General features: G+C 41.8%; 83 protein-coding genes, 1 tRNA gene, 2 pseudogenes and 1 riboswitch. Of the genes and pseudogenes, 60 read left to right on the forward strand and 26 right to left on the reverse strand.

Annotation, left to right across the window (positions count from 1 at the left end):
• The 4 genes and pseudogenes from tuf to AOG26_RS16050 form a co-directional block, all read left to right on the forward strand.
• Positions 1-178, forward strand: a pseudogene (gene tuf / locus AOG26_RS20590) (elongation factor Tu); the annotation flags it as partial.
• A 135-nt stretch (positions 179-313) separates the two neighbouring features.
• Positions 314-394 (forward strand): annotated as a pseudogene (locus AOG26_RS20595) (elongation factor Tu); the annotation flags it as partial.
• Between the two features lie 380 nt (positions 395-774).
• On the forward strand, positions 775-1,497 hold the full coding sequence (locus tag AOG26_RS16045) for a hypothetical protein (protein ID WP_054563432.1): 723 nt from the start codon (positions 775-777) through the stop codon (positions 1,495-1,497).
• Positions 1,498-1,564: 67 nt separating this feature from the next.
• The gene (locus AOG26_RS16050; RefSeq protein WP_054563433.1) at positions 1,565-1,879 is read left to right on the forward strand and encodes a hypothetical protein; all 315 of its coding nucleotides are present in this window, start codon (positions 1,565-1,567) and stop codon (positions 1,877-1,879) included.
• Positions 1,880-1,939: 60 nt separating this feature from the next.
• On the opposite strand, the gene AOG26_RS16055 is transcribed toward AOG26_RS16050, so the two are convergent.
• A complete protein-coding gene (locus AOG26_RS16055; protein WP_054563434.1) occupies positions 1,940-3,580 on the reverse strand; it encodes an endonuclease in 1,641 nt (546 codons plus the stop codon).
• A gap of 347 nt (positions 3,581-3,927) precedes the next feature.
• On the opposite strand from AOG26_RS16055, the gene AOG26_RS16060 reads away from it, so the two are divergent.
• From AOG26_RS16060 to AOG26_RS16080, 5 genes are all read left to right on the forward strand, one after another.
• Entirely contained in the window at positions 3,928-5,742 is a 1,815-nt protein-coding gene (locus AOG26_RS16060; protein ID WP_054563435.1) for an assimilatory sulfite reductase (NADPH) flavoprotein subunit, read from the forward strand.
• A 48-nt stretch (positions 5,743-5,790) separates the two neighbouring features.
• Positions 5,791-7,488 carry an assimilatory sulfite reductase (NADPH) hemoprotein subunit gene (cysI, locus tag AOG26_RS16065; RefSeq protein WP_054563436.1) on the forward strand — a complete coding sequence of 566 codons (1,698 nt, stop codon included), beginning with the start codon at positions 5,791-5,793 and terminating at the stop codon, positions 7,486-7,488.
• A 38-nt stretch (positions 7,489-7,526) separates the two neighbouring features.
• Positions 7,527-8,267 carry a phosphoadenylyl-sulfate reductase gene (locus tag AOG26_RS16070; protein ID WP_054563437.1) on the forward strand — a complete coding sequence of 247 codons (741 nt, stop codon included), beginning with the start codon at positions 7,527-7,529 and terminating at the stop codon, positions 8,265-8,267.
• Between the two features lie 100 nt (positions 8,268-8,367).
• Positions 8,368-9,096 carry a substrate-binding periplasmic protein gene (locus AOG26_RS16075; protein WP_054563438.1) on the forward strand — a complete coding sequence of 243 codons (729 nt, stop codon included), beginning with the start codon at positions 8,368-8,370 and terminating at the stop codon, positions 9,094-9,096.
• 12 nt (positions 9,097-9,108) lie between these two features.
• Positions 9,109-9,651, forward strand: a complete 543-nt coding sequence (locus tag AOG26_RS16080) for a DUF4124 domain-containing protein (protein ID WP_054563439.1) — start codon at positions 9,109-9,111, stop codon at positions 9,649-9,651.
• Here AOG26_RS16080 and AOG26_RS16085 read toward each other — a convergent pair.
• From AOG26_RS16085 to AOG26_RS16105, 5 genes are all read right to left on the reverse strand, one after another.
• The gene (locus AOG26_RS16085; protein WP_054563440.1) at positions 9,648-9,893 is read right to left on the reverse strand and encodes a hypothetical protein; all 246 of its coding nucleotides are present in this window, start codon (positions 9,891-9,893) and stop codon (positions 9,648-9,650) included. The two genes, AOG26_RS16080 and AOG26_RS16085, sit on opposite strands and share 4 nt — an antisense overlap.
• 81 nt (positions 9,894-9,974) lie before the next feature.
• Complete coding sequence (locus AOG26_RS16090; RefSeq protein ID WP_054563441.1) at positions 9,975-10,862, reverse strand: DUF4097 family beta strand repeat-containing protein; 888 nt, start codon at positions 10,860-10,862, stop codon at positions 9,975-9,977.
• A 188-nt stretch (positions 10,863-11,050) separates the two neighbouring features.
• Entirely contained in the window at positions 11,051-13,801 is a 2,751-nt protein-coding gene (gene acnA, locus AOG26_RS16095) for an aconitate hydratase AcnA (protein ID WP_054563442.1), read from the reverse strand.
• A gap of 220 nt (positions 13,802-14,021) precedes the next feature.
• Entirely contained in the window at positions 14,022-14,441 is a 420-nt protein-coding gene (locus tag AOG26_RS16100) for a hypothetical protein (RefSeq protein ID WP_054563443.1), read from the reverse strand.
• Positions 14,442-14,511: 70 nt separating this feature from the next.
• Positions 14,512-14,886, reverse strand: coding sequence for an RNA-binding S4 domain-containing protein (locus AOG26_RS16105; RefSeq protein ID WP_054563502.1), 375 nt, complete (start codon positions 14,884-14,886; stop codon positions 14,512-14,514).
• A gap of 235 nt (positions 14,887-15,121) precedes the next feature.
• Here AOG26_RS16105 and AOG26_RS16110 point away from each other — a divergent pair, with 235 nt between their 5' ends.
• On the forward strand, positions 15,122-15,409 hold the full coding sequence (locus tag AOG26_RS16110; protein WP_054563444.1) for a hypothetical protein: 288 nt from the start codon (positions 15,122-15,124) through the stop codon (positions 15,407-15,409).
• Between the two features lie 57 nt (positions 15,410-15,466).
• Positions 15,467-16,129, forward strand: a complete 663-nt coding sequence (locus tag AOG26_RS16115; RefSeq protein ID WP_054563445.1) for a hypothetical protein — start codon at positions 15,467-15,469, stop codon at positions 16,127-16,129.
• Here the strand turns inward: AOG26_RS16115 and AOG26_RS16120 are convergent.
• The 5 genes from AOG26_RS16120 to glnA form a co-directional block, all read right to left on the reverse strand.
• On the reverse strand, positions 16,126-16,584 hold the full coding sequence (locus AOG26_RS16120) for a cyclic nucleotide-binding domain-containing protein (protein WP_054563446.1): 459 nt from the start codon (positions 16,582-16,584) through the stop codon (positions 16,126-16,128). The genes AOG26_RS16115 and AOG26_RS16120 overlap by 4 nt on opposite strands.
• A gap of 25 nt (positions 16,585-16,609) precedes the next feature.
• Positions 16,610-17,995 carry a nitrogen regulation protein NR(I) gene (gene ntrC / locus AOG26_RS16125; RefSeq protein ID WP_054563447.1) on the reverse strand — a complete coding sequence of 462 codons (1,386 nt, stop codon included), beginning with the start codon at positions 17,993-17,995 and terminating at the stop codon, positions 16,610-16,612.
• Between the two features lie 18 nt (positions 17,996-18,013).
• A complete protein-coding gene (glnL, locus tag AOG26_RS16130) occupies positions 18,014-19,084 on the reverse strand; it encodes a nitrogen regulation protein NR(II) (RefSeq protein WP_054563448.1) in 1,071 nt (356 codons plus the stop codon).
• 80 nt (positions 19,085-19,164) lie between these two features.
• Complete coding sequence (locus AOG26_RS16135) at positions 19,165-19,686, reverse strand: DUF4124 domain-containing protein (RefSeq protein ID WP_235575511.1); 522 nt, start codon at positions 19,684-19,686, stop codon at positions 19,165-19,167.
• A 133-nt stretch (positions 19,687-19,819) separates the two neighbouring features.
• Entirely contained in the window at positions 19,820-21,226 is a 1,407-nt protein-coding gene (glnA, locus tag AOG26_RS16140; protein WP_054563450.1) for a glutamate--ammonia ligase, read from the reverse strand.
• A gap of 508 nt (positions 21,227-21,734) precedes the next feature.
• On the opposite strand from glnA, the gene typA reads away from it, so the two are divergent.
• The 3 genes from typA (at position 21,735) to AOG26_RS16160 (ending at position 24,706) form a co-directional block, all read left to right on the forward strand.
• Complete coding sequence (gene typA / locus AOG26_RS16150) at positions 21,735-23,558, forward strand: translational GTPase TypA (RefSeq protein ID WP_054563452.1); 1,824 nt, start codon at positions 21,735-21,737, stop codon at positions 23,556-23,558.
• 159 nt (positions 23,559-23,717) lie between these two features.
• Positions 23,718-24,023 (forward strand): hypothetical protein, encoded by a 306-nt coding sequence (locus AOG26_RS20800; RefSeq protein ID WP_054563453.1) that lies wholly within the window; start codon positions 23,718-23,720, stop codon positions 24,021-24,023.
• Between the two features lie 257 nt (positions 24,024-24,280).
• Positions 24,281-24,706 (forward strand): BLUF domain-containing protein, encoded by a 426-nt coding sequence (locus tag AOG26_RS16160; protein WP_054563454.1) that lies wholly within the window; start codon positions 24,281-24,283, stop codon positions 24,704-24,706.
• Between the two features lie 15 nt (positions 24,707-24,721).
• Here the strand turns inward: AOG26_RS16160 and AOG26_RS16165 are convergent, their stop codons facing one another.
• Positions 24,722-25,813: an MBL fold metallo-hydrolase gene (locus AOG26_RS16165; RefSeq protein ID WP_054563455.1), complete on the reverse strand. Its 1,092-nt coding sequence runs from the start codon at positions 25,811-25,813 to the stop codon at positions 24,722-24,724.
• A gap of 133 nt (positions 25,814-25,946) precedes the next feature.
• The gene (locus tag AOG26_RS16170; RefSeq protein WP_054563456.1) at positions 25,947-26,603 is read right to left on the reverse strand and encodes a DUF2959 domain-containing protein; all 657 of its coding nucleotides are present in this window, start codon (positions 26,601-26,603) and stop codon (positions 25,947-25,949) included.
• Between the two features lie 86 nt (positions 26,604-26,689).
• Between AOG26_RS16170 and AOG26_RS16175 the strand changes: the two genes are divergently transcribed.
• Genes AOG26_RS16175 through dtd form a run of 3 tightly spaced genes read left to right on the forward strand, consistent with a single transcriptional unit; the run spans position 26,690 to position 28,966 of the window.
• Positions 26,690-27,562: a virulence factor BrkB family protein gene (locus AOG26_RS16175; RefSeq protein ID WP_054563457.1), complete on the forward strand. Its 873-nt coding sequence runs from the start codon at positions 26,690-26,692 to the stop codon at positions 27,560-27,562.
• 25 nt (positions 27,563-27,587) lie between these two features.
• Entirely contained in the window at positions 27,588-28,541 is a 954-nt protein-coding gene (locus AOG26_RS16180; protein WP_054563458.1) for an alpha/beta fold hydrolase, read from the forward strand.
• Entirely contained in the window at positions 28,529-28,966 is a 438-nt protein-coding gene (gene dtd / locus AOG26_RS16185) for a D-aminoacyl-tRNA deacylase (protein WP_054563459.1), read from the forward strand. Before AOG26_RS16180 ends, dtd begins: the two co-directional genes overlap by 13 nt.
• Before the next feature lie 216 nt (positions 28,967-29,182).
• On the opposite strand, the gene AOG26_RS16190 is transcribed toward dtd, so the two are convergent.
• A complete protein-coding gene (locus AOG26_RS16190) occupies positions 29,183-29,872 on the reverse strand; it encodes a spermidine synthase (RefSeq protein WP_054563460.1) in 690 nt (229 codons plus the stop codon).
• 228 nt (positions 29,873-30,100) lie between these two features.
• Between AOG26_RS16190 and AOG26_RS16195 the strand changes: the two genes are divergently transcribed.
• Positions 30,101-30,994, forward strand: coding sequence for a bifunctional GNAT family N-acetyltransferase/hotdog fold thioesterase (locus tag AOG26_RS16195; RefSeq protein WP_054563461.1), 894 nt, complete (start codon positions 30,101-30,103; stop codon positions 30,992-30,994).
• 48 nt (positions 30,995-31,042) lie between these two features.
• On the opposite strand, the gene AOG26_RS16200 is transcribed toward AOG26_RS16195, so the two are convergent.
• The 5 genes from AOG26_RS16200 to dapA form a co-directional block, all read right to left on the reverse strand.
• The gene (locus tag AOG26_RS16200) at positions 31,043-32,080 is read right to left on the reverse strand and encodes a phospholipase A (protein ID WP_054563462.1); all 1,038 of its coding nucleotides are present in this window, start codon (positions 32,078-32,080) and stop codon (positions 31,043-31,045) included.
• A gap of 186 nt (positions 32,081-32,266) precedes the next feature.
• Entirely contained in the window at positions 32,267-33,385 is a 1,119-nt protein-coding gene (locus AOG26_RS16205) for a succinylglutamate desuccinylase/aspartoacylase family protein (protein ID WP_054563463.1), read from the reverse strand.
• Positions 33,386-33,390: 5 nt separating this feature from the next.
• Entirely contained in the window at positions 33,391-34,596 is a 1,206-nt protein-coding gene (locus AOG26_RS16210) for a PLP-dependent decarboxylase (protein WP_054563464.1), read from the reverse strand.
• A complete protein-coding gene (locus tag AOG26_RS16215; protein WP_054552405.1) occupies positions 34,596-35,336 on the reverse strand; it encodes a 2,3,4,5-tetrahydropyridine-2,6-dicarboxylate N-succinyltransferase in 741 nt (246 codons plus the stop codon). Before AOG26_RS16215 ends, AOG26_RS16210 begins: the two co-directional genes overlap by 1 nt.
• A gap of 14 nt (positions 35,337-35,350) precedes the next feature.
• On the reverse strand, positions 35,351-36,235 hold the full coding sequence (gene dapA, locus AOG26_RS16220) for a 4-hydroxy-tetrahydrodipicolinate synthase (protein WP_054563465.1): 885 nt from the start codon (positions 36,233-36,235) through the stop codon (positions 35,351-35,353).
• A 137-nt stretch (positions 36,236-36,372) separates the two neighbouring features.
• Positions 36,373-36,569: riboswitch (Lysine riboswitch) on the reverse strand.
• A gap of 183 nt (positions 36,570-36,752) precedes the next feature.
• On the opposite strand from dapA, the gene AOG26_RS16225 reads away from it, so the two are divergent.
• The 9 genes from AOG26_RS16225 to AOG26_RS16265 all read left to right on the forward strand — a co-directional run bounded on the left by AOG26_RS16225 (position 36,753) and on the right by AOG26_RS16265 (position 51,629).
• Entirely contained in the window at positions 36,753-37,448 is a 696-nt protein-coding gene (locus tag AOG26_RS16225) for a DNA-3-methyladenine glycosylase I (RefSeq protein WP_054563466.1), read from the forward strand.
• A gap of 8 nt (positions 37,449-37,456) precedes the next feature.
• Positions 37,457-38,869, forward strand: coding sequence for a protein adenylyltransferase SelO (locus AOG26_RS16230; protein ID WP_054563467.1), 1,413 nt, complete (start codon positions 37,457-37,459; stop codon positions 38,867-38,869).
• Between the two features lie 466 nt (positions 38,870-39,335).
• The gene (locus AOG26_RS16235) at positions 39,336-40,406 is read left to right on the forward strand and encodes an OmpA family protein (protein WP_054563468.1); all 1,071 of its coding nucleotides are present in this window, start codon (positions 39,336-39,338) and stop codon (positions 40,404-40,406) included.
• A gap of 282 nt (positions 40,407-40,688) precedes the next feature.
• Entirely contained in the window at positions 40,689-43,286 is a 2,598-nt protein-coding gene (acnB, locus tag AOG26_RS16240) for a bifunctional aconitate hydratase 2/2-methylisocitrate dehydratase (RefSeq protein WP_054563469.1), read from the forward strand.
• Positions 43,287-43,498: 212 nt separating this feature from the next.
• Entirely contained in the window at positions 43,499-44,440 is a 942-nt protein-coding gene (locus tag AOG26_RS16245) for a hypothetical protein (protein WP_054563470.1), read from the forward strand.
• Positions 44,440-45,444, forward strand: a complete 1,005-nt coding sequence (locus AOG26_RS16250) for a hypothetical protein (protein ID WP_054563471.1) — start codon at positions 44,440-44,442, stop codon at positions 45,442-45,444. Before AOG26_RS16245 ends, AOG26_RS16250 begins: the two co-directional genes overlap by 1 nt.
• A gap of 106 nt (positions 45,445-45,550) precedes the next feature.
• Complete coding sequence (locus AOG26_RS16255) at positions 45,551-49,549, forward strand: PKD domain-containing protein (RefSeq protein ID WP_054563472.1); 3,999 nt, start codon at positions 45,551-45,553, stop codon at positions 49,547-49,549.
• A 199-nt stretch (positions 49,550-49,748) separates the two neighbouring features.
• Complete coding sequence (locus tag AOG26_RS16260) at positions 49,749-50,381, forward strand: 2OG-Fe dioxygenase family protein (protein WP_054563473.1); 633 nt, start codon at positions 49,749-49,751, stop codon at positions 50,379-50,381.
• Positions 50,382-50,390: 9 nt separating this feature from the next.
• Positions 50,391-51,629: a cysteine desulfurase-like protein gene (locus AOG26_RS16265; protein WP_054563474.1), complete on the forward strand. Its 1,239-nt coding sequence runs from the start codon at positions 50,391-50,393 to the stop codon at positions 51,627-51,629.
• Positions 51,630-51,680: 51 nt separating this feature from the next.
• Here the strand turns inward: AOG26_RS16265 and AOG26_RS16270 are convergent, their stop codons facing one another.
• The gene (locus AOG26_RS16270; RefSeq protein WP_054563475.1) at positions 51,681-52,385 is read right to left on the reverse strand and encodes a 2OG-Fe(II) oxygenase; all 705 of its coding nucleotides are present in this window, start codon (positions 52,383-52,385) and stop codon (positions 51,681-51,683) included.
• 36 nt (positions 52,386-52,421) lie between these two features.
• Between AOG26_RS16270 and AOG26_RS16275 the strand changes: the two genes are divergently transcribed.
• The 10 genes from AOG26_RS16275 to AOG26_RS16320 all read left to right on the forward strand — a co-directional run bounded on the left by AOG26_RS16275 (position 52,422) and on the right by AOG26_RS16320 (position 62,382).
• Positions 52,422-52,817, forward strand: a complete 396-nt coding sequence (locus AOG26_RS16275) for an acyl-CoA thioesterase (RefSeq protein WP_054563476.1) — start codon at positions 52,422-52,424, stop codon at positions 52,815-52,817.
• A gap of 85 nt (positions 52,818-52,902) precedes the next feature.
• Positions 52,903-53,481 (forward strand): anthranilate synthase component II, encoded by a 579-nt coding sequence (locus AOG26_RS16280; protein ID WP_054552416.1) that lies wholly within the window; start codon positions 52,903-52,905, stop codon positions 53,479-53,481.
• A gap of 48 nt (positions 53,482-53,529) precedes the next feature.
• A complete protein-coding gene (locus AOG26_RS16285) occupies positions 53,530-54,690 on the forward strand; it encodes an HDOD domain-containing protein (RefSeq protein ID WP_054563503.1) in 1,161 nt (386 codons plus the stop codon).
• Between the two features lie 369 nt (positions 54,691-55,059).
• Positions 55,060-56,265: an aspartate aminotransferase family protein gene (locus AOG26_RS16290; RefSeq protein ID WP_054563477.1), complete on the forward strand. Its 1,206-nt coding sequence runs from the start codon at positions 55,060-55,062 to the stop codon at positions 56,263-56,265.
• 80 nt (positions 56,266-56,345) lie between these two features.
• Positions 56,346-57,362, forward strand: coding sequence for an arginine N-succinyltransferase (gene astA, locus AOG26_RS16295; protein WP_054563478.1), 1,017 nt, complete (start codon positions 56,346-56,348; stop codon positions 57,360-57,362).
• 18 nt (positions 57,363-57,380) lie between these two features.
• Positions 57,381-58,850: a succinylglutamate-semialdehyde dehydrogenase gene (astD, locus tag AOG26_RS16300; RefSeq protein WP_054563479.1), complete on the forward strand. Its 1,470-nt coding sequence runs from the start codon at positions 57,381-57,383 to the stop codon at positions 58,848-58,850.
• 128 nt (positions 58,851-58,978) lie between these two features.
• Positions 58,979-59,326 (forward strand): DUF3802 family protein, encoded by a 348-nt coding sequence (locus tag AOG26_RS16305; RefSeq protein ID WP_054563480.1) that lies wholly within the window; start codon positions 58,979-58,981, stop codon positions 59,324-59,326.
• A gap of 145 nt (positions 59,327-59,471) precedes the next feature.
• Positions 59,472-59,885, forward strand: a complete 414-nt coding sequence (locus AOG26_RS16310) for an OsmC family protein (RefSeq protein ID WP_054563481.1) — start codon at positions 59,472-59,474, stop codon at positions 59,883-59,885.
• An 88-nt stretch (positions 59,886-59,973) separates the two neighbouring features.
• Positions 59,974-60,786: an adenosylmethionine decarboxylase gene (gene speD / locus AOG26_RS16315; protein ID WP_054563482.1), complete on the forward strand. Its 813-nt coding sequence runs from the start codon at positions 59,974-59,976 to the stop codon at positions 60,784-60,786.
• A gap of 117 nt (positions 60,787-60,903) precedes the next feature.
• Positions 60,904-62,382 (forward strand): bifunctional ADP-dependent NAD(P)H-hydrate dehydratase/NAD(P)H-hydrate epimerase, encoded by a 1,479-nt coding sequence (locus AOG26_RS16320; protein ID WP_054563483.1) that lies wholly within the window; start codon positions 60,904-60,906, stop codon positions 62,380-62,382.
• Between the two features lie 117 nt (positions 62,383-62,499).
• On the opposite strand, the gene groL is transcribed toward AOG26_RS16320, so the two are convergent.
• From groL to AOG26_RS16335, 3 genes are all read right to left on the reverse strand, one after another.
• The gene (gene groL, locus AOG26_RS16325; RefSeq protein WP_054563484.1) at positions 62,500-64,149 is read right to left on the reverse strand and encodes a chaperonin GroEL; all 1,650 of its coding nucleotides are present in this window, start codon (positions 64,147-64,149) and stop codon (positions 62,500-62,502) included.
• A gap of 51 nt (positions 64,150-64,200) precedes the next feature.
• The gene (locus AOG26_RS16330) at positions 64,201-64,488 is read right to left on the reverse strand and encodes a co-chaperone GroES (RefSeq protein ID WP_036973362.1); all 288 of its coding nucleotides are present in this window, start codon (positions 64,486-64,488) and stop codon (positions 64,201-64,203) included.
• 143 nt (positions 64,489-64,631) lie between these two features.
• The gene (locus AOG26_RS16335; protein WP_054552425.1) at positions 64,632-65,108 is read right to left on the reverse strand and encodes an FxsA family protein; all 477 of its coding nucleotides are present in this window, start codon (positions 65,106-65,108) and stop codon (positions 64,632-64,634) included.
• 162 nt (positions 65,109-65,270) lie between these two features.
• Here AOG26_RS16335 and cutA point away from each other — a divergent pair, with 162 nt between their 5' ends.
• The 15 genes from cutA (at position 65,271) to AOG26_RS16410 (ending at position 80,925) form a co-directional block, all read left to right on the forward strand.
• Complete coding sequence (cutA, locus tag AOG26_RS16340) at positions 65,271-65,591, forward strand: divalent-cation tolerance protein CutA (protein WP_054552426.1); 321 nt, start codon at positions 65,271-65,273, stop codon at positions 65,589-65,591.
• Positions 65,591-67,417 carry a protein-disulfide reductase DsbD gene (locus tag AOG26_RS16345; protein WP_054563485.1) on the forward strand — a complete coding sequence of 609 codons (1,827 nt, stop codon included), beginning with the start codon at positions 65,591-65,593 and terminating at the stop codon, positions 67,415-67,417. Before cutA ends, AOG26_RS16345 begins: the two co-directional genes overlap by 1 nt.
• A 348-nt stretch (positions 67,418-67,765) precedes the next feature.
• Positions 67,766-68,218, forward strand: coding sequence for a type II 3-dehydroquinate dehydratase (aroQ, locus tag AOG26_RS16350; protein WP_054563486.1), 453 nt, complete (start codon positions 67,766-67,768; stop codon positions 68,216-68,218).
• Positions 68,219-68,248: 30 nt separating this feature from the next.
• Complete coding sequence (gene accB, locus AOG26_RS16355) at positions 68,249-68,713, forward strand: acetyl-CoA carboxylase biotin carboxyl carrier protein (RefSeq protein ID WP_054552429.1); 465 nt, start codon at positions 68,249-68,251, stop codon at positions 68,711-68,713.
• A gap of 23 nt (positions 68,714-68,736) precedes the next feature.
• Positions 68,737-70,077, forward strand: a complete 1,341-nt coding sequence (gene accC / locus AOG26_RS16360) for an acetyl-CoA carboxylase biotin carboxylase subunit (RefSeq protein ID WP_054552430.1) — start codon at positions 68,737-68,739, stop codon at positions 70,075-70,077.
• 142 nt (positions 70,078-70,219) lie between these two features.
• Positions 70,220-70,693 carry a tRNA (adenosine(37)-N6)-threonylcarbamoyltransferase complex ATPase subunit type 1 TsaE gene (gene tsaE / locus AOG26_RS16365; RefSeq protein WP_054563487.1) on the forward strand — a complete coding sequence of 158 codons (474 nt, stop codon included), beginning with the start codon at positions 70,220-70,222 and terminating at the stop codon, positions 70,691-70,693.
• Positions 70,694-70,759: 66 nt separating this feature from the next.
• Positions 70,760-72,067, forward strand: coding sequence for an N-acetylmuramoyl-L-alanine amidase (locus AOG26_RS16370; protein ID WP_235575512.1), 1,308 nt, complete (start codon positions 70,760-70,762; stop codon positions 72,065-72,067).
• 23 nt (positions 72,068-72,090) lie between these two features.
• Positions 72,091-73,935 (forward strand): DNA mismatch repair endonuclease MutL, encoded by a 1,845-nt coding sequence (mutL, locus tag AOG26_RS16375; protein WP_054563489.1) that lies wholly within the window; start codon positions 72,091-72,093, stop codon positions 73,933-73,935.
• 15 nt (positions 73,936-73,950) lie between these two features.
• Positions 73,951-74,868, forward strand: coding sequence for a tRNA (adenosine(37)-N6)-dimethylallyltransferase MiaA (miaA, locus tag AOG26_RS16380; protein ID WP_082401722.1), 918 nt, complete (start codon positions 73,951-73,953; stop codon positions 74,866-74,868).
• A gap of 80 nt (positions 74,869-74,948) precedes the next feature.
• Positions 74,949-75,212: an RNA chaperone Hfq gene (gene hfq / locus AOG26_RS16385; protein WP_054552435.1), complete on the forward strand. Its 264-nt coding sequence runs from the start codon at positions 74,949-74,951 to the stop codon at positions 75,210-75,212.
• A gap of 17 nt (positions 75,213-75,229) precedes the next feature.
• On the forward strand, positions 75,230-76,519 hold the full coding sequence (hflX, locus tag AOG26_RS16390; RefSeq protein ID WP_054563491.1) for a ribosome rescue GTPase HflX: 1,290 nt from the start codon (positions 75,230-75,232) through the stop codon (positions 76,517-76,519).
• Positions 76,520-76,610: 91 nt separating this feature from the next.
• Positions 76,611-77,777 (forward strand): FtsH protease activity modulator HflK, encoded by a 1,167-nt coding sequence (hflK, locus tag AOG26_RS16395; RefSeq protein ID WP_054563492.1) that lies wholly within the window; start codon positions 76,611-76,613, stop codon positions 77,775-77,777.
• 5 nt (positions 77,778-77,782) lie between these two features.
• Positions 77,783-78,661: a protease modulator HflC gene (gene hflC, locus AOG26_RS16400; protein ID WP_054563493.1), complete on the forward strand. Its 879-nt coding sequence runs from the start codon at positions 77,783-77,785 to the stop codon at positions 78,659-78,661.
• Positions 78,662-78,886: 225 nt separating this feature from the next.
• Positions 78,887-80,200 (forward strand): adenylosuccinate synthase, encoded by a 1,314-nt coding sequence (locus AOG26_RS16405; RefSeq protein ID WP_054552439.1) that lies wholly within the window; start codon positions 78,887-78,889, stop codon positions 80,198-80,200.
• Positions 80,201-80,316: 116 nt separating this feature from the next.
• The gene (locus AOG26_RS16410; protein ID WP_054563494.1) at positions 80,317-80,925 is read left to right on the forward strand and encodes a tetratricopeptide repeat protein; all 609 of its coding nucleotides are present in this window, start codon (positions 80,317-80,319) and stop codon (positions 80,923-80,925) included.
• Between the two features lie 47 nt (positions 80,926-80,972).
• Here the strand turns inward: AOG26_RS16410 and AOG26_RS16415 are convergent, their stop codons facing one another.
• Positions 80,973-82,832 (reverse strand): cation:proton antiporter, encoded by a 1,860-nt coding sequence (locus AOG26_RS16415; protein ID WP_054563495.1) that lies wholly within the window; start codon positions 82,830-82,832, stop codon positions 80,973-80,975.
• Positions 82,833-83,741: 909 nt separating this feature from the next.
• On the opposite strand from AOG26_RS16415, the gene proB reads away from it, so the two are divergent.
• Both proB and AOG26_RS16425 read left to right on the forward strand, forming a co-directional pair.
• Positions 83,742-84,848 (forward strand): glutamate 5-kinase, encoded by a 1,107-nt coding sequence (proB, locus tag AOG26_RS16420; RefSeq protein ID WP_054563496.1) that lies wholly within the window; start codon positions 83,742-83,744, stop codon positions 84,846-84,848.
• Positions 84,845-86,092 carry a glutamate-5-semialdehyde dehydrogenase gene (locus AOG26_RS16425; RefSeq protein WP_054563497.1) on the forward strand — a complete coding sequence of 416 codons (1,248 nt, stop codon included), beginning with the start codon at positions 84,845-84,847 and terminating at the stop codon, positions 86,090-86,092. Before proB ends, AOG26_RS16425 begins: the two co-directional genes overlap by 4 nt.
• Positions 86,093-86,250: 158 nt before the next feature.
• Here the strand turns inward: AOG26_RS16425 and AOG26_RS16430 are convergent.
• Positions 86,251-86,326 (reverse strand) — tRNA-Ala (locus AOG26_RS16430).
• Positions 86,327-86,491: 165 nt separating this feature from the next.
• Here AOG26_RS16430 and AOG26_RS16435 point away from each other — a divergent pair.
• Positions 86,492-86,878 (forward strand): hypothetical protein, encoded by a 387-nt coding sequence (locus AOG26_RS16435; protein WP_054563498.1) that lies wholly within the window; start codon positions 86,492-86,494, stop codon positions 86,876-86,878.
• Positions 86,879-87,379: a prolyl-tRNA synthetase associated domain-containing protein gene (locus tag AOG26_RS16440; RefSeq protein ID WP_054563499.1), complete on the forward strand. Its 501-nt coding sequence runs from the start codon at positions 86,879-86,881 to the stop codon at positions 87,377-87,379.
• On the opposite strand, the gene AOG26_RS16445 is transcribed toward AOG26_RS16440, so the two are convergent.
• Positions 87,346-88,482, reverse strand: coding sequence for an MFS transporter (locus tag AOG26_RS16445; RefSeq protein ID WP_054563500.1), 1,137 nt, complete (start codon positions 88,480-88,482; stop codon positions 87,346-87,348). The two genes, AOG26_RS16440 and AOG26_RS16445, sit on opposite strands and share 34 nt — an antisense overlap.
• Before the next feature lie 232 nt (positions 88,483-88,714).
• Between AOG26_RS16445 and AOG26_RS16450 the strand changes: the two genes are divergently transcribed.
• The 4 genes from AOG26_RS16450 (at position 88,715) to AOG26_RS16465 (ending at position 91,763) form a co-directional block, all read left to right on the forward strand.
• Positions 88,715-89,254: a DUF2058 domain-containing protein gene (locus AOG26_RS16450; protein ID WP_054563501.1), complete on the forward strand. Its 540-nt coding sequence runs from the start codon at positions 88,715-88,717 to the stop codon at positions 89,252-89,254.
• 103 nt (positions 89,255-89,357) lie between these two features.
• Positions 89,358-89,681, forward strand: a complete 324-nt coding sequence (locus AOG26_RS16455; protein WP_054552448.1) for a c-type cytochrome — start codon at positions 89,358-89,360, stop codon at positions 89,679-89,681.
• A gap of 129 nt (positions 89,682-89,810) precedes the next feature.
• Complete coding sequence (locus tag AOG26_RS16460; protein ID WP_054552449.1) at positions 89,811-90,578, forward strand: class II aldolase/adducin family protein; 768 nt, start codon at positions 89,811-89,813, stop codon at positions 90,576-90,578.
• A gap of 9 nt (positions 90,579-90,587) precedes the next feature.
• Positions 90,588-91,763, forward strand: coding sequence for a mandelate racemase/muconate lactonizing enzyme family protein (locus tag AOG26_RS16465; protein ID WP_054552450.1), 1,176 nt, complete (start codon positions 90,588-90,590; stop codon positions 91,761-91,763).
• Positions 91,764-92,137 lie beyond the last annotated feature (374 nt).

Here is a 92,137-nt window from a genome sequence, read left to right on the forward strand (position 1 = left end):
TGACGTAACAGGTGACGTACAGTTACCAGACGGCGTTGAAATGGTAATGCCTGGTGATAACATCAAGATGACTGTAGAACTAATCTGCCCAATCGCGATGGACGAAGGTTTACGCTTCGCTATCCGTGAAGGTGGCCGTACAGTTGGTGCTGGTGTTGTTGCAACTATCGTTGAGTAATCAACTATAGTGATGCATTAAGCATTAAGAAAAACCCGAGCTTAGTCTCGGGTTTTTTTATGGGTGAAAAAGCTATCAGCTTTAAGTTTTAAGCAGTTTAGAGTGAAAGGCTAATCTGCCGCCTTCAAATTCCCAATGGACGAAGGTTTACGCTTCGCTATCCGTGAAGGTGGCCGTACAGTTGGTGCTGGTGTTGTTGCAACTATCGTTGAGTAATATCAACAGATAGAGCTTCACAGCTTATAAAAAGGTCGCCTAGGCGGCCTTTTTTAATGCTTGTAGAAAAGCTATCAGCTATCAGCTATCAGCTTTCAGGCGTCAGATTCGATCGGTGGGGTTGTTTAGTGTGGTGTCTCACTCAGTATTTGCCCTGTTCACTCTTCGGGTAGGTTGGTTTGAGCGCAGCGAAACCCAACATAATCTAGGTAAACCTGTACTTTGATAAAACCAAACCATCATAAAGCACTCCCCAAGGTTATGCTTGAACTAGAACCTAGAACCTTTACCCTCGCTAACTCGCTAACTCGCTAACTCGCAACTTTCCTATGAGCTAATTCACTCTTTTAGCACTCTTAAAAATAAAACGAGGCGCTAGGGTGTTAAAAGGGAATTACAAAGCATGGATCATCTCAATTTCGTTACATGCTGTTTTGTTGCTGTTATTTACTCGATATGGAAAGTCTTTGAAACTCCCCGCAGTCGCTGAACCGCCAAAAGTAATCAACGCGTATGTGAGTGTTGATTTAACTTCGTTACCTAGTTTGCAGAAACCTCAAGACAAACCTTTACCAGAACACTCGCAAGTAGTTCCAAGTGAGGCTAAGCCTTTGCCAAAAAACGAAGATGTTTCGCAGGGGAGCTCTCAACAGATGACTGACGCTAAGGCAATTAATCCCATTATAAATGAACCAAAAGAAGCTACCTCTGAGGTTGTAAAGCCTAATCAGACACTTGAGAATTCAAAAATACCCGAAGAGCCATTTAAAAAGCTCAACCCTTATGCACCAATCCCACAGCTTAATTTTGAAAATGGTTCTGCTAATGCGTCTTTGTTTGGGCAGGGTGAAGCGACGATTAGTAATAGCCCCGCAGGCAGGGTTACGGTGCCCGCACAATTAACCGTCTCTGATAAAGCAACTGTCGTTTGGCAAAATGGCGATGGCAGCAAGCGTATCGAGGTGCTAAATGGCATGTGTTACGGCATAGATTTTAATTCGGTGTTTGGTAAATCTGGAGTGCCAAGCGGATCCCCAAGACCCTGTGAAGATAAAGAAGCAAAACTATTTAAAGATATAATGAATAAGTGGAGTAAAAAGTAATAACAAAACACTTTACCTCAACTTAACTTGAGCTTTTAAAGTAGCGTTTTTTGTAATGGATATCGCTATGAACTCACTAGAAAACTATTTATTAAGCTTACAAATCAATTGTTATCAAACATCAGTGATACAGATTTCTCAAGTACAAACACGTATTTGGCAGTCATTACAAAATAGTTCTAGTTATGCTCATAATGTAATCGAAGAGTTTGAATTAAATGGGCAGTCTACGCATTACCAACATGCCGCCCTATTTACACTGGTTTTACAGCAGCTTGGATATAAAATACAACCAACAGCAGAAAATACTTTGTCGGTAAGGCATAACCATTTGTTACATGACATTCGTCTTGTTGAGCAGTTAAACCCTAATGAGGCTTAAGTCATGTTTTATCGTATAAAAAGGCACTTAGCCGAAACTAAGTGCCTTGGCTTAACGAAGTTACCAAATCATTTCTACAAATTCTGGGTGATCCACAAATGGGTTGCGGTTACCTTGATGTTCATAAGCTGCTTGGTTACGGTCAAGCTCTAATTGGCTAACAGGATCCTCGTTATGCCACTTTAATAACATAGCAACAACCCAGCTCTCAAAAACCTGATTAGATGAACCATTCAGTACAGCATTACTATAGGTTGTGTTGTTTTGCCATGAGCCAATCACGTTTTCATAGCGTGTTGCCATATAGAAATACGCTCTTGCAAAGTCACCTTTAAATTCATCAATAGGTTCAAAAACCGTTCCTGAGTAATTTAATGAGCTAGCAGCGCTGCCTAATTTGCTGCCGTTACTAGAGGTATAGCTTGCACTAGCTACTTCACCAAACGGGTAGTTACTGCGTTTTGAATTCACATAACCATCAGTGGCAAAAATGTGATGTACGTCTGAATTCATGGGCTCAACCTTACCGCCAAACCAACTTTTCGGGAAAGAATGCTCACGGTTGTAGCAATCTGCTTCGCTGTTGTATGTACCACATTGGTCGCTTACAGCAACATAGTTGTAGCTGTCTTGGCCTGCGGGGTTTTCTGAATAACGATCTAAAATAGAGTTGTCGTTTTCAAAATACTTATCGCGTGAAGCAACATCATAAAAACTCCAAATCGCAGAATAGCCCTGCGAGTTATGACCTTTGATGATGTTGTATAACTCTGTTTTCAGTGCATAACCACTAAGGCCTTGCGTTGTAACATAGTATCCCGTTGGCTCTGTTGGGGTTGTACCACCCCCGTCACCGCCGCCTGAGCTATCACCTAAACTAAACGGCGTAGCTTCTGAGCTTTGGAAGCTTGCCCCACTGGCAAGTACTGTTTGACCGAATGAAAGGTTATAGCTACCGTTACCGTAAGAGCAACATATGCCATCACCATAGCTATCAAAAATAGTAAAGGTATAGTCACCATCAGTTAAACATGCTTGCTCACTGTACTGAGTATTTGCTGCGTAGCTGCCGCCCGATGCCACTGCACTACCTTGGCTATTGGTTATTTGCCAGCTGGTTTCTTCCCCATAGTTATCGGTAGTGAGGGTAAAAGATACTTGGTTATCGGCGCAGCTGCCCGTAGGTGGTGGGGTTGAGCCTGTGTTTGGTGCAAAGTTATCGACATAAACGACTTCGCTGCCATCAAAACCAGTTACGTCGTAAAAGCGCAGGCCAACATTAATTGATGTAGTAGCAGGGGCTGTGTACTGATAACTGATTTGTTGCCATTGATTAGTTAATGCTGAGTTAGAATAGCCTTGATAGCCATCAACTACTAAGCGAGCTTTTACGCCACCTTCTGTATGGTAAACCCAAGCAGAAAACTCATAACTTTCACCCGCCACTACCTCTACTAATTGTTGTAAATCGGTATTACTTTGGGTGCCAGTATTAACCACGACTTGTGCTGAGTAATTACCTGAGTAAACCACATTAGTATTAGCGCTAAGACTAATACCGCTATCAATAGTGCCCCAGCTTGCAGGGGTATTTGCTGACCAGCTTTCGAAGTCGGCGTTACTAACATTTGCCAATGCTGAACTTGCTAAACAAAGTAAGCTACTGGCTAGCATATATTTTTTACATGTCCCGTGTGACATTGTATTTTCCTTTTTATATTTTAATAGTTTTTGCTGTTCTCAAAATGAACACAGCGAGTATAGGCTAATTGGCTTATGTTGCAATAATGTTAATTAATAAAAGTTTCTTATTTGGGAATTTTTGCTTTTAACATGTTTTTTTTGGATAAATACTAAATTAATAACTAAATGGAATATCAAAGCAGATTCTATTCTTTTTTAATCGCCTCAGACCTCGTTATTCTTCACGCTCAGATAAACCTTTAAAGCATTTCTATTGAGTCTTTAAAGTCGAAAAAATTGTTCGCGAAATGACAGTAGCAAGTTCGTTTCGCAGTTAACTTTTCAGGGTTACGAGGAATAAATTCATGTTGTTAAGTCAACTAAATGCAGCGGCGAGCCCGCTATCGCAAGAGCAAGTACAGAAGCTGCAAGGCTTAGTGGCTGAACTTAATCCAATTCAGCAAGCGTGGGTAAGTGGTTACTTAGCTGCGAATGCCAACGCAGGTGCATTAACCGGTGGTGTTGCTGCCACTCCAGCTGCAGGTGATGCACCGCCGCTAACTATTTTATACGGCTCGCAAACGGGTAACGCAAAAGGCGTGGCGAGCAAGTTAAAAGAGCAGGCAGAGTCGCGCGGTCTAACTGTTAAGCTAGTAAACATGGCTGACTACAAACCAACAGCCCTGAAAAAAGAAAAGTTTATCACGGTTGTTGTTTCAACCTACGGTGAGGGTGAGCCACCAGAAGACGCTGAAAGCCTTCATGAATTCTTAACAACTAAAAAAGCACCTAAACTAGATGGTGTTAAAGTGGCTGTGATTGGCTTAGGTGATTCAAGTTATGAGTTCTTCTGCCAAACAGCAAAAGATTTTGAAGAGCGTTTTAACAAGCTTGGCGCAGAAACTATTTTCCAGCGTGCTGACCTAGATGTAGATTACGATGATGAAGCAGCTAAGTGGATTGATGGTGCACTTGATGCGTTTGAGCCTGATCTTAAAGCGCAGCAACAAGCAAGTGGTGGTCAAGTTGTGGCTATGCCATTTGCTGCAGCGGCACCAGCAGCAAGTCAATACACCAAGCAAAACCCTTTTGCTGCAGAGCTAAGTGTTGTGCAAAAAATTACCGGTCGTGATTCAACCAAAGACGTGCGTCATGTTGAAATTTCATTAGAAGGTTCAGACATTACCTATACACCGGGTGATTCGCTAGGCGTTTACTTCTTAAATGACGAAGCGCTTGTTGATGAAGTACTTACGCTTACACAAATCGATGCATCTAGCACGGTTAAACTTGGCGACGAAGAACTAAGTGTTCGTGATGCATTAATCGAAAAATTAGAATTAACTCAGTCATACCCAGGTTTTGTTGAAAAATACGCAACAGCAACTGGCAGCCCTGATTTATTAAAGTTGGTTGAAGATAAAGCGGCAATGCGTGAGTACATCGAACCTCGCCAAATCTTCGATATTATTCGTCAAAACCCAGCTCAGCTTGAAGCACAAACCTTAGTAGACTGCTTACGTAAACTACAAGCACGTTTATATTCGATCGCATCTAGCCAAGCAGAAGTTGAAGAAGAAGTTCACTTAACTGTGGGTCTGGTTGAGTTTGATGCATTTGGTAGCGAGCACTTAGGTGGTTGTTCTGGCTATTTAGCACTTCGTGCTGAAGAAGGTTGCAAAGTAAAAGTATTCAGCGAGCATAACGATAACTTCCGTTTACCGGCTAATGATGAAACGCCAATTATCATGGTAGGTCCGGGTACAGGTATTGCACCTTTCCGTGCGTTTTTACAAGAGCGTGATGCCCGTGAAGCAAGCGGTAAAAACTGGTTATTCTTTGGTAACCCACACTTTACCCAAGACTTTTTATATCAAGTAGAAATTCAAGGTTACTTGAAGTCAGGTTTACTGACAAAAGTGGATGTGGCGTTTAGCCGTGACCAAGCCGAAAAAGTATATGTTCAAGACAAACTTCGCAAAAACAGCCAAGAAGTATTTGCTTGGTTAGAAGCGGGTGCTCATTTCTATATCTGTGGTGATGCAAACCGTATGGCGAAAGATGTTCATCAGGCGCTTGTCGACATTATCAAAGAAAATAGCGGCAAAGATGATGAACAAGCTGAGCAATATTTAAAAGATTTACGTAGCGCAAACCGCTATCAGAAAGACGTGTACTAATCACGTTTAAAGCTAACAGCCGTCACTGTAACAAATTTAGGAAATACCATGAGCGAACAAGACAAAAACGTAAAGCTTTCTGATAACGAGCGTTTGAAAAGAGAAAGTAACTTTTTACGTGGCACCATTGAGCAAGATTTAAAAGACGAGATCACCGGTGGTTTCACTGCTGATAACTTCCAACTGATCCGTTTCCACGGCATGTACCAGCAAGATGACCGTGATATTCGCCCTGAGCGCGCTAAACAAAAATTAGAGCCATTACATAACGTAATGTTACGTGCTCGTATGCCTGGCGGTATCATCAAGCCAGAGCAATGGTTAGCAATTGATAAGTTTGCTGAAGAAAAAACCAGCTATGGCAGTATTCGTTTAACCACGCGTCAAACTTTCCAGTTCCATGGTGTGCTTAAGCCAAATATTAAAGGCATGCACCAAATGCTTAATAGCGTGGGCATTGATTCAATTGCAACGGCGGGCGATGTAAACCGAAACGTATTATGTACAACTAACCCAGTTGAGTCTGAGCTTCACCAAGAAGCTTACGAGTGGGCTGCGAAGATCTCTGAGCACCTATTACCAAAAACTAAAGCATACGCTGAAATTTGGTTAAATGGCGAAAAGAGTGAAACCACTGAAGAGCCAATTTTAGGTTCAACTTACTTACCGCGTAAGTTTAAAACCACAGTAACAATTCCACCGAACAATGAAGTGGATGTGCATGCGAACGACTTAAACTTCGTGGCAATTGCAGAAAACGGCAAGTTAGTTGGCTTTAACGTGTTAGTGGGTGGTGGTCTTGCGATGACTCACGGTGATACAGCAACGTATCCGCGTAAAGCAGATGACTTTGGTTTTATTCCACTTGAGCATACGTTAAAAATTGCTGAGCACGTGGTGTCTGTACAGCGTGATTGGGGTAACCGCTCTAATCGTAAAAATGCGAAAACTAAGTACACATTAGATCGTGTAGGTTCTGATGTATTTAAAGCTGAAGTTGAAAAACGTGCCGGTGTTCAATTTGAGCAAAGCCGCCCGTATGAGTTCACTCACCGTGGTGACCGTATCGGTTGGGTTGAAGGTATTGATGGTAAGCACCACTTAACGCTGTTTATTCAAAGTGGCCGTATTTTAGATTACCCAAATCAACCTCTTAAAACAGGCTGCCGTAAAATTGCTGAAATTCACCAAGGTGATTTCCGCATGACTGCAAACCAAAACTTGATCATCGCAGGTGTTCCGGCTGATCAAAAAGCGGTAATCGAAGAAATTGCTCGCAACCATGGCTTAATTGATGACAGTCATACAGAGCAGCGTAAAAACTCAATGGCGTGTGTGGCATTGCCAACGTGTCCGTTAGCGATGGCTGAAGCAGAGCGCTATTTACCAAGCTTAATTGAGAAAACTGAAGCGTTATTAGCTAAGCACGGTATCAGCGATGACAACATCATTATGCGTGTTGTGGGTTGTCCGAATGGCTGTGGCCGAGCCATGTTGGCAGAAGCGGGTCTGGTTGGTAAAGGTCCGGGTAAATACAACGTGTACTTAGGCGGTAACCGCGAAGGCACGCGTATTCCAAAATTGTATTTAGAAAATGTCGGCGAAGACGTATACCTAGAAGCATTCGATAAGCTAATTGGCCAATGGGCAAATGAGCGAAATGAAGGCGAGTGTTTTGGTGATTTTGTAATTCGCAAAGGCATTGTTGCTGAAGTAAAAGTTTCAGTAACCGATTTTCACGCATAATTTTATAAGCGATACCGCTTTAAGGTTTGGAATTAACCATGAGTGAATTTAAAGACATCTTAACGATGAGCAAAGAAGACCAAACAGCCATGCTGGCTGATATTAATGGTCTTTTGGCTGATAAAAGCGCAGAAGAGCGTGTTGCGTGGGCACTTGAAAACTTACCAAGCACACACTTTTTGTCGTCGAGCTTTGGTATTCAAGCGGCGGTGATGTTGCACTTAGTGACATCGCAGCAGCCAGATATTCCTGTGGTACTGACTGACACTGGTTATTTGTTCCCTGAAACCTATCAGTTCATCGAGCAAATGACGGAGCGACTTTCGCTTAATCTTAAAGTTTATAAAGCTAAGCTTAGCCCCGCGTGGCAAGAAGCGAAGTTTGGTAAACTTTGGGAGCAAGGTGAAGCCGGTATTAAGCAGTATAATCAACTTAATAAAGTTGAGCCTATGAGCCGCGCTTTAAACGAGCTGCAAGCAGGCACTTGGTTTAGTGGTTTGCGCCGTGATCAATCATCAAGCCGTGCTGACAAGCAAATTGTTGAAATCAGCCGTGGTACTGTGAAAGTCTACCCACTTATTGAGTGGAACAACCGAGATATTTATCAGTATCTAACTAAGCATGATTTACCGTATCACCCACTTTGGGAACAAGGTTATGTGTCTATGGGTGATGTACACACCACGCGTAAACTTGAACCAGGTATGACAGAAGAAGAGACGCGTTTCTTTGGTTTAAACCGTGAATGTGGCTTACATATTGACGGTGATGGTATCTAATCCTAAATTCCTATCAGAATTTTCGTAAAGCGCAACCTAGGTTGCGCTTTTTTTGTGCTATTTATATACAATCCCTGGCTCAATTTTATGAGAGAAAATTATGAGTCGTGCTGTTGTTTTTTTATTGTTGTTTTTAATTGTGCCTTTAGTGCGAGCAGAAACTTTGAGGGTTGCGCTTTATGACACAGATTACCCTCCATACCATTTAGTTAGTGGCAAACAAAAGGGGTTAGTTGATGAGCTACTTGAGCGATTTGCTGAACAGTACAAGCTGAAAACTGACTATATTTTAGTTCCTGAGGTACGTTCACAGCATTTACTTGATGAAGGCAAGGTTGATGTGCGCTTAGAGTCTGAGCAGTGGTATCGCGGAGGTAATCAATACTATTGGAGTGATAGCATCGCAGTTGTTGAAGATATTTTAGTTATGCCGAGAGGTTGTCATATTCCAGCTATTGATGAGCTAGGTGGTTATGTGTTGATGGCCCGCTTTGGCTACACCTATCCGCAATTTGAAGCGTTGTTTGCATCTGGAAAATTGCACCGTGAGGACTTTTACTCTGAACTAGATATGCTGAAGGCTTTAGTCGACATACAGCAAAATCAACGTGTTGCTGTGATCGCAAAAAACACACTGCAGTGGTATGCCTCAAAAAATAATGCCTTTAAAAAATTCACGGTAAGTGATTACAGTGTGGGCAAAGCGCCAATGCAATTACAGTTTGCTTATAATGAAAAAGGGAAGCGTATCAGCGAGCAATTTAATGAATTTATGAAAAATCTTAAATCATCCGGTGAATTTGCTAAGATTGAGAGTAACTACCAATAATCGGTAAATGGAATGATTAAGCGTTTTTGTTACCTTGCGGTTATGCTGCTACTAACCAGTGTTGCGCTGCTGTTTTACATTAAAAAGCCAGACGGTAAACCTTACTTAGAACTGAGCATGTTCGAGCGTTACTCAGAAAAAGTTAGTGGTGATGTGAGTGATTTTGCTTCGCAAAGTGCCGATACACTTACCAGCCAAGCAAAAAAGCTCACTGAGAAATTGAGTTTTAGCAAAGACGTTAATACACCTGTTGTTGTTTATAAATGGCAAGATGAACATGGTCAGTGGCACTATGCTGATACACCTCACCCTAATTACGTTAGTACCCCGGTAAGTTTAGATCCGAACGACATAACAGTGTTACCTGCAGAGACTTTTCAGGCAGATGAGAAGCAACCAGCAACCGTTAAAGCTAACGAAGCACCTTCAGCGCTTGGCGTATACGACCCTAAAAATGTACAAAAGATGATGCAAGACGCTGAGCAAGTAAAACAGCTTATGGAGCAACGTAACAAGCAACTTGAACAGCAGCTCAAAGAGCAAGGTGGAAATTAGCTCTGTTTGTTATGTGCTTTTAGATCGCTTTCCATTTTCATCAGTAAAATAGTGAGATAAATTTTGGTAGGCAAAGAGAATAGCACACCAACGGCAATACACGCTGCGCTTAACATAATGCCATGTATACCCATACTATCACTTAAGTAATTACCAGCTAATAAAGAATGCCCCAATATAATTAGGCAAATACCTAAAATAATAAAGGTTTTTAAGATTCGAATGATAGTTTGTTCGGTCATACAAGCACCTCACTTTAGCCTTAATTAAAGTGTAGGTGCTGCTGTCATTAATAGGATTGTTCTAAATCAAGCAATTGTCGGTTATTTGTCCAATTTTACTGGGCCGTTGATGTTATCGATGCTTAAATCACCTGAACCCGCTTCGATAATTGTCAGGCCGAGTGTGTCATCCACATAAATGCTGCCAGAGCCATCGGTAATGGTAACCAGCCCTTTGATTTGTCTTACATCTATATCACCAGAGCCATCTTCAATGGTAAGCGCACCAGCCAATGTTTTAATGCTGATACTACCTGATTCATCAATAATACGTGCAGGGCCTTGGCTGTTTTCGATGCGGATATCACCAGAGTCATCTTCAATATCAATACGCCCTTGCCCTTGATCTATCATAATTGAGCCAGAATCGTCTTCAATGCTGATATTGCCGCTGACATTGCTAATGCGAATATCCCCCGAGTCATCATCAATATTAATATTACGACCACCTTCGATCACAAGTGCTCCTGAATCATCATCAATGCTGATATCGTTTTGCATTGCACGTATCACGATATCACCTGAGTCATCATCGATCTCTAGTTTGAGGTTGCTAGGCACAGAGACAATTAAATCAATATGAGGTGATGAACCACTGTAAAACGATAAGCTACCATTATTGAGCTTACTGATAAGCTCTGCGGTGTCGCCGTGCTTTTCGAGGGTTAATGTATAGGTCTCATCGCCTTTAGCCGCATAGATATTAGCATTTACTGTGATAGCCGTGGCGTTGCTGTCGCCTTTGATGATCAGTGAACCTGCTTCGGCATCAATTTTTAGCTCGTTTAAATTTACAGCCGACACGCTTAAGTCTTGTTGTTTTTGTTCTGCGATTTGACCCGGAGAGACATGAATAACACAGCCCGTTAATAATAAACTTGATGAGATGGCCGTTGCGCAAATTGCGCGTTTGAATGATGCAATAGTCATAAGGATTCCAAAATTATTGTGATTTTTATCTGGTTAGCATTTGCAAACTATGGTCCAATTTTAACATGCTGATTTTTATGTGCTTTTCATTTTTTGTAAGTAAGTGTGTTGGTCTAAACTGCAATTAATTGGTGATTTAAACAAAAAAAGGGGCTGAAAAATCAGCCCCTTAGTTAACTTAAAAGCAATTACTGCTCAGCCAGCATATTACGCAGTACATACTGTAAAATACCGCCGTGTTTGTAGTAATCCCACTCTTTCGGGGTATCTATACGCACATCAACACTAAAGCTAATTTGTTTGCCTTCACTGTTAGTGGCAATCACACTGACTTCATTGGTTTTGTCATATAAGCCTTCAAAGTCGAATGATTCTTGGCCGGTTAGACCCAGTGACTCATAGCTTTCACCTTCTTTAAATTGTAGGGGTAAAACACCCATACCAATCAAGTTTGAACGGTGAATACGCTCATAGCTTTGTGCAATAACGGCTTTAACACCAAGTAAAAGTGAACCTTTAGCAGCCCAGTCGCGTGATGAGCCTGTGCCATATTCCGCGCCCGCTAAAATGATCAGTGGCGTGCCATCTTGCTGATATTGCATCGCTGCATCATAAATGCTGGCGAGCTCATCGCTTGGTTGCATACGAGTCACACCGCCTTCGGTACCCGGTGCTAATAGATTACGTAAACGCACATTAGCAAAGGTACCGCGCATCATTACTTCGTGGTTACCACGACGCGAACCGTACGAGTTAAATTGTGCTTTTTGTACACCGTGCTCTTGCAAGTAAAGACCTGCTGGTGCATCCGCTTTAATCGCACCTGCTGGCGAGATGTGGTCAGTGGTAACTGAGTCACCTAATTTTGCTAAACAGCGCGCACCACTAATGCTAGGAATGCCAGGAGGCTCAATCTCCATACCATCAAAGAATGGTGCTTTTTTGATGTAGGTTGACGCATCATCCCAATCATAAAGTTTGCCATCAGGAATTTGAATTTTCTGCCAACGATCATCACCTTGATACACATTGCCATAGCTTGATGCGAACATTTCTTTGGTTACAGTTTCGCGGACGAGCTCGTTCACTTCACTAACACTTGGCCAAATATTTTTTAGATAAATGTCATTACCATTAGGGTCTTGCGCAAGCGGCTCGTTATACACGTCTATATCTGTACGACCCGCAATTGCGTATGCAACCACAAGGGGTGGTGAGGCTAAGAAGTTCATTTTCACATCTTGGTGAATACGCCCTTCAAAGTTACGGTTACCCGATAAAATAGAGCTTACAACCAGTTTATGCTTTTGAATTGCATCGGTGATTTCATCAGCTAGTGGGCCTGAGTTACCGATACAGGTTGTACAACCATAACCGACAAGGTTAAAGCCTAAGGCATCTAAGTCATCCATTAAGTCGGCTTTTTTCAAGTAATCAGTCACCACTTGTGAGCCTGGAGCAAGTGAGGTTTTAACCCATGGCTTAACCTTTAATCCTAATTGTTTGGCTTTTTTAGCCACTAGGCCAGCAGCTAAAATAACACTTGGGTTTGACGTGTTTGTACAACTTGTAATTGCAGCAATGACACAAGCACCATCATTAAGCTCAAACTCTTCGCCTTTAAAGTTAACCTTAGCTGCGCCCATAAACTGTGCTTCGTTTACTGTCTCATCAGGGTTGGTGGTTGGGCCTTCATCTTCAATGCGCGCCTCTTGAACATCGCTTTTATCGCGATGTTGCATACGTTCTTCTTGAAAGCCTTTTAAGTGCTCACCAATAATGCTACCTGCTTTATCAAGGGCAATTCTATCTTGCGGACGCTTAGGTCCAGCAAGGCTTGGCACAACATCATCAAGTGATAACTCTAGTGTGTCGGTATAATGAGCTTCATCGCCAGGGTTACGCCATAAGCCTTGGTGCTTTGCATAGTCCTCGATGAGTTTAAGTTGTTTGTCATCGCGGTTAGTTAAACGTAGGTAGTTAATGGTTTCATCATCAATTGGGAAAATACCGCAGGTTGCACCATACTCAGGCGCCATGTTTGCGATAGTTGCACGGTCTGCAAGCGGTAAATCAGCAAGACCATCACCATAAAACTCAACAAATTTACCCACTACGCCATGGTTACGCAGCATTTCTGTTACGGTTAGCACAAGGTCTGTTGCGGTCGTACCTTCTGGCAGGCGACCATTGAGCTTAAAGCCAACGACCTGTGGAATAAGTAAGCTGATTGGTTGACCAAGCATTGCGGCTTCGGCTTCAATACCACCGACACCCCAGCCTAATACCCCAAGACCATTGATCATGGTGGTGTGCGAATCGGTTCCGACTAGGGTATCTGGGTAGGCGAGTGATTTACCATTTTTACTATCGTTAAATACCACGCGGGCTAAATATTCTAAATTAACTTGGTGTACGATGCCGGTTGCTGGTGGCACGACTTTCAAGTTATCGAAGGCAGTTTGCCCCCAGCGTAAAAATTCGTAACGCTCTTTGTTACGCTCATATTCAAGTTTCGCATTTAAGTCGAATGAGCCATCTTCACCGTAGCCGTCAACTTGCACTGAGTGGTCAATAACAAGTTCAGCAGGTGACAGCGGATTAATCTTCGCAGGGTCGCCGCCAAGTTTTTCCATGGCATCACGCATCGCGGCTAAATCGACAATGGCGGGTACGCCAGTAAAATCTTGCATTACAACGCGAGCAGGTGTAAACGCTACTTCTGCTGATGGTTTCGCTTGAGGGTCCCAGTTTAGTAAAGCATCGATATCTTGCTTTTTAATATTAACGCCATCTTCATTGCGCAACAGGTTTTCAAGTAAGATTTTTAGAGAGAATGGCAGACGTTTTGCTTTGTCGCCTAAACCTTGTAAAGAGTGAATATGGTATTGCTCACCATTAATCGTAAGCTGCTTTTGGGTATCAAAACTGTTATTCATTATTTGCCCCTGTGGTTTGAGCAAGCAATTTGGCTTGCTTTGTTGTTTCCTTTTCGAAATAGACACAGTGTTATTGCAAACTTAATACCAGCTGAGAAATTCATCTAGCTGATGAAAAAATATGCTACCTAATATAGTTGCTGCTGATGTGATTTATTTCAAGGGAAGGAGGCAGATAAAAAGGGTAGTCACTTTAAACTACCCTCAGAAATAAGTGTTTTTAGTTAAGCCAGTTTTGTTGTTTACCTTTATGGCTAATAAACAGTAATAGTAAACCAATAACGATAACACACAATGGCATTGCTAATGCGCTAGTACCAAACATAGCAAGGCTATCTATCACCACAAAATTATAATATTGCTGGACTAATACGGCGATAAACGAGATTAAAAATAACTCGCGCGCAAGGGCTTTTTTTGCCAGTAATAAGATGCTCGCGAAGCTTGCTGCAAACACGGCTATCGCAAAGGCAGCCGTTGACCAGAGCGGTATGTCGCGGTATGCGGCTTGTTGTGCTTCGGGGAGTTGGTTAATCATTTCGGGTGTGATCAACAGTTGCATTACGAACGCAATGACACCTAAAAGATTCCATACAAGGGCTGCCCAAGCAAGTGGCTTGAGCCAAGCTGGAGGATTCATAAATCACCTTTTATTGTTGTTATAATCGCATTCAATTAAAGGTGATTTATGCTAACTAAGCAAGCTCTAGTTAACCAAACGAGATAGGGCGGCGACCGGTTTTTTCGTCTACTTTTGGTTTTTTAGTACGTTTACGCTTCGATTTTTTTGGCGCTTCTTCAGCGCTTTGTGGTTGTGCTTTTTGTACCGGTTCCGGTGGGCGAGGATTTGGTGTTGCATCTTCGCTTAGTGTCAGTTGGAACAACTCACCGTCGAAAGCCAACACGTCACCACTGTATAATTTTTTCCGTTTTATTGTACAAATTTCATAGTTAACCCCAACATAACCTTCACCAATTAAGGCTTTTGCTTGGCCGCCTGTTTCGACTAGGTCGAGCACTTTTAGCAAGTTGCATAACTCTATTGGCTCTTCTTCTAGTTCAATTTCGATGAAATCTTCGTTCATGTTGGTCTCTCTTAATTCAATCGCAGCCATTATAAAGCCTAGCACTCAATTGAACCAAGATTAAATTTTTAAGCTCTTCAAGCGGTTAAAATTTGCAGCAATAAATAATCCGACATTTTTACAAACAGTAAAAAAACTGCAGTATTTGCTGGGTACACTGCGCGCGTTTGGAATTGGTGTACAAATTGCTAAATGCATGTCCGTTTCATTTTTTATTCGTTCAGGAGAAGTTGTAATGGGCGTAAGATCAGCGCTAAGAAAAGAGTTAATGGGTTTGCAAGATTCGTCATTGATTGCTGCAGATGATGTGCGAGCTTTGTTGACGCAAACAATTAAATCTCAGCCTGAAAAATCAGAACAAGGTTTTGCGTTAATTTCGCGCTTTAATGATAACCATAGCCAGTTAAGTTCAGGTGAAACAAACAAAGAAAAGCTGCTTCAGCATCAAACTCACCGTTTATTTAAAGATATTCTATATACCCGTCAAAGTGTTAATAGTTGGCTAAAAAAACATCTTAATTAATTGATTTATTGTTTTTCTCACTTTAGACTACGCTTGTAATCTAAAGTGAGAATGAACATGAAAAGGATAATTTCAGCAGCCATATTTTTAATTTTGGCAGGTTGTCAGCAACCAACAGTTTACGTATACACAGAAAACCTTGAACAGTCGCAGTTGCAATCATTAGAGCAAGCATTAAATAAACAAAGCTTACCCTATGAATATACCCAGCTTCCTGTGCCAAGAGAGTTTACTGATGCAACCTTAATGCTATCGAGCGATAAGATTCTTACTCATGAAGCCGAGCAACTAGCTGAAATTATGCAGGGACTGGGTTATCAAGCCGAAATTAAGTACACCACAGATGCCAATCACTTTTACAATCATGGCAATATTGGCTTTTACTTAAAAGCTAAAAATACCACCACCAGTTTTACTATGCCGGCTCGTGTACTCACCACTGGATGCGTTGAAGACAAGTATAATGATCTTGCAGTTACATTTAATGATAAGCAGGCGCACTTTACCCTTACAAGTGGTAGAAAAGTCTCCCTAGATTGGGATTATTTATATGGCTACCTAGTCATTTATTATAAAAATTATTCGCAAACATACAGTCATTTAACGCCAGAAGTGAGCACTCCTTTTGGTATGAAACCATCAGATACTTACCGTTACACGGCACGTGTTAATAGCCCAAGTTGGTTAAATTGCTCATTACAAATTGTGTATATGGACTAGCTTCGCGACTCAAGGTAATTACTAAGCTTGGTAATACGTTCACTCATGCCCTCGATTATGCGATCTTTAATTTTTTCGCGGATCACATTGGGTAAGCGGGTGAGTGCTTCAGGGGAAATAGCTAATAAAATGGTATCGACTCTAGCGCGTGCACTGGTACTGTGCTCTCGGTTATTGATAAATGCGCCTTCACCGATAAACTCACCGGGCTCAATGGTGCCAAGTTCGAGTAAATGACTTTGTTTGAACACCATCAGTGAGCCGCTTAGCACGATATAAAGCCGTTTATCAGCATCGTATTGTTTAAAAACAGCGCGGCCTTGTTTGACCAAATACAAATGACTGAATGACTCTAATAACACTTGTCGTTCACTGAGAGTAAACTCTCTAAAGAACGACAATCTGTTAATAATTTCCATTTGTTTAATTAGTGGAATGTGCTCGATTAACTTCATTGACTCACATAGGTATAGCGCGAAATTAGCTAATATTGCGCTCTTTTAGCTTGCGGGTCAATGTATTGCGGCCCCAACCAATCTTCACTGCGGCTTCTTGCTTGTGGCCAGCACAGTTGGCAAGGGCGGTTTTAATCAAACGAGTTTCGAGTTGTGCTTGAATGGCTGGCCAAATATTTTCTTTGCCTTGTTTAAGTTCAAGGTTAAGCCATTGTTGAAATGCATCCAGCCAATCACCTTCTTGCTCAGTCGGTGTAACAGCAACAATCTCTGGTGGTAAATCTTGCTCGCTGATCAGCTCACCCGGTGCCATAACCGTTAACCAGCGGCAGGTATTCTCTAATTGGCGCACGTTACCTGGCCAATTGAATAAGCGCAGTTGCTCAGTAGCTTTAGGGCTTAAAATTTTGCTTTCAACCTGCAACTCTTTGGCACTTTTATGTAAAAAGTGTTGTGCTAGTCGTTCAATATCTTCAGTACGCTCACGTAACGCGGGTAAGCGTAAACGCACCACGTTTAAGCGATGGAATAAGTCGTCACGAAACTTACCTTGTTTTACCAAGTCTTCGAGGTTTTGGTGCGTTGCAGCGATAATACGTACATCAACTTTAATACTTTGATGACCACCAACACGGTAAAACTCACCATCGGCTAACACGCGTAATAAACGTGTTTGTACATCGAGAGGCATATCACCTATTTCATCTAAAAATAAGGTGCCGCCATTCGCTTGTTCAAAACGGCCTTTACGAATACTGTCGGCTCCAGTGAACGCGCCTTTTTCGTGACCGAATAACTCTGACTCGACCAATTCTTTTGGAATGGCAGCCATATTCAAAGCTATAAATTGGTTTTCTTTACGAGGGCTGTGGTTATGCAGGGCACTTGCAACTAGCTCTTTACCTGTCCCTGACTCACCATTAATCAGAACGCTCATACTTGATGCTGATAATTTACCAATTGCCCTAAACACCTCTTGCATAGCAGGCGCTTCGCCTATGATATGCGCATTGGTTTGTGGGGCTTGCTTACGTTTAGTTTTTTTCGTTGAATTAGCACGGCATGCGCTTTCGACCAGCGCGACAGCTTCATCTAAATCGAACGGTTTAGCGAGATACTCAAATGCCCCTTTTTGGAAGGCATTAACCGCTGAGTCTAAGTCTGAGTGAGCGGTCATGATGATCACTGGCAGGCCAGGGTTTTGATCGGCGATAGTCTCAAGTAACGCCATGCCGTCCATACCCGGCATTCGTACATCAGATACTAATACCGTTGGCTGGCTAAACTTTAATGCATTAAGCACATCTTGTGCGTTCGCATAGCTTTCAGTTTCAAATCCTGCACGTGCCAACGCTTTCTCTAGTACAAAGCGAATTGAGGCATCATCATCAACTAACCAGACTGTTTTCATGACTACTCCAAAAAACCATTAATCCGTAAAAGGCAAATAGATATTAAATTCTGTATGGCCTGGCCAACTGTCACAATCAATGTGGCCGTCATGTTGGTCAACCAAGGTTTGCGCTATCGATAAACCAAGCCCTGATCCATTTTCTTTGTTGGTGATCATTGGGTAGAACAAGGTTTCACGTAAGCTCTTGTCTATACCTGGGCCGTTATCCGAAATTTGGATCAGCAAGGTTTTTTTCGGCGCCTTACCTGGGCGCCTGTGTTGATGATTGATGCGGGTTTTTATTCTTATCTCGCCACCATCAACCAGTGCCTGTTGTGCATTACGAATAATGTTCAGTACCACTTGTTGAATTTTACTTTGGTCAATGTATACACTCGGTATACTTGGATCATAGTCTTTCACTAAAGTGATATTGGCATTGTTATCTAACATGCTCAGTTTAATCACTGACTCTAACGCTTGGTGAATGTTGCCATAGGATTTATGTGGCAATTGATTCGGACCAAGTAAGCGGTCCACAAGCTCGCGTAAACGGTCTGCTTGTTCAATGATTAATTCGGCACATTGATCACGTTCTTGCTGATCAACCTCATATTGCAATAATTGCGCCGCTCCGCGAATTCCACCTAAAGGATTTTTAATTTCGTGTGCCAAACCGCGAATTAGATTTCGTGCTGCTTGATACTGATGCATTTGGTTCGAAGCTTGATCGTGGCGAATTTCATCATCCATTTGGCGGCATTCAAACAAAATATAATTTTCATCATTGCTGCTTATTCGTCGCGTGCTAATGGTCAGCTTGGCATGGCGAGAATCGACGAACACCACGTCAGCTCTATGCTGGTGGCAATCAACACCATCGAACAACGAATACTGAGCAATGCGTTTTAAGTCTATTGAGTGGTAATTGAATAGGTTATCGAACGGTTGGTTGATAATGCGCTTGGGTCCTAAACCTAAAAGCTCACTGGCGCTATCGTTTGCATAAACCAGTTTAAAATCTCGGTCGAGTAAAATGACAGCAGTACTTAAATTTTTCCAAATACTGTCGAGCAGTTCAGAGTTAAAATGTGTTTCACTGAGCATGGTTGCACCATTTTAGTGCGTTTCAATTTAGTGCAGCTTAGCATACTCTTTTTACTTTGCGAGAAGTCATGCCAAAAACCTTAGTTTCCGCCATAAATTGAGGTTCTGTGCATGAAAAAGGTGCTGACTGGGCTAACCGAAACGAGTTTATTATTAGCATCATAAAGTTTAGCTTGTAATGTGTGTTCTCCACGCTCGACCTCTCTTAGTGCAAAGGTCGTGCTATTACTTGGTGCACCATGAGGATTGCCATCAAATAAAAGTTGTACTTTAAATCCGTTTTCAAAGCGTGGGTTAATTCGGGCGGTGACATACACTGAACCGGTATTTTCTCGCACGGTCGCTTCATTAGCAGGAGAAGCAATACTGACTTTAAATTTGACTGGTGTCGCACTTGGTGCGCTATCAAGTATGCTGGTGTCGGTAGCTGGCATGGTCAGGTTTTGGGTATTCATCTTTACTTCGGTAGCGCCAGGGCGCGGTGTATCAGAAAATACTAAAACGCCGTTTTTATCTTTCCAAGAATACACTTTCTGCGCTGCGCTATAGCCAAAAAAGCTTATAAAAATCAGCGGTAGTACCAATAAAGTTGTGCTTTTCACCCTGCAACCCTGCATTTTTTAATCTAAATAAAACTGTAGAGTAGAACCCGCTCAATTACCATTAAAAAAGCCCGCAGAGCGGGCTTGAGAACACACATTTATTATCTTTTAGATAATTCTGCTACAGCGTGTGTTACACGCTGTAGTACATTTCGAACTCAACTGGGTGAGTTGTCATGTTAAGTTTTTCAACTTCTTGACCTTTAAGCGCGATATATGCATCGATTAGGTCATCAGTGAATACGCCACCTTGAGTTAAGAACTCACGGTCAGCGTCTAATGATGCTAGTGCTTCAGATAAAGAAGATGCAACTTGTGGGATCTCAGCTGCTTCTTCAGCAGGTAGATCGTATAAGTCTTTGTCCATTGCATCGCCAGGGTGGATCTTGTTTTTGATACCGTCTAGGCCAGCCATAAGCATTGCAGAGAATGCTAAGTATGGGTTAGCTGTTGGATCAGGGAAACGAATTTCGATACGACGTGCTTTTGCAGACGGTACCACTGGGATACGGATTGAAGCAGAACGGTTACGTGCAGAATATGCAAGCATTACTGGTGCTTCGAAGCCTGGTACTAGGCGCTTGTATGAGTTAGTTGATGCGTTAGCAAATGCGTTGATTGCTTTAGCGTGCTTGATGATACCACCGATGTAGTAAAGAGCTTCTTCAGATAGACCAGCGTATTTGTCACCAGCGAAGATGTTTACGCCATCTTTACCTAGAGATTGGTGGCAGTGCATACCAGAACCGTTATCACCTACGATTGGTTTAGGCATGAATGTCGCTGTTTTTCCGTAAAGGTGAGCCATGTTATGGATAACATATTTCATCTCTTGAATTTCGTCAGCTTTTAATACCATTGTATTGAAGCGCGTTGCGATCTCATTTTGACCTGCAGTTGCTACTTCGTGGTGGTGAGCTTCAACTACTTGACCTAGTTCTTCAAGAACTAAACAAGTTGCTGAACGCCAGTCTTGTGATGAATCAACAGGAGAACACGGGAAGTAACCGCCTTTAACACCTGGACGGTGACCCATGTTGCCACCTTCGTAATCTTTATCTGAGTTCCAAGCAGCTTCTACAGAATCGATTTTGTACATAGAACCAGACATGTCTGATTTGTATTTAACGTCATCAAAAAGGAAGAACTCTGGCTCTGGACCGAATAAAACAGTGTCAGCAATACCAGTAGAACGCATGTACTCTTCAGCGCGTTTTGCAACAGAACGTGGATCACGCTCATAACCTTGAAGTGTTGAAGGCTCAACTACGTCACAACGTACGATTAGTGTAGCTTCTTCAGAAAACGGGTCCATTTTCGCAGACTCAGGAACAGGCATAAGTACCATGTCTGATTCGTTGATACCTTTCCAGCCAGCAATTGAAGAACCGTCAAACATTTTGCCGTCTTCGAAGAAATCTTCATCAATTTGATGATGAGGAATAGAAACATGCTGTTCTTTACCTTTGGTATCAGTAAAGCGTAAATCAATGAACTTAACGTCATTTTCTTTGATAAAATCTAAAACCGATTGTGACATGTGTCCTCCAATTGTTGGGTTTTATTTTTTGCTGCATTATTGCTTTTCGCTTATATAAGCTGGTTTCGTGCCATGTTTTTAACACCTTGTTTAGACTTACAAAAAACAAACAAGGCTTTGTTTTGTTAACTTTTGTTGCACTAAATTGGTGCGTAAAAAGATCATTCTGGTGCGTAAAAAGTGCGACCTTGTTTTGCACAATTATTGAGCGTGCCAATTTTTCTGTTATGAACACGATTTAGTGCCAAAATATGGTTCAAAAACGAAAATTTCGCCAGTTTTGAGCTCAGATTCACTTTAATTTTCATAAATTTGTCATTTATAAAACAGATACTTATAAAAAGCTTGAAGAAAGTTTATAAATTTATATTGGATAAACTTTCATCCATGCCATTATTAAGGGATAATATGCGCCCTTTTAAATCCTATGCTGGGACATCTGGTGAAAACGCAGGTGAGTGCGTAGATCTTGCAGGATCAATGAGATTCAATTTCTCTGAGAAAAAATATGAGCATCGAAAAGTTAAGAAATATAGCGATTATCGCCCACGTTGACCACGGTAAAACAACTTTGGTTGATAAACTGCTTGAGCAATCAGGCACATTAGAAACGCGCGGCGGTAACGAAGAGCGCGTAATGGACTCAAACGACATTGAGAAAGAGCGTGGTATTACCATTTTAGCTAAAAACACAGCTATCTCTTGGAACGACTACCATATCAATATCGTAGACACCCCAGGACACGCCGACTTCGGTGGTGAAGTAGAACGCGTACTTTCGATGGCTGACTCAGTATTACTACTTGTTGATGCTCAAGAAGGTCCAATGCCGCAAACGCGTTTCGTAACGCAAAAAGCATTCGCACAAGGTTTAACACCGATTGTTGTTATCAACAAAATCGACAAACCAGGCGCACGTCCTGACTGGGTTATGGACCAAGTTTTCGACTTATTCGATAACTTAGGTGCAACTGATGAACAGTTAGACTTTAAAGTAATCTATGCATCAGCTATCAACGGCTGGGCAACAATGGATTTAGACGAGCCATCAGAAAACATGGAACCAATGTTCCAGATGATCGTTGACGAAGTATCTCCACCGGATGCAGATCCTGAAGGTGCTTTCCAAATGCAAATTTCTCAGCTTGACTACAACTCGTACATCGGTGTTATCGGTGTAGGTCGTATCAAGCGTGGTACTGTTCGCCCTAACCAACAAGTAACAATTGTTAGTGCAGATGGTACTAAGCGTAATGGTAAAGTTGGCCAAGTAATGAGCTACTTAGGTCTTGAGCGTCATGAAGCAGAGTCTGCAGGCGCGGGTGACATCATTGCTATCACAGGTCTTGGTGAGCTGAAAATCTCAGACACTATCTGTGATGTAAATACCGTTGAAGCATTACCACCGCTAAGTGTTGATGAGCCTACAGTAACAATGACGTTCTCTGTAAATACATCACCATTTGCTGGTAAAGAAGGTAAATTCGTAACTTCACGTAACATCCTTGAGCGTTTACAAGCTGAGCTTGTTCACAACGTTGCATTACGTGTTGAAGAAACTGACAACCCAGATAGCTTCCGTGTTTCTGGTCGTGGTGAGTTACACTTAGGTATCTTAATCGAGAACATGCGTCGTGAAGGTTACGAGCTTGCTGTATCTCGTCCACAAGTAATCCTTCGTGAAGTTGATGGTCAAAAAGAAGAGCCATACGAAACACTTACAATCGACTGTCAAGAAGAGCACCAAGGTTCTATCATGGAACAAATTGGTCTTCGTAAGGGTGAACTAACAGACATGTCTCCAGATGGTAAAGGCCGTGTACGTATGGACTTTATGATCCCAAGCCGTGGCTTAATTGGTTTCCAAACTGAGTTCATGACATTAACGTCTGGTTCTGGTCTTCTTTACCACACATTCGATCACTATGGTCCACACAAAGGCGGTACTATCGGTGCTCGTAAGAATGGTGTAATGATTGCAAACGCAACAGGTAAAGCACTTACTAACGCATTATTCAACTTACAAGACCGTGGTAAGTTATTCATCGGTCACGGTGTTGAAGTTTACGAAGGTATGGTTATCGGTATCCACAGCCGTGACAACGACCTAACAGTAAACGCGCTTAAAGGTAAGCAACTTACAAACGTTCGTGCATCTGGTACAGATGAAGCACAAACACTTGTTCCACCACTAAACTACACGCTTGAACAAGCGATTGAGTTCATCGATGATGACGAGTTAGTGGAAGTGACACCTGAAAACATCCGTATCCGTAAGCGTCACTTAACTGAAAGTGAGCGTAAGCGTGCGAGCCGTCAAGCTAAAGACTAATAAGGTCTTTTAGTTTTACAAAATTAAAACCGCCGTATTGAAAAATACGGCGGTTTTTTGTTGTATGATTAGCTCTCAGCTCTCAGCTCTCAGCTCTCAGCTCTCAGCTCTCAGCTCTCAGCTCTCAGCTCTCAGCTGTCAGATCGAATGGAAGATTAAATGTTTTTTGGGTATGAGTTTTATTACTGGCTCGGATGGTTAGCGATAACAGTTCTTGCTGCAAAGAAATATGGCTATCTAGGCTTGTTCATTGCGCATTGCATCATTTTTGTGAGTGTATTTGCTAGTGACTTACGCTATGTGTCGCAACTAATATCCCAACCTGAGTGGGATGGTAATCCTGACCTTGATATTATTTTTCTTGTTGGCGTAATATTTCGTACTATAGTGATTAATGTTTTATTGCTACCGACAGGAATTTTAGGAAAATATTTCCATAACAAAGTTAATACCACTGGAATTTAGCCTAAGCTAATTTTCTAGGAGTAAATTGTTCCAACATTGCTATCAGAATTGTAGCTTTACTTATTTTGTTTGTATTTCTAACCTAGTTAATTAGTTTATTGAGCAACTCGCAACTCGCAACTCGCAACTCGCAACTCGCAACTCGCAACTCGCAACTCGCAACTCGCAACTCGCAACTCGCAACTCGCAACTCGCAACTTTTTACTAACTCCCCCATCTGTACTATCTTTTCTAAATCCAACTTACAGGAGAGTAAGATGTATTTAGTTAGACTGATTTACACAAGTGAAATTAGCGATGGGTTTGGGCCCAATGACATCGAAGATATTCTCGAGAAAGCTAAGCAGAATAATGCAGAAAGTAATGTAACTGGGCTACTTTGTTTTAATAGCACCCACTTTATGCAATGCCTTGAGGGGTCACGAAAAGCGGTGAATGAAACTTATCATCGTATTCTTAATGACAAACGTCATTGCAATATAATTATGCTGAACTATTGTGAAATTTATGAAAGAGAGTTTGAAAATTGGTCTATGGGTTACATTCCTTACACTAAACAAGTGACCCCTATTAACCTTAAATACTCAGGTACCAGCGAATTTAATCCATTAGCCATGTCGGCAGGAAGCGCCCATAAACTTATGCTGGCTTTACGGGACTCATTGCTCAAACATACTATGTAGTGCTTGTAAGTGTCACTACAGTGACACTTGCTCACCTTCATTCAATATGTAAAGAGGGACTTGGCTGTTCATCTGTTTTTGCATATGCAGTAATCTTAATAATGCAGAGTGGCTTGAATGGTCACCCATTTGCCAGCTTGAGTTGCCATAACCCCATGGGATCATCACTTTACAGTTTAGCTCCTCTGCGGCGTTTAAGCTGTCTTCTGGCGTTGTATGAACATAGCGATACCACTTACCGTTTTCTTCATGGTAATAAGAAGCGATAGGCATTAAACATACATCAATCTCGCCGTATTTTTGATTAATATCTTGGAAGTGTTTTGAGTAACCGGTATCACCAGCAAAAAACAAGGTTCTACCATTTTGCTCAAGTAACCAACCATTCCATAAATCTTTATTGTGGTCGTCGTAAATGAAAGGCACCATTATACGACTGCTAAAGTGATGAGCTGGCAGCGCATGAATCGTTAAATCATTAATTTGTGTACTTGCGTACCACGCCATTTCTGAAATATTAAAGCCACCCGTCGGGAAGTTATCTGCAAAGCCTAATGGCACTAAGTAGCGGGGGGTATTGCCAATCTCTTCTATATCCGCCTTGTTAAAATGGTCATAGTGAATGTGTGAGTACATTACTGCATCTAAGTCATTAAGTTCAGCATGTGATGGCCAAAAACCAGGTTTGCGATAAATGCCGCCAGCAAGCTTAAAGGCAAAGTCTACGGGCGAATCAAACTGATCTTTAACTGGGTCAAACAACAGCTGCTCACCATTTGGTGATTGAATATAAAACCCAGCATGACCTAACCAGCGCACCGTAAAACCTGAATTGATTGCAGGCACATGTTGTTCTGCGTGAAACTCGCATTGTGAGTTACTGTCGTCGCACACAAGGAGTTCTGATGCTTCATAGCAATTGTCAGTGCAGGTTGTTGGGTATTCTTTATCACCCGGATAAAGGTTGTGGTAGCGACCTTCGTACTCACCCTCTGTTTTTAACGGAGTGATAGTGCCTTCACCGGCAATAACATTAACAGTGTTTGAATTACTGCATGCACCTAAAAGTGCTGCTGCAATAAGTGTTGAGAGTGTTTTTAAATGCATACCATGCTTACTTTTTATTCTTTGCAGTGAGTTTAGCAAAATAAAATTTAAGATAAATCATTAAAAAGTAACAAGAGGTTACATAAAAAAGCCTACGTTTAAGTAGGCTTTTGTTATTAATAGCTTGAGCTGATTAGCCCGCTTTGTTCATTTGCTCAATGAACTTATTAGAGTCTTCAATTGATTTGTTCATGTCGTCCATTAACACTTTTATATCGCGTTTTAGGCTTGTGAACTCACCTTTGATTGCAGTTACAGCTTGTGCGTTTAGATTATGTTTTAAGTACAAAACATTATCATGAAGTGATGATAATACCGGCTCCATTTTGCTTTCTGCGCTGCGCATTGAGCGAAGTAGTTGATCAAATTGGCGCTTAGTTGCATTGAGCTTTTTGCTGCTTTCACGTTTAAGAGAGGCGCTTTTGTATTGCTCTAGCTCATCGGCCCATTCATCAAATAGCGCTTCAGCTACATCTTCTACTTTATTGATATTGCTTGTTACGTCGTTTGCTGCCGCGAGGCTCGACTCGTAATCATCATTCAGTTGATTGTAGGCATCTTGTAGCTCACCACCATCAAAGTTGATCAGCGTGGTTAATCTGTCTAATGCTGATTGAAACTCTTCTTGTGACTCTTGCTGTGCTTCTTTTGTTTCTTCTACGCGGTCTACTAAAATGTCGCGCTTATGCACACCTACAGATTCCATGGCTGAGTAGTAAGCAGACTGACAGCCTGATAATGCCATTGTTACTGCAAATAGTGGTGCACTTAAAAGTGTCAGTTTTTTCATTGAGAATCCTTTTTAGGTACCTGTCATTTCAAATTATGTGGTGGATTGCTATGATTATCAAAACATTTTAGCAGAAATTAGATTCTATGGATGAGAAGCTCAGTCGATATAAGTTGCAATTAAGCACTTTTTTAAAGCAACAACCTACTTGGTGGATGCAGTATCTTAATCGTTGTATTGACGATCAAATCACTGTTAATGCTGGGTACTTGGCTTATGTGACCTTATTATCAATCGTGCCTTTAGTAGCGGTTGGTGTGGCTATTTTTTCTGCTTTTCCAGGATTCGAAAGCACGTTAGTGACCATAGAAAACTTCTTGTTTACTAACCTTGTGCCGACCTCTACAGATGTAATTAAAGAGCATATCAGCGCTTTTGCCGGTAATGCGAATAAAATGACTGCCGTTGGTGTGGGTTTTTTAGCGGCGGTATCTTTGTTACTTATTCGCAATGTCGATGCTACATTAAATCGAATTTGGCGTATTAAGAAAAAGCGTCCAATGATGATTTCGTTTGCCGTTTATTGGATGGTGCTTAGTCTGGGCCCTGTGTTATTAGGGGCTAGTATTGGTGTTACTTCATACATCGTGTCGTTAGTGTCGTTTGCCGATCAAGGTATCCCCGGCTTTAGCGGCTTTTTATTGAAATTATTACCTTACATAATTTCAATGATTGGCTTCATTATGCTCTATACTTTAGTTCCTAACACACGAGTTCCATTTAGAGCGGCAATTCCGGGCGCTTTGTTTGCAGCTATGTTGTTTGAGCTGACAAAAAAAGGCTTTGCTTTGTACATCAGCCACTTCCCATCATACGAAGTTATTTATGGGGCGTTGGCGACAATCCCTATTTTATTTGTATGGGTGTATTTGTCGTGGATTGTCGTATTACTCGGTGCAGAATTTACTGTATGTATCAGCCCTGAGAATATCGAGGACACGCCTGATATAGAGGTTTAAATTCACTGCACCTAAGGAGAGCGAGGTGCAGTTACATCCACAATATGTTGCCAACCGTGATTATCACTTAAGTGTTGGCGATGGTCATCAAATCCATGTGCAAGAATATGGTGCGTCTACAGGGATTGCTGTGGTGTTATGCCATGGCGGGCCTGGTGCGGGTCTATGCCCTGAAAATTGCCGCTTTTTCGACTTAGAACGTTTTCGAGTGATCATGTTCAGTCAGCGCGGTTGCGGTCACTCAACACCCCATGATAGTTCAACCAATACCACCTCAGAATTAGTTGCCGATCTCGAGTATTTACGCCAGCAACTGGGTATTGAAAAGTGGCTGGTGTGTGGTGAGTCATGGGGTGCCACTTTGGCACTTGTCTATGCTATTCATCACCAAGAGCATGTTGCAGGGCTTATTTTACGGGCTAGCTTTTTAGCTTGTAACAGTGACTTCGAGTGGCTTTACACAACAAAAGGAGCCGGCGCGCATTTTTACCCTGAGTGCTTTAATGAATTTGCACATGATTACACTGATTGGCGTGCCTTACTCGATTTTTATCAGCAACAGCTAAACAATGATGATCAAATTAAAGCCAGTAAATTTGCCAAGTTATGGTGTCATTGGGAGCAGGTGCTATGTCATGGTGAGCCTTTGACAAACTGGAGTTTACAGGAGCCCCATGTCGGGTTAAATCAAGCAAGGTTAATGGTGCATTATTTTCGTCATCATTGTTTCATTGAAGAAGGCTTTATCGCAGAAAATGCGCATCTACTGACTCATTTACCTATTTGGTTTATTCATGGCCGCGCCGATTTGATCTGTCGATATAGTGCCGTACAACAGCTTGCTGAACAGTTAAATGCACAATTGTTGATTTTAGATGGCATTGGGCACAGCAGCGATAATCAGGTATATTTGTCGGCAATGCGACGTGCCGCAGATTTAATGTATATCAAGTTATCGAGGGATCAATGCAAGGCTTAATTCAAAGAGTAAAACAGGCAAAAGTAGAAGTGGCAGGCGAAGTTGTTGGTGAAATTTCACAAGGTATTTTGCTGCTATTAGGTGTTGAAAAACAGGACACCGAGCAAAGCGCCCAGAAGCTTTTACACAAAGTCAGCAATTACCGCATTTTTACCGATGAACAAGGAAAGATGAATTTAAGTTTGAATGACATCAAAGGTGAGCTTTTAGTGGTTTCGCAGTTTACGTTAGCAGCTGACACCAAAAAGGGCATGCGCCCGAGCTTTTCAAGTGCTGGCACGCCAGAGCAAGCCAATACGCTCTATGAGTATTTTATTGCTGAAGCTAAAAAAACGGGCTTAACAGTGGCTACAGGGCAGTTTGGTGCTGATATGCAAGTAAGCCTATGTAACGATGGTCCCGTTACTTTTAATTTATCTGTGTAATACCAACCCGCAATAATACTTAATCATTTTGAGGGATTAAACCTGTCGCTAACTGCGTTAAAAATCTCTCATTTACGACTGCATGGATGCAGGAGGTAGAGCAATGCAGGAGCAATTGCCGAGAACAACTAAATAACGAAATTCTTGCCTTGTTATCAACGAGGTTTTATTGCCTCAAAATAGACTACTTAAGTAAGCGGATTGGTATAAGCATTTTTATTTTTTGATCATCACGATATGATTCACGTAGTCGGGGATTTTTACAATGCTTGGGCGCTTGCCAAACTCGGTGATTAGCAGGTGCTCAAGTTGTTTTAGTTGCGATGGGTGATTAGATAAAAAATTAATGAACAACAAGCCATCTTTTGCCATCGCTGCTCTTAGTTTGGTGTAAAACTGGTGCTTGTATAAAAATAATGGCGCATCTACCTCACTGAATAAATCTAGGATAATCCAATTATATTCGTTGTTTTGCTCTAATACTTGCTGCGCATCAAAACAGTGCAAGTTATTGGCATGGTCGCCACCAAAGTAGCGTTTATAGCAGTGAATTATGTCGGGGTTTTTATCAACCGATGTTAGTTGGCTGTCAGGGTAGGTGTGCTGTAAGTAATTACGAATAGCACCACCGCCTAGTCCTAGTTCTAAAATCTTTTTAGGTTCCTCTAAGTCTTGCCAAAGCTTTGCAAGGTATTGTAAATGCGGGAAAAGTAATCTGGCAGGTCGGCGTTTTTCAATGACCGATTGCAGAGTTTCGTTGATCAATAACCAGCGTAATTGGTTAAGTTGCCTAACTTGAATACTGTAATTGCCTTGTTTATGCCAATAGATGAGTTGCCCTAATCGGTGGCAGTCCTCAATAAAACTATGTTTTACTGCGCCACTGGGTTCAAGAAAATGTTCCATATTTCGGGCCTTTAGCAATTTGTTTATTAAAATAAGACAATTATTTCAGCATAGACCAGCAGGCTTAAAGTGCAATTGTGCATTAGTTTTTACAGCCAAGAATAATAATTTAGGCTGGGTCACCAAAGTATTATTCCAACTTGTTTGAAGATCGCGTATCGTAATTCGCATTCCAAAGGCCACGACAGAAAAACAACAGACAGTGGCTGAATTATCACAGGAGTTTTTATGTTTAAAGTGACCACCCCACAAAGCAGCGAAGATTGGCAAGCGTACTATTCATTACGTTGGCAGGTTTTAAGAGCACCCTGGGGCGAGCCGCGTGGTTCTGAGCAAGATGACTTAGAGCAAGACGCTGAGCACCGCTTTATCAAAAATAATGACGGCGAAGTATTAGGTGTAGCTCGCCTGCATTTTAATAATCATCAGCAAGCGCAAGTTCGTTATATGGCGGTCGCTGAAGGTAATCGTAACCAGCATATTGGTAGCCGTTTATTACATGAATTAGAAAAAATCGCATGGACTCAAGATGCTGACGAGCTGGTATTGTTTGCTCGTGAGCGAGCCCTTGATTTCTATAAGCGTCATGGCTACGAATTAAAAGAAAAAGCGCACCTTGCCTATGACGATGTACAGCATTGGAAAATGGTAAAACAAAAACCATCTGAGCCGGGTTGGTTCCGTCATCCAAACTGGACACAAGTACTGCAAAACACGTGGCGTGAGTCGATCCCAATCAGTGATGCGATGGGCATTAAAGTTGAAAGCTATACCGATTGGCAGTTTACTACCCGCGCTGATTTAGATGCGAACTTAAACCTTCATAACACTATGTTTGCGGGTTCAATTTATAGTTTAGCAACCTTAACAGGGTGGGGCGCAACTTACCTAGCGCTGAAAGAAGCAGGCCTCGAAGGAAATATCGTGTTAGCTGATGCCAACATTAAATACCTTAAACCACTCAATAACGACCCTCGTGGTAGTGTTGAGTTGGCTGGCTGTAAAGGCAAGTTAGCGGATTTAGAAGACAGTGGCAAAGCAAGCTACCATGTGCCAGTAAATGTATACGATGGTGATGTGTTAGTAGCAGAATTCGAAGGTCACTTCATCGTTAAAAAATAACGACTATTCAGAGCGAGCTAACTAAAGCTCGCTCTTCATTAATTGAAGTTAAAGCAAGTCAGTTAACAGAATACCCACACCAAAACGTTCAATATCGGCGTTGTAATCAATCAAGCTCTCGCCATAACCATTAAAGTATTGTGCGTAGCCACGTAATCGGCCCCAAAGAGGGAAAGACCAATCTAATTGGATTGCACCACGATTATCTGAATTTAAGTTATTACGGGTCATAAAGCTAAATTCATGCTCGTTGTAACGGTATGCACCTGAAAACTCAAAGTAACCCATGTATTTGTAGATATCAGGATTATCATCGCCACGGGCTTCTAGCTCATCGTCCTTTTTATCTTCAGGAATGCGATACCAAGGCTTAAAGCTAAAAACAAAGCCATCTTTTTCCCATAGGAAATCGGCATAGATACGGTTCCATGAACGTGAGTTAGGCTGGCTGCGGCCATTCGATTGGTGTGAGGCACCAATTGCAATTGCCATTTCATCGCCCCAAAGCACATGCTCAGGATCAAGGTAGTTCACCCAGAAGATCTCTGGTTCGTAGTTTGTTTCACGAAACGGTGATGAAATATCTTTGTTATAAAACTGCCAAAACGATTGCATGGTAAACGCAAAGAATACGCCCTGATCTTTATCTGAAAAGCCTTCGAAAATAGGCACTTTAATTGAAAGTTGATATTTCACTTCAAGATTATCAAGTGGCTCGCCATCAGTTTGCTCAGCAAGATCTTTTAAACCATCAAAAGGACGTTCATTCGGGTTAGATACATATGAAAGCGGTAATATGTAGTTACGCTTATGTGGGGTGATCACATTACGGTTTTTCTTGCTCACTTCTTCACGGGCTTTACGCTTGTCTAAAGCGGTGAGCTTTTTACTCTCGTCTAAGTCTGAGCATTTTTTACGAAGTTCTTCGAGTGTTTGTTTACCGTCACCGCCAATCGCTTCGTTCAAAATACACTGCTTTACGAGTTCTAGCGCGTCATCTTGTTCGTTAGTTTGTGGTTGTTCAGTTTGAGCAAATACAGGTACAGAAAATAAGCCAGCTGCTGCCAGCCAAATGCGCCATCCCATTGCAGTTCCCTTTCAGTAGACTTGTAAGTAGGTATAATTATAACGATTTTTACATAAGTAACCGTGAACTTGTACTGAATTGTTGAAATTTTAGGTAAATAGAGAGCCCCAAGCTAAGCTTGGAGCCCTGCTGTAACGGCCTAAGGGCATAAGCCGTTGACTCTCACGCAATGAGAAGGGATGAGCTTATAGCTCAAATACGTTGGTAAAAAACTTATAAAGTTCGGTACCTTGATTCACGCTTGCTGAAGCAAAATGCAAAATAGCAATGGCGTCTTTATCAAAACTTAATGTTTGTAGCGGCTGCTCAGAAAGGTAGCGCTCCATTCTTAAAATGCGGGCGATAGGCTCACCAGCTTTAATATGGCCACCCAGTGGGGCAAGATACTCGACCATGCCACCCATAGGTGCGTAGTAAGCTACATAATCTTCAAGCATGCAGGCATAACGTGTCATCGCTTTTGGATGATACGCAGCATCAACTAATACCTCTTTTTGATTGAGGTAACTTAAAATGCTATTTGCATCTTCAAAAGCCGCACTTAAATCGATTTTTTCTTGGCTACCAAGTTCAACAGTGAATGCTTCGACTTGAACAGCAAATTCACGGCCTTGTTTGGCAAGCTCTTCAGATAGTGACCACCATGGGCAGAAACTCGCTTCATCCATCGCGCCATCAAAATCACTTGGGATCAGTAACACATGCTCGATGTTGAAGTAGCTTGCGCTGTCTTTGGCGTATTCAGGGCAATATAAGTGCTTACTCGAGATAGGCCCCGTGTGAAGGTCTAAAACGATATCAGCCTGGTGGGCAAGCTTTTGCAAGTTAAGAGCAATGCGCTTACCCGTTGTTAGGCTGTAATCAGGACCCGTTAATTGACTGTCGATGTCAGCAACGAGTGCCTGTTTAAATGCAGCTTTAAGGGTCGCATCATCACTGTCTTTATGCTGTTCAGCAATCTGTGACGGTAACGCTTTATTAAAGCGGTACATGCGGTTCCAGTTGGTGCCCGTGATTGGGTCGAAGCGACCTAAAGTAAACTCACCTGATTTTTGGTTGCAACCAATAGGGTTAGCATAAGGAACTAGAGTAATATCTCCACGCAGCTTGAGTGATTTTAGCTGCTCAAGCAATTGATAAATTACTGCATTACCTTGTACTTCAGCGCCGTGCATATTTGCTTGTATATACACGTTTGGTCCCGTGCCATCGCCTTTTAAGCGATACACAGGAATTGTTAGAGGTAGGCCGTTGGCAATCTCGCCAACCACAATATTCTCTTGGCTGATTAACTCTTTACTCATGGAGATTACCTTAAATAATAGCTGGCATCTTCAGCGCTACGAATGCACTCAATATTGCCTTGTTCAAGGATGTATTCAGCCGCTAATTCGTGACATAAAAAGTACGGCATACTTTCGGTAAAGCCGTAAGCGCCACATTGGCTGAATACCAACCAGTCTTGCTCATTTAAATCGCTCGCTAATTGGTGCTCACCTAAGCAATCAAGGGCGGTGCAAAGAGGGCCGTATAAAGTCATTGCCGCAGGCTCAGCCGTTGACTCGCGTAGTAATGCCGCAGGAAAATCTTGGCTTGTTACAGCAGGGCGAAGTAAATGGTTAATACCGCCTGATAAAATCACTTGTTGTTGATTGTAATTCTCTTTGCGCTCAACAACCGGCGTTGCGTAATGGCCGCATTCGCCCACCGCATAGCGGCCTAGTTCCATCCAAAGCTCTTTGACACCGGCATCTGCTTTAATAGCCGCCAGAGTCTCGATAAGTGCAGACCAATCGAGTCGGTTAGCATCTTGAGTATAAGGTATGCCTAAGCCACCCCCTAAATCGAGAATATTAAGGTTAATATTTAATGAGCTTGCTAGCTGTTGTAATGGCGCAATCATTGCGCGCCATAGCTCGGCGAGCTTGTCAGTACTTAGCATATTGCCCCATTGGAAAATATGTAGGCCATCAAAGTTAAGAGCTGGGTAATCACTTACAGTCAGTGCTTGCCACTCATCACAGCCCAAACCAAAAGGAGTAAGGCTATCGCCGCCAAGTGGATTCTTTTCGCTGTCTGGCCAACGAAGTTGTACGCGCAATAGAACTTGCAGCTGACAATTTGCTTTTGTTGCTTGTTCGTTTAACCAGCGAACTTGGTTAATGCTCTCGGCCACGAAGGTACGTACGCCGCGAGCAATAAAATGTGAAATTTGTTTAGGGCTCTTTGCAGGCCCAGTGTTGAGCACGCGCTCGCTATCGATGCCTTGAGCAAGTACTTGCTCAAGTTCACCTTTACTTGCAACATCAAAGTTAAACCCTGCGCTGTCTAAACATTGAATAATGCGAGACAGTGGGTTGGCCTTTACGGCATACCAAAGTTTCACATCGGTTTGCGCAGTCAGTTGATTTAAATGTGCAGTTAATTTATCTAAATCATAGATAAAAAATGGCGTATCAAGATGTGTTGAAACTTGTTCAACCGCTTGCTTGATGGGCGTGCTCAAAAAGCTCATTAACGTAAAACCTCTTCTAACAGTAATGATGCATCACTTTGTTCATCACGGTATTTCACGATCAATGCACAAGACATGCTTAGACCTTGCTCGCGAGCCCATGCATTTGAAGCAGGGCGAGAGCCTGGGATCACAATCGCGTTTTCTGGGATGGCTTCACCTTTGTCTAGCTGGCGTTCGTTAACGCAATCGTAGACAGGAATAGTTGCCGATAAGCGAACACCTGGCGCAAGTACAGCACCTTTTTTCACAACCACACCTTCAACAATAACGCAGCCTGCGCCGATGAATGCGTCGTCTTCAATAACCACAGGGCTAGCACCAATTGGCTCTAGTACACCACCTAATTGTACTGCAGCACTTAGGTGAACATTTTTACCCACTTGTGCGCATGAACCCACTAATGCGTGGCTATCGACCATCGTGCCTTCGTCGATGAACGCGCCAATATTCACATATGCTGGTGGCATGATAATCGTGCCTTTGGCAACGTGTGCGCCACGGCGAACACTGCTACCACCTGGTACCATACGCACGCCAGCATCTGCTGCAAACCCTTGTGGTGCTAAGTTGTGCTTATCAACAAAACCACCTGGGAACTCAGTATTAGTGCCGTTTTTAAAGGCTTCTAAAATGCCTTGTTTAACTTCAACATTGGCGTGCCAGTTGCCGTTCTCGTCTTGTGTTGCTGCGCGAACTGCGCCTGATTCTAAGTTGTTTAATAATTCTAACCAGCTCATGATAAAACCTGTTTTTAGTTCCAAGATAAAATTGTGTTGTTTGCGTGGGTGATGCTGTCTGTTTGCTCAAGCTCTAAATGCGTAAGCGGCGGACGTAAATGCGGGGTATTTATTTTACCTTGCAGGTGCATCAGTACTTTTACGGGAATTGGATTTGCCACAGCGAATAAACTTTGGATTGCTTGCGACCAATCGGTGAATAGATTTGGGTATTGACCACTTAAACTACGTTTAACAAACTCATGGGTTTGACTCGGCCAAGCATTCGCGGCAACCGAAACTAAGCCTTTTGCACCAGCTTGAGCAAAATATGGCATAAGTGCATCGTCACCACTAAATATGGCCAGTGTTGGTGATGCCGTTCTAAAGCCTTCAAATTTGCTAATGTCGCCACTGGCTTCTTTTAAGGCCCAAAGATTTTTGTGCTCAGCAAGGTTTTTGATCACCTGTGGTGAAATCTCAACTGCACTGCGTCCTGGTACGTTATACAACATACAAGGGTGGTTACTTGCTTCTAGTAGGCTTTCAAACCAATGTGTTTGGCCAACAACCCCAGGTTTTGCATACAGAGGTGAACCTAACAGGTAGCCATGAATAGGTAGTTGGTTGCAGTATTCAACCCAAGCAATTTGTTGCTTAAGGTTCATGCCACCCACAGCAACCATGAGTGGGACACTTGGTGCTAATTGGCAAACATGCTCAACAATGGCTTGTTGCTCTTTGAGTGAAAGCGCCAGTCCTTCACCAGTACTGCCAAGCAATAAAATGCCGTTATTTGCATCTTGCTGCTCAGTAACCAGTTGTTCAAGGGCCGTGTAATCGACCTCGCCAGATTCAGAAAATGGCGTGACAAGCGCTGTCCATAGTGGATAGTCGTTTAAATCAAAATTGTTGATCATCTCTCACGAACTTATAAGGTATTCGAAGAGTTTATGCGGGAACATTTGAATGGAGCCGCATGTCGTCGTTCGAACAAGGTATAATTCGAAGAGCGAATGGGCTTAAAATAATAAAGACGCGACGGCCTTATTATACTAAGACCAGAAGCTCTCCACCAAACTAATCAATAGCGCTTTGCTATTGTTGGTGACAGTCGCTGGGATTCAGCCCAGTCGCCCGAAATAAGCACCTCACAAACGGTGTTACTTCTCGGCGTTAATTCCCCTCACGTATGATCAACAGAGTCTGTGCTCTTCCCATACGCTACCTGAATAACGCACCTCTTCCAGCCCTTTATGCTCGCTTTAAAGGTTAAAGCCAACATAGTTAAATAGGGTATTGGCGGCGATTAAAGCATTTTAGCCATCTAGGTGTCAAGGCGAAGGATTTGTTTTTTAGTGACCGATTTTGCAACATGGTTACGTATAAGCGTGTTTTTACGTACACTTAGCGTTAACCAAATAAATTGGAAAAATGATGGAAAAATTTAACGATATTTATCAGCGAGCCGTATCTCGAAAAGGCAGCGAAGAAATGCTGCATGCATTGTTATCAAACCCGCTCGATGATACTGATATTGCCAAAATGCATGACGATTTATGGTTAGAAGAGTTTACGCGTAAAGTCTTTCAAAGCGGTTTTTATTGGTCTGTTATCAATAATAAATGGGCTGGTTTTCGTGATGTGTTTTGGGATTTCAGCGTAGAAAAGTTGTTGATGATGCCGCCAGATATGCTTGAGCAAAAAGCCAGTGATGAGCGAATTGTTCGTAATTTTAAAAAAGTACAAACGATCCCTGAAAATGCGTACATGATCCACGAAGTTGCCGAGAAACATGGCAGTTTTAGCCAATTTATTGCAGATTGGCCAACTGACAATATTATTGGTTTGTGGGCCTATCTTAAAAAGCATGGTGCGCGTCTAGGGGGAAATACTGGCCCGTACGCTTTGCGAGCGCTTGGTAAAGATACTTTTTTGCTTTCTCGCGATGTAGAAGCCTACTTGCGTGCCCATGAGTTGATTGATGGCGGCTTACAAACTAAGAAATCGTTACAAGCAGCACAAGATTTTTTCAATGAATTACAACAGCAAAGCGGTTACAGCTTGCAGGCTCTAAGCCAACTAGTGGCCTATGGTGTAGGCGATAATCGTGTAGGTGTAGCAACACGTTAAGGACAGTTATGGAACTGCAAACCCGATACACAGATATTAGTGAACTGCTTGCTATTAAAGATATGCCGAGTGCCGTTGCTAAGCCACAATTACTGCTATTTAATGACAAGTTAGCTGATAATTTTGAAATTAAACACGACAGCGAATATTTAGCTAAATTACTATCTGGTTCAACAATAGATAAAGATGTTGCACCGGTTGCACTTGGTTACTCAGGTCATCAATTTGGTCATTTTTCACCGCGTCTTGGTGATGGTAGAGCGCATTTGCTTGGTGCTATTGCAGATAACAATGGCACATTGTGGGACTTACAGCTAAAAGGCGCAGGAGCAACTGTATTCTCTCGTGGTGGTGATGGTCGCTGTGCTATTGGTCCGGCTGTACGTGAGTACATCATGAGTGAGGCACTTCATGCGCTTGGTATCGCGACTACGCGTTGTTTAGCAGTGGTTACTACTGGTGAAACAGTGTATCGCCAGCCACCTCGCCCGGGTGCAGTTGTCACTCGTTTAGCTAAAAGCCATATTCGTGTTGGCTCATTTCAATACTTAGCTACACAAGGTGATATAGAAGGGTTAGAAAAGCTAGTCGACTACGCAATAAATTGCCACTTTCCTGACATTAGCAGTACGGGTGAGCAGCGTTATATTGAATTTTTAACCGCCGTGCTAGATAAGCAAATTGAGCTCGTTATCAGCTGGATGCGAATTGGCTTTATACATGGCGTGATGAATACCGATAATACCTTGATTAGCGGTGAAACCATTGATTATGGTCCTTGCGCGATGATGAATCAGTTTGACTTAGACACGGTGTTTAGTTCGATTGACCATCAAGGGCGCTATGCATTTGGTAATCAGCCGAATATTGCCAATTGGAATATTGCGCGTTTAGCTGAAAGCTTAATCCCTTTATTTGCTGATCAAGATGCTGCCGTTGAGCAACTCTCACCGGTTGTGAATGGTTTTGCTGCTAAATTTAATGATGCATTTAATATTATGTGGCAGCAGAAATTAGGCTTAGCTGGTCAGCAAGAAGGCGATCATGCTTTAGTTTCAGAGTTACTGGGGTTAATGAAGCAACACCAACTTGATTACACCAATACTTTTAATGCACTTACTGAATCTTTAGTGAAAGACTTTGTTATAGATTCTAATTTAAAAGAATGGGTTTCAAAATGGAGGCTCAGAACATCAGCTGAAAGTTACAGCACAATGCGAGCTGTTAATCCTGCAGTCATTCCCCGTAATCATAATATTGAAATGATCTTGGCTGAGTATGAAAAGGCAGGATCTAGTTCATCAATCAATGAGTTTTTAAAAGTTATTCAAAAACCATATGAGTATGAGGAAGAATTTGCGGCATGGTATCAACCTCCGAAGGAAGGTGATTGTAATTACCAAACTTTTTGTGGTACTTAAGGGTTAATCTTTATGGTTGATAACAATTGTAAATGCTCATTTTTTTAAATCTGAGTGTTCGTTGATTGAGCAAGTTAGCTGCCAGTGTTATGATTTATATCAATAAAATAGCACTAAAGTTTTGCTTTTTAACGAAAATTTACAAATAAAGTTGCTTTCAACTTGTTGATTTAAAAATAACCAATATAATAATGTAATTGGGAATGGACTTTTATCGGTTTTGAAGTCAGTAGATTAGGCTGAATCGACTTTCACCTAATCATAACAAAGCGATCTAAAGGCATTGTTACGCAAAGTTATTTAGATAACCTATTATTTGGGTAATTGACTGAAATTACTCGGCAAGATTTTTGTTCTGTACCGAGTTCGTTAAGTTTTGATTAACTATTAGTCGACTACTCTGTTTAAACTGATTGAGCTGGTTTGACTTAGCTACAATTTTAATTGTGAAAATGGGAAGGAAACAATGAAATTAAAATCACTTACTATTGCTTTAGCACTTGCTGCAACTAGTGCTTCAAGCTTCGCTGCCGAAAAGCAAGGTTTCTACATCGGCGCATTTGGCGACTACTATGATAATTCTTGGGAAAATGTCCGCGACTACACTCCAGGTGGCCTTGATGTTGATGACTCTACAGGTTGGGGTTTAGAGCTAGGTTACCGTTTTAGTGATTACTGGAGCGCTCGTTTAGAATACGCTGACATGGACTTCGATTGGAAAGCTGATCTAAATGACGGTACTTCTGTTAGCGGTACTGAAAGTGGCAAACGTTACGGTATTGACGCTTTATATCACTTAGGTGGTGGTCCATTCTACGGTATTTTCGGCCTTAAAAATCTTGATGCGGTTGACGAAGATCTAATGTTCGCAAACGTAGGTGCTGGTTACCAACACTACTTCACAGATAACTTCGCGTTTAACGCTGAAACATCTTTATACCAAGGTCTTGACCGTGGTTACACAGATGTTGGCGCTAAATTAGGCCTAAGCTATATCTTTGGTGCGCAAAGCTCAGCTTCTGAGCCAGTTGAACCTGCTCCAACAGTTGTTCCTGTTGCGGTTGAGCCAGTTGATAGCGATGGCGATAACATCCCTGATGCTGATGACCAATGTGCAAACACGCCAATGACTGACGCTGTTGATGGTACTGGCTGTACATTATATGAAGATCGTGAAGTAACTAAGAGCTTACTAATCACGTTCCCTAACAACACGTCTAAAGTATCTCAACAATACTTAGATGATATTGACCGCGCTGCTAAGTTCTTAAAAGAGCACCCAGGTACTGACGTAGTACTTGAAGGTCACACTTCATCAGTAGGTAAAGCTGACTACAACAAGTGGTTATCTAAGAAACGTGCTGATGCTGTTGCTAAGAAACTAATCGAAGACGGTATTGATCCAATGCGTCTTACTACTGTTGGTTTAGGTGAAGAGCGCCTTAAAAACCCAGCAAATACGCCAGAAGCTCACGCTGAAAACCGTCGTGTTGAAGCGAAAGTAACTGTAATTGAGCGTGTAAAAGTAGAGCGTTAATCTAACTCTTTACGCAAATTTGAAAACCCAGCCTAGTGCTGGGTTTTTTCATTTCTAAAGTAGATAGGAATGATTCTTAATAAATATTCATTTGAATAGAGTTTTTTTCTAGTACTATTCATGCTATTTATAGTGAATATTAAACTCCTTACTTACAGCATGGATTTTCATCTATACTTAAAAGCTTTATAATTAACCGTCAGAATACTATAAGTACTGGGTCTTAATTGGTATTTAGCTTAATACTACCGAGTACTTTCACGTCACCAAGAGGGCAATATTGTGCTACAAGAATATCGTAAACACGTAGAAGAACGTGCCGCGTTAGGTATCGTACCAGCGCCATTAGATGCTCAGCAAACGGCTGATCTTATTGAATTAATCAAAAACCCACCGGCAGGCGAAGAAGAGTTTATCGTTGATCTTCTAGTTAACCGCGTACCACCGGGTGTTGATGATGCTGCTTACATCAAAGCAGGTTTCTTAGCTGCAGTTGCAAAAGGTGAAGCGAGCTCTCCACTTGTATCAAAAGAAAAAGCAGCTGAGCTACTTGGTACTATGCTAGGTGGTTACAACATCGCACCTATGATTGATCTTCTAGATGACGAAGCGTTAGCGCCGATCGTTGTTAAAGGTTTATCAAACACATTATTAATGTTCGATGCTTTCTATGATGTAGAAGAAAAAGCGAAAGCAGGTAACGAGTTTGCTAAGCAAGTAATCGAATCGTGGGCAAATGCAGAATGGTTTGTAAACAAGCCTGCAGTTGCTGAAAAAATCTCAGTTACCGTATTCAAAGTAACTGGCGAAACAAATACAGATGACCTTTCTCCTGCACCAGATGCATGGTCTCGCCCTGATATTCCACTACACGCTTTAGCAATGCTGAAGAACGAACGTGATGGTATCAATCCTGAAAAACCAGGTGAAGTTGGTCCAATCTCACAACTAGAAGAGCTTAAAACGAAAGGTTTACCTCTTGCATACGTTGGTGATGTAGTTGGTACGGGTTCTTCTCGTAAATCTGCAACTAACTCTGTACTTTGGTTCATGGGTGATGATATTCCTCACGTACCAAACAAACGCGTTGGTGGTGTATGTTTAGGTGGTAAAATCGCTCCTATCTTCTTCAACACAATGGAAGACTCTGGTGCATTACCAATCGAACTACCTGTTGATGAGCTAAACATGGGTGACCAAATCGATATCTTCCCATACGAAGGTGTTGTTAAGCGTCACGGTACTGATGAAGTAATCTCTACTTTCTCTCTTAAATCAGACGTAATTCTTGATGAAGTGCGTGCTGGTGGTCGTATTCCACTAATCATCGGTCGTGGTTTAACTGATAAAGCGCGTGCATCACTAGGTATGGAAGCTGAAGATATCTTCCGCAAGCCTGCTCTTGTAACTGATTCTGGTAAAGGTTTCACATTAGCTCAGAAGATGGTTGGTAAAGCATGTAACATGCCTGGCGTACGTCCTGGCCAATACTGTGAGCCGAAAATGACAACTGTTGGTTCGCAAGATACAACAGGTCCTATGACGCGTGACGAACTTAAAGATCTAGCATGTTTAGGCTTCTCTGCAGATTTAACAATGCAGTCTTTCTGTCATACATCAGCTTATCCTAAGCCAATCGACGTAAACACTCACCACACACTTCCTGATTTCATCATGAACCGTGGCGGTGTATCACTTCGTCCAGGTGACGGTGTAATCCACTCATGGTTAAACCGTATGTTATTACCAGATACAGTAGGTACTGGTGGTGACTCTCATACTCGTTTCCCTCTAGGTATTTCATTCCCAGCGGGTTCAGGTGCGGTAGCATTCGCAGCAGCAACTGGTGTAATGCCTCTTGATATGCCTGAGTCAATCTTAGTACGTTTCAAAGGTGAAATGCAGCCAGGTATCACACTACGTGACCTAGTTCATGCTATCCCTTACTACGGTATTAAAGAAGGTCTTCTTACTGTTGAGAAGAAAGGTAAAATCAACGAATTCTCTGGTCGCGTACTAGAAATCGAAGGTGTTGAGCACTTAACTGTTGAGCAAGCTTTCGAACTTTCTGATGCATCAGCTGAGCGTTCAGCGGCAGGTTGTACTGTTAAGCTTTCTAAAGAGTCTATTGCTGAATACCTAGAGTCAAACATCGTAATGCTTAAGTGGATGATCTCTGAAGGTTACGGTGATGTTCGTACTATTGAGCGTCGTATCAATGCAATGCAAGAGTGGTTAGCTAACCCTGAACTTATGGAAGCTGATGCTGATGCAGAGTACAAGCATGTAATCGAAATCGATCTTGCAGACATCAAAGAGCCAATCCTTTGTGCTCCAAATGACCCAGATGATGCACGTCTTCTTTCTGACGTAACAGGCGAGAAAATCGATGAAGTATTCATCGGTTCTTGTATGACTAACATCGGTCACTTCCGTGCTGCAGGTAAACTACTAGATGGTTTCAGTGGTCGTATCCCAACTCAACTTTGGGTTGCACCACCAACGAAGATGGATAAAGACCAGCTTACTGATGAAGGTTACTACGGTATCTTTGGTCGCGTAGGTGCACGTATCGAAACTCCAGGGTGTTCACTATGTATGGGTAACCAAGCACGTGTTGCTGATAAAGCAACTGTTGTTTCTACCTCTACGCGTAACTTCCCTAACCGTCTAGGTACTGGCGCTAACGTATTCTTAGCATCAGCAGAGCTTGCAGCAGTAGCGGCAATCTTAGGTAAATTACCTACACCTGCTGAGTACCAAGAGTATGCAGATAAGATCAATGCAACTGCAGCTGATACTTATCGTTACCTGAACTTCCACCGTATGCCTCAATACACTAAAAAGGCAGACCAAGTGATCGTTCAGCAAGCTGTATAATTAGTAATAATTAAATTTATTAGTATAAAAGCCCGCACCTAGCGGGCTTTTTTATTAAGTTTTTGTTCAGTTTGGTTTGTAAAATTAATACATTTGTCTACACTGATTATTGTTAAAAGTTAATAGTTGTAACTTTGTGTTTAATATTGTAACCAAGGAAGGCGGGCATCATTTCTTGGCTGCATAGATTTTGCAAATCAAGGAATTGAACAATGAAAGCACTTCTTCTTTTACTCCCCCTTAGTGGTTCGGCTCTTGCTGTTAACCCCTCTTTTAGTGAAGTTCGACTCGGTTTTGAAACGATTAGCTATAGTGAAACTCTTAATGATGTAGCAGGGTTTGGCAAGTTGAGCCAGTCAATTGATGTGACCAATCCCGCAATACGACAGATATCATACACAGGGATCGATGATGATTGGGGATTCTATATTGAAAGTGCTGCAACAATTTCTACTGAAATTGAAACTGAAACTTGGCATTTGGCAGAGTTTGGCGATATTCAAGAAAATGCATTTAAAACAAAAGCGAATGAGATCGGTTTTAAAGGTGCTTATAATTTTTCAAAAGCCATACAGTTTACTTTAGGCACTAAGTTTTTTACTTCTAGTTTTACACGCTCAAATTTTGCTTTTGTGCAACCAGGTGCGGCGGCATTTGATGAGGCACTGATTGCTATCTCAGATGATCCAGATAACCCCGCTCGTTTTACCTTACCGGGTATGAATAACGCGAACAATGTGGGCGACCAACAAGATTATAACTCCCAGCTACGCCCCGTGGTCTCTGTGTCAGAAGATCAAATGGGTATATTGCTTACTTTAGGTGCCCGTTACGATAGTCGTTTAAAAGACAGTTTTAATAAGTACAGCTGGTATGCAGAAGCTGAATTGAGTACACCCATGTACTCTGAAATTCAAAATACTCAATTTGAAACAACTACATTAACCGACAGTTTTAATGGCTGGGGTGTGTTAGGACGAGTTGGGCTACGTTATCAAATAATGTCACATATTGCGTTAATGGGCGGTATTGATGCGCAATACAAATCTCGCGATATAGTGACTAAGAATCTTGAAAATGGTCAACGTCTGCGCGTACCTGAAGTCGAATATAGTAATGTGTCTTTTGCAGTTGGTTTGCAGTGGAGCTATTAATGAACAAGTTCGCCATAATTAGCTCATTACTTTTATTCTCTTTATCAGGATGTAAAACCATTAACTCGGTTCAGCAAGATTTAGGTTCTCTTGCGAGTAGTATTACAGGTGAAGAACAGGCGACCCCCGAACAAATACAGGCAGCCTATGAAAAAGCCCAAAGTGTCTTCCAAGAAGCACTGACAGCTTATAACCAAATAGATACGGATAACTTAGCGCAATTTGATGAGGAGCGTGTAGCTAAGGCTCGTAAAGTATGGGCGGTGCTTGAGCCTGAGTTTAATGAACTGCGTTTAGCTCCTGAACATGCTTTAAAAAGTGCGTCACTATTCTCATCTGATACGGTTGCAGATGAAGTCATGTCTCAAAGTCAGGAGGTCATTTCCTTGGTTACTGAAGCGCAGCTTGCCAAGCAAAGGATCACATCGGTTTTACAGCCAATTAGAGATGAATTCTCCATTTTAGATCAATTGGATGCTGAAACATCTTATGAAAAGCGTTATCGAGAGCTCGATAAGCAACATCAACAATTAAAGGAAATGCTCATTGACGGGCAAGAGCAGCAAGTTGCTGAGTATGTACCTAAGCTATTAGAGCAACTCATTGATTTAGAAAAAGACGCCGTTGTACAGTTTTATTTCTCTCAGTATATCGAAAAAATTTATGGGCTAGCTAACTCAAAAAAAGTCGATATATTTCCGACAGTTTATCAGGACGTTCGAAAACAATTAGAGCAAGGTGAAACATTTAGTAAAGCTAACTATCGTGAGTACGAGCAAATTAAACAACAAGCTGCTTTATTGTCATTACAAATCGATCGTATTAATAGTCTCTATGCTGAGTACTTAGCCCAAAAATCGGCTATTGATAAAGACACTGTTGAAGCGCACATGCTGAGTCTAGAAAGTGAAATTTATGCATTGACCATGGCTGCTGGTTTGGGTGATCTGAGAGGCCTCTCTTTTCAGGAGCAGCTTCAACAAGTAAGAAAAGCAATTAATTGAGTAAACCAAGAGCCACAGTTCGCTGTGGCTTTTTATCAACGTTAAGGGATTTAGCGTTTACATGGCTAAGAATTTCCCTGCTATAAGTGAATATAATGGAGTATGTATGTTAATTCATAAGCGGCTGTTGGCTGCAGTTATTGGTACCTTATTTTTAGTTGGGTGTGGTGGAGGTAGTGACTCTGAAACTAAACCAGATCCTGTAGACCCCGTTAATCAAAGTCCAACAGTTACTATTAGTGCCGAATCAGAAGGTGCAGAGCAGACTTCTTTTAAATTAAGTGCCGCTGCCACAGATAGTGACGGTAGCATTGCCTCTTACAGTTGGACATCTGATGCTAGTTTTGACTTTGTACAAAGTGATGGATTAACGAGTGCTGAAGCTACTTTTCAAACACCCGATATAGACGCTGATACAACGGTTAATTTCACTGTCACTGTAACCGATAACGATGGGGCAACAGCTTCAGCAAAGCATAGTGTTATATTTAAACGAAATGTATCAACAGTGACAATTACCGGGATAGTAACGGATCAACCAATTGCTAATGCAGAGTTAGAGATTAATGTCGGTAGTGACGTCTTTTCGACCAATGCAGATCAAACCGGTCGCTATACGATAGAGCTTGTTGTGGACGAATCTGCAAGTGATAAGCTTGTACTGGTTAAAGCAAAAGGTCTTGATAGCACCAACCCTGGGGTTGTTTTTGTTTCACAGCTAAGCTCAATTCAAGCGTTATTGGAACAGGCTGGTGAGGATAATACGCTTGATAGTGAAGACAACTTTGGCGTCAACATCACGAATGTAACGACCGCAGAATATGCGCTTTTAACACGTAATAATGAAGAACCTCAATCAGTCGAAGAGCTAAACGCAGCACTGCTAAATGTTGATGCTGACGAAAAGATCTTATTGGCAACTCTCATCAAAATCATCGTGGATAATGCAGATTATGCTCTCCCTGAAGGCGTCGAAAGCACACTCGATCTTGTCAGTGACGAAGATATCGCTAAGAATTTTGAAGATGAAGTAAATGAGAAAGATCCAGATCTCATTGAAGAGACGAAAGAAGAAATTAAAAAAGATGAAAACTTAGTTTCTGATAGCGATGAGCCTATTGTCGGTGATTTTATAGTTAACTCACCTCGTTATTATAACAATGATGCATATCACCTTGTTCTGGCAAGTGACGGTACGGGTGAACTTAATGCAAATACAAGCTCAACACTGACAATGAGTAAAGAATCAGGGGTGTATACATTAGCACTAGCAAATAGTGTAGTGACTTACACTGATGAATATAACGATGGCAATGAATCTTATATTGGGCAAACAAAATTAACAGATATTAGTTTTCAAGTTTTAGCAGAAAATGAGGTTTTCAGAACGATTGAAGTGACTCAAACCACACAAAGAACATTGGACTACCAAAATGGTAGTGAACCCGTTGTGGAACCTTCAATTACTCGAACCTATACAACTAACCTGATTGATAAAGCTAAAACAATAGCACTAAATACTACCGAGTTAACCGAAAACACATGGGTTTTAGACCTAAGAGACAATGATTATGATTCTGCGTCATCTGATGATGAACCTGAAACTTTGCGCTTTTATGCCGATGGTACAGGGGATGTAACGGGTGAGAGCACTGAGGTATTTAGTTGGGAGCTCAATGATACTAAGTTATCTATTAGTTATGATGAAAACGGTGAAACTGGGTTAATTGAGTTTTGGTTTACAAAAGCTCTCTCTGCGGGCTACCAAGTGGTTGCATTAGACACTAGTTTTGATGAGCCAAGTAATACATTAACAGGCTTAATGGTTAAAAAAGCGAATGTAACAACAACCAATGAGGATATTATTGGTCGTTGGCATGGTTTTGTTGGTACGTCTCAATCTTATGATTTGAATATTTATCCTGATGGTAGTGTCGCTATTGGTTTAGGTAATTCAAGTTTCCAAGGTCATATTGAAGATGGCAACTTCTCTAGAAAACGTTTTTATTCAGAAACATATGGTCTTGTTTCAAGTTGTGATGGCTTTGCTGATGACTGTTACCTTGAAAGTGAAATGCAACATGAATTCATTAATATCGTTGGTAGCACCTACTACATAATTAGAACGCTAACTTATTACACTATGGCTGGTGAGGCATATGATGAAGTTAAATCGGTATTCATTTATGAATATAGTAAAGACTTGTCATACTCAGCTTTTACTGAGGAGCTATTAGATGGTGCGATTTCTCTTTACAAAGATGATAGCTCTACAGATGCTATTTACATTCAATACAATGATTTAGGTGAAGTAGAGTATGTTGTCCGTTTTGATGGTGTTGAGCATATAGCAACGTTCAATGATGGCGTATTAAGCTATCAAGTTGATGGCAATACGTGGTTTGTTGAGCTGGTTTTTGCGGATGAAAATGCTGTTACTATTTGCCGATATCAGCAAGGAAGCAGTTGTTCAGCTGATACGCAAATTAGTTACTTACCTAAGCGCCCTAAAGTAACCTTAACTGTGAATCCATCTCAGAACGGTAACCTCTCACCTAGCAGTCAAACTTCGTATTGGTACCAATACGCGTCTTTCGTAATTAGCCCAGATGAAGGGTATGTTGTTGACGAAATTACAGGATGCGAAGGATATATCGAAGGAGCTTATTACCTTGTCTATACCACAGGTGCTGATTGCGAAATTACAGCAACATTTAAACCTGCATTATTAGCCGCTGGCGAGTATATTTTAAATAATAGTGATTTATATAATGCACCAGCCTTGGGCTTATTACTAAATGCAGATAACACTGGCGCTGTAACTCTCAACGGTAGTTCAAATATCAACTGGTATGAAGTTGATGATCACATTGAGTTATCACCTATCGATAGTATTGTCGTGGAAGAATATATCTCTTTCCCTGATGGCATGACAGAGGTTCAATATCGCACGGAGATTAGTTACGCTGAATTAATGCCAATGGCAGAAAAAGGGCTTAATTGGCATTGGCTAACAGTTGAATATAGCTATTATGAGAATGACGTTTTAGTGAATACTAGTACTGAAAGTTCCAATGTTTATGCATTTTCTGATGGCGATGAAATTGCCGTTGTTAGTGATGATGTCGTAGGGCAATGGGCTGTAAGCGCAGAACAAGGAGGTGTGCTATTAAATATGCAGATCAATGCTGATGGAACAGGCTCTTACATAGATATTTTGAGTGATGAGCAAGATACGTTTAGTTGGCAGATCATTGATAGCAATTTAGTACTTAATCACAGCAGTGATAATTCAACAGATACACTCTATTTTACTAAAAACATCAACGTTGGTTACCAATTTTTAGATAAGGGTAATGATAACGAGGGGGACTATGTTGATGCAGGCATGTTTGTTAAACGCAATGAAGTAGCCATTAATGTAAGTAATTTTTCTGGTCGTCATCAGTTCAGAGAGGGTCATGATATTGATTCGCATTGGGCTGAAATCCAAATTTATGACGATGGTGAAATCTTCTTTACCTTTGGAACAAGTTCATATCAAGGAAGCTTTATTAATAACCGCTATATTAGAAGGCTTTATGTAGATACTAGCTCAGGAGGTTGGGAAACAACTGACTTCTGTGATACTAGCTTGGATACATGTTTCCTTTATGGTGAGTTTGTTTACAAGCTAATTGCTATTGATGAAGCCCGATATTTTGTCGAGCGTACTGTAGCGTTCGATGATAATGGCACTGGGGTGCTAGAAAAATTCTCTGCACATCTATATGTACATGATTATGCTAGTTCAACAGCAGTTGATAAATTCTACGACTACAACTTATATAGCTTCACTTTATATGAAAGCGATGGCACAACTTGGTCATTAAGTGAGCAGGATTATAATGAAGATAGTCAGTCTTACGATTACTCACTGACGATTGGAGATCAAAGCATCACGGGTGTTCAATTGGTTGATGGTAAATTGTCATTTATTGAAAATGGCCAAGACACGTTGCTTGAGCTTATCAGTAACAATCGCACCGAACTCGTTTTCTGTAAGTATTTAGCAGGTAATAGTTGTCAGTCACAAGATCAAGTTTCCCTTTCTATGAGCAATTAAACTTGTCGTAAATTGTGCAACCTAAAACAGCCACATTTGTGGCTTTTTTTATTTTTTAGATTAAATATTCTAAAAAATGTGTATAACGATCTTAAAATTATCCAATAAACCTTGCTGGTTTACATAAAAACGCAAATATTCCCTACTAATTGAATTAAAATCCTCGCCAATATTCTCAACGTATTAAGGCGAGATCGAAATGACTACATTAAACAACCAGAACCTTCTACAACTTCGTTTTGTAAGCCAAGCGCACATTGACGCAGTTAAGCCTTCTTTTGCTAACCTACCTGCTAACCCATACGCAGATGGTGAATTTCGTAAGCGTCGTTATTCAGTAATCAAAGTTGTTGATGGTGAATTAAAACTACAACCAACAAAAGCATTCGTGCAAGATGACTCAATCAATACCTTCCAAGGTAATGTTGAGCGTACCTATGAAAATCTAGAAGATAGCTTATTAGCGACTGATGGTATGAAGCAAATCGTGAATCAGTTCCGCGATATGACGGGTATCAGCGATGATCGCGATATTGAAATTCACCAATTCAGAATGCTTGCGATCGACAGTGACACACCCGCTGCGCCTGAAGGTGTTCACCAAGATGGTTTTGATCACGTATGTGTATGTGGTGTATCACACGAAAACCTAGAGGGTGGTGAGCTGCTTGTTTATGAACACCAGCAGGCTGAACCATGTTTCAAAATGGAAATTAAAGACGGCATGTTCGCACTGATTAATGACCGTGAAGTATGGCACAACGCTACACCAATGAATAAATTAGACGCAAGCAAAGAAGGTTACCTTGATTGCTTCGTACTAACTGCGTAAGGGTAAACCATGAACTTAACGCAATTACGTCGCCAGTTCCCTGCACTTATGCAACAAGTTGCTGGTCAGTCACCGATTTTCCTTGATGGTCCAGGTGGCTCGCAAGTACCACAGTCAGTTCTAAGCGCTATGAGTGCATATTTGGGTTACTTCAACTCAAACTTAGGCGGCGCATTTTTCTCAAGTGATAAAACGGTAGAGTTAATGGCAAATGCTCGCCAAGCTGCAGCCGATTTATTAAATGCGCCATCTAAAGAGCAAATCGTGTTTGGTGCAAACATGACAAGCTTAACGTTTAGCTTTAGCCGTGCCATCTCGCGTGATTGGACTGCTGATGATGAAATTATTGTCACCAATGCAGATCACTTCTCAAATGTATCATCTTGGCAGCAAGCTGCTGAAGATAAAGGCGCGACAGTAAAAACTACCCTTATCAACGAAGCTGATTGCAGCCTAGATATGGCACATTTTGAAAGCCTTTTATCTAGCAAAACAAAGCTTGTTGCAGTGACGTATGCATCAAACACCACAGGTTCAATTAATGACATTAAACGCATCGTTGAGCTTGCACATGCTGTTGGTGCGCTAGTGTATGTTGATGCCGTTCATTACGCACCTCATGAGCTTGTAGATGTACAAGCACTTGATTGTGACTTCTTAGCCTGCTCTGCATATAAGTTCTTTGGTCCTCACCTTGGTATTGTCTATGGCAAACGTGAGCATCTTGAAGGTTTCACACCATATAAAGTTGAACCTGCAAAAGATGTTGCGCCAGGTCGCTGGGAAACGGGTACACAAAGCTTTGAAGCGCTAGCTGGCTTAATTGCAGCTGTTGATTACATTGCTGCAATTAGTGAACTTGATGATAGTCATTCACGTCGAGAAAAACTCGCGGCTGCATTTGCTATGACTAAACAACACGAAATGGCATTAAGTAAGCATTTCTTAACGCGTTTAGCAGATTACCCACGTATCAAGTTATTTGGTATTGATGAACTAGAGCGTATAGCTTATCGCACACCGACTTTTGCTTTAACTTTTGAAGGCATCGAGCCACGTGTTGTGTCTGAATTTTTAGGTAAGCAACATATTTGTGTGTGGGATGGTAACTTCTACGCCCAAGGCTTATGTAAGCAGCTAGGTGTATTAGAAACCGGTGGTGTAGTACGCATTGGTTGTATGCATTACAACACAGTTGAAGAGCTTGATAAGGTTTTTGATTTATTTGATCAATTACTAGCAGATTAAAGCTGAGCTTTAATTAAGCTATAAGCAGCCCGAGTGGGCTGCTTATTACCGCTAGGATTGTGGTTGGCCATATATTTGTTCCGCGCGGTTGAATAAGACCCACGAGGTTAAAATATACTTATCATTTGAAATTGGCTTATTACCACGGTGCGTGTGGGTAAAATAGCCCGGTGCTACGACCATAGAACCCTGTTTAGGCGATATTTTTCGTTGTTGATAGTAAAACTCTGTTTCACCACCTTCTTCTACATCATTTAAATAGAACATAAATAACAGCACACGATGCAGAGCTTCGTTGTGGCCAGCTTGCGGGTATACCTCGCTATGCCAATAAGGGTAGCCACCTTTATTGATATCGTATTTCTGTGCTTGAATTGGACCCATGCGGAAAATTTGCTGCACGAGTAATGGCAATTGTGGTTTGCCGACTTCTTCAAAGTTATCTTGTGTTAGGTCAACAGGTTTGCCTGTTTGCGGATGGTAAACCTTTAAACCAAAGGCACCAATCATCATAAAAATATGCTCTTCAAGGTATTTGAAGACGTAACCCGCAGTCGTTTGTTGAATATGCTTTAGTTGCTCAGCGTATTCGGGGTGGTTATTAAGGTATAAATCGCGGCTGTCTTTTTTCGCTAAATCTACTCCGCCTGAGGTAATGCCTTGTTTTAAATGCGGGCTTTGTTCAAATACCGTGATAAAGTTGTCGCAAAATTCTTTGCTGAGGGCGTTTTCGTATACGCGAATAAAGTCCGTCATGAGCTACCTTTAGTTTATATTTTTTATAGGGTTACTATGTTTACTGAAACTATCACACCACGCTTTAGCGAAACAGATGTGCTAGGGCACATCAACAATACCGTACTCCCTGTATGGTTTGAAGCCGCCCGAGCGCCTATTTTCAGGTTTTTTACGCCCGATTTAAACCCTTATGAGTGGAAACTGATCATTGCTAAGGTTGAAGTAAGCTTTGTGGGTGAGTTGTTTTATGGTCACGATGTCACAGTGAAAACCAGTGTTGAGCACATCGGCTCTAGTTCATTTGTACTGCGTCAAGAGGCTTGGCAGCAAGATAACTGCTGTGCCGTTGGTAAAACCGTACTAGTACGTTACGACTTCGCAAATAAATGTTCGCAAAAACTTAATGAGCAAGAAAGGGCTGACCTTACAGCGCATTTAATCGCTGAGTAATACCCCATTTTTTGCCGACATTTATGAACGCTTGGGGTAAAATGCGCCTTCATTATTTTGACTGAGTAATTTTGGGTTACACGCAATGCTGTTAATGATCGACAATTATGATTCGTTTACATACAACCTAGTGCAATATTTTCAGCGCTTAGATCAAGATGTATTAGTTAAACGAAACGATGAGATCAGCATTGCTGAGATTAAACAACTTAACCCAGAGCACATCGTACTATCGCCTGGGCCATGTTCACCAAACGAAGCGGGTATTTCTTTGCAAGTGGTTGAACAACTAAAAGGTCAGTTGCCAATTCTTGGTATTTGCTTAGGTCACCAAACTATTGCTCAGGCTCTAGGTGCTGATGTTATTCGTGCAAAGCAAGTGATGCATGGTAAAACCTCGTTAGTTAAGCATACCAATCAAGGTGTGTTTAACGGTTTGGCAAATCCACTAACGGTATGCCGGTACCATTCTTTAGTGGTGGATAAACAAAGCCTGCCTAGTGACTTCACTATTACTGCATGGACAGAACAAAATTCTGATTTTGATGAAATTATGGGGATCATGCATAATGATTTAGCACTTGAAGGAGTGCAATTTCACCCCGAAGCAATTTTGACCCAACAAGGGCTTGAATTACTTGCTAACTTTTTAACTCGCTTCTAACCTTAGGCTAGTGAATTAACAAATATGACCGACAATACGCCTGTGCAAATGACCGAAGAAAACCGACAACAAAGGACTGCGATGGTGCTTAATGAGCGCGCGCATGATCTTTTGCTTGGTCACAGTTTTGCACAGCGTCAAATTGGCTATATTCACACCCTCGAAATTGATTATGGCGAATCAATGGAACAGCGAACTCTATTAGAAGTAGAAGTTGCTGCTGAGAAAAAACGTCAAAAGAGCAGTACAGCTCACCATAAATACCGTGCACAGGCGAGCAAGCAATTACACCAAGTGATTGAGGCTGCCATGCACAAGCAGCTTGAAGACATTGATTCAGTAATTCATGAAACTATAGGGATTCAAGATAGCGTACCTGCTATTTTAGATATTTTAGCTGTGCGCTCGGCCTCAGTAGGTCGACTAGAGCCGTTAGTTAAAGATTTGAGTTGGTTAGGTCGTGAGCTTGTTGCGTTTGTGAATTTACCTTTCTATCGAAAACAACGTAATAAACACACTTCAGTTCAAGTCGATAACCCACTGTTAGCGCTACGCTACATTGGTTTAGATAATTTAAAGTTTGTCGTGCCAACCTTTGCGGTACGTCATTGGATGCCACACAGTACAGAGCCATTTCCACTACTAAAGCGTCGACTTCGTGATAACTCAATGGCGTGTGCCATTGCTGCTCAAGAACTTGCTAAATTAAATGGTGTAAATGAGGTGCACGCGTTTACCTTAGGTATGCTACTCGACGTGGGTAAGATAGCGCTAGTCCGTATATACCTTCGTATTTTTGAGTTAGTTTGGCAGCGCCAAGTAACTAAAGCCCGTGATGAGCAAAAGAAAGATCTACACACAGCTTTATTAGAGCTAAAACCGGATCCTTTATTTTTAAGCACCTTGCTAAATAAGCAGTCGATGAAGGTAACAGCCACCGTAATTGAGAAAATGGCTTTTAGGTATTTGCCATTTAATGCGGTAATGCAGCAGTTAACTACACCTTTAGCTAAAAACGATGAGTATTTGCCGCTTACCAAGGTGATTTTAAAAGCACGTTGTTACGCTCAGTATTTAAGTTTAAATGAGCATCAACTAGTCGAAAATGACGAAACCGAACGTTGGTTTGCACACTTCGATTTCACTAAAGAAGAGCTTGATCAGCTAGTAAAATGCAATTTTGATCGCTTTCATATTCAAATTAATTAAAAAAATTGTTAATTTTTTTGCGACTATTCATTCATTGTTTATCAATCCGCAGTGACAAATTTTTTCTCTTTAGCCTCTGCTTGGCTCACTAGCCGTAAGCCTTTTTATAGTATTTAGAGTAAAAAATAGCCTTCAAATAGTTATTCACTATCCATGAAAAAATATCTCAAGCCCTTTATTTTCAAGGGCTACATGAAAGTTTTCTAAGAGACAGGACGAAAATTTTCTGGAATAATGGATGAATGAAAATTGAACCAAAGAGTAATTTTGGTGATTTTGCGCTAAGCTCAATCGGCTAAGTAAAATGGCTTAGTTTAGCTTTAGAGCGCCACCTTACTCTGAGTGTGCTTACAATTATGAGGATATAAAATGACAGTCAATCGCGAATTATTTGATCAAGTAATGGTTCCTAACTATGCACCATCAAGTGTTATTCCAGTTCGAGGCGAAGGCTCTCGCGTATGGGACCAAGAAGGTCGCGAATTTATCGATTTTGCTGGTGGTATTGCTGTTAACTGTCTTGGCCATTGTCACCCAGCTCTTGTAAGTGCATTAAAAGAGCAAGGCGAAAAAATTTGGCACTTATCAAATGTAATGACTAATGAGCCAGCGCTTCGCTTAGCTAAAAAGCTAACTGACGCAACGTTCGCTGAAAAAGTATATTTTGCTAACTCTGGTGCAGAAGCTAACGAAGCGGCACTTAAACTTGCACGCCGTTTTGCACTTGATAACTTTGGTGAGCAAAAGTCACAAATTATCTCATTCAACAAAGGTTTCCACGGCCGTACCTTCTTCACAGTAACAGTAGGCGGTCAAGCTGCATACTCTGATGGTTTTGGTCCTAAACCTGGTGATATCGTTCACTGTGACTACAACGATTTAGCTGCATTTGAAGCGCTTATCTCAGACAGCACATGTGCAGTAATGATGGAGCCTCTGCAAGGTGAAGGCGGTATCATTTCTCCAACTGCTGAGTTTGTTGAAGGTGTTCGTGAGTTATGTACTAAGCATAATGCACTACTAATCTTTGATGAAGTACAAACAGGTGTTGGCCGTACGGGTGAGCTTTATGCTTATCAAGGTTTAAATGTAACTCCTGATATCTTAACGACTGCAAAAGCGTTAGGTGGTGGTTTCCCTATCGGTGCAATGATCACCACAACTGATATTGCTAAGCACTTAAAAGTAGGTACTCATGGTTCTACTTACGGTGGTAACCCTCTTGCGTGTGCAGTAGCAGAAGCTGCATTCGACACAGTAAATACTCCTGACGTACTTAACGGTGTTAAAGAAAAGTCAGCGTTATTCCGCGAGTTATTAACTGCGATTAACGAAAAGTACAATGTATTCACTGAAATCCGTGGCGAAGGTCTATTAATTGGTGCTGTAGTAACAGAGCAATTCAAAGGTCGTGCAAAAGAGTTTTTAGTGGCTGGTACAGCAGAAGGCGTTATGTCTTTAGTTGCTGGCGCTGATGTTGTTCGTTTCACTCCGTCACTTGTAATTCCAGAAGCTGATATCCGCGAAGGTATGGCTCGTTTCGAAAAAGCAGTTGCAAAAGTCGTTAACGGCTAAACGAAACTGTCATTTCAGGGCAAGTTAAGCTTGCCCACATTTCTTAATTTACCGTTATTTATAAGGGAGCAAGCGGACTTATGATGATCCTTCGCCCAATCCAGCAAAGCGATTACCAAGCGTTAGTAAAGATTGCTGTTGAGTCAGGCCATGGCTTTACGTCTTTGCCTAATAATGAAGAGTTATTACAAAAGAAAATTGATCATTCTGTCAGCTCATTTGCAAAAGCAGCACAGCAGCCAGGTGATGAAGGTTACTTGTTTGTTCTTGAAGATAGCGAAACGGGTGAAGTTGTAGGGACTTCGGGTATTGAAGCCGCTGTTGGTTTAGATGATGCTTTTTATCATTATCATTTAAGCAAAGTAATTCATTCTTCTCGTACGCTAGACGTGTATAAAGCCGTTGATATTTTAACTCTGTGTAATGATTACACCGGTGCAACTGAGCTATGTACATTATTCTTAAAAGATGGCTACCGTAAAAATAATAACGGTAAATTGCTTTCAAAAGCGCGTTTTATGTTTATTAATCAACATAGAGAACGTTTTGCTGACACCGTCATTGCTGAAATGCGTGGTGTGTCTGACGAAAGCGGCGAAAGCCCATTCTGGCAATGGCTAGAAGAGCACTTTTTCTCAATGGACTTTCCAACGGCAGATTACTTAACGGGTATTGGCCAGAAAGTATTTATTGCTGAGTTAATGCCTAAATACCCAATTTACGTCAACTTACTGAGCAAAGATGCACAAGCTGTGATTGGTCAAGTACATGACAACACACGCCCTGCGATTGAACTATTAAAGAGCGAAGGTTTCACCTTTAATGGTTATGTAGACATTTTTGATGCAGGTCCAACTGTTGAAGCAAAAGTAGATAACATTGCTACAGTCAGAAATGCCCACACAGTTAAAGTTGAAATTGGTGAAAGCCAAGGCGACACCACGGTATTGTTAGCAAATGATAAAATTGCTGATTTTAGAGCAACCGTGACTCAAGTTAGCCTATCATGCGATGCCGATAGCATCGTAATCTCAAGTGAACTAGCAAAAGCACTTCACTTAGAAGCGGGTGATTCAGTATCACTTGCAGAACTATAGAATTCAGGAGACATATTAATGACTCATGCAGCGCAATTTATTAATGGTCAATGGCAAGCAGGCCTTGGTCATACTTTTCAATCTGTAAACCCAGCAAATAACGATGTAATCTGGCAAGCAAACACTGCCACTGCTGAACAAGTAGACGGCGCAGTCGCTGCTGCACGTGAAGCGTTTTACAGCTGGGCTGATAAAACATTTGCAGAGCGTTTAGCGATTGTAAAAACATTCGCAGAAACGCTTAAAGAGCACAGCGAAGAATTAGCGATTGCTATCGCACAAGAAACAGGTAAACCACTTTGGGAAACACGCACTGAAGCAGGTGCGATGGTGGGTAAAATTGCTATCTCTGAAAAAGCATTTTTAGAGCGTACAGGCGATGTTGAAAACCCAATGCCACAAGGTCGTGCGATGATCCGCCACAAGCCTCATGGTGTTGTAGCGGTGTTTGGCCCTTATAACTTCCCTGGTCACTTACCAAATGGTCACATTGTACCTGCATTATTAGCAGGTAATACCGTGGTATTTAAACCGTCTGAGCTAACGCCAGCAGTTGCTGAGTTAACGTTAAAGTTATGGCAAAAGGCGGGTCTCCCTGCAGGTGTAATCAACCTTGTGCAAGGTGAAGTAGAAACGGGTAAAGCGCTTGCATCTCATAAAGGGATCGACGGTTTATTCTTTACTGGCTCTTCGCGCACTGGTCATATTTTACATGAACAGTTTGCTGGTCAGCCGGGTAAAATCTTAGCCTTAGAAATGGGTGGTAATAACCCGCTTATCGTTACTGATGTTGCTGATACTAAAGCGGCTATTCACGATATTATTCAATCAGCGTTTATCTCTACAGGTCAACGTTGTACGTGTGCGCGCAAGTTATTCTTACCTGTAGGCGAGCAAGGCGATGCCATCTTAGCGGGTCTTATTAAAGCAACTAAAGCTATTAAAGTCGGTGACTACGACGCAGAAGAGCAACCTTTCATTGGGTCAATGATTTCTTCAGTAGCAGCAGCTGGTATGGTCACAGCACAACAGCAACTTGTTGAGCTTGGCGCTGAAGTGTTAGTTGAGCTAACGCACAAAGAAAATACCGGCTTTGTAACACCGGGTATTTTAGAGTGTACAAATGTCGCTAACTTCCCAGACGAAGAGCACTTTGGACCACTTCTTAAAGTATTCCGCTTCACTGATTTTGATGCCGCTATTGATAAAGCGAATGACACAAGCTTTGGTTTATCAGCTGGTTTATTAAGCGACAGCGCAGCAGATTACGACCATTTCTTACGTCGTATTCGCGCAGGTATCGTAAACTGGAACCGTCCTATCACAGGTGCATCAAGTGCAGCACCATTTGGTGGTATTGGTGCATCAGGTAACCACAGAGCAAGCGCATATTATGCTGCTGACTATTGTGCATACCCAGTCGCTTCGGTTGAGCTTGAAAAAGTAGCAATGCCAGCGACATTAAGCCCAGGCTTAAAAATCGATTAATAATCGTAAATCATTATAAAAAGCAGCTTCGGCTGCTTTTTTTGTATGAGATGCTTGGCAAAGGTAGCAATTAAAAGCGCTTTCTGCTTAAATCTAAAGAGATAGTTTTTTATTAGGTGTGCAGTCGTATGGTTTTAGATAGGCAAGGGTACGATGATCTTGTCATGTATCTCACTCAAAATTTAGCGCTTTTTGAGAAGCCGGGTCAAATTAAACCAGGAGCTCCAACAGTGTTAGAGCTTATTGAAGACGTGATAGCAGAAAATGTCATGTTACTTTGCGAGCAACACACAGAGCTTAATACTGAACAACGCAGCCAAATTGTTCGCGAAGTCGACGGTATCGTATATGACTTACAAGAAGTGCTGAGCAGCGTTACAAATCACACAGTAACCGTAGAACAACACGCGTTTATTGATGAGTTTGCTGGATTAGTAAAAAACTTATTCGATAGTGCTGTTGTCGAAAGTGCCTAACTTATAAAGCACAACACAATTTCTAGTCTTTAAGCGAGCAGCTCAAAGTTAGCAACTCGCTTTCCTTTAAAGCTCACCTCTTATCCCTTGCATCTGTGTGTGACTTGCTTACAATCAAGCAAAATAACTTTAAGAGATAAAGCACATGCAAGCGAATGTAAAATGGGTAGAAGGCGATACGTTTATTGGCCTTTCAAATTCAGGTCACAATGTAGTTTTTGATGCAGGTAGCGATAGCGCTGCGCCAAGCCCAATGGAAATGGTTTTAATGTCAGCGGGCTGTTGTTCATCTGTTGATGTTGTTAGTATTTTAAAAAAAGCAAAACAGTCATTTTCTGATGTGCAAGTTAAGCTATCTGCAGAGCGTGCTGAGTCAGCACCTCGCGTGTTTAACAAGATTAATCTACACTTTGTGGTTACCGGTGATAATGTCTCTGAAAAGCACCTTGCAAGAGCGGTACAATTATCTGCTGAAAAGTATTGTTCTGTAGCCTTAATGCTTGATAAGACAGTAGAAATTACGCATAGTCATGAAGTTGTGCAAGAACAGGTAAAATAACGCTTTTTCCGAGCAGGAAATTCGTATAAAATCCGCGAACTTTTATTTCTGCTGGTGCAGGTTTCACTCGTTTTAAGGTTGGTTTAGCATGAATAAACCCTTCGATAAAATTAAGCTTCATGGCTTTAATAACTTAACTAAGAGCTTAAGTTTTAGTATTTACGATATTTGTTACGCAAAGACGGAACAACAGCGTAAAGAATATATTGAATATATCGACGAACAGTACAGTGCTGATCGCCTTACCGATATTTTAGGTGAAGTTGTGGATATTATTGGCGCAAACATTCTAAATGTTTCTCGCCAAGATTATGACCCGCAAGGCGCCAGCGTAACAATCTTGATCTCTGAAGAGCCAATTGAGCAACAAACAACGTATGACGTTGATGAAGCGCCGGGTCCTCTTCCTGAAACAGTGGTAGCGCACTTAGACAAGAGCCACATCTGTGTTCACACATACCCAGAAGCACACCCTGATGATGGTATTTGTACGTTCCGTGCTGATATCGAAGTATCAACGTGTGGCATTATTTCGCCATTAAAAGCGTTAAACTTCTTAATTCACAGCCTTGAGTCTGATGTTGTAACAATTGACTACCGCGTACGTGGTTTTACTCGTGACGTAGATGGTGTAAAACACTATATCGATCACGCGATTAACTCAATTCAGAACTATATGACTGAAGATACCAAAGAAGCGTACCAAATGATGGACGTGAACGTGTATCAAGAGAACTTGTTCCACACTAAGATGATGTTAAAAGAAACTGACTTGAATACTTACCTATTCGGTGTTTCTACAGCAGATCTTTCGGAAGAAGAAGAAGAAGCCATCTACTCTAAGCTGACCCGCGAGATGCAAGAAATCTTCTACGGTCGCAACTTACCAGACACTGAGTAAGTCACTATAGCTTTAAAGAGACGGCGCGTAATGTAAGTTACGCGCCGTTTTTTATGCCTCATTGACTGCACTCATCTGTACTTATATGCTGATTAAAAGGCCAATTTAAGGATAGATATGTCAGTTGTTCTCTCGCAGTCAGTATTTTTAGCAGAGCAAGTTCGTGACCATGAAGGACCCGCAGCTAAGCGCTCTGGCGTAACCTTGTATGAGCTTATGGAGCGAGCAGGGCTGGCGACTTATCAGCAAGCTATCAGCTATTTTCCTAAAGCAAGTACATTCGTAGTGTTAGCGGGCGTTGGTAACAATGCCGGTGATGGTTATGTTGTTGCTCGCTTAGCTAAACAAGCGGGCAAACAGGTTACGGTTATTGCAGCAATATCTGATAAACCGCTCAAAGGCGATGCGCTCAGTGCTCAGCAAGCTTGGCTAGACGCAGGAGGGATAATAACCGCTGATACCAGTGCTATTGAGCAAGCAGATATCATTATTGATGGCCTGCTTGGCACGGGAATTCAAAGCGCGGTGCGCGAGCCTTTTTCAACCTTGATTAAAGCAGCTAACGTGAGCCAAGTGCCGATAGTTGCTATTGACCTACCCTCAGGCATACATGCCGACACAGGTGTGGTACAAGGAGTTGCAATAAAAGCCGCGCTTACTGTGACTTTTGTGGGGATTAAACAAGGCTTAGTGACAGGGCAAGGTAGAGCGCATGCAGGGACATTAGAGTTTAATGATTTAGGTATTGAAGATGCCTTTTTAAAACAGACATCACCCACGGCTGAGCTTATTAATTATCAGAGCCAAGCTAGGCTTCCTGAGCGCGATAACAATAGCCATAAAACCAGCCATGGTAAATTGCTGTGTGTTGGTGGTAATGCCGGCACTGCCGGCGCTATTCGTTTAACTGCAGAGGCAGCGCTTCGCACCGGTGCGGGTATGGTCAAAGTGTATACCCATAGTAGCTCTATTCTACCAGTAAGTATTGGCCGGCCAGAATTAATGGTGACAGATACAAATCTGATTAGCGCTCTTGAGTGGGCAACCTGTATTGCTATGGGCCCAGGGCTTGGGCAAGACACTTGGTCGGAAACAACCTTTGAAGCAGTAATGCAGTATTGCTTTACTAATAATAAGCCTCTGGTTATTGATGCTGATGCACTTAATTTAATGGCTCAGCATGCTTCGTCATTTCCATTAGCTAATACCGTTATCACACCACACCCAGGTGAGGCAGCAGGGTTACTTAATTGTCGCGCTAGCGATATTGAAGAAAATCGCTTTCATGCAGTAAAGCAGCTTGCACGTAGCTATACTACTACTTGTGTACTCAAAGGTGCTGGAAGCTTAATTGCTGATAATAACCAAACATGGGTGTGTACAGATGGAAATCCTGCACTTGCGGTTGGCGGCAGTGGCGATGTATTAACAGGTATCATAGCGGCATTGATCGCACAGGGGCTTACTCCTCAGCAAGCAGCTTGCTTAGGCGTAACCTTACATGCAAAAGCTGGTGATATTGCCGCAGAGCGTGAGGGCGAAAGAGGTATGTTACCGAGTGATTTGTTTGCGATAGTGAGGGAGTTGATTAACTGAGCCGTCAGCCGTCAGCCGTCAGCCGTCAGTTTCTGATAGCTGACAGCTTAAAACTGATAGCTAAAAGAAAACCCAGCCGGAGCTGGGTTTTTTAAGCAAAGTGCTTGGGAGGGATAATTACATCATGCCGCCCATACCACCCATGCCGCCCATGCCGCCCATATCTGGAGCAGCTGGTACATCTTCTTTCGGGATTTCAGCAACCATAGCTTCAGTTGTGATCATAAGACCTGCGATTGAAGCTGCGTACTGTAGTGCCGAACGCGTTACTTTAGTTGGGTCTAAGATACCCATTTCGATCATGTCGTTGTACTCGCCTGATGCTGCGTTGTAACCGTAGTTACCTTCACCGCCTTTTACTGAGTTAACAACAACAGATGCTTCGTCACCTGCGTTAGTTACGATTTGACGAAGTGGTGCTTCCATCGCACGTAGTGCAACTTTGATACCGTGGCTTTGGTCTTCGTTGTCGCCAGCAAGTTCAACAAGTTTGCTTGCTACGCGAACTAGTGCAACACCACCACCTGGTACAACACCTTCTTCAACCGCTGCGCGAGTTGCGTGTAGTGCATCTTCAACGCGGTCTTTTTTCTCTTTCATTTCGATTTCAGTTGCTGCGCCAACTTTGATTACTGCAACACCGCCAGCTAGTTTAGCCATACGCTCTTGTAGTTTCTCTTTATCGTAGTCAGACGTCGCTTCTTCGATTTGTGCTTTGATTTGTGCAACACGACCATTGATGCCGTCTTCTTCGCCTGCACCGTCGATGATTGTTGTATCATCTTTAGTGATCACAACGCGCTTCGCTGTACCTAGGTCTTCGATTGTCGCTTTCTCTAGCTCTAAACCGATTTCTTCAGAAATAACAGTACCACCTGTTAATACTGCGATGTCTTGTAGCATTGCTTTACGACGGTCGCCGAAACCAGGTGCTTTAACCGCAGATACTTTAACGATGCCGCGCATGTTGTTCACAACAAGAGTTGCAAGTGCTTCACCTTCAAGGTCTTCAGCAATGATAAGTAGTGGCTTGCTAGCTTTTGCAACAGCTTCTAATGTAGGTAGTAGCTCACGGATGTTAGATACTTTTTTATCTACAAGTAGAATGAATGGGTTGTCTAGCTCTACAGCGCCTTTTTCAGCGTTGTTGATGAAATATGGAGAAAGGTAACCGCGGTCAAACTGCATACCTTCAACGACGTCTAGTTCGTTTTCTAACGACTGACCTTCTTCAACAGTGATAACGCCTGAATCACGGCCTACTTTTTCCATTGCTTCAGCAATGATGTCACCGATTTCTTTATCAGAGTTAGCAGAAATAGTACCTACTTGTGCAATTGCTTTAGTGTCTGCACATGGAACAGAAAGTGCTTTAAGCTCTTCAACTGCTGCAGTAACTGCTTTGTCGATACCGCGCTTAAGGTCCATTGGGTTCATACCCGCTGCAACTGCTTTTAAGCCTTCGTTTACGATAGCTTGTGCTAATACTGTTGCAGTTGTTGTACCGTCACCTGCAGCGTCATTCGCTTTCGACGCTACTTCTTTAACCATTTGTGCGCCCATGTTTTCGAACTTGTCTTCAAGCTCGATTTCTTTTGCTACAGATACACCATCTTTAGTGATCACTGGAGCGCCGAATGATTTGTCTAATACAACGTTACGGCCTTTAGGACCTAAAGTTACTTTTACTGCGTTTGCTAAAATGTTTACGCCAGTTAGCATTTTGCCACGTGCGTCACCTGCAAAAAGTACTTCTTTTGCTGCCATGATTAAATTCCTCTTAAATTCTGTAAACGGGTTGCTAAACGAAAAGTAGGATTAGCCTACAATGCCTAGAATGTTATCTTCACGCATGATCAGGTACTCTTGACCTTCGATCTTTTCAGCTTTTTCAACATAAGAGCCGAACAGCACAGTGTCACCGGCTTTAACTTCTAATGCTCTTACTTCACCGTTGTCTAAAACACGGCCATTACCAACAGCGATAACTTCTCCGCGAGTTGATTTTTCAGCTGCAGAGCCAGTTAATACAATACCGCCAGCAGACTTAGTTTCTTCTTCTAGACGCTTAACGATGACGCGATCATGTAAAGGACGAATGTTCATTTATTTAGTTCTCCTAACAGTTTCTGAACAGTACAGAAAAAATCTTGTGTTATTGCAGGGGAGTGCTAAGCCACCCGTTGCGTTTCATTGCATTCATTAATGGGGGTGGCTTAAAAAAATCCAAGTACAAAAATTAAAAAATTTTAATCTTTTCGCTCAAATTCACCATCAATAGTTGTCGGTTGATGGTTTGGCTCTTCATGAGTGGTTGTTTTACTATGATATTGGAAGTGTGCAGAGCCTTGATTTGCCTGCGAACTCATACGCACAGTTGCTTGACTAGCAAGACCTGCAGCCAGTTTGTTGCGAATCGCTGGCGTGAGTAGTAAAAAGCCAAAAAAGTCAGTCATGATGCCTGGTGTCATTAATAAAACACCGGCGATAATGACACATAATCCAGTAAATAATTCTTTTGCAGGCATTTGCCCTTGTGCCATTTGTAATTGCACGTTTTGAATCGCGCCCATACCTTGCTGCTTCACTAATTTCGCACCGACAATCGCGGTCACAATTACAAGCGCTATGGTGGCAAAGCCGCCGATCACTTCACTCACTTGGATGAGTAACGCGATCTCCACAATCGGCACTAAAATAAATAACAAAAACAAAAATCTAAACATAACGCTCTCTAAAAAATGTCATTCTCTTTCGAGTCAGTGAAATATAAATTGGGGTGAGCAGGTCATTTTTCAAGACGGAACCTAGGATCACCTTGCTCGCTACACATTATAGTTACTATCGGCTACTATGGTGCGACTCACGTAATCAAATAAAGGTTCCTTATGACTACGCATTTTCGACTTATTTTTACGACTTGTGCAAATGAGGCTGAAGCCCGCCAGTTGGCACAACATCTAGTTAAAGAAAAGCTAGCTGCTTGTGTGAATATTTTGCCTACTATTGAATCTATTTACATGTGGGAAGGCGAGGTGACTCAAGCTATTGAGAGTAAGTTACTGATCAAAACTAAGTCAGAAAAAATGAATGAGGTGATCCAAACTATCAAGAAATTGCATAGTTATGAGGTGCCTGAAATTCAGGTCGTTGATGTGGCTACAGGCAATTTAGCCTATTTTAATTGGATGGATGAGGTACTTAATTAATGCGATCGTTCCTTTTATTACTTTGTGCATTGTGGCTTATGCCAGCAAGCGCGAGTAATAACAATTTACTTGGAAATCTACTACAACCTGCGGAGCAAACATTTCTCCCAGTTGATCAGGCTTTTGTTTTCGATTTTGACCAGCAAGGCAAAACGTTATTTATTGGCTGGGATATTGCGCCTGATTATTACCTTTATAAAAAGAAAGTCGAAATTATTGCCAAAGGCGCAGATATTGAAGTTCCTGATCTTGGCAAGGGCGTGATTATTGAAGATGAGTTTTTTGGTAAGACCGAGGTATTCTTTGATTCGTTAAGTGTGGTTTCTAAGCTCAGTAACGTCACAGAAGGTGCGGTTGTTAAAGTGCGTTTTCAAGGCTGTGCCGAGGCGGGGTTATGTTATCCGCCAGAAGTTAGAACCATTCCTTTATCTGTGATTGCAGGTGAGCAAGTATCACAGGCTGCAGATGCGGGGAACGCATTAGCGGCATTAACACAAGCAGCCGATACTAATGAAGCGTCATCAGCCCCTTCTCAAGAAGTTTCAAAACCAGCTGGTGAGCAGTCATATACCGATAAGCTGGCATCGCAAGGTTTACTAACTAACCTAGTAATCTTCTTTTTAGTTGGTGTTGGTCTTGCCTTTACGCCATGCGTATTCCCAATGTTTCCGATTTTGTCGAGCCTTATAGCGGGTCAGCAGAATTTATCGACTAAAAAAGCGTTCTCGCTGTCGTTTGTATATGTACAAGGTATGGCCGTTACTTACGCAGCACTGGGCTTAGTGGTTGCATCATTAGGTGGGCAAGTACAAGGGTATTTACAGCATCCTACTGTACTAATTAGCTTTAGTATCTTATTTGTATTATTGGCAATGTCGATGTTTGGCTGGTACGAAATCAAATTACCTAGCGGCATGATGAATAAGCTCACTCAGGTTAGTAACCAGCAAAAAGGCGGCAACTATGTTGGCGTATTTATGATGGGTGTACTGTCTGGTTTGATTGCCTCACCGTGTACAACAGCACCATTGTCTGCTGCTTTACTTTATGTGGCGCAAAGTGGTGACTATCTTGTCGGTGGTTTAACACTTTATGTGCTCAGTTTAGGCATGGGCTTACCGTTATTATTACTGGGGACTTCTGGCGGTAAATTACTACCAAAAGCCGGTGGTTGGATGGAGCAAGTGAAAACCCTATTTGGTTTCATTATGCTAGTTGTACCACTTATTCTGCTTGAGCGTATTGTTGATATTGAAATCATTTGGTTAATGGCGGGTTTATTAGCTCTTGCTACAGCACTTTATTTACACCATTGGCAAAGTGGTCAATCACAAAGCAAGCTAAAAACAGCATTGTGGTTTGCAGCAACCTTATTGGTTGTGACTGGGGCGAGTTTAACGAAAAATTATTTTTGGCCTAGTAAAGCGGTGGTTGCTGAAGCTGCTGTAAAAACACATGGTTTTAGACAAGTTGCTAATCTAAGTGAATTAAAAGAAGAAATTGCACAGGCAAGTAGCGAGGGGCGCTTAGTAATGGTCGACTTATATGCCGACTGGTGCGTTGCCTGTAAAGAGTTTGAGCACTACACGTTTCCTGACGCTAAAGTGCAAGAGCAATTTGCTCACTTTGAATTAATTCAAATCGATTTAACTGAAAGCGATGCAAAAACCATAGAGCTAATGGAAGAATACACGGTATTTGGGTTGCCGAGCATTTTGTTCTTCGATAGCCAAGGTAATGAGCTTTTAGAGCAACGCGTAACAGGCTTTTTAAATGCCAAAGACTTTGCAGAACATTTAGCAAAAGTTCGAAATAGCGCTAAATAAACGCAAACGTGCAAGAAAATAGCAAAACGCCACTCATCTGAGTGGCGTTTTCGTATCTGCATCATAAAAAATACTTATTTTAAGTGAAAAATAGCAAATTCACTCAGTGAAGCTCAATTAATCAACAGGAAAACGCTTAGAATGACCCTGTTGTGTGCCTTGCTATGCTTGACTTTGCCACGAATAGGGAGTGATTAGACCAGTATTTTGCTGCTATTTACGTCGAAATATCTATAATAGGTGGTTAACGTGAGAAATAGTTGCTATTTTACATCAGCACGCTTAGGTTAAGCGTGGGTTTATGATGAATATGGTTAAACTGCTTACTTATAGGATATATCGCGTATTATGGCTGCAAAATTCAAACTTTTAGTTCTAAATGGGCCAAATTTAAACATGCTTGGCAAGCGTGAACCAGAAAAGTACGGCACTCAATCTCTTGATGAGATTATAGCTGAACTTAGTCAGGTTGCTGCCGGTCTCAATGTTGATTTAACGCATTTCCAAAGTAACAGTGAAGCTGCATTAATAGAACGCATTCACGATGCATGGCAAGCGGTTGATGCAATTATTATCAACCCTGCTGCATTTACGCATACAAGCGTAGCCTTACGGGATGCATTACTCAGTGTAAACATTCCCTTTTACGAGGTGCATTTAAGTAATGTGCATGCTCGAGAAGCATTCCGTCATCATTCGTATTTTTCGGATGTGGCACAAGGCGTCATTATTGGATTAGGAGCAATGGGTTATAAGGTGGCACTTGAAGCTGCTGTTAGCCGGTTGCAAAACACACATTAATTTTTAAATAACTAACAGGCGGGTCGTTCAATGGATATTCGCAAGATCAAAAAACTTATCGAATTAGTAGAAGAATCTGGTATTGCTGAATTAGAAATCACTGAAGGTGAAGAGTCAGTACGCATCAATCGTAACAATATGTCAGCAGCTCCTGCAATGCAGTATGCACCACAACAGTTTGCAGCACCTGCGCCAGCAGCGGCACCAGCTCCAGTAGCAGAGGCTCCAGCAGCAGAAGCGGCTGCTCCAGCTGCACCGACTGGTCACCAAGTTAAATCTCCTATGGTAGGTTCATTCTACTCAGCGGCTTCTCCAGAAGCAGCACCATACGTAGAAGTAGGTTCTAAAGTAAATGTTGGCGATACGTTATGTATCGTTGAAGCAATGAAGATGATGAACCAAATCGAATCTGATAAAGCAGGCACAGTAAAAGCTATCTTAGTTGAAAATGGCGAGCCAGTAGAATTCGATCAACCTTTATTCATCATTGAATAATAGCGCAACAAAAGGCCAACTCTATGTTAGATAAAGTAGTCATTGCAAACCGAGGTGAAATTGCACTTCGCGTACTGCGCGCCTGCAAAGAGCTTGGGATCAAAACTGTTGCTGTGCATTCAACGGCAGACCGTGATCTTAAGCACGTGTTACTGGCAGACGAAACAATTTGTATTGGTAAACCAGCAGCCACTGAAAGTTACTTAGATATTCCGCGCATTATTGCAGCGGCAGAAGTAACAGACGCAGTTGCTATCCACCCAGGTTATGGTTTCCTTTCTGAAAATGCAGACTTTGCTGATCAAGTTGAGCAAAGCGGCTTTGTATTTATCGGTCCTAAAGGCGACACAATTCGTTTAATGGGTGACAAAGTTTCTGCAATCGAAGCGATGCGTAAAGCCGGTGTACCTTGTGTACCAGGTTCTGATGGCCCATTAACGGCAGACAGTGAGCGCAACATTCAAATCGCTAAGCGTATTGGTTACCCTGTAATCATTAAAGCAGCAGGCGGCGGCGGTGGTCGTGGTATGCGTGTTGTTCGCAGCGAAAAAGAACTGATTGATTCAATCGCTCTTACTCAGCAAGAAGCAAAGCAGTTCTTCGGTAATGGTATGGTTTACATGGAAAAATTCCTTGAAAACCCACGTCACATCGAAGTTCAAGTACTTGCTGATGGCCAAGGCAATGCAGTTCACTTAGGTGAGCGTGATTGTTCAATGCAACGTCGTCACCAAAAAGTTGTTGAAGAAGCGCCAGCGCCAGGTATCACAGCTGAAATGCGTAAGTTCATCGGTGACCGTTGTACTCGTGCATGTATCGAAATCGGTTATCGCGGTGCAGGTACGTTCGAATTCTTATACGAAAACGGCGAGTTCTATTTCATCGAAATGAATACCCGTATTCAGGTTGAGCACCCTGTAACAGAAATGGTTACTGGCGTTGACTTAATCAAAGAACAGCTAAAAATTGCAGCGGGTCAACCATTATCATTCACACAAGAAGATGTGGTTATTCGTGGTCATGCAATTGAGTGCCGTATTAATGCGGAAGACCCAGACACCTTTATTCCATCACCAGGTAAAATCACGCGATTCCACCCTGCTGGCGGTTTAGGTATTCGTTGGGACAGCCACATCTACGCAGATTACACAGTACCACCTCATTACGATTCAATGATTGGTAAGCTGATCTGTTACGGTGAAAACCGTGATGTAGCTATTGCTCGTTCACGCAATGCGTTAAATGAATTAGTGATCGATGGCATCAAGACCAACACACCACTGCACAAGAAAATCTTGGCAGATGAAAACTTCCAAAACGGTGGTACAAACATCCACTACCTTGAGAAGAAACTAGGTCTGTAAACAAAATTCTGTTTAAGCTAAAAAGCCGGCAACTTTGCCGGCTTTTTTTTGTCAAACTAGGCATAAGAGCGGCTCTCGCCTTACAAAATTATTCTGGTATGATTAACAAAGTAATGTGTTTTTAGTTTTTCATGAGGTAATAATGACCGACAGTGTTGGTTTTCCACTCGCTGATGAAGCAGCAACGGTTAATATGGGTAAGCAACTTGCAACCTTGATGGAGCAAGGGGCAGTCATCTATTTACATGGTGATTTAGGTGCCGGTAAAACGACATTAACCCGTGGTATCGTGCAAGGTTTCGGTCATCAAGGTAAGGTTAAGAGTCCAACTTATACACTGGTTGAGCCTTACCAATTAGCTAAAGCTGATGTCTATCACTTTGATTTATATCGCTTAGGTGACCCTGAAGAACTTGAATATATGGGAATTCGTGACTATTTTTCACCACAGGCTATTTGTGTTGTGGAATGGCCAGAAAAAGGCGGCGAATTTATTCCAACACCGGATCTTGATATCACCCTACGCTATGAAGGCGAGGCGCGTGCCATTGCAATTAACAGCTTAACCAAACGTGGTCAGGCAATTGTTCAGCAACTTAAGAGCGCGCAAGAATAAACATATAAAAATAAAGGTGTATTAGTAAAAATGGGTCGTTGTACGTTTAAACTATTAACTACTTTGATGTTATTGGTTGTGAGCCAGATTGCGCTTGCACAAAATACGATTAATAGCGTACGTGTGTGGCCTTCACCTGACAGCACTCGTGTGGTCTTTGATTTAAACGATAAACCTGATTTCAGCTATTTCATGCTGAAAAATCCAGCTCGTTTAGTCATTGATTTAAAAAATACCGACAAACTAGATAGCTTGCCAGCTATTCCTAAAAAGCATCAGATTGTTTCAAAACTACGTTACTCAAAACCTAAAGACAGCAAAAGTGTGCGCTTTGTTTTTGAGTTAGCCCGAGCCAGCAAACCAGTGGTATTTGCTTTACTACCAACTGATCCATATGAACACCGCTTAGTGGTTGACCTTGTTGATAAAACACCGAAGGCAGAGCCTGTTGCTTCGACCAACACCAGTGTGAAAAAGCGTGAGCTTCATCAAGAGCGCGATATTGTTATTGCGATTGACGCAGGTCATGGTGGTGAAGACCCAGGTTCAATTGGTCCGTCAGGGACTTATGAAAAAGACATTACGCTACAAATAGCGAAGCGTTTAGAGCGAATGATAGATGCTGAAAAAGGCATGATTTCGCGCATGGTGCGCCGCAGTGACTACTTTGTAAATTTAAACACCCGTACTAGCATCGCCCGTAAGAAAAAAGCTGACTTCTTTGTGTCGATTCATGCGGATGCCTTTACTAGTCCACAGCCAAACGGTGCTTCTGTGTGGGTGCTATCACTGCGCCGTGCAAATTCAGAAATTGGTAAATGGATTGAGGATAAAGAGAAACACTCAGAGCTTTTAGGTGGTGCAGCTGGGGTATTAAAAGATACCGCAAGCGAAAAATATTTAGCGCAAGCACTGCTAGATATGTCGATGGATCACTCGATGAAAACAGGCTTTAGTGTCGCAGAAGAAGTGGTTAGCGAATTACGAAAAGTGGCTAAAATGCATAAGAAACGCCCACAAGCGGCGAGCCTTGCAGTATTAAAGTCACCTGATATTCCGTCTATTTTGGTTGAAACAGGGTTTATCTCGAATCCACGCGAAGAGCGAATGCTAAAAACGGCGCAGCATCAGGAGCGCTTAGCAAAAGCAATTTTCACCTCGATTAAAAATTACTATATGCAAAACCCGCCAGATGACTCGCTATTCGCTAAGTTAAAGTCGCAGTTTCCGACTAAACACAAAGTTCGCCCTGGTGAGTCGTTAAGTATTTTAGCAAGCAGATATAACACCTCTGTGAGTAAGCTAAAAACGGCCAACAACTTAAAATCAAATACCTTATTTATTGGTCAAGAGCTTGATATTCCTCAAAGCTAGTCAATTTTCGTGTTAGGAACACTATGAGTATAGAAATACTACCCGCGCGATTGGCTAACCAAATTGCTGCGGGTGAAGTGGTTGAACGCCCAGCATCCGTTGTTAAAGAGTTGGTAGAAAACAGTTTAGATGCTGGCGCAACGCGCATTCAAATAGATATTGAGCGTGGTGGTCATAAGCTTATTCGCATTCGCGATAATGGCTCTGGCATTAATAAAGATGAGCTAACATTAGCCTTGTCGCGCCATGCCACGAGTAAGCTTAAGTCACTCGATGACCTTGAGAACATCTGTTCATTGGGTTTTCGTGGTGAAGCGTTAGCATCAATTAGTTCCGTGTCGCGGTTAACCTTAAGCTCAAAACCAAAGCAGCAAGAGGCTGCATGGCAAGCGTTTGCTGAAGGTCGCGATATGGCGGTGCAGATTAAGCCAACCGCACACCCTGATGGCACCACCATTGAGGTGAAAGACTTATTCTTTAATACCCCTGCGCGCCGTAAATTCCTTCGCACCGAGAAAACCGAGTTTTCACATATTGATGAGCTCATAAAGCGTATTGCGCTGAGTCGTTTTGATGTCTCTATCACCCTGACTCATAATGGCAAAGTTGTGCGCCAATACCGTGCTAAACCAAACCCTGAGCAAGCAATAGCGCGTGTCGCTCAAGTTGCTGGCAAAGCATTTAGTGAGCAGGGGCTGCATATTCAATCAGGTGAAGCTGGTTTGATGCTGCGCGGTTGGGTATTACCCGTGGGCTCAACGAATAGCACGCAATATACCTATGTGAATAATCGCATGATGCGCGATAAACTTATTTTGCATGCAATCCGTCAAGCCTTTGAAGAAGTCGCAGGTTCAGAAGAGCTACCAGGTTTTGTCATTTATATTGATATTGACCCACGTCAGGTCGATGTAAACGTGCACCCAGCAAAACATGAAGTGCGTTTTCATCAAGGCCGTTTAGTGCATGACTTTATCCTGCAGGCAATAAAACAAGTGGTGGTGCCGCTTCAGCACGAAGCTGGTTTTACAGAGCATAATGACACTGCTTTTCAGCATGCTCCGTTTGATGAGGCGCACTCAAGCAGCACACAGCCAAGTTTTACTCAATCAGCGCCAACAGAGCAGTATGATTACCCTAAATCTGAATTACAGCCGACACGTTCAGCGAGTTATTCTGGGGCAACTGGAGCAGGTCGCTCTGGCGGTGGTTTTAGTAGTGACAGCCAAGGTCGCAGTAAAACATCGCACCAAGATGTCAATGCATTTTATCAAGGGATCAGCGAGCAACATGCTGCGCATTTTGACCAAGTACGCCCTGAACCAAGTGTTACAGCACCGGTTGTAGAGCAAGCAAAACTTGCCAAGCTTATTCATGTACGAGATGGCGAGTGCGTATTTAGTGAAGACAACCAACTCTTTGCTGCGCACTTTAAGCATGCATTAGCACTCGACTGGCAAGCGCACGTAGAGCAAGCAGGTAGCCTTGATGGCAAAGCCTTGTTGTTACCTGTGCGAGTAAATGCAAGTGCTGATGATATTAGTGCTTTAAATGCTCAGCAGTCGTGGTTTACCTTACTTGGTTTTGATTTAGTCATTGAAAAACAGTTTGTGATGGTGAAAAAGCTTCCGCCTTGTGTCTATTTACTTGATGTAAGTGATGCTATTGAGCGACTTATTGCTGGCTGTAAAGCCTCACCAAGTTCACTCGATGAATGGTTAGCTTGGTTAGCTCAGCAAATCCCAGCACGCTATTACGCAAGCCAAGCCTTTTTGGAGCAAGTGGCTCGGTTAGAAAATAATCCACAAACTATGCAACGTTTACGTCAAAAAGCAGTTAAAATAGAACTATCTCAGTTTTTAAACTAAGCAAGGTATTTAGGCTTGAATAACTTACCCGTCATTTTTTTAATGGGACCAACCGCTGCAGGGAAAACAGATTTAGCAATTTCGCTGTGTGAGCATTTAAACACAGAAATAATCAGTGTTGATTCAGCATTAGTCTATAAAGATATGGACATCGGCACCGCAAAACCAAATGCCGAAGAGCTTGCTCGTGCGCCGCACCACTTGATCGATATTATCGACCCAGCAGATAGTTATTCAGTGGCAGATTTTCGCCGTGATGCAATTGAAAAGATTGATCTATTTCATCAGCAAGGTAAAGTACCTGTATTGGTTGGCGGTACAATGATGTATTTTAAGTCGCTTATTGATGGCTTATCACCGCTACCAGAGGCATCACCTGAAGTACGTGCTGAACTCGAAAAGGAAGCAAAGCAGTTTGGCTGGCCACATTTGCATAAAGAGCTTGTGAAAATCGATCCTGATGCAGCGAAAAAAATGAGCGAAAATGATTCGCAAAGAATTAATCGTGCATTAGAAGTGTATCGTATTACAGGCAAAACAATGACTGAGCTGCAAAAACAAAAGCAGCCTGAGCTTCCTTATACTTTCCATCAATTTGCCATTGCACCTGATGATCGCAGTGAATTACATCAGCGAATTGAGAAAAGGTTTAAAATAATGCTCGATCAGGGGTTTGAAAATGAAGTTTCATCCCTATATAAACGTAATGATTTACACCCAGACCTGCCTTCGATTCGTTGTGTGGGTTATAGACAAATGTGGGATTACATTGCTGGCGAAATTGACTATGATGAAATGGTCTTTCGTGGTATTGCAGCCACACGGCAGTTAGCCAAGCGACAACTCACTTGGTTAAGAGGTTGGCCTGAAGTAACTTGGTTGACCACGGGTGATGAAGAAAACTTGCAACGTGTAGTAAGTTCGCTAAGCTAGTAGTAGCTGGAAGTTTTTTAGCTTTGTTAAATTAGTTCAGCTACTTAATTATAATAACACCTAGAACGAAGGAAAATAACATGGCAAAAGGCCAGTCGTTACAAGACCCATTTTTAAATGCGTTACGTCGTGAGCGCATTCCAGTATCAATCTTTTTGGTTAATGGCATTAAATTGCAGGGTAAAATCCAGTCATTTGACCAATTTGTTATTTTACTTGAAAACACCGTAAATCAAATGGTGTATAAACACGCTATTTCAACTGTTGTTCCAGCGCGTTCTGTTAACTTCCAAGGCGTTCAAGGAAGTGATGATTCAGAAGAGCAAGAATCTGGAAATTTTTAAACTTAGGAGCGTAATGCTTGTTTGACCGTTATGAAGCCGGCGAACAGGCAGTTTTAGTTCATATCGACTTACCTAAAGAGGGGGATCGCGAAGATCTTCACGAATTAGAGTTGTTGGTATCTTCTGCTGGTGTTAGTAGTTTGGCGATTGTGCAAGGCAGTCGTCAAGCACCACATCCGAAACTTTTCGTCGGGACCGGAAAAGCAGAAGAAATCGCTGAAACTGTCAAAATCCACAATGCAGATGTCATCATTTTCAACCATCAACTTAGTCCGTCACAGGAACGCAATTTAGAAAGCGTTTGCCAGTGCCGAGTTCTTGATCGTACGAGTTTGATCTTAGATATTTTTGCGCAGCGAGCGCGTACTCACGAAGGTAAACTTCAGGTTGAGTTAGCTCAGTTACGTCACATTTCTACTCGCTTGATCCGTGGTTGGACCCACCTTGAAAGACAAAAAGGCGGGATAGGTTTACGTGGCCCAGGTGAAACCCAGCTCGAAACCGATAGACGATTACTGCGCGCAAGAATTAAAAACATTCGTGCCCGTTTAGATAAAGTTGCTGTTCAACGTGAGCAGGGACGACGTGCGCGTACGCGCAATGAAATTCCAACTGTGTCACTGGTAGGTTATACCAATGCGGGTAAATCAACGTTATTTAACCGTATTACAGACTCAGATGTGTATGCTGCTGACCAGCTATTCGCAACCCTAGATCCAACCTTACGTAAGTTGGATATCGGCGATATAGGTCCAATTATTTTAGCTGATACGGTAGGTTTTATTCGTCACTTACCACACGACCTTGTTGCAGCATTTAAAGCAACCTTAACAGAAACTCGTGAAGCTGATTTACAGCTACATGTTATCGATGTGGCAGACCCTCGTCGAAAAGAAAATATTGAGCAAGTACAATCTGTTTTAAAAGAAATAGAAGCAGATGAAGTGCCGCAATTATTGGTTTATAACAAAATTGATGCGCTAGATGACGTTGCGCCACGTATAGATAGAAACGACGAAGGTCAACCGGTACGAGTCTGGTTGTCGGCGCGCACTGGCGTTGGTTGTGAACTGCTAAGTGAGGCAATTAATGAGTTACTTGCCAAAAAGATGTTTGCTGATGAGCTAAAATTACCACCACAACATGGTCGTATTCGGGCAGCATTATTCAACTTAAATGCAGTTCATCAAGAGTGTTTTGATGAGCAAGGAAACTGGTTATTATCGGTACGCTTGCCAATGGCAGAATGGAATCGCTTGAAAAAAGAGATGGGACAAGACCTCGACTCTTTCGTAGTGACTGATTAAAAATCACCAGCATTTGTCTTTTTTAGTATGAGAAATGCTGTAGATTTGATAGATTTAACCTAATTCATTTAGATAACAATGGAGTATAGCTATGGCCTGGAATGAACCGGGTAATAATGGCAATGATAAAGATCCGTGGAATAATAAAGGCGGAAAAGATCAAGGCCCACCTGATTTAGACGAGGTAATGCGTAAGTTCGGCAACAAGTTTGGCGGTTTATTTGGTGGTAATAAGCCAGGTAAAAACGGCGGTGGACTTGGTGGCGCAGGCATTTCTTTCATCCTTATTATTGCCATCATTGTATGGGCATTAAGTGGTATTTACACGGTAAAAGAAGCTGAGCGCGGTATTGTTTTACAATTTGGGCAATACGATCGCATTGCAGAACCTGGCTTACGTTGGAAAATGACCTTCATTGAACGCGTGATCCCTGTTGATATCGAAGCGGTACGCTCGTTATCTGCTAAAGGTTTTATGCTTACCGAAGACGAAAACGTGGTAAATGTAGAGTTTGAAGTACAGTACCGTGTTATCGACCCACATCTTTACAAGTTCAGCGTTACTGATGCTGACCACAGCTTACAACAAGCACTTGATAGTGCATTACGTTATGTAATTGGTCATGTAAAAATGGACCAAGTACTTACAACAGGTCGTGAGTTAGTGCGTCAACAAACGTGGGATGAGCTTAACAAAATCATCGAGCCATATAATCTAGGTATTATTGTAAGCGATGTGAACTTTAAAGATTCACGTCCGCCGGGTGAAGTAAAAGACGCGTTTGATGACGCTATTGCTGCACAAGAAGATGAAGAGCGTTTCATCCGTGAAGCAGAAGCCTATGCTCGTGAAATTGAACCTCGTGCCCGTGGTCAAGTTACTCGTATGACGCAAGAAGCAGAAGCGTACCGTGAACGTATTACATTAGAAGCACAAGGTGAGGTAGCACGTTTTGAAAAGCTATTACCTGAGTACCAAGCTGCTAAAGAGGTAACTCGTAAGCGTCTTTACATCGATGCGATGGAAGAAGTGCTAGGTAACAGCTCTAAAGTGTTAGTTGATGTTGAAGGTGGTAATAACATGATGTATTTACCGCTTGATAAAATCATGGAAAAGCAAGGTACAGCAACACGTGTTGCATTACCAAGCTCAAGTGATATCAAAGACCTTCGCAATAAAATAAACACGTCGCGTAACAGCACGGTAAATTCAAGCAATGACCGTTTCGCAACTGACCGTTTTAATGAGGGGAGATAAGCAAGATGAAAAATTTTAGTTTAGTAATACTTGCCATTGCTATTGTGCTGTCTTTCTCTTCAATTTTTGTTGTGCAAGAAGGCGAGAAGGCAATCGTACTGTTATTCAGCAAAGTTGAAAAAGACAGTGACGACAAGGCTGTAGTATACGGCCCAGGTTTACACCTAAAAGTGCCTTTCTTTAGCCAAGTACGTCGTTTAGATGCACGTATTCAAACGCTAGATGGTGCACCTGACCGTTTCGTAACAAGTGAGAAAAAAGACTTAATCGTTGATTCTTACGTTAAGTGGCGCATTAATGACTTTAGTGCATTCTACCTGCGTGCCCGTGGTGATAAGCAATACGCTGAAACACTACTTAAGCAAAAGGTGAACAACGGTCTGCGTACTAATTTCGGTTCTCGTACTATCAGAGAGATCGTTTCTGGTGAGCGTAGTGAGTTGATGGAAGAAGCATTAGTTCAAGCGTCTGAAAGTGCACAAGAGCTAGGTATTGAAGTACTTGATGTACGCGTTAAGCAAATTAACTTACCACAAGAAGTGAGTAGTTCAATCTTCCAACGTATGCGTGCTGAGCGTACTGCGGTTGCAAAAGAGCACCGTTCTGAAGGTCAAGAGAAAGCTGAAACAATTCGTGCAGAAGTCGACCGCCGTGTAACAGTAATGCTTGCAGACGCTGAGCGTAATGCGCGTACTGTTCGTGGTCAAGGTGATGCCGATGCAGCCGCTATCTATGCTAACGCTTATAACAAAGACGCTGAGTTCTTCGGTTTTGTGCGTAGCCTAGAAGCATACAAAAACACCTTTAAAAATAAGCAAGACGTGATGGTGATTTCACCTGATAGCGACTTCTTTAATTATATGAAAGGTACAAAAGCACAGTAATTAATATTTGTGTGATAAAAAGCCCTGCTTTATGTAGGGCTTTTTTGTTTTTGCGTGTGATTAATTTTTATCCTTAACTATTTTATAAACCCCTGTTCTGCATGTAGTTGTTTAAGTAATTAAGAAGTTAAAAATTCATGCGCAGAAAAAATAAGCTAAACGGGGTGATCTTTCACCTCGTTTTCTGATAAAATCTCGTCCTAATTTTTTCTAAGTGAATTTGCAATGGGTAAAAACGTTGTTGTACTAGGCACCCAATGGGGTGACGAAGGTAAGGGTAAGGTAGTTGACCTCCTTACAGACAAAGCATCTTTAGTAGTTCGTTATCAAGGTGGTCATAACGCAGGCCATACTCTGGTAATCAACGGTGAAAAGACGGTTTTACACCTTATTCCATCGGGTGTATTACGTGACAATGTTAAGTGTGTGATCGGTAACGGTGTTGTTTTATCACCAGAAGCATTAATGAAAGAAATCGGCATGCTAGAAGAGCGTGGCGTACCAGTACGTGAGCGCTTATTAATCAGCGAAGCATGTCCATTAATTTTACCTTTCCACATTGCATTAGATTTAGCCCGTGAAAAAGCACGTGGCGATAAGCCAATTGGTACTACAGGTCGTGGTATCGGTCCAGCTTATGAAGATAAAGTAGCACGTCGTGGTTTACGTGTAGGTGACTTATTCAACCCTGAACAGTTTGCTAGCAAGCTTAAAGAAGTATTGGAATACCATAACTTCACATTGGAGCATTACTACAAAGCTGAACCAGTTGACTTCCAAAAGACATTTGACGATGCAATGGCTATCGCAGATATCTTAAAAGCAATGGTTGTTGATGTTACTGAGCTTCTTGATCAAACGCGTTTAGCGGGCGACAACATCTTATTTGAAGGTGCGCAAGGTACATTACTTGATATCGACCACGGTACTTACCCGTACGTAACATCATCAAACACAACTGCTGGTGGTGTAGCAACAGGTGCTGGTTTTGGTCCATTACACCTTGATTACGTGCTAGGTATTATTAAAGCTTACACTACACGTGTAGGTTCTGGTCCATTCCCTACAGAGCTTTACGACGGTCTTGATAAACAAGATCCAGTTGGTAAGCACTTAGGTGACAAAGGTCATGAGTTCGGTGCAACGACAGGTCGTTTACGCCGTACAGGTTGGTTAGACGCAGTGGCAATGCGCCGCGCAGTGCAAATCAACAGTATCTCAGGTTTCTGTTTAACTAAACTAGACGTTTTAGACGGTTTAGAAACATTAAAAATCTGTACTGGTTACCAGTTAGAAGATGGCACAGTAACGAACGTTACACCATTAGCAGCTGAAGGTTACGAGAAAGTAACACCAGTATACGAAGAGATGCCAGGCTGGTCAGAAAACACAGTAGGTGCTACGTCAGTTGATCAATTACCGCAAGCGGCACTTGATTACATCAAACGTATTGAAGAAATCACTGGCGTTCCAGTTGATATCATCTCTACTGGCCCAGACCGTGTAGAAACTATGGTATTACGCAGCCCGTTTGCATAATCGTCATAGTGACTGAAAAAAGAAGCTGCCTCGGCAGCTTTTTTTGTGCCCGAAATTCACTCTGGAATGATAATTGTATATTATTTGCTAAGACTGACTTTATTTAAGTGATTTTGATGCGTGTTTTATTGCCTTTAACATTACTCTTCTCAAGCCTAAGCATGGCTGAAGAGCCTATAACAGCTGTGCCTCTGTACACAGAGAGCGAGTTAATTGGCTTGATCAATAAAAATGCACACCTAGCACGTGTAAAGGCAGATGATTGCCAGTTAGTGCAAGATATCGAAGCGCGAGCCAATAAAATGGCACTGCCATCGTATCAGTTCTTGTATGGCGATATGCTAGCTTATGCTGTGTGTGTAGACCGTAATGTAGAGTTAGGGGTCTATTACATGCGTCAGGCTGCTCAACAAGGGCTAGGCGCGGCATTAGAGCAACTTGGTCGCTACTACGATGTAGGCCAGTTAGTGCAGCAAGATAAAGCGATGGCGGTAACCTATTTACGAGAAGCATCAGCCCAAGGCAACTTAAAGGCACAAATGCGACTGGTTAACCTATTTAATCAAGGTTATGGCAGCCCACGCGATTATGAAGATGCCTACCGTTGGTTATTTCATTCAATGGTTGCCGATAAAGCAACTCACAAGAAAGTCGAAAATTTACTCGCTAAGCTTGCCGAAAAAATGCCAGACAGCGTCGTTGCACGCGCCCGTTTACCTATGTAGGTAAATATAAATACATATAAAAAAGGCCAGCTAATGCTGGCCTTTTTTTATTTCTCTTCTTTATTTTCTTTTAGTTTGCCGTTATTCGGGTCTTTTAGCACCGATAGTTTAGGCGGTTGAAGTGCCACAATACGTTCACCTACTTGTGGAGGTTTTTCCATATTTGTAGTGAACGGGCGAATTTTAATAGGTGAATCGTCATCATCACTTTTCTCACCATTTAAAATAAACAGCGGGATAGCTTCGCTATTAACGTCTTTGTATTGCTCCCAACTAAACTCTTCAGAAATACGTGTTGCACTGACCTTGCCGCCTTTGGCAATTAAGCTACTTAAGCGCGCATAAGCGCCATTGTCGCCAAACAGGATTTGTCGCGATAAGAAGGTCGCACTGTCTTTATTTGCTTTAGCGTGGTTGGTTGAAGAACGCAGTGAAAATACATCTTTTTCGTCAAGTAAATGCGAGAAATACTGCACGCCTAATGCGTTGTGGTGACGGTTAGGCGAAAGCGCGAGTACGCTACGAATCGTCGTTAATGGTAAATAACGCTCAGCATGCTCTGACTGTGGATTACCATAGTAACAAGGTAAGCCATCCATGCGTGCCATTTTGCAGTTCTCCCATGCAGGATCAGATAAGTGCACGGGAATGTTTTGATCTTTTAAGCCGCAAGCAATGGCACGGGCCACATGGTTTGCACCAATAATCAAAATGGTATTTGGCGCTGGCTGACGTACTTTTAATAACTTTGCTAATGGCGTTGCTGTCAGGCTTTGCAGTACCACAGTCACGATGATCACCGTGAAGATAAGTGGCACAATTTTCTCTGCATCGGCAATGCCAGCTTCCACCATACTTAACGCAAATACTGAACCAACCGCCGCTGCAACAATACCCCTTGGCGCAATCCAAGCCAGAACTAAGCGAGACTTAAGTGGTAAATCGGTTTTAAAAGTCGATATTGCGATACACGCAGGACGGGCTACGAATAACACGATGGCTAAGAAAATAAACACATCGCTATGTAACATCATTAAGTCTGATAACTGTAGGCGGGCAGCAAGTAAGATGAATAACGATGAAATCAAGATCATCGAAAGGTCTTCTTTAAACTCAAGTACAGAGTCAATTTCAAGTTCGTCTTGGTTGGCAAGCCAAATACCAAACACGGTAACAGCGAGTAGGCCAGATTCATGGCTTAGGTGGTTTGAAACCGTAAAACTAATGAGTACTAAGGCAAGAATACCAAACTTGTGTAACTCAAACGGCAGCCATTCTCTACGAATAAGCAGCGTTGTAAGCCAGCCTGCAACCACACCAATGGTTAAACCTACACCGAGAGTTTTAAATAACGCGATAATAGTATGGCTTAGTACTTCGCCTTGGCCTACCAGCATAACAGCTTCAAATACCAATACAGCAAACAAGGCACCAATAGGGTCTATTACGATGCCTTCCCAACGTAAAATACGGTCTATGTCTTGGTTTGGTCTCATAGAGTTTAATAGCGGTGCAATAACCGTAGGGCCAGTAACAACAAGTACCGCACCAAGTACAGCGGCAACACGCCAATTAAGTTCTAAAATCCAATAGGCACTAAGGCTTATTACTAAGCAAGTTGTGATCATGCCTATTGAACAAAGGTTACGAACTACCTTGCCAATCCCTTTGAGTTCTCGAAAGTGCAGAGTGAGTGAACCTTCGAATAAAATCACGGCCACACTTAAAGAAACCACTGGGAATAATAAATCTCCCAACAGTGCATCTGGTTCTAACACGCCACTAAAAGGCCCGAGAATTAAACCTGTTAGTAGTAAAAATAAAATAGCCGGTACACGAAACGCCCAAGCTATCCATTGTGCCAATACTGAGCACAAGGCGATCCCTGCTATAAAAATTGCTGACATAGAATGAATTATCCTTTAGTTACTACAATTTAAAATGCCAACGCCTTAGATAATCGCGTCATTAGTTGCTGACATTATTAAAATAATGCTTGCCTATTAAAGCCTACTCACCGTCATGGATACAAGCAAACTCGTTGCTTCAAATACGATTTTAGTCGTTATTAATACTTTTTGGGTGTGTTTATGAAATTAAACCCTGCTAGGCTCGTTAAAAATTATTACACAATAAAATTGCACGCCTAAGGTACTGTTAATAAATGTATATTTTCTATGTTTATGGTAAGTATAAAAGTTATGACTACTTTTTGCACTTGATCTTTGCCCCTGATTTCCCGTATTATAGTTCGTGTTCAAACAATTTGATATCTAAATAGTTATTGGCTTTAAAGACACTCTTTGTAGCTTAGCTTTTTGAAAAGATACTTGTTTGCGACATTATTAGTGTTTTATACGCTTTGTTTTCTAATTAAATAGAAATGAGCTCTAAGTTGTTCAGTACATATTTATTACGTGTTGAATAGAATATAAGTTCATTATCTGGTCAATGTTTAGCTCCCATCGTGGCAGCTAAATCTCGGTCATACAATCTACACCCTATCTGCTGGTGTACCAGATTGTATAGGCTCTATGTATGTTGTTATTAATAAAAGCCGCACACAGCTTTTTACAGCGATACATAAACAACACTTATCTTTTTTTATCAACTTATGGTTTATAACCGTTTGGTCTACTGACTGAATAAAAGTTGTGCTATATCTAATCGCAGTACTTGCGTGGCGTAGTCGTGTGCATAGATAAGTGGTTTGGCAAAGTGATAATAGTCAGTGCGTTTAGTAAAGCTAAGCGCGAGTCTTTTAATCAGTGGCAAATTGGCACTGAACAGATAGTAAAATGGAAAGTTGAACAGTTATGCAAAAGTTAAATTGGCGACGTATAGTACTAAAAGTAGGTAGCGCATTAATCGCACCCGAACAAGACGGGTGTCGCTCACGTTATTTACTGACCATTGCACAGTTCATCGTTCGCTGTCGAGCGCAAGGTATCGAAGTTATTTTAGTATCATCGGGTTCGGTAGCTGCTGGTTCGCATTTATTCCCTGAACAAGAAAAGCGTTCAGTGACGATGAAAAAAGCAATGGCTGCTGCCGGTCAGACAGAAATGATGGCGATGTGGGATCGCTTCTTCGATTTCCCATCAGCACAGATTTTATTAACTCATGGTGACTTACGTGACCGTGAGCGTTACACAAGTATTCGTGAAACTGTTTTCACCTTACTTGAGCATGGTGTGTTACCTATCATCAATGAGAATGACACGGTAACAACCGACGATTTAAAAGTTGGTGACAATGATAACTTGTCGGCAATGGTTGCTGCAGCTGCTGATGCAGATGCATTGATGATTTTTTCGGATGTTGATGGTCTTTATGACAAAAACCCGAATTTACATGAAGATGCAGTGTTGTTACCTGAAATTGAAAGCATTGATGAGTCAATTTATGCCATGGCCGGTTGTGCAACCAGTGCCGTTGGTACAGGTGGTATGAAAACAAAAATTGAAGCGGCTGAAAAAGCCACTTCACATGGTATTACAACCTTTATTTTAAATGGTTTTAAAGAAGAGACATTTAACCGACTGCTAGCGGGTGACAACCCAGGTACTATCTTCACACCATACGAAAAACCAATGCAAGAAGCAGTGCATTGGATGACTCACACAGCAAATGAGCAAGGTGAGGTTGTCGTTGAAGGTTCATTTGATGAATCATTAGAAGATGAAGACGGTTGTATTCGTAGCGATGAAATCGTTGCAGTACACGGAGAATTTGGCGTAGGCGATACCATTTTAGTCCGTAGTGATGATGGTACGCGTCTAGCAAAAGCCACAGCGAATTACAGTAGCTGTTTATTGAATTTTATTGCTGACAACGAGCAAAGTGAATTTAGCGAAAAAATGCAAGATTCAATCGGCCCAGTTGTTTCAGAAAAAGATATCGCATTATTGGAGAAGTCATGAGTTTAATTACGGATATTTCGAGTCAAGCTGCAAAAGCTGCAACCCAGTTAGCTTTACTTGATACTGCTACTAAGAATCAAGTTTTAACTGAGATGGCAGAGGCGCTACGTGAAAGCAAAGCTTTTATCATCAAAGAGAACGAAAGCGATTTAGCGGCAGCACGTGATAACAACCTTGCTGCATCGATGATTGACCGTTTAACGCTTAACGATGAGCGTATTGAAGCAATGGCAGAAGGCATCGAAGTAATTGTTAGCCTTGATGATCCTGTTGGTCAATTACGTGAAATTTCAGAACGTCCAAATGGTATTAAGATCAGCAAGATGCGCGTACCATTGGGTGTTGTATGTATGATTTATGAAGCACGTCCAAATGTGACGGCTGATGCAGGCGCTCTATGCTTTAAATCGGGTAATGGTGTTATTTTGCGTGGTGGTAAAGAAGCACTACGTAGCTCGCAAGCAATCGCGAGCGTAATGCATAAAGTACTTGAAAAGCATGGTTTACCAGCTGCGTTGATTTCAGTAATCCCAGATCCAGACCGTGGTCTACTCATGGAGTTGATGCAACAGCGTGACACAATTGATTTAATCATTCCGCGTGGTGGTGAAGGTTTAATTAATTTTGTAACAGAAAACAGTACCATTCCAGTGATTCAGCATTTTAAAGGCGTATGTCACCTTTATGTTGATAAAGACGCTGATTTGAATGTAGCAATCAATTTACTATTAAATGGTAAAACTCAGCGTACTGGTGTGTGTAATGCCCTAGAAGGCTTAGTGGTTCACCAAGATATCGCTGATGAGTTTTTAAACCTGTGTGCAGTTGTTCTTCGTCAAGAAGGCGTAAAAGTAAATGCAGATGCGAAAGCTGCCGAGTACTTTGATAACGCAACACTACTTGCTGACGACGAGTTTGGTGAAGAGTACTTAGATTTAGAAATCGCAATCAAGGTTGTGCCTGACTTTGCTGGTGCCATTGATCATATTGCTAAATTTGGTTCAAACCACACTGAAGTGATTTGTACTAAAGACCAAGCTGCAGCGCAGTTATTCCAACGCAGTGTGGATGCATCTGTGGTAATGGTTAATGCGTCATCGCGTTTTTCTGATGGTTCACAGTTAGGTTTAGGTGCTGAGATTGGTATTGCGACAACTAAGCTACATGCTTATGGTCCAATGGGTCTAGAGTCACTTACAACTGAAAAATACTTAGTGAATGGCGAAGGCCAAATTCGTGAATAATCACTAAAAAGTAATTGCTTAAAAAGCCGGGCTTTGCTCGGTTTTTTTGTGTTTAAAATAAAACGAAGACAGCAGAAAGACTAATAAAGTCGCTTTAATTTAGATTCTATTGGTTTTTATTAACTATTTGGCAGATTGCCTAAAGAGAGGTAGGAAAGTGGTGGAGCTAAGCAGGATCGAACTGCTGACCTCCTGCGTGCAAGGCAGGCGCTCTCCCAGCTGAGCTATAGCCCCACATTCCTAAATACAGGATGCTTAAGTCTTGCGTCTCAAGCGGGGTGAACTTTAAATATTTTTGCATTTGTGGTCAAGTATTTTTTTTAAAATGTTCGATTTTTTACTCTGTTGTTTTATTTTTGGTAGACTAAAGCGCATTCACTGTTCAAGGCTTATCCAATAATGAAAAAAATAGCATGGCTTTTGGTTGTTTTACTTGCCGGTTGCGCAAGCCAACAAGAAGCGCCTCCTTTTGAAATCAATAATAAGCAGTTTTACGAAAAAAATGATGAGCAAGGCAATAAAATCTTTGCCTATGTGGTGTCAGTTAAAGCACAGGGCAGACGCCCGATTAATCTTGATAAGCCAATGACACGCAGGCAGTTTAAAGATTTTGCCGAGCAAGAAGTATTTGAAGAGTCGAGCAATTTAAAACTTATGCTGGAAGACCAAGCGGTTGAATTATTAAATGAAGAGCTTAAAGAACGACAATACTGCGACGATAAACACGTTATTGACGAAGTATTATGGCGTGATTTAAGTGTGCAATTACGAGGACGTTGTTTGTAAATGTATGCAGATAAAAGCAAGTTAGCTGCTACGCTAGCTCAATTAGATATTAATTATGATGTGATTGAGCATCCACCATTACACGGCAGCTTAGATGCCGATAAGTTTATGCTCGATAGACCGGGCACACGTTTAAAAAACCTGTTTTTACGAGATAACGAAGGTAAGCGCCACTTTTTAGTGATCACCGCTCACGACAAACAACTCGACTTAAAAGCCATTGCTCAGCAGCAGGGGTTATCGCGTTTAGGGTTTGCATCTGATGAGCGATTAGCGCGTTATCTTAAAGTGCCACCGGGCTGTGTTTCTATGTTGGCACTGTTAAACGATAAGCAAAATAATGTCACTCTTTGGCTAGACCAAGAAATTTGGTTTAACGAGCTTTTTCATTGTCACCCTTTTGAAAATACCGCCACTTGGCTGATGAAAAAAGATGACTTAGAGCTGTTTTTTGAAAGTACCGGGCATCAACCGCGTATCGTATTTCTACCTGCCAAATAAACTAAGCTTAAACCCACTAAGCAGACTAAAAGTAGCACGGTCATAAAGGCAACTTGGCCGTGTTGCTGATATACCAGCCCTGGCAATAATGAACCTAATGCGCCACCGCTATAATAAAACGATACATAACCGCCATTGGTGACACTTGCAGGTGCGCTGCTGATTTTATTTACCAGTGGAGCGGCACTTGAGTGGATAACAAACATTGCACCGCAAAAGCCAGTAAAAGCAATAACAAAAAGTAATAACTGTTGGCTCATCAATAGCACCATTGTCAGGCTATAAAATACAAAAACCCAGGTTAGTAAACGCCAAGGTGTTGATGACTTTCGTAACAACCAAGGTGTGGCTATGGAAGCTAGTGCACCAAGCAAATAACCGCTGTAAACCAGTCCGATGTCTCGGGTGTTAGTGATAGCAAAACTGTCTTGCAGAATGAAAGGTAAATAATTTAACAGTGCCGCAAAACAAAAGAACATACAAAACACCGCTCCGTAGAGCTTTAATACCAGCGGATCTTTTAATTGCTTTAGATACAACAGCGGAGACTTTGCAGCATGAATACTCGCACCTTTGTTTGATTTAGGAATGGCGAGTGCAAATAGTACTAACCCAAGCGCAATCACATAATAAAAACTTTGCCAGCTCAAAAAGTCAGTAAACAAGGCGGCGAGCATACGTCCGAAATAGCCACCAACAATGGTGCTGCCAATGTAAAGTGTCATATTACGTTGTAATTGGTCAGCCTGAAAAGTCACACCAATATAACTGGTCATGGCAGTGAGCGCTGCGGGTAGGGTGATCCCTTGTATAAAACGAACCAGTAATAGCAACTCAAAGCTTGGTGCTAAAGTAAAAGCGATACAGCTGATTGCTAACACAAACATGGCAATCTTTAGAATTGTTAGTGGGTTTCGCTTAGCTAAAAACAAGCCATACACTAAAGGAGCAATTGCTAGTGGCAACATAGTTGCGGTCATTAAGCTACCAGCAGTGGCTGGCGATACAGAAAAATGACTGGCAAATAATCCAAGTAAGGGTTGTGGGGCGTATAAAACAAAGAAAATAAACACAGAGCAAAGTAACAAATGTCGCAGCTGCATTTTTAGCTCCCAAGAGGAAAAGCCCTAGCTTATCGGGTACAGGTTTTTTTACAAGTTCAAAGGCGACTAAAATGATAAATCTTGCGTTAAATCAATATGTCATGATTTCATCGCGTGTTAATCTCACATCAATATACTCGATTGCTGTGAATCAAGTGGGCTCAGTACTGTTATTTGTTGGCAGAGCTGATTAAAATAACCCTAATACGCATTAATAAATTGGAATTTCGTCATGGGGTCATTACAAGATCAATTACTTAAGGCTGGTCTTACTACGGCACATAAAGCTAAAGTAGCCAAATCTGAAAAGCGCAAACAGCAAAAGAAAAAAAAGAAAGGCGCCACGAGTAATCCTAGCGATCTGCAAAAGCATATTGAGCAGACTAAGCTTGAGCAGCAGAAAAAAGCCGACGAGCTTAATAAAGCGCGTTTAGAAGAGCAAAAGCAACGTGAGCAAGTAGCGCGCGTTAAGCAGATTTTAGAGCATCACAATCAAGATGAAATTCGTGGTGACCGTACATTTAACTTCACTTATCAAAATAAAGTGAAAGAGCTCGAAGTAAACGAAAAAACACAAAAGGCCCTAGCTGGTGGCCGTTTAGCAATTTGTGTTTTAGAAGGCCAATTTTTTGTACTGGAAGACGAACCAGCACGAAAAGTCGCTGAAGTCAGCGAAGACTACATAGTGTTCCATGTTGAGCCTGAAGATAAGCAAAAGGATGAAGATGATCCGTATGCTGATTTTGAAGTACCTGATGATTTAATTTGGTAGTGACTGTTTCTATTGCCGTTACAATTTTCGGGTGCAATATTGTTAAATCATGGTCTACACTAAAGAAAATGTTTAATAACCCGTCAAAAAAGAGAAGATACAAATGAGCAAGATCACGAAAATTTTATGTGGGGCTGGCATTGCAATGGCTGCAAGCCTATCTTTCAACACTATGGCTGCGGATGGTGCAACACTTTACACAGCTAAGCTTTGCCAAACTTGTCACGGTGCAGAAGGTAAAGCGCCTATCATGCCTCAGTACCCTAAATTAAATGGTCAAAATAAAGAGTACTTACTAGCACAAATGAAAGACATTAAATCAGGTGCGCGTAGCAACGGTATGGCTGCTGCGATGAAAGCAATGGTTGCAAACGTATCTGAAGAAGAAATGGCTGCAATTGCTGATTACTTATCACAAGTAAAATAAACACCATTTTAGCGTGAAAAGGCCACATCAATTGATGTGGCCTTTTTGTATCACCTATTGATCATCCATTAATAGTAATTTAGACTTCTATACATCTATTTGTGCAGTGTCACATATACAAGGTTTTCCATGTTTGACTTACCAAAACTCGATTTAAAAAATAAAGTATCTGAACAAGAATGGCAGCTTCGTGTTGATTTAGCAGCATGTTACCGTTTAGTTGAGCACTTTCGATGGGGGGATTTAATTTATACCCACCTATCGGCACGTTTACCGGGCACAGATCATTATTTAGTTAATGCATTTGGTCTTAGTTTTGATGAAGTGACGGCATCAAACCTTGTGAAGGTCGATTTAGCAGGCAATATTCTTGATGACACGCCATTTAAAATTAATCCGGCTGGTTTCACTATTCACAGCGCTATTCATGAAGTTCGTGATGACGCTCACTGTGTTATTCATTTACACACAAAAGAAACCATCGCCGTTGCAACGCAAGAAAAAGGCCTGTTACCACTTAGCCAATACTCAATGTTCTCATTGCCATCATTGTCTTATCATGGCTACGAAGGGTTAGCGGTAAACAGTGATGAGAAAAAGCGCTTGCAAGATGATTTAGGCACCACTAATCACATGCTATTGGTTAACCACGGTGGCTTAACTGTTGGCCCAACAGTGGGAGATGCCTTTATGCGATTTTATGATTTGCAGCGTGCCTGTGAAATTCAATTGGCTATTCAAGCCAGTGGTCAAACGGCAATCCCGGTACCACAACCTATTATCGATAATATTTATAATCAAGCGAATGTCGTGCATAGCGGCAGCACAGGTGGCCAGTTAGCTTGGCCAGCCATGTTACGTAAAGCTTATCGTCTTGATCCTAGTTTTGCTCAGTAAGGAGTAACCATGAAAGTTAATCGCGTCGAAGTGTTCGATATTCATTGTCCAGACAGACCTGCTTGGACACCTGTTTTTGTGCGTATTCACACCGATGAAGGTATTAGCGGTGTGGGTGAAGCGGGTCTGGCTTATGATTTAGGTCATAGCGCAGCTGCGGCAATGATCAAAGAAATGGCTGATGCCTTTTTAATTGGTCATGACCCATTTCAAACAGAAAAACTGTGGTCACGAATGCTACGCGAAAGCTTTTGGGGTTTAGGTGGTGGTCCTGTTGTATATGCAGCAATGAGCGCCATTGATACTGCACTTTGGGATATTAAAGGTAAAGCATTAGGCTTGCCTGTTTACCAGTTATTAGGTGGTAAAGTTAACGATAAGCTGCGTACTTATGCATCACAATTACAGTTTGACTGGGACAGCGAATTTAAAGCGCTTGTTCACCCAGAAGAATACGCAGAAGCAGCGCTTAAGGCGATGGCTGAAGGGTATGATGCGGTAAAAGTTGACCCAATCCAGTACGATAAAAACGGCAATACTTATTATGACCGCACTAATATTATTTCTCGTGCAGAAATGAAATTATATCGCGCGCGTATGCAAGCTATTCGTGAAGCAGTCGGTGACGAAGTTGACATTATTTTTGAATGTCACAGTTTACCTGGCGCAACATCAGCAATTCAAATTGGTGAAATTGCTGAAGAGTTCGATTGTATGTATTACGAAGAGCCTGTGAATTACTTAAATCATTCATTACATGCAAAAGTTGCTGACAAAGTAGCGGTGCCAATTGCAGGTGGTGAACGTTTGTATAACCGCTGGGGTGTGCGTCCTTACTTAGAAGATCAAAGTATTGATGTATTACAGCCAGACTTAGGCCTGTGTGGTGGTTTCACTGAAACTAAAAAAGTGTGTGATTATGCTGATATCTTTGATGTGCGTATTCAAGCTCACGTGTGTGGCGGCCCAGTAGCAACTGCAGCTTCGTTACACCTAGAAACCGCAATTCCTAACTTCTTAATTCACGAACATCACACCTATGCGATTAAAAAATGGAACCGTGAATTGTGTATTCAAGATCCACAACCTAAAAATGGTTTCTTCCAAGTATCAGAAGAGCCAGGTATCGGTATTGAATTAAATGATGAAGTCGTTATGCGCTCACAACGTGTTGAGATTAAGTAATACTAATTCACAATATCAGAGTTAAAATTTAATGTTGAATATTGAAAAAGGCCCGTTAGGGCCTTTTTTGTGAAAAAATGTAATTGTTAATATTTATATATTAGGCTTTTTTATTAAATAATAGGTATGTTTAAGCTGAATGCCGAATCTAAGTTTGCTAGTTTTAATGTTAATGGTTTGGTTTATTTTGATGTTTTTAATATAATCCACCTCCGTATTGTTTATGTTTCTGAAATTATACAGATTAAAACCCTGTGATTACATAAAGTTACATTTAGTCCTTGGTTCTAATAAATATGGTTTTTTTGTAATATATTTGTGTTTTTTAATTTACATTCTTGTTTCACTTTACTAATGTAATTGTGCCTATTTTA

The organism is Pseudoalteromonas sp. UCD-33C (genome assembly GCF_001306895.1).
GTDB lineage: Bacteria > Pseudomonadota > Gammaproteobacteria > Enterobacterales > Alteromonadaceae > Pseudoalteromonas.

What these genes read in the sequence shown, in the direction of transcription:
- AOG26_RS16270 (WP_054563475.1), bottom strand. Translation starts at nt 52,385, where the DNA reads ATGACGGACTTTATTCGCGTATACGAAAACGCCCTCAGCAAAGAATTT.
- AOG26_RS16170 (WP_054563456.1), bottom strand. Translation starts at nt 26,603, where the DNA reads ATGAAAAAACTGACACTTTTAAGTGCACCACTATTTGCAGTAACAATG.
- hflC (WP_054563493.1), top strand. Translation starts at nt 77,783, where the DNA reads ATGAAAAATTTTAGTTTAGTAATACTTGCCATTGCTATTGTGCTGTCT.
- cutA (WP_054552426.1), top strand. Translation starts at nt 65,271, where the DNA reads ATGACTACGCATTTTCGACTTATTTTTACGACTTGTGCAAATGAGGCT.
- hflK (WP_054563492.1), top strand. Translation starts at nt 76,611, where the DNA reads ATGGCCTGGAATGAACCGGGTAATAATGGCAATGATAAAGATCCGTGG.
- AOG26_RS16415 (WP_054563495.1), bottom strand. Translation starts at nt 82,832, where the DNA reads ATGTCAGCAATTTTTATAGCAGGGATCGCCTTGTGCTCAGTATTGGCA.
- ntrC (WP_054563447.1), bottom strand. Translation starts at nt 17,995, where the DNA reads ATGAAAACAGTCTGGTTAGTTGATGATGATGCCTCAATTCGCTTTGTA.
- AOG26_RS16425 (WP_054563497.1), top strand. Translation starts at nt 84,845, where the DNA reads ATGAGTTTAATTACGGATATTTCGAGTCAAGCTGCAAAAGCTGCAACC.
- AOG26_RS16285 (WP_054563503.1), top strand. Translation starts at nt 53,530, where the DNA reads ATGACCGAAGAAAACCGACAACAAAGGACTGCGATGGTGCTTAATGAG.
- AOG26_RS16260 (WP_054563473.1), top strand. Translation starts at nt 49,749, where the DNA reads ATGACTACATTAAACAACCAGAACCTTCTACAACTTCGTTTTGTAAGC.
- AOG26_RS16255 (WP_054563472.1), top strand. Translation starts at nt 45,551, where the DNA reads ATGTTAATTCATAAGCGGCTGTTGGCTGCAGTTATTGGTACCTTATTT.
- AOG26_RS16080 (WP_054563439.1), top strand. Translation starts at nt 9,109, where the DNA reads ATGATTAAGCGTTTTTGTTACCTTGCGGTTATGCTGCTACTAACCAGT.
- cysI (WP_054563436.1), top strand. Translation starts at nt 5,791, where the DNA reads ATGAGCGAACAAGACAAAAACGTAAAGCTTTCTGATAACGAGCGTTTG.
- AOG26_RS16280 (WP_054552416.1), top strand. Translation starts at nt 52,903, where the DNA reads ATGCTGTTAATGATCGACAATTATGATTCGTTTACATACAACCTAGTG.
- AOG26_RS16310 (WP_054563481.1), top strand. Translation starts at nt 59,472, where the DNA reads ATGCAAGCGAATGTAAAATGGGTAGAAGGCGATACGTTTATTGGCCTT.
- AOG26_RS16330 (WP_036973362.1), bottom strand. Translation starts at nt 64,488, where the DNA reads ATGAACATTCGTCCTTTACATGATCGCGTCATCGTTAAGCGTCTAGAA.
- AOG26_RS16085 (WP_054563440.1), bottom strand. Translation starts at nt 9,893, where the DNA reads ATGACCGAACAAACTATCATTCGAATCTTAAAAACCTTTATTATTTTA.
- AOG26_RS16460 (WP_054552449.1), top strand. Translation starts at nt 89,811, where the DNA reads ATGTTTGACTTACCAAAACTCGATTTAAAAAATAAAGTATCTGAACAA.
- dtd (WP_054563459.1), top strand. Translation starts at nt 28,529, where the DNA reads ATGCAAGGCTTAATTCAAAGAGTAAAACAGGCAAAAGTAGAAGTGGCA.
- AOG26_RS16450 (WP_054563501.1), top strand. Translation starts at nt 88,715, where the DNA reads ATGGGGTCATTACAAGATCAATTACTTAAGGCTGGTCTTACTACGGCA.
- AOG26_RS16215 (WP_054552405.1), bottom strand. Translation starts at nt 35,336, where the DNA reads ATGAGCTGGTTAGAATTATTAAACAACTTAGAATCAGGCGCAGTTCGC.
- AOG26_RS16275 (WP_054563476.1), top strand. Translation starts at nt 52,422, where the DNA reads ATGTTTACTGAAACTATCACACCACGCTTTAGCGAAACAGATGTGCTA.
- AOG26_RS16055 (WP_054563434.1), bottom strand. Translation starts at nt 3,580, where the DNA reads ATGTCACACGGGACATGTAAAAAATATATGCTAGCCAGTAGCTTACTT.
- AOG26_RS16265 (WP_054563474.1), top strand. Translation starts at nt 50,391, where the DNA reads ATGAACTTAACGCAATTACGTCGCCAGTTCCCTGCACTTATGCAACAA.
- AOG26_RS16245 (WP_054563470.1), top strand. Translation starts at nt 43,499, where the DNA reads ATGAAAGCACTTCTTCTTTTACTCCCCCTTAGTGGTTCGGCTCTTGCT.
- AOG26_RS16345 (WP_054563485.1), top strand. Translation starts at nt 65,591, where the DNA reads ATGCGATCGTTCCTTTTATTACTTTGTGCATTGTGGCTTATGCCAGCA.
- groL (WP_054563484.1), bottom strand. Translation starts at nt 64,149, where the DNA reads ATGGCAGCAAAAGAAGTACTTTTTGCAGGTGACGCACGTGGCAAAATG.
- tsaE (WP_054563487.1), top strand. Translation starts at nt 70,220, where the DNA reads ATGACCGACAGTGTTGGTTTTCCACTCGCTGATGAAGCAGCAACGGTT.
- AOG26_RS16060 (WP_054563435.1), top strand. Translation starts at nt 3,928, where the DNA reads ATGTTGTTAAGTCAACTAAATGCAGCGGCGAGCCCGCTATCGCAAGAG.
- accB (WP_054552429.1), top strand. Translation starts at nt 68,249, where the DNA reads ATGGATATTCGCAAGATCAAAAAACTTATCGAATTAGTAGAAGAATCT.
- typA (WP_054563452.1), top strand. Translation starts at nt 21,735, where the DNA reads ATGAGCATCGAAAAGTTAAGAAATATAGCGATTATCGCCCACGTTGAC.
- AOG26_RS16230 (WP_054563467.1), top strand. Translation starts at nt 37,457, where the DNA reads ATGGAACTGCAAACCCGATACACAGATATTAGTGAACTGCTTGCTATT.
- AOG26_RS16115 (WP_054563445.1), top strand. Translation starts at nt 15,467, where the DNA reads ATGAAAAGGATAATTTCAGCAGCCATATTTTTAATTTTGGCAGGTTGT.
- AOG26_RS16305 (WP_054563480.1), top strand. Translation starts at nt 58,979, where the DNA reads ATGGTTTTAGATAGGCAAGGGTACGATGATCTTGTCATGTATCTCACT.
- AOG26_RS20800 (WP_054563453.1), top strand. Translation starts at nt 23,718, where the DNA reads ATGTTTTTTGGGTATGAGTTTTATTACTGGCTCGGATGGTTAGCGATA.
- AOG26_RS16190 (WP_054563460.1), bottom strand. Translation starts at nt 29,872, where the DNA reads ATGGAACATTTTCTTGAACCCAGTGGCGCAGTAAAACATAGTTTTATT.
- AOG26_RS16120 (WP_054563446.1), bottom strand. Translation starts at nt 16,584, where the DNA reads ATGAAGTTAATCGAGCACATTCCACTAATTAAACAAATGGAAATTATT.
- AOG26_RS16435 (WP_054563498.1), top strand. Translation starts at nt 86,492, where the DNA reads ATGAAAAAAATAGCATGGCTTTTGGTTGTTTTACTTGCCGGTTGCGCA.
- AOG26_RS16195 (WP_054563461.1), top strand. Translation starts at nt 30,101, where the DNA reads ATGTTTAAAGTGACCACCCCACAAAGCAGCGAAGATTGGCAAGCGTAC.
- AOG26_RS16465 (WP_054552450.1), top strand. Translation starts at nt 90,588, where the DNA reads ATGAAAGTTAATCGCGTCGAAGTGTTCGATATTCATTGTCCAGACAGA.
- AOG26_RS16200 (WP_054563462.1), bottom strand. Translation starts at nt 32,080, where the DNA reads ATGGGATGGCGCATTTGGCTGGCAGCAGCTGGCTTATTTTCTGTACCT.
- AOG26_RS16320 (WP_054563483.1), top strand. Translation starts at nt 60,904, where the DNA reads ATGTCAGTTGTTCTCTCGCAGTCAGTATTTTTAGCAGAGCAAGTTCGT.
- AOG26_RS16050 (WP_054563433.1), top strand. Translation starts at nt 1,565, where the DNA reads ATGAACTCACTAGAAAACTATTTATTAAGCTTACAAATCAATTGTTAT.
- AOG26_RS16455 (WP_054552448.1), top strand. Translation starts at nt 89,358, where the DNA reads ATGAGCAAGATCACGAAAATTTTATGTGGGGCTGGCATTGCAATGGCT.
- AOG26_RS16175 (WP_054563457.1), top strand. Translation starts at nt 26,690, where the DNA reads ATGGATGAGAAGCTCAGTCGATATAAGTTGCAATTAAGCACTTTTTTA.
- AOG26_RS16075 (WP_054563438.1), top strand. Translation starts at nt 8,368, where the DNA reads ATGAGTCGTGCTGTTGTTTTTTTATTGTTGTTTTTAATTGTGCCTTTA.
- AOG26_RS16205 (WP_054563463.1), bottom strand. Translation starts at nt 33,385, where the DNA reads ATGAGTAAAGAGTTAATCAGCCAAGAGAATATTGTGGTTGGCGAGATT.
- accC (WP_054552430.1), top strand. Translation starts at nt 68,737, where the DNA reads ATGTTAGATAAAGTAGTCATTGCAAACCGAGGTGAAATTGCACTTCGC.
- glnA (WP_054563450.1), bottom strand. Translation starts at nt 21,226, where the DNA reads ATGTCACAATCGGTTTTAGATTTTATCAAAGAAAATGACGTTAAGTTC.
- speD (WP_054563482.1), top strand. Translation starts at nt 59,974, where the DNA reads ATGAATAAACCCTTCGATAAAATTAAGCTTCATGGCTTTAATAACTTA.
- AOG26_RS16110 (WP_054563444.1), top strand. Translation starts at nt 15,122, where the DNA reads ATGGGCGTAAGATCAGCGCTAAGAAAAGAGTTAATGGGTTTGCAAGAT.
- AOG26_RS16090 (WP_054563441.1), bottom strand. Translation starts at nt 10,862, where the DNA reads ATGACTATTGCATCATTCAAACGCGCAATTTGCGCAACGGCCATCTCA.
- AOG26_RS16290 (WP_054563477.1), top strand. Translation starts at nt 55,060, where the DNA reads ATGACAGTCAATCGCGAATTATTTGATCAAGTAATGGTTCCTAACTAT.
- acnA (WP_054563442.1), bottom strand. Translation starts at nt 13,801, where the DNA reads ATGAATAACAGTTTTGATACCCAAAAGCAGCTTACGATTAATGGTGAG.
- AOG26_RS16070 (WP_054563437.1), top strand. Translation starts at nt 7,527, where the DNA reads ATGAGTGAATTTAAAGACATCTTAACGATGAGCAAAGAAGACCAAACA.
- AOG26_RS16235 (WP_054563468.1), top strand. Translation starts at nt 39,336, where the DNA reads ATGAAATTAAAATCACTTACTATTGCTTTAGCACTTGCTGCAACTAGT.
- AOG26_RS16405 (WP_054552439.1), top strand. Translation starts at nt 78,887, where the DNA reads ATGGGTAAAAACGTTGTTGTACTAGGCACCCAATGGGGTGACGAAGGT.
- aroQ (WP_054563486.1), top strand. Translation starts at nt 67,766, where the DNA reads ATGGCTGCAAAATTCAAACTTTTAGTTCTAAATGGGCCAAATTTAAAC.
- AOG26_RS16370 (WP_235575512.1), top strand. Translation starts at nt 70,760, where the DNA reads ATGTTATTGGTTGTGAGCCAGATTGCGCTTGCACAAAATACGATTAAT.
- AOG26_RS16250 (WP_054563471.1), top strand. Translation starts at nt 44,440, where the DNA reads ATGAACAAGTTCGCCATAATTAGCTCATTACTTTTATTCTCTTTATCA.
- AOG26_RS16445 (WP_054563500.1), bottom strand. Translation starts at nt 88,482, where the DNA reads ATGCAGCTGCGACATTTGTTACTTTGCTCTGTGTTTATTTTCTTTGTT.
- AOG26_RS16100 (WP_054563443.1), bottom strand. Translation starts at nt 14,441, where the DNA reads ATGAATCCTCCAGCTTGGCTCAAGCCACTTGCTTGGGCAGCCCTTGTA.
- astD (WP_054563479.1), top strand. Translation starts at nt 57,381, where the DNA reads ATGACTCATGCAGCGCAATTTATTAATGGTCAATGGCAAGCAGGCCTT.
- AOG26_RS16410 (WP_054563494.1), top strand. Translation starts at nt 80,317, where the DNA reads ATGCGTGTTTTATTGCCTTTAACATTACTCTTCTCAAGCCTAAGCATG.
- AOG26_RS16225 (WP_054563466.1), top strand. Translation starts at nt 36,753, where the DNA reads ATGGAAAAATTTAACGATATTTATCAGCGAGCCGTATCTCGAAAAGGC.
- glnL (WP_054563448.1), bottom strand. Translation starts at nt 19,084, where the DNA reads ATGCTCAGTGAAACACATTTTAACTCTGAACTGCTCGACAGTATTTGG.
- proB (WP_054563496.1), top strand. Translation starts at nt 83,742, where the DNA reads ATGCAAAAGTTAAATTGGCGACGTATAGTACTAAAAGTAGGTAGCGCA.
- AOG26_RS16160 (WP_054563454.1), top strand. Translation starts at nt 24,281, where the DNA reads ATGTATTTAGTTAGACTGATTTACACAAGTGAAATTAGCGATGGGTTT.
- AOG26_RS16335 (WP_054552425.1), bottom strand. Translation starts at nt 65,108, where the DNA reads ATGTTTAGATTTTTGTTTTTGTTATTTATTTTAGTGCCGATTGTGGAG.
- mutL (WP_054563489.1), top strand. Translation starts at nt 72,091, where the DNA reads ATGAGTATAGAAATACTACCCGCGCGATTGGCTAACCAAATTGCTGCG.
- dapA (WP_054563465.1), bottom strand. Translation starts at nt 36,235, where the DNA reads ATGATCAACAATTTTGATTTAAACGACTATCCACTATGGACAGCGCTT.
- AOG26_RS16105 (WP_054563502.1), bottom strand. Translation starts at nt 14,886, where the DNA reads ATGAACGAAGATTTCATCGAAATTGAACTAGAAGAAGAGCCAATAGAG.
- AOG26_RS16440 (WP_054563499.1), top strand. Translation starts at nt 86,879, where the DNA reads ATGTATGCAGATAAAAGCAAGTTAGCTGCTACGCTAGCTCAATTAGAT.
- hfq (WP_054552435.1), top strand. Translation starts at nt 74,949, where the DNA reads ATGGCAAAAGGCCAGTCGTTACAAGACCCATTTTTAAATGCGTTACGT.
- astA (WP_054563478.1), top strand. Translation starts at nt 56,346, where the DNA reads ATGATGATCCTTCGCCCAATCCAGCAAAGCGATTACCAAGCGTTAGTA.
- AOG26_RS16210 (WP_054563464.1), bottom strand. Translation starts at nt 34,596, where the DNA reads ATGAGCTTTTTGAGCACGCCCATCAAGCAAGCGGTTGAACAAGTTTCA.
- AOG26_RS16165 (WP_054563455.1), bottom strand. Translation starts at nt 25,813, where the DNA reads ATGCATTTAAAAACACTCTCAACACTTATTGCAGCAGCACTTTTAGGT.